At 40.5% G+C, this 86,757-nt stretch carries 92 protein-coding genes and 3 pseudogenes; 18 read left to right on the top strand and 77 right to left on the bottom strand.

What is annotated here, in order from left to right; translation table 11 throughout:
• The first annotated feature begins 107 nt into the window (after positions 1-107).
• Genes OCV62_RS12865 through OCV62_RS12855 form a run of 3 tightly spaced genes read left to right on the top strand, consistent with a single transcriptional unit; the run spans position 108 to position 699 of the window.
• Positions 108-275: a hypothetical protein gene (locus OCV62_RS12865; RefSeq protein WP_155512666.1), complete on the top strand. Its 168-nt coding sequence runs from the start codon at positions 108-110 to the stop codon at positions 273-275.
• Between the two features lie 44 nt (positions 276-319).
• Entirely contained in the window at positions 320-487 is a 168-nt protein-coding gene (locus OCV62_RS12860) for a hypothetical protein (RefSeq protein WP_155512667.1), read from the top strand.
• A gap of 44 nt (positions 488-531) precedes the next feature.
• A complete protein-coding gene (locus OCV62_RS12855) occupies positions 532-699 on the top strand; it encodes a hypothetical protein (protein WP_155512666.1) in 168 nt (55 codons plus the stop codon).
• A gap of 128 nt (positions 700-827) precedes the next feature.
• Here OCV62_RS12855 and OCV62_RS12850 read toward each other — a convergent pair whose 3' ends face one another.
• Positions 828-1,169: a helix-turn-helix domain-containing protein gene (locus OCV62_RS12850; RefSeq protein WP_055056085.1), complete on the bottom strand. Its 342-nt coding sequence runs from the start codon at positions 1,167-1,169 to the stop codon at positions 828-830.
• A 126-nt stretch (positions 1,170-1,295) separates the two neighbouring features.
• On the opposite strand from OCV62_RS12850, the gene OCV62_RS12845 reads away from it, so the two are divergent.
• The 10 genes from OCV62_RS12845 to OCV62_RS12805 all read left to right on the top strand — a co-directional run bounded on the left by OCV62_RS12845 (position 1,296) and on the right by OCV62_RS12805 (position 7,821).
• Entirely contained in the window at positions 1,296-1,658 is a 363-nt protein-coding gene (locus OCV62_RS12845) for a hypothetical protein (protein ID WP_055056084.1), read from the top strand.
• Positions 1,659-2,037: 379 nt separating this feature from the next.
• Positions 2,038-2,259: an ATP-binding protein gene (locus OCV62_RS18710; RefSeq protein WP_055056083.1), complete on the top strand. Its 222-nt coding sequence runs from the start codon at positions 2,038-2,040 to the stop codon at positions 2,257-2,259.
• 328 nt (positions 2,260-2,587) lie between these two features.
• Positions 2,588-2,755, top strand: a complete 168-nt coding sequence (locus OCV62_RS12840) for a cyclic lactone autoinducer peptide (RefSeq protein WP_081019427.1) — start codon at positions 2,588-2,590, stop codon at positions 2,753-2,755.
• Positions 2,737-3,291 carry an accessory gene regulator ArgB-like protein gene (locus OCV62_RS12835; protein WP_055056082.1) on the top strand — a complete coding sequence of 185 codons (555 nt, stop codon included), beginning with the start codon at positions 2,737-2,739 and terminating at the stop codon, positions 3,289-3,291. The genes OCV62_RS12840 and OCV62_RS12835 overlap by 19 nt, the downstream gene beginning before the upstream one ends.
• Positions 3,292-3,396: 105 nt before the next feature.
• Positions 3,397-4,116, top strand: a complete 720-nt coding sequence (locus OCV62_RS12830) for a LytR/AlgR family response regulator transcription factor (RefSeq protein ID WP_262587096.1) — start codon at positions 3,397-3,399, stop codon at positions 4,114-4,116.
• A 16-nt stretch (positions 4,117-4,132) separates the two neighbouring features.
• On the top strand, positions 4,133-5,425 hold the full coding sequence (locus OCV62_RS12825) for a sensor histidine kinase (RefSeq protein WP_055056080.1): 1,293 nt from the start codon (positions 4,133-4,135) through the stop codon (positions 5,423-5,425).
• A 185-nt stretch (positions 5,426-5,610) separates the two neighbouring features.
• Positions 5,611-5,940 (top strand): winged helix-turn-helix domain-containing protein, encoded by a 330-nt coding sequence (locus tag OCV62_RS12820; protein WP_055056079.1) that lies wholly within the window; start codon positions 5,611-5,613, stop codon positions 5,938-5,940.
• A gap of 187 nt (positions 5,941-6,127) precedes the next feature.
• On the top strand, positions 6,128-6,739 hold the full coding sequence (locus OCV62_RS12815) for a hypothetical protein (RefSeq protein ID WP_055056078.1): 612 nt from the start codon (positions 6,128-6,130) through the stop codon (positions 6,737-6,739).
• Positions 6,740-7,054: 315 nt separating this feature from the next.
• Entirely contained in the window at positions 7,055-7,234 is a 180-nt protein-coding gene (locus OCV62_RS12810) for a hypothetical protein (RefSeq protein WP_055056077.1), read from the top strand.
• Between the two features lie 5 nt (positions 7,235-7,239).
• Positions 7,240-7,821, top strand: coding sequence for a hypothetical protein (locus OCV62_RS12805; protein WP_055056076.1), 582 nt, complete (start codon positions 7,240-7,242; stop codon positions 7,819-7,821).
• Between the two features lie 228 nt (positions 7,822-8,049).
• Here OCV62_RS12805 and tnpC read toward each other — a convergent pair whose 3' ends face one another.
• From tnpC to OCV62_RS12775, 6 genes are all read right to left on the bottom strand, one after another.
• A complete protein-coding gene (gene tnpC, locus OCV62_RS12800; RefSeq protein WP_055056075.1) occupies positions 8,050-9,711 on the bottom strand; it encodes an IS66 family transposase in 1,662 nt (553 codons plus the stop codon).
• 311 nt (positions 9,712-10,022) lie between these two features.
• Positions 10,023-10,382 carry an IS66 family insertion sequence element accessory protein TnpB gene (gene tnpB, locus OCV62_RS12795; protein ID WP_081019426.1) on the bottom strand — a complete coding sequence of 120 codons (360 nt, stop codon included), beginning with the start codon at positions 10,380-10,382 and terminating at the stop codon, positions 10,023-10,025.
• Positions 10,376-10,759: an IS66 family insertion sequence element accessory protein TnpA gene (gene tnpA / locus OCV62_RS18705; protein ID WP_055056074.1), complete on the bottom strand. Its 384-nt coding sequence runs from the start codon at positions 10,757-10,759 to the stop codon at positions 10,376-10,378. The genes tnpB and tnpA overlap by 7 nt, the downstream gene beginning before the upstream one ends.
• Positions 10,760-10,974: 215 nt before the next feature.
• A complete protein-coding gene (locus OCV62_RS12785) occupies positions 10,975-12,297 on the bottom strand; it encodes a radical SAM protein (RefSeq protein WP_055056086.1) in 1,323 nt (440 codons plus the stop codon).
• A 464-nt stretch (positions 12,298-12,761) separates the two neighbouring features.
• Positions 12,762-14,252 (bottom strand): radical SAM protein, encoded by a 1,491-nt coding sequence (locus OCV62_RS12780; RefSeq protein WP_055056087.1) that lies wholly within the window; start codon positions 14,250-14,252, stop codon positions 12,762-12,764.
• A complete protein-coding gene (locus OCV62_RS12775) occupies positions 14,224-15,888 on the bottom strand; it encodes an ABC transporter ATP-binding protein (RefSeq protein WP_055056088.1) in 1,665 nt (554 codons plus the stop codon). Before OCV62_RS12775 ends, OCV62_RS12780 begins: the two co-directional genes overlap by 29 nt.
• A gap of 281 nt (positions 15,889-16,169) precedes the next feature.
• Between OCV62_RS12775 and OCV62_RS12770 the strand changes: the two genes are divergently transcribed.
• From OCV62_RS12770 to OCV62_RS12755, 4 genes are read left to right on the top strand one after another with little or no spacing between them, the layout of a single operon-like run.
• A complete protein-coding gene (locus OCV62_RS12770) occupies positions 16,170-16,571 on the top strand; it encodes a GntR family transcriptional regulator (protein ID WP_055056089.1) in 402 nt (133 codons plus the stop codon).
• A 1-nt stretch (position 16,572) separates the two neighbouring features.
• A complete protein-coding gene (locus OCV62_RS12765; protein WP_055056090.1) occupies positions 16,573-17,430 on the top strand; it encodes an ABC transporter ATP-binding protein in 858 nt (285 codons plus the stop codon).
• Positions 17,423-18,049: an ABC-2 transporter permease gene (locus tag OCV62_RS12760; RefSeq protein WP_055056091.1), complete on the top strand. Its 627-nt coding sequence runs from the start codon at positions 17,423-17,425 to the stop codon at positions 18,047-18,049. The genes OCV62_RS12765 and OCV62_RS12760 overlap by 8 nt, the downstream gene beginning before the upstream one ends.
• A gap of 14 nt (positions 18,050-18,063) precedes the next feature.
• Entirely contained in the window at positions 18,064-18,207 is a 144-nt protein-coding gene (locus tag OCV62_RS12755) for a hypothetical protein (RefSeq protein ID WP_155512668.1), read from the top strand.
• Positions 18,208-18,348: 141 nt separating this feature from the next.
• On the opposite strand, the gene OCV62_RS12750 is transcribed toward OCV62_RS12755, so the two are convergent.
• From OCV62_RS12750 to OCV62_RS12405, 70 genes and pseudogenes are all read right to left on the bottom strand, one after another.
• Entirely contained in the window at positions 18,349-19,317 is a 969-nt protein-coding gene (locus OCV62_RS12750; RefSeq protein ID WP_055056092.1) for an alpha/beta hydrolase, read from the bottom strand.
• A 4-nt stretch (positions 19,318-19,321) separates the two neighbouring features.
• Entirely contained in the window at positions 19,322-19,765 is a 444-nt protein-coding gene (locus OCV62_RS12745) for a hypothetical protein (RefSeq protein ID WP_055056093.1), read from the bottom strand.
• A 3-nt stretch (positions 19,766-19,768) separates the two neighbouring features.
• Positions 19,769-20,512, bottom strand: a complete 744-nt coding sequence (locus OCV62_RS12740) for a hypothetical protein (protein ID WP_155512669.1) — start codon at positions 20,510-20,512, stop codon at positions 19,769-19,771.
• Positions 20,493-21,053, bottom strand: a complete 561-nt coding sequence (locus OCV62_RS12735; RefSeq protein ID WP_055056095.1) for an RNA polymerase sigma factor — start codon at positions 21,051-21,053, stop codon at positions 20,493-20,495. Before OCV62_RS12735 ends, OCV62_RS12740 begins: the two co-directional genes overlap by 20 nt.
• A 246-nt stretch (positions 21,054-21,299) precedes the next feature.
• On the bottom strand, positions 21,300-22,610 hold the full coding sequence (locus OCV62_RS12730; protein WP_055056096.1) for a sensor histidine kinase: 1,311 nt from the start codon (positions 22,608-22,610) through the stop codon (positions 21,300-21,302).
• Positions 22,607-23,326: a LytR/AlgR family response regulator transcription factor gene (locus OCV62_RS12725; RefSeq protein WP_055056097.1), complete on the bottom strand. Its 720-nt coding sequence runs from the start codon at positions 23,324-23,326 to the stop codon at positions 22,607-22,609. Before OCV62_RS12725 ends, OCV62_RS12730 begins: the two co-directional genes overlap by 4 nt.
• A gap of 52 nt (positions 23,327-23,378) precedes the next feature.
• On the bottom strand, positions 23,379-23,915 hold the full coding sequence (locus OCV62_RS12720) for a hypothetical protein (protein WP_055056098.1): 537 nt from the start codon (positions 23,913-23,915) through the stop codon (positions 23,379-23,381).
• A gap of 195 nt (positions 23,916-24,110) precedes the next feature.
• Positions 24,111-24,707 (bottom strand): accessory gene regulator ArgB-like protein, encoded by a 597-nt coding sequence (locus OCV62_RS12715; RefSeq protein WP_055056099.1) that lies wholly within the window; start codon positions 24,705-24,707, stop codon positions 24,111-24,113.
• Positions 24,708-24,832: 125 nt separating this feature from the next.
• Positions 24,833-26,044 carry a methionine adenosyltransferase gene (gene metK / locus OCV62_RS12710; protein WP_055056100.1) on the bottom strand — a complete coding sequence of 404 codons (1,212 nt, stop codon included), beginning with the start codon at positions 26,042-26,044 and terminating at the stop codon, positions 24,833-24,835.
• 11 nt (positions 26,045-26,055) lie between these two features.
• Positions 26,056-26,763, bottom strand: a complete 708-nt coding sequence (locus OCV62_RS12705) for a zinc metalloprotease (protein ID WP_055056101.1) — start codon at positions 26,761-26,763, stop codon at positions 26,056-26,058.
• Positions 26,750-27,682, bottom strand: coding sequence for a radical SAM protein (locus tag OCV62_RS12700; RefSeq protein ID WP_055056102.1), 933 nt, complete (start codon positions 27,680-27,682; stop codon positions 26,750-26,752). The genes OCV62_RS12705 and OCV62_RS12700 overlap by 14 nt, the downstream gene beginning before the upstream one ends.
• Entirely contained in the window at positions 27,672-28,379 is a 708-nt protein-coding gene (locus OCV62_RS12695; RefSeq protein WP_055056103.1) for an ABC transporter permease, read from the bottom strand. The genes OCV62_RS12700 and OCV62_RS12695 overlap by 11 nt, the downstream gene beginning before the upstream one ends.
• 1 nt (position 28,380) lies before the next feature.
• Positions 28,381-29,010 (bottom strand): ATP-binding cassette domain-containing protein, encoded by a 630-nt coding sequence (locus OCV62_RS12690; RefSeq protein WP_055221587.1) that lies wholly within the window; start codon positions 29,008-29,010, stop codon positions 28,381-28,383.
• 106 nt (positions 29,011-29,116) lie between these two features.
• Entirely contained in the window at positions 29,117-29,266 is a 150-nt protein-coding gene (locus OCV62_RS12685; RefSeq protein ID WP_155512670.1) for a hypothetical protein, read from the bottom strand.
• 33 nt (positions 29,267-29,299) lie between these two features.
• Positions 29,300-29,449 carry a hypothetical protein gene (locus OCV62_RS12680; RefSeq protein ID WP_155512671.1) on the bottom strand — a complete coding sequence of 50 codons (150 nt, stop codon included), beginning with the start codon at positions 29,447-29,449 and terminating at the stop codon, positions 29,300-29,302.
• Positions 29,450-29,739: 290 nt separating this feature from the next.
• Complete coding sequence (locus OCV62_RS12675; RefSeq protein ID WP_227159868.1) at positions 29,740-29,994, bottom strand: flagellar export protein FliJ; 255 nt, start codon at positions 29,992-29,994, stop codon at positions 29,740-29,742.
• Positions 29,995-30,057: 63 nt separating this feature from the next.
• On the bottom strand, positions 30,058-30,666 hold the full coding sequence (locus tag OCV62_RS12670) for a septation protein SpoVG family protein (RefSeq protein ID WP_055056105.1): 609 nt from the start codon (positions 30,664-30,666) through the stop codon (positions 30,058-30,060).
• 31 nt (positions 30,667-30,697) lie between these two features.
• Entirely contained in the window at positions 30,698-37,585 is a 6,888-nt protein-coding gene (locus tag OCV62_RS12665; RefSeq protein WP_055056106.1) for an N-6 DNA methylase, read from the bottom strand.
• A complete protein-coding gene (locus OCV62_RS12660; RefSeq protein ID WP_055056107.1) occupies positions 37,582-37,788 on the bottom strand; it encodes a DpnD/PcfM family protein in 207 nt (68 codons plus the stop codon). The genes OCV62_RS12665 and OCV62_RS12660 overlap by 4 nt, the downstream gene beginning before the upstream one ends.
• Positions 37,789-37,800: 12 nt before the next feature.
• A complete protein-coding gene (locus OCV62_RS12655; protein ID WP_055056108.1) occupies positions 37,801-39,897 on the bottom strand; it encodes a C40 family peptidase in 2,097 nt (698 codons plus the stop codon).
• Positions 39,887-40,348 carry a hypothetical protein gene (locus tag OCV62_RS12650; RefSeq protein WP_025577477.1) on the bottom strand — a complete coding sequence of 154 codons (462 nt, stop codon included), beginning with the start codon at positions 40,346-40,348 and terminating at the stop codon, positions 39,887-39,889. The genes OCV62_RS12655 and OCV62_RS12650 overlap by 11 nt, the downstream gene beginning before the upstream one ends.
• A 147-nt stretch (positions 40,349-40,495) precedes the next feature.
• A complete protein-coding gene (locus tag OCV62_RS12645; RefSeq protein WP_081019434.1) occupies positions 40,496-41,269 on the bottom strand; it encodes a phosphoadenosine phosphosulfate reductase family protein in 774 nt (257 codons plus the stop codon).
• Between the two features lie 107 nt (positions 41,270-41,376).
• The gene (locus tag OCV62_RS12640) at positions 41,377-42,717 is read right to left on the bottom strand and encodes an LPD25 domain-containing protein (protein WP_055056109.1); all 1,341 of its coding nucleotides are present in this window, start codon (positions 42,715-42,717) and stop codon (positions 41,377-41,379) included.
• 95 nt (positions 42,718-42,812) lie between these two features.
• Positions 42,813-43,853, bottom strand: a complete 1,041-nt coding sequence (darG, locus tag OCV62_RS12635; RefSeq protein ID WP_207642806.1) for a type II toxin-antitoxin system antitoxin DNA ADP-ribosyl glycohydrolase DarG — start codon at positions 43,851-43,853, stop codon at positions 42,813-42,815.
• A 15-nt stretch (positions 43,854-43,868) separates the two neighbouring features.
• Positions 43,869-44,465, bottom strand: coding sequence for a DarT ssDNA thymidine ADP-ribosyltransferase family protein (locus OCV62_RS12630; protein WP_025577469.1), 597 nt, complete (start codon positions 44,463-44,465; stop codon positions 43,869-43,871).
• 134 nt (positions 44,466-44,599) lie between these two features.
• Positions 44,600-45,121, bottom strand: a complete 522-nt coding sequence (locus tag OCV62_RS12625) for a JAB domain-containing protein (protein WP_055056110.1) — start codon at positions 45,119-45,121, stop codon at positions 44,600-44,602.
• Complete coding sequence (locus OCV62_RS12620; protein WP_255610470.1) at positions 45,105-45,227, bottom strand: hypothetical protein; 123 nt, start codon at positions 45,225-45,227, stop codon at positions 45,105-45,107. The genes OCV62_RS12625 and OCV62_RS12620 overlap by 17 nt, the downstream gene beginning before the upstream one ends.
• Positions 45,228-45,401: 174 nt before the next feature.
• Complete coding sequence (locus OCV62_RS12615) at positions 45,402-47,768, bottom strand: VirB4-like conjugal transfer ATPase, CD1110 family (protein WP_025577466.1); 2,367 nt, start codon at positions 47,766-47,768, stop codon at positions 45,402-45,404.
• A gap of 130 nt (positions 47,769-47,898) precedes the next feature.
• Positions 47,899-48,399 carry a PrgI family protein gene (locus tag OCV62_RS12610; RefSeq protein WP_055056111.1) on the bottom strand — a complete coding sequence of 167 codons (501 nt, stop codon included), beginning with the start codon at positions 48,397-48,399 and terminating at the stop codon, positions 47,899-47,901.
• A 23-nt stretch (positions 48,400-48,422) separates the two neighbouring features.
• Positions 48,423-49,235: a DUF4313 domain-containing protein gene (locus OCV62_RS12605; protein ID WP_081019432.1), complete on the bottom strand. Its 813-nt coding sequence runs from the start codon at positions 49,233-49,235 to the stop codon at positions 48,423-48,425.
• Between the two features lie 17 nt (positions 49,236-49,252).
• Positions 49,253-50,176, bottom strand: a complete 924-nt coding sequence (locus OCV62_RS12600) for a DNA-methyltransferase (RefSeq protein WP_055056125.1) — start codon at positions 50,174-50,176, stop codon at positions 49,253-49,255.
• Between the two features lie 33 nt (positions 50,177-50,209).
• Positions 50,210-51,046 carry a VirB6/TrbL-like conjugal transfer protein, CD1112 family gene (locus tag OCV62_RS12595; protein WP_025577460.1) on the bottom strand — a complete coding sequence of 279 codons (837 nt, stop codon included), beginning with the start codon at positions 51,044-51,046 and terminating at the stop codon, positions 50,210-50,212.
• 47 nt (positions 51,047-51,093) lie between these two features.
• Positions 51,094-51,432 (bottom strand): hypothetical protein, encoded by a 339-nt coding sequence (locus OCV62_RS12590; RefSeq protein ID WP_021651237.1) that lies wholly within the window; start codon positions 51,430-51,432, stop codon positions 51,094-51,096.
• A gap of 111 nt (positions 51,433-51,543) precedes the next feature.
• Positions 51,544-53,625: a VirD4-like conjugal transfer protein, CD1115 family gene (locus tag OCV62_RS12585; RefSeq protein WP_070100864.1), complete on the bottom strand. Its 2,082-nt coding sequence runs from the start codon at positions 53,623-53,625 to the stop codon at positions 51,544-51,546.
• 42 nt (positions 53,626-53,667) lie between these two features.
• Positions 53,668-54,831, bottom strand: a complete 1,164-nt coding sequence (locus OCV62_RS12580) for a PcfB family protein (protein ID WP_025577455.1) — start codon at positions 54,829-54,831, stop codon at positions 53,668-53,670.
• A 10-nt stretch (positions 54,832-54,841) separates the two neighbouring features.
• Entirely contained in the window at positions 54,842-55,261 is a 420-nt protein-coding gene (locus tag OCV62_RS12575; protein ID WP_025577453.1) for a hypothetical protein, read from the bottom strand.
• Positions 55,262-56,215, bottom strand: a complete 954-nt coding sequence (locus tag OCV62_RS12570) for a hypothetical protein (RefSeq protein ID WP_025577451.1) — start codon at positions 56,213-56,215, stop codon at positions 55,262-55,264. It abuts the gene before it with no gap.
• On the bottom strand, positions 56,216-57,607 hold the full coding sequence (locus OCV62_RS12565) for a relaxase/mobilization nuclease domain-containing protein (RefSeq protein WP_262587088.1): 1,392 nt from the start codon (positions 57,605-57,607) through the stop codon (positions 56,216-56,218).
• A 27-nt stretch (positions 57,608-57,634) separates the two neighbouring features.
• Complete coding sequence (locus OCV62_RS12560; protein WP_025577448.1) at positions 57,635-57,958, bottom strand: plasmid mobilization protein; 324 nt, start codon at positions 57,956-57,958, stop codon at positions 57,635-57,637.
• Positions 57,959-58,469: 511 nt separating this feature from the next.
• Entirely contained in the window at positions 58,470-59,993 is a 1,524-nt protein-coding gene (gene dcm, locus OCV62_RS12555) for a DNA (cytosine-5-)-methyltransferase (RefSeq protein ID WP_025577444.1), read from the bottom strand.
• Positions 59,994-60,242: 249 nt separating this feature from the next.
• Positions 60,243-60,467: a hypothetical protein gene (locus OCV62_RS12550; protein ID WP_025577443.1), complete on the bottom strand. Its 225-nt coding sequence runs from the start codon at positions 60,465-60,467 to the stop codon at positions 60,243-60,245.
• A gap of 12 nt (positions 60,468-60,479) precedes the next feature.
• On the bottom strand, positions 60,480-61,541 hold the full coding sequence (locus OCV62_RS12545) for a DUF3991 domain-containing protein (protein ID WP_025577440.1): 1,062 nt from the start codon (positions 61,539-61,541) through the stop codon (positions 60,480-60,482).
• Positions 61,522-62,577 (bottom strand): radical SAM protein, encoded by a 1,056-nt coding sequence (locus tag OCV62_RS12540; RefSeq protein WP_044996183.1) that lies wholly within the window; start codon positions 62,575-62,577, stop codon positions 61,522-61,524. Before OCV62_RS12540 ends, OCV62_RS12545 begins: the two co-directional genes overlap by 20 nt.
• A 65-nt stretch (positions 62,578-62,642) precedes the next feature.
• Positions 62,643-62,951, bottom strand: coding sequence for a hypothetical protein (locus OCV62_RS12535; protein WP_070098922.1), 309 nt, complete (start codon positions 62,949-62,951; stop codon positions 62,643-62,645).
• 76 nt (positions 62,952-63,027) lie between these two features.
• Complete coding sequence (locus tag OCV62_RS12530) at positions 63,028-68,466, bottom strand: SpaA isopeptide-forming pilin-related protein (RefSeq protein WP_172677213.1); 5,439 nt, start codon at positions 68,464-68,466, stop codon at positions 63,028-63,030.
• Positions 68,467-68,596: 130 nt separating this feature from the next.
• Positions 68,597-68,749 (bottom strand): hypothetical protein, encoded by a 153-nt coding sequence (locus OCV62_RS12525; protein WP_155512673.1) that lies wholly within the window; start codon positions 68,747-68,749, stop codon positions 68,597-68,599.
• A 13-nt stretch (positions 68,750-68,762) separates the two neighbouring features.
• Positions 68,763-69,179 (bottom strand): hypothetical protein, encoded by a 417-nt coding sequence (locus tag OCV62_RS12520; RefSeq protein ID WP_025577436.1) that lies wholly within the window; start codon positions 69,177-69,179, stop codon positions 68,763-68,765.
• Between the two features lie 16 nt (positions 69,180-69,195).
• The gene (locus OCV62_RS12515; RefSeq protein WP_025577434.1) at positions 69,196-70,122 is read right to left on the bottom strand and encodes a ParM/StbA family protein; all 927 of its coding nucleotides are present in this window, start codon (positions 70,120-70,122) and stop codon (positions 69,196-69,198) included.
• Positions 70,123-70,155: 33 nt separating this feature from the next.
• Positions 70,156-70,698, bottom strand: a complete 543-nt coding sequence (locus tag OCV62_RS12510; protein WP_025577432.1) for a hypothetical protein — start codon at positions 70,696-70,698, stop codon at positions 70,156-70,158.
• Positions 70,695-70,871, bottom strand: a pseudogene (locus tag OCV62_RS18520) (helix-turn-helix transcriptional regulator); the annotation flags it as partial. The pseudogene OCV62_RS18520 and the gene OCV62_RS12510, both read right to left, overlap by 4 nt.
• Positions 70,872-70,904: 33 nt before the next feature.
• Positions 70,905-72,035: a DUF6017 domain-containing protein gene (locus tag OCV62_RS12500; RefSeq protein ID WP_262587085.1), complete on the bottom strand. Its 1,131-nt coding sequence runs from the start codon at positions 72,033-72,035 to the stop codon at positions 70,905-70,907.
• A complete protein-coding gene (locus OCV62_RS12495; protein ID WP_155512674.1) occupies positions 72,025-72,162 on the bottom strand; it encodes a hypothetical protein in 138 nt (45 codons plus the stop codon). The genes OCV62_RS12500 and OCV62_RS12495 overlap by 11 nt, the downstream gene beginning before the upstream one ends.
• 326 nt (positions 72,163-72,488) lie before the next feature.
• Positions 72,489-72,623 (bottom strand): annotated as a pseudogene (locus OCV62_RS12490) (ABC transporter ATP-binding protein); the annotation flags it as partial.
• 151 nt (positions 72,624-72,774) lie between these two features.
• On the bottom strand, positions 72,775-73,806 hold the full coding sequence (locus tag OCV62_RS12485; protein WP_173729264.1) for a sensor histidine kinase: 1,032 nt from the start codon (positions 73,804-73,806) through the stop codon (positions 72,775-72,777).
• A complete protein-coding gene (locus OCV62_RS12480; RefSeq protein ID WP_019162604.1) occupies positions 73,803-74,492 on the bottom strand; it encodes a response regulator transcription factor in 690 nt (229 codons plus the stop codon). The genes OCV62_RS12485 and OCV62_RS12480 overlap by 4 nt, the downstream gene beginning before the upstream one ends.
• A 207-nt stretch (positions 74,493-74,699) precedes the next feature.
• Positions 74,700-74,783 carry a helix-turn-helix domain-containing protein gene (locus OCV62_RS18695; protein ID WP_416822294.1) on the bottom strand — a complete coding sequence of 28 codons (84 nt, stop codon included), beginning with the start codon at positions 74,781-74,783 and terminating at the stop codon, positions 74,700-74,702.
• A 304-nt stretch (positions 74,784-75,087) separates the two neighbouring features.
• Positions 75,088-75,354, bottom strand: coding sequence for a hypothetical protein (locus OCV62_RS12470; protein WP_262587081.1), 267 nt, complete (start codon positions 75,352-75,354; stop codon positions 75,088-75,090).
• Complete coding sequence (locus OCV62_RS12465; protein WP_262587079.1) at positions 75,351-75,539, bottom strand: hypothetical protein; 189 nt, start codon at positions 75,537-75,539, stop codon at positions 75,351-75,353. Before OCV62_RS12465 ends, OCV62_RS12470 begins: the two co-directional genes overlap by 4 nt.
• Positions 75,523-76,374, bottom strand: a complete 852-nt coding sequence (locus OCV62_RS12460; RefSeq protein WP_262587078.1) for a MarR family transcriptional regulator — start codon at positions 76,372-76,374, stop codon at positions 75,523-75,525. Before OCV62_RS12460 ends, OCV62_RS12465 begins: the two co-directional genes overlap by 17 nt.
• 814 nt (positions 76,375-77,188) lie before the next feature.
• Entirely contained in the window at positions 77,189-78,955 is a 1,767-nt protein-coding gene (locus OCV62_RS12455) for an ABC transporter ATP-binding protein (protein WP_262587076.1), read from the bottom strand.
• A gap of 42 nt (positions 78,956-78,997) precedes the next feature.
• Complete coding sequence (locus tag OCV62_RS12450) at positions 78,998-79,630, bottom strand: L-2-amino-thiazoline-4-carboxylic acid hydrolase (RefSeq protein ID WP_262587075.1); 633 nt, start codon at positions 79,628-79,630, stop codon at positions 78,998-79,000.
• The gene (locus OCV62_RS12445) at positions 79,627-80,553 is read right to left on the bottom strand and encodes a ketopantoate reductase family protein (protein ID WP_262587074.1); all 927 of its coding nucleotides are present in this window, start codon (positions 80,551-80,553) and stop codon (positions 79,627-79,629) included. Before OCV62_RS12445 ends, OCV62_RS12450 begins: the two co-directional genes overlap by 4 nt.
• The gene (locus OCV62_RS12440) at positions 80,550-81,392 is read right to left on the bottom strand and encodes a class I SAM-dependent methyltransferase (RefSeq protein WP_262587072.1); all 843 of its coding nucleotides are present in this window, start codon (positions 81,390-81,392) and stop codon (positions 80,550-80,552) included. The genes OCV62_RS12445 and OCV62_RS12440 overlap by 4 nt, the downstream gene beginning before the upstream one ends.
• Before the next feature lie 9 nt (positions 81,393-81,401).
• Entirely contained in the window at positions 81,402-82,175 is a 774-nt protein-coding gene (locus OCV62_RS12435; RefSeq protein ID WP_262587070.1) for an alpha/beta fold hydrolase, read from the bottom strand.
• A 10-nt stretch (positions 82,176-82,185) separates the two neighbouring features.
• Positions 82,186-82,680 (bottom strand): hypothetical protein, encoded by a 495-nt coding sequence (locus OCV62_RS12430; protein WP_262587068.1) that lies wholly within the window; start codon positions 82,678-82,680, stop codon positions 82,186-82,188.
• Positions 82,680-83,015, bottom strand: a complete 336-nt coding sequence (locus tag OCV62_RS12425) for an L-2-amino-thiazoline-4-carboxylic acid hydrolase (protein WP_262587066.1) — start codon at positions 83,013-83,015, stop codon at positions 82,680-82,682. Before OCV62_RS12425 ends, OCV62_RS12430 begins: the two co-directional genes overlap by 1 nt.
• A 46-nt stretch (positions 83,016-83,061) precedes the next feature.
• Entirely contained in the window at positions 83,062-83,745 is a 684-nt protein-coding gene (locus tag OCV62_RS12420; RefSeq protein ID WP_262587064.1) for a class I SAM-dependent methyltransferase, read from the bottom strand.
• Between the two features lie 44 nt (positions 83,746-83,789).
• Positions 83,790-84,695: an alpha/beta hydrolase gene (locus tag OCV62_RS12415; protein ID WP_262587063.1), complete on the bottom strand. Its 906-nt coding sequence runs from the start codon at positions 84,693-84,695 to the stop codon at positions 83,790-83,792.
• A 12-nt stretch (positions 84,696-84,707) separates the two neighbouring features.
• The gene (locus tag OCV62_RS12410; protein WP_262587061.1) at positions 84,708-85,313 is read right to left on the bottom strand and encodes a class I SAM-dependent methyltransferase; all 606 of its coding nucleotides are present in this window, start codon (positions 85,311-85,313) and stop codon (positions 84,708-84,710) included.
• Between the two features lie 4 nt (positions 85,314-85,317).
• A complete protein-coding gene (locus OCV62_RS12405; RefSeq protein ID WP_262587059.1) occupies positions 85,318-85,932 on the bottom strand; it encodes a class I SAM-dependent methyltransferase in 615 nt (204 codons plus the stop codon).
• A gap of 333 nt (positions 85,933-86,265) precedes the next feature.
• Between OCV62_RS12405 and OCV62_RS12400 the strand changes: the two are divergent.
• Positions 86,266-86,757, top strand: a pseudogene (locus tag OCV62_RS12400) (AAA family ATPase); the annotation flags it as partial.

Raw genomic sequence — 86,757 nt, 5'->3', positions numbered from 1 at the left:
AAAAGTAAGACCTGAAGAACGTGGGAACCTGAATATTTAAGGTTCCCAGGAAGTCGTGACCGGGTGATTATTCATCGCTTACAATAAACGAAAGGAGGAAATGTGATATGGGAGAAGTAATGCCAGTAGATAACTGTTCAGGTACATTGTGCTCAGGATCATGCGCAGCAGGATGTGCAGCAGGATGTCTGGTTGGTGGAGGTAGTACAATTGCCTTCGGAACGCTAGGTGGAACAGCAGGCGGAGCATTAACCGCAAATGCAAATGGTGCTTAATAAGAAAGACTGATTTTGAGTAAAACGAAAGGAGGAAATGCGATATGGGAGAAGTAATGCCAGTAGATAACTGTTCAGGTACATTGTGTTCAGGAACATGCGCAGCAGGATGTGCAGCAGGATGTCTGGTTGGTGGAGGTAGTACAATTGCCTTCGGAACGCTGGGTGGAACAGCAGGCGGAGCATTAACCGCAAATGCAAATGGTGCTTAATAAGAAAGACTGATTTTGAGTAAAACGAAAGGAGAAAATGCGATATGGGAGAAGTAATGCCAGTAGATAACTGTTCAGGCACATTGTGTTCAGGATCATGCGCAGCAGGATGTGCAGCAGGATGTCTGGTTGGTGGAGGTAGTACAATTGCCTTCGGAACGCTGGGTGGAACAGCAGGTGGAGCATTAACTGCGAATGCAAATGGTGCTTGATTATTTTATAAGTAAATTGTTTTAGGGTGTTGCAGAATGCAACACCCTTTTTGTATGTTGAATACGGTTTTGATACATGAAAATCTAGCACATAAGGGGTAGATCGAGGTATAATCCTGCTGAGTATTTCATACAGTTTTAGTATCTATATTATAAGATTCTATGATTTTATTGAGTATTAAGAGGAGATATTCTTTCTTTTCTTCTGGGCATTTATTAATGCTTTGTAAAAAAATACGATCATTAATAGAAGGACCTGTGCCGAACAGAATATATTCGGTTGAAAGGTTTAGAGATTCTGAAAATAAAAAAAGTTTTTCAATTGAAAATCCCCGAAGACCAAATTCAATATCACTGAGAAACTTTGAAGTAATACCCATTATTTCGGAAAGCTGTTCTCTACTCATGTTGAGTTCCTCGCGATGTTTTCTAATCCGTTCACCAATTGCTCTTTTATCAGGTTTTTGCATACAGTATCACCTCCTATGTTTCATATCATTATATTTTATGCTTCCGTGTTCAGAAATAATCTTTAAGCGTTGAATAATAGAACTTAAAGTTGTATATTGATATAAAATGGAAAAGGAGAAGATGTGATGGAATATCAATGTATTGAATGGAGTCAACTTTTAGAGAAAAAAATAAAAGAAAAATGTCCATTATGTATTATAGAGTGGTTTTATGATAAAAATAATTTACAAGGACAGAAAAAGTCTATAGCAAGAGTTGAAATATACTTAATTCAAGTAATTCATGACTTATATTTTTATGGTAAAGTGTTTCATTTTTATATACGAATTCATAAATATAAAGATTGGTATGTTGTACGAATATTTACAAAAAAGAGTTTGTCGCAAAAATTAATAAATAAAATAAATAAGAAATTGAGAAAAAATAAAATCACTATGGTTAATGTTGTATATCATAATCAATATACAGTAATAAAAATGATTTGCTGAGTATTCTGGTGTCCGTGTCTTTACTATTCATGCAGAGAAAACGGAAATTCCTTTTTTGGGAAAACCAATTATCGTGAGATTCTCAGGCTATCAAGCCTAAATTTCAGTCAACAGAATATTGTTGAGCGCTGCGGTGTTTCTAAGAAAACGATTAATTGTGTGCTATAGTGTACTAAAAAATTATCTATATCATAACTATTGGATGCAAATAGTACCGATGCTGTGCTTGTCGAGAAATATCCGGAGCCCTTGTTAGAAGCAGTATGTAAAAGATATTATTCTATATAACATCACTGAGTTATAAAGTTATTAAAAACATTCGTGTAACTAGTTTGCTAACCTAAAATTAAAAGAAGTTCCATTAAAAGATAGGTTTGGTATGCTGGTATATATCGAATTTATTACTGGTACAAACACAGATTGTAGTAAAACGTATATGATCTATGCTTTTGACGTAGAAGCCTATAAACATTATTGCAACACCAAATATGTCTGTCGTTCAGAACTGCTTATTGATCTGGAAATAGCAAGGACAGCAGGTAGCTATATTAAAATCTTGGAAAAATATGTCAATCTATTGATACTGATATCGGATGAATGATTCCTACGGAAGCTTACTGAATTAAGAATAAAAGGATCTCTTGGCTCTGTTCCATTGGAAATGTAAGAAATCTATCAGGATTTTCTACTCTCAGTGTGAGTTCGAAGAATCTAGAAACAACTTGGCGGTGATGTTAGCCTCTGGCAGATACAAACACACCTATCATATCAGCATCACAAGTATAAATGACTTCTAAAGGTTATATAAGAACCTAATCGTAGTTTAACCTGATAATTCGTAGTTTGTCCATTGCTATTGCATTTAAGATAAAAGAAAAATATAATCTTATATGTAATAATATAATAGACACGAAACGGAGGAAGGATCAATGAATGTAAAAAGAGGTATCGCTGAATTTATTGCAAAGATGTCATATAAGGAGGCTGAAAGAAGTGCAAATACAACTTGTGTATTTTTTCATGGGCAGCCTAAAATGCCTCAATGCGTACATAAATTGAGAAAAGAAAAAAATAAAAGATGGTTGAGAGAGTTGTAAAAATACTCATTAAAAACAATATTATACATCAGCAAGATTCAGAATTATACCAATATGGATTGACGTTGTTAATAAAAAAAATATTTCATATAGTTACAATCTTATTATTGGGAACGATTTGCAAAAAATTCATATGTACAGCAGTGTTCTTGGTGGCATATGCCGGTATACGAAAGTATGCCGGCGGATATCATGCAAAAAGTTCGAAAGGATGCTATGCTTGTACAGGGATTGTTACTTCGTTTTCCATACTTCTTTTTTATATTCTTGAATATGTAGAATTATTCGTGATATATATTATTTTAGGTATTTGTGCAGGGGCTATTAGTACTTTTTCTCCACAAGAAACTTCAAATAGACCGTTAAGTCGAGAGGAATTGACAATATATAAGAAAAAAACAATAAAAACTTTAATTATAGAAGGGATAATTTGTCTGTTATCCCTATTTTTTAAGGAAATTATAAATGGAATTATATGTGCTTGGGTTATAGAAACAATTATGTTACTGATTGGGAAAGGAAGACAAAAAACATAAGTGATTTTCTAGATATTATTTATTAAAAATAGTGAAAAATCCTCTTTTTTTAGGTATGATATAAAATTATAAATATACTTGCGTTGGATAACGGAGGTGATACAAATGATAAAAGTAGCTATTTGTGATGATGATAAACAGATATGCAGCAAACTGATTGCTATAGTGAAAGAATATTTTGCCGATATCGGAAGACCTGTGTGGGTGGCTGAATTTACAAGTGGTTTAAAATTATTAAAGGCAAATATTCGTTTTGATGTCATATTTTTAGATATAGATATGCCAGGGCTTAATGGAATAGAAACTGCAAAGAAGTTAAGAAACTGGGATGTAAATAGTAAAATTGTTTATGTAATAAATTACAGTAAATATGCAAGTTGTGCTTATAAAGTACATGCATTTGATTATGTTGAAAAACCAGTGCGAGAAAATAGAATCTTTAACGTTCTAAAAGAAGTTATACATTACTTAGATAATTCAATAGAAAAACAGAAATTTGCATTTACAACAGAAAAAGGAGTTTTGACATTAGAATTAGATGATATATATTATTTTGAGTATATGTCAAGGCGAGTTTTGATTAATACATCACAGGGTGAGTACATAGCTACGTACAGTTTGAAAGAATTGTATGAAAAATTTAATAAATATAATTTTGAATCGCCACATAAGAGCTTTATCATAAACATGCTACACATTAAACGCATCAAAGGGTTTGATATACTTATGGAAAACGGAGGTACTATCCCATTGGCACAGAAACGTGCAGTAGGATTTAAAGCAAAGTTTAATGATTTCTTGCAATCAACATTTGATAAAATTTAAATGGGAGGTGTTTGACGTGCTTCGGCTTATAGGGGTTATGTGTTCCTGTATAGTAACTGGATATGTCTTTTTTGATGTTATGGAATCTTTATATGAAAGAAAATTTAGTTATAATAAACTAACATTTACAGGAATATATGTCATATATGTGATTTTGAGTGTCGGAATAGCATGGTTTGGAATTCCGATATTAAATGTTTTGTTTTCAACACTTTTGTTATACGGATTAAGCAAAAGTTTGTATATAGCACATGATAAAAGTATATTAATTAATTCTGGAATAATAATTATCTATTTGGCAATTGCGGATATAGTGGTAACAGTTATTTTCTCCACAGTGTTACAAAGTAGTACATATAATACTATAACCAATCCTAAATATTTTTTGGTATCAGGTATAGGAAATGCAGTTATTATTTTATGCACATATAAGTTAGTAATACAAATTTTGCAACACTGTCAAATAAATACTATTTCAAGAATTTTACATTTCTATATGATTTTTCTTATGGTTTTTGAATTTAGTATTTTAGGTTATTTCGTCAAACACGAAATAGGGAAAAAAAATAATATAGAATTATTAATTGTAAGTTTTGGGGTGGTAATTCTTGATGCGGGAATTCTTTATTTGTATAAGATGTTATCCAAAAAGGCTACAATGGAAAAAAGAGCAGAATTAGTTGAACAACAATTAGAGATGACGCAGAGGTATTATGAAGGTCTACAAGATAATTATGAACAAATGCAGCAGATACTACATGATACCAAAAAACATATACAAGTTTTGAGTGAACTGACTGGAAACGATAAAACAGATTACGAAAAGGAATTGATTAGTAATATTACAGAAATTCAACCACAATTTTATTGTAGCGATAAAATAGTTTGTGCAATCATATGGAACAAAATGCAGATATGTGAACAGAGAAGAATTGAATTTGAAGTAAATATGCAAGATATTACTTTTGATTTTATGGATAAAACAGATATTACAGCTTTATTTGCTAATTTGTTAGATAATGCTGTAGAAGCGTGCGAAGAAAGCAGTATTCAATGTAAAAAAATCATTTTACGTATCCATAGATTTAAAGAATATATTGTTATAAAGGTGTGTAATACAATAGGTACAAAACCTAAAATTAAAGAAGGGAAGTTGGTTTCAACTAAAAATGGGCATCTCGGTATGGGCATGATGATTTTAGAAAACCTAGCAAATAAATATTGTGGCAATATGGACTATGAATATTCAGATACATATTTTGAAACAAATTTAATTTTATCAGTATACAATGGAATGTGTGAGCGATAGTGTATTAGAATACTCACAATAGGAAATTTGGAACAATGGGTAGGGCACATTATGCTTTGCCCATTGTTTGTATCTAAATAACAAAAAATGTATTATTTGGGATAACGTATAAAGTATCAAGAAAATTGTTAATAGCATAAAATAGTATGATCCAATTTAGTAGACGCTAATGGAGGTGAAAATGAATGCAAACCGTTTTTCCAGAATATAAATCTGAAATTGTATTAGGAAATGGTAAATTTCAACTTGATTCCATGTCATATACTGTTATTTATGAAGAAAAAGAAATCAGTTTAGCTCCCAGGGAATTTGAAGTTCTGTATCTTTTAGCACAAAGACCAAATTGGGTTATTCCAAAGAAGAATATCTATTGTTCGGTCTGGGGGAGTAATTATTATGATGATCAGATTCCGTACAAAACAGTGGAACACGTAGTATGGAAGATACGAAAAAAGATGGGGCATGATATTATAGAAACATTGATCAATGTAGGGTATAGACTAAAAAAGATGTAAAGGCAGGATAGTGTGAGTAAAAGTTTTTATATTCTGATTGAATTTTTGGAAGATACGCCATATAATATTGGCAACTACTAAGAAGGCGCGCACATACGTCATTTGACTAAATATCATGTTGTAACCAGAAATTAATATAAACCCTTACAGAACTTTTGTGGATAATCCAAAGAAAAGGAGGCTGCCTATGAACGTATATGAAGAAATAGATCAGGAAACAATGATGCTGCTTTTAAATTCTTTGTGTAAACGGACAGTGGAAGGAAAACAGATATGGGAAAATATGGAGTATAATCCTATTTCCTTTTTACAAAAAGATATTTATGAAAAAGAAGGTACCTGTATATCACAAATGTTTGAAGCAACGACAGTATTCAATGGTATTGAATATGAATTAGAGCTTTCAGAGTCAATCGAACTTCCGTCTGGCAAGGGAGATATTTTTGGAACCATTTCTTATGAAACAGAAGACGGAGAAGAGAATACGTATGATTTCTCTTTATTTTTTGATGTAGAGAAATATGATGATGCGAATGCGGAAGAATTGCAGGGTATTTTTGGAAACTCAATCATTGTACAGTTTACAGATGCAATGGTGGGAGTATTTGAAAATTCAGATGCGGTAGCGGAGGGATTTGCTTATGCAAGATACTTTCATCAAACAGGAATTGATCCGGAATGGGAAACCAATCCTCTTGTGAAATTGGGTGAGAAACTGATGCAAGAGCACACAATGTTGGATTTTCATAAAATAGTATTGGATACAGATTATAGAAAAAGTTTATGGAAACGACCATGAACCTTCTATAACAGGATACAAATTTTGGGGAAACCATTGATATTTCTTAGGATATCACATATAATATAGTTAAGCCAAAAGGTTTCGTGTAGCGGCACGTAAAAGCTGTACTGCGTCTAGGCAGGGTAAATATTGGGACTATTTTATACTCGAAAGAGTATTACGCCCACACCAGGGAGATACGGTGAGTCCGCACCGGGGACTGAATGATACCGGCGACATTTCAGACATTCGGAAGGGTGTCGCGGCTGACAGCCAGCATAAAACCGCTTTTTAGAACAAAGAGAATGATAAGAGAAGAGGAGGTGCTTTTATATGGCTACATCAAGTATTCTTACCAATGTTGTAATTGAAGATCCGAAAAAAGCAGAAGCATTTGTAGATGCACTTGAAAAGTCCAGTCAAGATCCAGTATGGAAACCTTCTGCACCGTCTATTCCAATATTAGATAGTGTAGAAGAATTACGCAGATTCCTGGGTAGGAAAAGGAACTAAGAGAGATGTATTATGCAGTTGTAAATATTTTAGATTATATAGAACTTATAGGAGAGGAGTCAGTGGTTGATGTCCTCTCCGGTTTTTCGTGTCCGAAGAATAAAGAAATAGAAAATTTTGTCCGGAATAATGCGGTAGAGTTCGCAAAACGGAAGATGTCCATTACTTATCTTTTGTTAGATGAGTATAGCAGGGTTTTGGCAATTTTTGCAATCACACATAAAGCAGTGCAAATCTGGGGAAAAAATCTTTCTTCTACGTTGCAAAAAAAGATACAGCGGTATGCACAAAAAAATGAGAAGACAGATGAATATGCTCTTTCTGCTTTTCTGATCGGTCAGTTTGGAAAAAATTATCAGCATAAAGACGCACCTGTTCCAGATGGCGGAAAGATGATGGAAGCGGTATTGACCATTCTTAAACATGTACAGCGTGAAATTGGCGGTGGCGTTGTGTACTTAGAGTGTGAGGAAAAGCCGGAGCTATTGAATTTCTATCAGAACGAGAAAAACAGATTCCGGAAATTCGGAGAACGTTTATCAGAAAAAGAAAATGTGAATTATATTCAGATGCTACGAATTTTATAAAAAAGAATAAGGATACATAAGGTGCAGGTGATTTCAAAATCTTGGGATCACCTGTTTTTGTATCAAGCACTAATATTCTCTAAAAGATGAAAACTCATATCAAATTATTTCTGACAGAACCAGAGTTTCACATGGTTTTCACTTCAATAGCACATCAATTTCAAAAGAAAATGTTATCTTTTAATCGTAAGCGATGAATAATCACCCGGTCACGACTTCCTGGGAACCTTAAATATTCAGGTTCCCACGTTCTTCAGGTCTTACTTTTTCGATATCTATGATCCCGGTACATCTTTCTTTTATAAAGTCACTCCATGGCAGCAGCTGTTTTATGCCTGCGGGCTCATTTTTATAGTCCGGCATATACAGCAGCAAGGTGTAGAGATAATGATAGATGTTCAGGTTATTGGCTTTCGCTGTTTCTATGAGACTCAATACAATGGCACTTGCCGTTGCTCCATCAGCAGTATCATGAAACAGAAAGTTTTTACGCCCCGTCACATAGGTTTTTGCCCGACGTTCCGCTGCATTATTAGAGATCTCGCATCTTCCATCCAGTAGATAATTCATAAGGGTCTCTTTATGATTAAAGGCATAGTTTACCGCTTTTTCAAGCTTACTCCCGCCAGCAGGCTCCAGGGTTTCCAACCATGTCCAGAATTCATTCCAGATGGCAGGTTCTGTTTCCTGGCGTTTCTGTTTTCGTTCTTCCTGTGGAAGTTCTTTGTAGAGACGTTCCATATAGAAAAGACGGTTACAGAATGCAACTCCTTTTTCGGCAGGGAGCAGGGAACTGTCTTCTGCAGTTCCCTGCGGAGGTTCTGCAAGTTCCTGTTCAGAATTAATGTCCAGAAGTTTCAGCTTTTTCTGACGTGCTTTTGGGACTGCTTCAAAGAACTTACGCCTGCAGTGGGCAAGACAGCAGACCAGGACAACATCTTCGATCCTGCCGTATGCACTATACCCATCACACTGGAGCATCCCAGTGAAACCATGGAGAAATTCTATCGGATAATCCCCGCTCCGTCCGGGTCTGTAATCATACAGGATGATCGGTGGTTTTCCATCAGTCCCGCTCAGGTAGATCCACATATAGGATTTTGAAGTGGCAGTTTTTCCCTCTTCATGAAGCACCTGACAGGGTACCTCGTCTGCATGGAGGATCTCTCTTGCCAGCAGTTCCTGATGCATTACTTCATAGACTGGAGAGAGATATTCCAATGAACAGTAATTGTACCAGTGCGCTGCAGTTTCTCTTGGGACAGGCACCCCTTTTTCCATCCAGTCTTTTGACTGACGGTAAAAGGGAAGGTGCAGAAAGCTTTTCTGGTACATGACCATTGCCACCATATCCGGCGATGCGGGACTATGGGCAAGAAGCGGTGTCGGTGTTTTTGCCTCTACGATCATTGTTTCATCCTCCTGCCGACATACAGGACACATAAGGGTTTCCTGCATGTAATGGACCCTTACCACTTTTGCCGGAGTGATACGCAGTTCTTCCCGGACAAACTTATACCCCAGGTGTTCCATCGGGGAACCACAGTCCGGACAGATCCTTTCTTCCGGGGGAACATCGCAGGAGATCTCTTTTATGGGAAGGGCCTCATACAGATCTGCACGAACAGACTTTTTTCTTCTGGTCCGTGTATGTTCTTTTACAACGGTCACCGTTTCTTCCTCCTGGATTCCTTCCTCCTGATCAGGACGCCTGGTCTTTTCGCTGGATGTTCCAAAGATCTTCCTTTTCAGTTCATCTATCGTCTCGTTCAGGTTCGCAATAGTGCTGCGGAGCTCTTTTATGGTAGCTCTGAGATCCACAATGGTCTGTTCCTGTTCTTTATTCGTGTTTAATAAAAGCTGGATCATATCTTCTGTATCATGAGGCATGGCATTTCCGTCCTTTGTTTTCTTATCCCTATTATAAAAGAAGTACGGGGATATGGCAAACAGACGGGACAGATGGTACTGTCAATCTGACGGTACCTCAGTTGTGGATATCTTTCCTAAAAAAATGAAAGATATGCCTGTATGCTCATTCTTTTAGGAAAGATATCCACCTGCTGTTTTAAAACAGATGTTTTTTTGAGTCTCATCCACATCGCATTCGAAAGGAAAAAAGAAAGCAGTGGATAAGTGTCTGGCGGCTGCCTGCTGTCACGGATATAGAAAATTTAAAATTCTCTGTTTTGCACAAAGGATCAGAAATCTTTTTTTCTGCCTGTGCCTTTGATTGCTTTGGGCTGATCGATGGAAAGACCTTCCATAAGCCACCGGAATTCCTGACGCGTCAAAAGACGGGCTTCCGAAGCATTCCGCGGCCACTGGAACCTGCCGTTTCCGTCAAGCCTTTTCTGGAGCAGCACAAAACCATCCTTATCAAAATGGAGTGCCTTAAGTTTACGGCTATCCCTTCCACAGAAAAGATAAACTGCATTTGCATACGGATCGAGTTCATAAGTATCGCGTATGATAGCCATAAGCCCGTCGAAACTTTTTCGCATATCTGTACGTCCGGTGATAACGAAGATCTTAGACACACCGGACAGATCACCTAACATAAATCCTGCAGCGCTGATAACGTATGAAATATGGTCTCACGGTCTGCTGCGTTGGTGATCTCAATCTGGAAACTGTGATAAGTGATCTTTATAACAGAGTCTGGAATGGTATCCGTTTTGAGCTGCACTGAGGATGGGCAGACTGCCGGTTCCTCAAAAGAAAGCGGTACAACTTCCTGTTTTCCTGAAAAAGAAGAATGGACTGGTTCCGGTATCTCACAGGCTTTTTGTCGAAGTCTTCGTATCTGGTAATAAAAGTTGCTTGTATGGATATGATGTTCCTGACACCAGCATTTATCAGAAAGACCACTGGACCGGCATTCCTGGATCAGATCCAACCATTCTTTATCTGTACGTCTTGGATTTTTTTTAGGCATAAAAATTCAACTCCTGTTTTTTATTTGGAGTGAGATTAGCACAGGTACCAGAAGAACTGAAGTGAAATGGTCCTAAGTGCAAAAAACTGGAAAAGTTATAGAGATACCACTCCTTAGAGGGATTATCTCATAAATTTTGGATACTGAAAAACCGGTGGATTATTCATCGCTTACCGTTTATTTATTATAAAGCTATAAAATAGCATTATAATCGTTTAATAGTCGAGGCTCAAATACTCTTTGTTCCAACCAACGAATTCCACATTTGAGATATCACTAGCTTTTTCTTCAATATTTGCCGGACAAAACATATTATGTACATTTGAACTTTCGTGAGACGCTAATTCAAACACACTACAGTCAGAACAAAAATATCTCATAGAACAATTCTTGCAATACACAACTTTATCTTTTGAATAAGTCCAATAAGAATAAAGGTCATCTTTACTTAGAATTTCATGCAGTGTATTGTCGGTTATATTTCCTAATGCTTTATGTATTCCCGGACACGGATTCACATTTCCAAATAAATCAATAGAAAAAACACCGTATAAGCATGGATTATAACTTTTTCTCAAATAAAATTCTCGCGGATTTCTATACTGAGATAACATCTTTTGATTCATTCCAATATGTGTCAATTTTTCTCTTTTTTCCATGTCCACAATATCAGCTATCATAGGAGTTATACCCAATTCTGTTTTAATATCCCTAATAATAGCCTCTGCATAATTCCGATTTTTGTCATATATCTGTAAAGTAACGGAATACGGTATATTATTCTTGTGTAGTACGCTGAATAGTTTTTCTTGTTTTCGTATAAACTCCTGCATTTCTTCACTCAAAAACTCAGAAAATCTACGTGTGGCAAAAACAACAATGTTTAATTTTATTTTTTCATATAAACTGGAAACTTTTAATATTTCATTTGCTTCAACACTTCCAGGCGTAGTAATTATCAAATTTATTCTACTGTTTTTTTTGCACTGTTCTATAAGTTTGTAAATAACTTCTGATTTGCAAAATGGCTCTCTTCCACCTAAAATCAATTCTTTTACACCAATCTCTTCAAGTTCACTTACTAATTTGTCGTATTTAATACTAGCCTCTTGATGATTTTGATTTCTAAAACAGCTCTGGCATCCCAGCCAATTTATATATTTTGATTTTCCACAAAAAGAGCATTTCAAATTACACTCATTGCTAATCTCTAAATAACATTTTACATATTGTGGAACTGGTTCAAGCATACCTTTTTTCTGAATTGGTGCATTAAAGCGAAACTTTTCTATATGAACTTCATTTTCAAAAAAATCTCCAAGTCCTTTTTGAGCCAACATCCCAAGAAAGTCCATACACACATTCTTGTGCTTTTCATATTCTTTTAAGGTATCCAGGTCCACATTATTTTCTAACCTTTTAATAAGCATTCCTGCTTCGCGATTAAGCATATAGATAAAGTTATTTTTCATATCATAAATACTATAATCTTTTTCTCCTGCAACCAAAAATGCAAATGCATTTAATCTGAAAAACATATATTATCCTCCCTATATAGTCAAGTCTTTTTCCTTGAAAATCAAGGATTTTTTAATCTTTCATCAATTAATATCTCAGAAGAAGGAGCCATAGGAATGGACATTTCTCTGTATCTGGTACGAAAATAGAGGATTTTGGGTACACGAAGTAAAACGTCTTGGTCTTTCGTTCTACATGGCCTTGTGTATACCCATCCATCTACGGTAGCGAACCTCCCATGTCTACCAGGATCATCAGTCTATGCCGAGTCCTAACTTCTCTCGTCCCGCCTGTCCATAACCAGGGTGTCAGCTCAGCTCCTAAACAGGGTCACGCCCTCTGGAAAATATTCCTGCCGACTACTGGCTCATTCTTTGTTTGTTGTATTACTGACTTCTTTCCTGCAACAGCACTTTTCGGTGGACGTTTTCCTGTTACATTTCATTTCTTTGTTGTTTCCAGCTCCTATATCTTTGAATTACATTTAATTATTTTCTAATTCTGCAGTATCTGTATCTAGAAAATATCTGCAATTTGGGTTTTCTTCATAAATTGAAACGTATCGTGATAAATTTGTTTTTACAACATTACGATGAAATGCACACCCAGCTTTATTCTTTTTAAATCCATTTTCTGTTTCAAAATTCAAATAGCAATATCCACAAAGCTTTTTAATCGGACAATTAGAACAGTCTTCTAAAGCAACCTCATTATATTCTTTCATAATTTTTAAAACTGCTTTTCCGTCAATCCCTTGTTCAACATTTCCTATAGAATTATGTCCATTAACTCTTTCACATATATCAAATATTCCTGATGAATTAACACATATTTTCTGTCCCGGAATACATGCTCCACTGCTCTTAATACAATGTCCTTGAATTTCATCAATTCTCCGCCTAACTATTACAGACATTGGTCCCCCACCTGCTATAGCTGACAAATACGAACTTATTTCTTTATCTGCTACTTTCTTTTCATGAAATTTACGCATTAAATTTTTTATTCTATCATCATATTTTTGATTATCGGTATCTGAAAATTGATCATAATAATTTGTTTCATTATCGGAAACTTTATTCACAAATATGGCTCTAGGAATGTTATATGTTTTTTCCAACTCTTCGTAAAATTCTTCAACTTTTTCAATATCTGTTTTAGGATCAAAAACGCAAACCGCATTTACCCTTGTACGAAAATAATAAGGATATGCTTCACTCAGCTTTTTAATATTATTTGCAATTTGTTCAAAGCTTCCACTTCCATCAATTTTAACTCTTAACCGATCATGTTCTTTTTGTGGACCATCAATACTTATAGCTAAACCAATTTCGTTTTCTGCTAGGAATTTTATATTCGCATCATTCAGTAACAATCCATTTGTTGTAAGCATATAATAAACATTTTCTTTATAAAATTGGTTAATATATCTCACAGCGTACTTAATTGTTTTCATATTCATAAGAGGTTCACCACCATAAAAAGTGATTCCTATTTTCTTTCTTGGATTACGTCTTAATTGAGGTGAAATCAGCTCAAAAAAGTAATCAATAGCACGTTTAGCAGTTTCCTCTGTCATATACTTACAACTTTTATCTTTTGTCAAATGATATGCGTCTGAATAAATGCAATATTTACATCTTAAATTACAATCATCTGTTACTGATAAAATCAATTGTCTTGCTAAATTACTACCGATAAAGTCAACAATTTCCTCTTCTCCTGGATATTTCACGCGAATATCACACTCTTCCAAAAAGGCTCCAGTTTGATCCAACAAGTAGGATAAATAATGCACTTTACTTTCGTGTACATCACCATCTTTTAGTATATCTTCTGTCTTATTACCTTCTAGCAATTGTTTCAAAATTTTTTCATCTTCCTTACTCCATGGTAAAATAAGGCCTGTGGAATCATCATATAAATATTCGTTTCCTTTTTTTGATTTAAATGTCAGTGTCATTCGTTTTTTCATTTTTATTCTCCTTATCTAAGTTAATTATTTTATCAAATCGAATTCCATCTATATAATCATGCGAAACTATAATACATGTACTTTCTTTAAATTTTTCATGAATCATTTTATATAAATCATCAGTCTTTTTTGAATCTAAATTTGATGTAGCTTCATCAAATATCAATATTTTAGATTTCTTCATTATCGCCCTAGCAATTGCTATCATTTGTCTTTGTCCTCCTGATAGTAACATCCCATTTTCCCCTACATTACTTTCAAGATTTAATTGACCTTTTCTAAAGGCTTCAGCCAAGCCACTATCCTTTAATGCCTCAACTAACTCATAATCAGTAAAGTTATCCACACTATATAAAATATTTTCTTTAACTGTTCCTGAAAATAAAAAAATATTTTGAGATACTATACTAATTTGATTACGAATACTGGCTTTTCTGTAATTCTTTATATCTTTATTGTCAATATATATGTATCCTGTATAATTTGTATATAATCCCATGATTAATTTAAGTAACGTAGTTTTTCCGCTTCCATTTCTCCCTTTAATAAGTACTTTACTTTTCCCAGGAATCTTTACAGACAACTTATTTATTATCATTTTACTGTCTTCTTCGTATTTAAAGGACATATTTTCAAAGACTATTTGTCCATTACTTATATTCAGATATGGAAGATCGTTCTCTACCTCTATCTTTTCTGAGAAATACTGTACTAGTCTTTTCAAAGAAGCTATAGCTGGCTGAATACTGATTAGTGATGAAGCCAACGCTTGAACAGGTGCTAATAGTTTTGGCAAATATCCTGAAAAAGCAAAATAATCTCCCATTGTCATATTGTTTTTTGAAATGTGAATAGCTGATATAACTAGTACAAGGACAGAAATAATATTGCAAATCAACATTATTGATTCCGATGTAAGATTAAGCAATACGCTCTGTTTTGTTGATAATTTACTTATTCGCTCATTCAAATTATTTATTTTCTGCGACTCTGTTTTTTCTTTATTGGAAATTTTTACCTGTTCAATTCCTGAAAGAACTTGCTGTATTGTTCCATTTGCAGTGGCTACTTCCTCCATATTCTTTCCGACTATATATCTGGTTTTATTCATCATCATTTTTATTAGAAGAAAATAAATCGGCAAAAACAGATAAATGCATATAGTAAAACTAGTATTTATAGAAAATAAAAAGACCGATGCAATCACGAATTCTATAATACTTAAACCCAGTTTACATGTAGTACTTGAAAAAAGTGGTTTTATCGAATTGATCTCATTAGTTCTTGCCAATATATATCCCTTTTCCTTATTTCCAAAAAATGAAAGCGGATAATACATCAATTTATTATAAATTTCTTTTTTAATATCAAGATTCACTGTTTCACTCAGTAATGTAAAAATATATGATAGTAAAAAATTTCCCATAGAGTATAAAAAATATACAGCAACAGCCATACTTGATAATATCAGAATATACTCTATTCTCCCCTCTGGAATACCAACGTCAACAATCAATTTCATGATATAGGGTCCCAAACTAGAAACCAATGATATGACTATTGATAGCACAAGGCTAATTATTATTTTCCCTTTATGCCTTTTCATGTGCTTCCCTACAAATTTTAAAGCACTCATGATCATATCTCTCCTTTCGTCTAAACAATTTATTTGTTTGTTAAACATATTTTACAAAAAATGGATTTTAATACAAGACAAAATGCATGATATACCATTTTTGTGATTGAATGACAAAGTTTTATCTTACTTCATTCCCAATTTTAATCAAACATGCAATACAATTTTAAAGATAATACAATATTTCATCATTCTATATATTTATTTATATCTTGACACATTTTTATTAACCGTATATAATTATATATATACAGATATTTCGCAAAGGAGGTGAACACAAAATGGACTTTACCATACTAATAAGCAATTCTTCCGAACTTCCAATTTACATGCAAATTGTGGAACAGATTCGTGAGCAAATTGTTTTAGAGAAAATCCCTTCCAATACTCCTCTTCCTTCTATTCGCCAATTATCAAAAGATTTAGACATTAGCGTTATTACAGTAACTAATGCTTATAATAAGTTACAAATAGAAGGCTTCATTACTTCTTTACCTGGAAAAGGGTTCATAACATGTAGCAGGGAAAATAAAGAAATACAGTATTATTACAAAAATAATATTTACCAATATCTCAGATTGGCTATTCGCAATGCACAATATATTGATATAGAATATAATGAACTAATAGAGGACTTTTCTAAAATATACAATAACGAATTACAAACAAAAAAGGAGGAATAATATGTGTATTTTAAAACTAAATAATGTATCAAAAACATTTAATAACTTCTATTTAGATAATATAAACTTCGAATTGCCTAAAGGTTACATTATAGGATATATAGGTCCTAATGGTTCTGGAAAAACAACTACCATAAAACTAATCACCGATCAATATTTACCGGATTCTGGCACTATATATATTAATGGAAAAAAGCTTTCTGATTCAGAAAAGGATTATAGAAACTCAATCGGTTATATTGCTGATGATTTTTATTTTCCAGATTTCTTTAAAATCCATACAATAAAGAAAATACTTAAAGACTTCTATCCGACTTTTGACCCATTATCGTTTGATGAGTATATTAGTTTGTGGAAATTACCATGTAACCAGAACGTAGGCACCTTCTCTAAAGGTATGAAAGTCCGCCTGATGTTTGCTTGCGTTTTAAGCAGAAAACCAGAAATTCTTATTTTAGATGAAGCCACAAATGGTTTAGATCCTGTTGTTAGAACAGAAATTTTACAAATATTAAAGGACTATATAAAAGATGGCGAACACAGTGTCTTATTTTCCACCCATATTTTATCAGAATTAGATAACATAGCTGATTATATATATATGATTTTAGATGGGAAATGCACATTAATGGGGACAAATGATGAACTACTTGATAATTTCATTCTTATCACCGGTTCAATTCAACACCAAGATTTTTTCAAAAAAAAATGTGTTAGTTTCATACAAAAAGACAATTATTTGGAAGGACTAGTTCGCTCTGATAATATAGATTTTCTTCCAAATAACCTGTCTTTTAAAAGACCTACACTTGAACAAATATTATTATATCACTCAAAGGAGGATACATATTGTGAATAAATTAATCAAATTGGACTATCGACTTATTTCATCACAAATTATTATAATATTATGTGCAATACTTTTCTCAGTGTATTTAGGAGTTTTTAAAGCAATGCCAACTTTTTCAATAGGAATACTTTTTATGATGACTTTTATTTTTTCAACAGTTCCTTTTAACGTTTCCTCATATTATAAATCCTGTTTTTATAATATGCTTCCTGTTTCTACAAAGAAAAAGGTGTTAGCACGCTACTGTTATCTTTTTATAAATATATTCCTTTCGACATTACTAAGTTTCATTATTTTTTATTATGCGGGCCGAAAATATTCTATAGATGATTCAATGGGCTATTATAAAATAATATTTATTATTGCCATTACATGTCTTTCATTATGTAGTGTTCAGTATGTCATATACTATAAAATAGAAAACATTCGTAATCAACAATTTGCTGTTTGGTTTAGGCTTATACCTGCTTTTGCGCTTATGTTTTTTGTGAATATTTTTAGTGAAAGGGCTTCTCACTTTTTATATTTTAATTACTTTCATCTTTTAATATTAACTGGTATTTCAATTTTTATTTTATCAATATGTATAGCTCTGTCTTTTTATATTAATGCACACAAAAAAAATTAACGGAGGAAAAACCTATGTGTAATAATTCAAAAAACACTACTAAAGAATCCTCAAATAATACCAACGAGGAAAATACCTCTAGTAGTAAGTTTGAAAATAATCTTGACGATGAAATTGATTCAGAAACCTTAATTCCTATCATGCAGCTTCTTTTATAAATTAGCTGTGCTAAACCTTAAATAGACTATTCTGTTTCTCATACGTAAATAGTAGATAGTCCGTACCTACTCAATAGTAACCTTTCTGTAAATAAAAATGCCGGTACAGGTTTTACTATCACCTGTACCGACATTTTCTGTCTAGTTTATAAATTTAACTACATAATAATTTATTCTTTCCTTCTGCTCAAAATGCAGATAATGTCCCCCCTTTAACATTACCAATCTATTTTCCTGATTATCGCTCAACACACTTCTATGCAGTTTCTCCCATTCTGGAAAAATTTCACAATTATCTTCTGAAACAAAATTTAGCACTGGAACTTCTTCTGGAAATTTCATATCTTGTACTATCTCCAGATTCTTTTCTACCTGCTTTAATTCATTCATTACAGTCTTATTATAAGAGTTATCAAGGGAAAGTATCCGAAAAACTTCTAAGTCTTCCTGTGAATAAGAATAATTCTGGTCTGCATAGATAGCCTTTTCCGGATTTCCAATTGAAAATATCCGGCTAATTCCCAACACATTTTTTGTTTTACTTAAATAGGCCATCAGAAGATTTAATTTTGTTGTATCAAAGGGTTCATTCTCATTTTGCTTTGGTACAGAAGAATCTATCCCTATAAAACCACGAACTTCCTCTGGATAAGTATTAGCATAATACAGGGAATACAATCCGCTAATAGAATGAGCCATCAGATAATATCGGTGAACTCCAATCTCCTCTAAACAGGCATGTAATTCCTCTACGATATTCTCTATGCTTCTCTCTGTATCTGCGGGATCAGACAGTCCATAGCCAAAAGGCTCCACTGTAATCACTTTATATGTCTTTCCTAATTTCTCAGCTAACGGTCTAAACTCTAATACCGGAGAAGGAGATCCCAGTCCTGGGAGTAACACAATAACGGGGGATTCTTCTGCTTGCAAACCAGCAATTTCCACAGTCATCTTTTTCCCATTGACTTTAACTGCATTGCCATAAGCTGCTTGTATCTTTGGTATTTCTCTCTTTTTACAAAAATAGTTCCATGTGATCCCCATGCAGCATAGAATCAGAATTACAATAGCCAACCACTTTATTATTTTAAATATTTTCCTTCTCATAATTTTAGAAACTAATTTCACCTCCCGTTACTTTTACTGTTTTAGATCCACTATTGGTTACATAGAATCTATAATATCCACTAGACGGTATTGTAAATGATGTTTTATGAGAAGTTCCTGAACCGCTATACTTTTGAGTTCTACTTCCATTCTGATTGATATACCCCATCTTTACAGAGGAAGATACATTCAAGTTTACCCGAAAAGTAACAGTAGTACCTCCACTCACATAAAACATAGAGCCATTGGAGTCATAAAAGGATACCGTTTTCCCACTTTCAATACTAATTTGCTGTAGTACCATTCTATCCTCTATCTGATCTTTATATAAATCTTCTCTACAAATACTATAAGTTGTTATATTTCTTACATTATCGGCTGCTGAAACTGGCATAGCAACCAAGCAAATAAGCCCTAACATTCCAAAAAATATTCTTGTTTTTTTCATCTTTCACTTTCCCCTTTCTACAGTCAATATTCCTTGCGAAATCGTCACTCTGTCACTAGATACATTTTTTAAATATACACCATATTGTCCTGATTTAGGAATATCCAGGATTATCTTATTTTCTGTTTCTGATATAACCTTCTCATCTATCACCTCTCCATTAAAAATATATCCAATCTCCAATGTTCTTGCTTTACCTCTCTCATCACTATCAGACTGTATGAAATCTAATATAAAAGTATCCCCTGTTTTCATATTCCAAGTATCTCCATCAAAATCTATAAGAACAATCATGGTTCCGTTATCCAAATAACACTCTGGCACTGATCCGTTACGCTCTGTTTTTAATTCCATAATATATTTTGCAATAGGAATTCCATCTTTATATAAATTTTCTGGTAAAATGATGTCCGTTTCCACTTCCATTTGTATAGCTCCGCTGTTTTCCTTTTCATATAAAGCAAGTCCGTTCTGATTTTCTAAAACCACTTCCTCATTATTTTTGATTTCACCTGCAGATTTTAAAACTTCATGTGCCCCAACAGTGATTCCTCCAATTCCCATTGCCGCTGCCAAAACAGCTATATATCTCCTGCGATTTCTTTTGGCTTTGGTGTGACCTATCTCAAGAAAAACAATTTCTTTTATTCGCTTCTCACTTTCAATATTTTTATGTTGCATTTCATTTTCAAATAGCTCACAGGAATTATCAAACATTTCACTTATTTTAAACTTCACTGGCATCATATCCCTCCTCCAGAAGAATCCTTTTCAGAGTTTCTCTTCCTCTCCGCAGACGGGTCTTTACTGTTTGAGGATTCATTTTTAATGTTTCTGCAATCTCTTCTATTTTTTTATACCGATAATAATACATAATAAAAATTTTTCTATCCGTCTCTCTTAATTTCTCCAATGTTCTTCCAATGATCAACTGTTGCTCTTTCTGTAAAATCAAGTGCTCTACATCACCATCAATCAAAAGAATATCATCATTAAGTTCCAGAATTTCTCCACGATAAGCTCTTAACCAATCTTTCGCCTTATTTCTTGCAATCATTCCCAGATACGATTTGACACTGCTGTACTTTTTATAATTAATCCTTTCTGCTGTCAGCCATAGGGAAATAAAAGTATCTGCAACCACCTCCTCTATATCTTCCTTGGTACCTTTTTTATGCAGTAATTCCCAGACGATATATGTGATATAGGAACTATATAAATCAATGATTTTTCCCAATGCCCATTCATCTTTCCTCTTCAGTTTTCTCATTAAAATAATTTCATCCATTGTCCAAATCCCATCTGTCTGTTTTTTATCAATACGGAAAGGATTGGAGTTTGGTTTCGTTCTATTTCAAAATATTGAATAAAAAAAAGAATATCGCTTTTGCAACATTCTTTTCTTATTCTCTATATCACCGATTATAAGTGTCCTACTATTCTTTTTTAATATAATTAAATGTCTTTAATTTCATTTACTACGTTTTTCCATCAAAACATAAAAATAAGATTGTAATTTCCCACTTTGGCTATTTTAATTTGTATTTTTTTCAAAAAACAACATAATTTTTACTATGAATTGTTTTTCCTCATTTATGCACTTTAGTGTACCATTATATTTTTCAACTGCATCTTTTACACTCGGAAGTCCCCAACCATGAAATTCTCTATTTTTCTTTGTTGTTGAAGGAAAATGTGCAAATGACTCTTTATTTTCTTCACACGCATTAGAAACCTTTATAAGTAAAAAGTGATTAATCCGGCGTATAGTCAACGAAATATTTCCAGGTATTTTCAATTTTTCAGAAGCTTCAATCGCATTATCCAATAAGTTTGCCAATATTGTGCACATATCATGTGGTTTAATATTGGTATTCTGCGGGAATTCCACATTCACATTACAGGTAATTCCTTTTTCCTTCATTTTTCCCAATTTACTATTAATCACTACGTCAACAACGTCTATTCCTGTCCAAGTAGTTTTCGATAATTGCATTATTGGGCGACTTATTTCTGTAATATAATTCTTTGCCTCCAACGTTTTTTCTTCATCTAAAAGCTGATATAATACATTCAAATGGTTATTTAAATCATGGTATAGCTTTGCATTACCTGTATAAATTTCATTAATAGTTTTATAATTTTCTTCGAGCAGTTCATTTCGCATTTCTGCAAAATCTAATTTCATTTTTTCTTCTTTGCTTTCTATTACAAAATAAACTGTAAAAAAAAGTAATGACCAAAGAGCTATAAATACAAACCACACACCTGCCATTGTATAATTAAATGCCTTAAATGTTTGATTAACTAAGTATACAAATCCCAAAAATCCCGCACAGGATATAATTAAAATTGTATATACATAGTTCTTCTTCAATGAAAAAGAATATAAATATTTCTTTATCATAAAATACAGCAGTATCCATAAAAACTTTATAACACAAATCATTACTACACGTAAAATTCCTCTTGTAGAAACTAGCGCGGTAAATGTATCATAGCCACCATAAAAAATCGATACAAGAGTAAAAATCAAAAAGTCGAAACAGCTTAAACATAATACATAAAAACTTGCGATTGAAAATAGTTCTATATACTTTCTCCTGTAGATAATTTTAGCGGTAATACTCATATATAATACAAATAATATAATCGTAAAATAAGAAAATATTGATACATGATTGCAAATTTGTATTAATACAGTTCCTATTATTGCTAATTCTCTATCTAATATAAAGTTTTGCTTTCCTCGTTGCTTATATAACAAAATACTATATATTTTATATAATACAAATACTTCAACAGAACTTGCTAAAATTTCAATTCCATTATATACAATATTCATATCTGTTCACTCCAGAAGTCACTTAACTTCGTTTTTATTTGTTCCAGTTTTGCCTGGCTTGCTGGCAAACGAATTCCATTCTTCAGTTCTACAATTCCATCTTTTATTCCCATAATATGGGCTAGATTAACAATATCCCCACGATCAACATATACAAAATCATCAGATCGAAATTCTTTAAACACCTGTGTAAGACTCTTTCTTACCTTGGTCACTGAATTATCTAATAATGTTATTACAGAATTTTTTCCTTCTCTTTGAATATACAAAATCTTATGATAAGGTATTTTTTCTACTCTAGTTGGTGTTTTTATTGCATAAAATTCATCTGTCTGTATCTTTATCATATTGATAGCATCCTTCAACGCCTGTGGTAACCTAGAGCCTATTGAGTTTTTGGGTATATATCTAAAGATTGACAATTCAAATGCATCTACGGCATATTTTAAATGTGATGTAATAAATATGATTAGCACTTCCGGTAAATACCTTTTAACATATGCAGCTAAATTCATACCGTCTATATTAGGCATTTCAATGTCACTAAGGATTAGATCATAATATTTCCCTTCCTGAATATCATATTGTAAATTCTCACTCTGAGTATAAACCGTTATGTCTGCAAATTCGTTACTCTTTTTTAAAAATTCCATTACTTTTTTCTTTAATATTTCTACTGTTTTTTCGTTATCATCACATATAGCAATGTAAATCATGATACGCCTCCTTATGAGCAATCACTTTATTATAGCAGATTCTAGTGATTTGTTAAATCATAAATGTATAAAAAATTCCTCTCCTTAAATCATGGAAAAACATTTCTTTTTCATTTATTACCAATTCATACATGTCTTTTGTTACTGCGCATTTATAATAATAAATCCCTGTTTCATGTTGCTTTACTTTTGTTATAATATCTGCTACTACCTCATCTATTTTCATTTCTTGATGCGGAGATGCTGGCCACTTTTTTATCATAGATCGTACCTGAGTTTTATTCAATTTTACCTTTTTTGCAAAGTAAAATTTTTGGGGGAATTTTAACTCTCTTGTAGTTCCTAACTCTTTTAAAACAAGGTCAAAAACATCTTTCCCTTCTTCATACGGAAATCCCATTTCTAAATAAGCCTGTATATGCAAAATTGAAGTTTCTAAATACTTAATATTTTCTGTGTTTTGATAGTATTGATACAACTGAAAAACAGCATCAATAAATGTATCTTTTACGGATATATCTTTATATTGTACACTTCCTGCTGCTAATTTAATTGCTTCAATATATACTCCATTCTCTCTTATCTGCATTTCTATTCCTCCCTATATACTTCATTTAGCATAAAAGATGCCGGAATATCAACACTCTGGCATCTTTTATTTATATACATGTATTAACTTTACCTTATTTCAGACATTCCGGTAATTTAGGCTGATATGAAAGACAAACAGATGCACAATTTGCTCCCCATATTGCACAAGCTTCTATACACATAGCAAGAAATTTCATAGTCCTATAACTCCTTTCTTTGTATACAATAAAAATTTAGGTTTATCAGTAATCAGCATAAATACTGCTACCAAACAAATACTTAATACCATCATACCCATGATCTCTTTATCTACTACTGATAAAAATAATGCAGCAAAGACATTTATGTTCAAAATATTCCTAGCCATAATCTTACACCGACTTTTTTTATTTTCACCAATAGGCTGATTTTCATTAACCACCGGTGCATGGATAGCAATATAGTAACTACTTAATACTAGCAAAATCAACCATATTTCTAATGGAAGCTTTGTATAAATTATATTGTTAAAAAGTAATAAAAATAAATACGAAATGTTACTAATCAAAAAGCATCTAAAATATGTAACTGCATGATATCCACCCGTAAATACTCTCAATGGTGCAAACACCAATAGGAATATTACACCTAATTTAAATTCGTGTAATAAACCTGACACAATCAATATTGAACTTATTCCAATCATTGTTGACAAAATAATTTCTATGCCATAAGTATAAACAGCTTCTTTTCTCCTTTCCGAGCCATCTGCTATTCTTTTTGCAAGTTTACTGGACACTTTATTTAACACTTTTAATCCCTCCCTATGTCATGAATTATAGCAAAACCTTTTGCTTTTTTCTTATTATGTCCATAAATTCAGGGATTTTTGTCCATGAATTCTTTTTCGTCTTCTCCAGCGCATAACAAAAGGCACTAATCAGTGCCTTTTTCTGTATCATTCTTATATTTTTTTAAATCCTCTACCTTATCTAATCTTTCCCATGGTAAATCTAAATCTAATCTTCCAAAATGTCCATATGCTGACACCTGCTTATATATAGGCTGTCTTAAATCAAGCATTTTTATAATACCAGTAGGACTCAAGTCAAAATTATCTCTTATAATATGAATTAACATATCCTCTGGCAATTCACCTGTTCCAAATGTATTAATTCCTATTGAGATTGGCTTTGCTACACCAATTGCATATGAAAGTTGAATTTCACATTTATGTGCCAAATCTGCCGCTACAATATTTTTAGCAATATAACGAGCTGCATATGCTGCTGACCTATCTACTTTTGTACAATCCTTTCCAGAAAAAGCTCCGCCGCCATGATGAGCATATCCTCCATATGTGTCCACAATAATTTTCCGCCCTGTTAAACCACTATCACCATGCGGTCCACCAATTACAAAACGTCCCGTAGGATTTACGTAAAATTTGGTTTCAGAATCTACCATTCTCTGAGGTAAAACACAATCGAAGACATAATGTTTAATGTCTTTTTGTATCTGTTCCTGAGATATTTCAGGATCGTGCTGTGTAGACAAAACCACCGCTTCTAATCGTACAGGTTTCCCTTGCTCATTATACTCTACTGTAACCTGCGTTTTCCCATCTGGTCTAAGATAAGCAAGAGTTCCATTTTTGCGGACTTTCGCAAGCTGTCTAGCTAATTTATGAGCCAACGAAATAGCATACGGCATAAATTCATCTGTTTCATTCGTTGCATAACCGAACATCATCCCCTGATCACCGGCACCTAACATACTTTTTGCATTTTCGCACTCATTCTGCTCTTTTACTTCTAATGCTTCATTTACCCCCTGTGCAATATCCTTAGACTGCTCATCAATACATGTAATAACTCCACAGGTATCAGCATCAAATCCATATTTTCCCCTTGTGTATCCAATGTTACGAAGGGTTTCTCTAACAATCTGAGGAATATCAATATATGCTTGCGTTGTTATCTCCCCCATAACTAATACTAATCCTGTAGTTATACTGGTTTCGCAGGCAACACGACTCATTGGATCTTTTTCAATCAGTGCATCTAATATCGCATCGGAAATTGCATCACAAATTTTATCTGGATGTCCCTCGGTAACTGATTCTGATGTAAATAATATCTTTTCCATATTTTTCCTCCCTATTGTGATAACCATGAAAAAATCCCTAAAACGCCAAACATAATTATACCTCTAATAGCATCTTCTAATGTGGTAGCTACTTTGTCTTTTTTTATATTTGTTTTATTGAATAATGTAACAACTGCATAATATCCATCACTTTTTACTATTGGAATGAAATTCACCAGCACATTAGAAATCACCAAATAACAATACGGTAGCTGTTTTGGAAAAAATAATAGTACAAGCAATACATAAATACAATTCATAAAATTTCCAGCCAGATAAATTGCAATCCTTTTGTATTTAGAAACCATATAGCTATATGAAGTATCTACATAAAATGCAGGCCAAATAAACATAAATTTAAACCCTATTTTGACTCGACTTTTAGGATAAAATTTTTTCAAAAATAATACATGTCCAAGTTCATGAATAAATATATTTATTATTAAAACTAAAGTTGCTGGAAGAAAATTTACATCTATAATAGAATACGTTGTAGTTCTAAAATATAAATATAATGTCAGAAGAATCATGAAAATCATTCCCATCATATATAGTATATTATCTTTATCATTTTTTACGAACTCCAGTTTTTCCTTTCCGAACAGTGAATCAAATGTTGCATTATCCAATTTAAAGAAATTATTATTTTTTTCTACAATCGTAAAATCTCTTTTACTGTCCTGAGCTATGGTATATTCTTCATATTTAAATATTTTCAAAATATCCTTCTTCCTTCAGCAATCTTAAAAACCAATCATCTTTAAATAAAAATCCACATAGCTCACACGGAGAAGTCAAACTCTGCGGATATTCTATATTCTTTTTCTTTAATAATTCCAAAAATGGTGTAAAACCTTCTGTATAGATTTTATGTAAAACCTTATTATAATCTATAGACTGAATGATTGCACTCAAGCTCTCTTCATGTAAATTTCCCATTAATAAAAGCGTATTTTCTACGACTTGTGAGCAACATGGATATACTTCTAACTTTGCATTAATCAATAATGTTCGATCTAAAAGTCCAATACAGCGCGCTTCATGTTTCTTCAAATCAATAACTTTTATAAACTGGGAATCAGAAAATATCTCTGCTGATCCGGTATTAATAACTGGTTGATATGCATAATTTGTCTTAAAGGCATGTTCCCCCATCTCATTGATAATATCACCTGGCTGAATACCATCTTTTAAGAAGCAACCAACAATTTCCGTACTTACCTCTAAATCATTTGCAATATCTACAATATTTAAGATATTCTGCAAATCAATAAATTCCTTATGAAATTGATCATAACTAAAGGAAATCATTTTTATCTTAGATTTATTTCTTTCAATAAAATTTCTTGCCTTATTGATGTCCTTTCCCCAGAATCCATTAGTTTTAATTGTAATTCCAACTTTTCTACCATAATCAAAATTAATTATATGCTCTACCAAATCAGGATATAGCATAGGTTCACCGCCAGTCACACCAATGAGATCTATAGACGGACATTCCTTAATATTTTTTAGAATCAAATCTAATTCCTCTATTGTAAGAGTTTTACCTCTTACAAGCCCTCTTGAGTCACAACACATTTTACATCTTGCATTACAATTTTCAGTTAATAAAATTCCACATCCTTTAAATTCCATTTTTTTCCCATCTCCTTCTAAAAATAAAAATTATACATAATACAGTAGCAAATAATGCTATTGAATATAAAATATTTTCTTGAATCATCAAATAATCGCTATTTCGTGTATTAAAGTACTGGTTAAACTTTATGAAAACAGGATTTGAAGCGTCATACCTAACCAAAAAGCTCAATTTGGGGTTAGCAATCGAAGCCACCATTGAAAATAACCAAAAAGCAAAATTTACTACATAGGCTCCAATAACACTTTTAAACAAAAATCCCCACATACTTGCCAATAATATTTCATAAATAATTGCACTTTCGAAGTAGAACAAAGTTGCCAAAGTATAAGAGAAATCCTGATACACAATACTTATACCTATAACTCCACCAAAAACAATAATACTCATCCAAGCTAATATCACCACAATTTTTGTCAAAAAATAGCGAAGCCAATTGTATCCCATAAGTTTATAAAATAGGATATTTTTATTTTTGTAATCTGATACAAAAGACTGAATAATCAATACTGGAAAAATAAGCATTCCAAACTGTGTGATTACCGTATAAATGCTAACGTATAGCTCACTAATTGTCGGATTGGAAATCTTATCCAGACTTACAAGTAGTACATATCCTAGAACAAAACAGATTGCTACAGTAAGTAAATAAAATAAAAAAAAGTGATTTTTTATATTTTTTCTTATTTCCATATTATTCCCCCCTTATATACATAGCTACAATCTCGTCTTTAGAAGCAATTTCTGTAATTTCCAGATTGTTAATATAATAGTATTTCCCTTCCATATATTCTAAATCAGATAAATTATGTGTAATATTGATAATAACCGCTTCATGAGTTTTCTTATATTCCATAAGGAATTCATACAAATCTATAGAACTATTTTTATCCAAAGCATTTGTAAATTCATCTAATATAATCACTTTAGGGTCTGCTGATAAAAACGCCAATAATTTTATTTTTTGCTTCTGACCATCACTCATCTTCTTGATTTGCAAGTTTTTAGATACTTTATTTAATTTTAACAGGTCATATAAACCCATAATTTTCTGTGCTTCAAATTTCTTTTTTAATAATTTTATCACATCATCAAGAGTAAACTCTGCCGGAATATTACTACTGCTTCCAATAAGAATTGCCTCCTGATTTTCTTCAATTTTTCCCTCAAATTCTAACATTCCTACACATGTTTTAGCAAAACTTGATTTTCCAGCGCCATTGCTTCCTAAAATATGGTTTATATATTTCTTATCAAATGAAATGTTTACATTTTCAAGTAGCTTTTTTTTCCCTACTTTCAAACTATAATTAATCAGTTTCATTGCAGTATCCTTTCCAAATAGGTGTTTATAAAATATATGAAGCATTCTATAAACACCTATTTCTCATAAAATATGATAAGTCTACAAATCTCTCGTCTTTTTATATTTAGTGTCCTTTACTACCAACGACAGCTTTAAGGGTAGCGACAATGAAGTACCACATGCTGTTAATATTTTCCAGTTTTAAGGCCTCCATTTTCTGATCCATAACCTCTTTTTTTGTTTCGTTATTTTCTTTAAATTCATTAATTTTCATCTCTAATTCCTCCATTTTAAATCAATTTTTTTATTAGTGTCCCTTACTACCAACAACTGCCTTAAGAGTTGCAACAATGAAATACCACATACTATTGATATTTTCCAGCTTTAAGGCTTCCATCTTTTTCTCCATAACTTCCTTTTTATTTTCATTGTTTTCTTTAAAATCGTTAATTTTCATTTTTATACCCAACCTTTCTTCTTTTCACTAACTATTTTTTACACTTTACAGTGTTTTCAAAATTTCTATTCCCTTTTGCTTAATATATTTTTGTGGGACTTCTTGTTTTCTCTGAAACCATTGATGTATTTCTTACCTCCCTGTGTTTATTCCTAATCCATATGTATTAGATGTTTTGTAGTATAGCACTCAATACAAATAATAGTTATTTTTGTCCACCAAATATTATTTTTATGACCACAAAAAATGCCGCTACAGGTTTATCACCCGTAACGGCATTTTCCTTTATTTTATTCCGCTTTTTCTTCATTACCGGATTTTAAATATGTCATGACCTCTTCCACTGTTTTTCCGGAAGCAAGTAAGGCGCTAAAGATTTCATCTTTCTGTTTATCTTCAATCTTCTTCCTAAGTTCTTTTGCTTTCAAACGCAGTTCTTTTAATTCTGCCTCTGTTGTTTTAATCTCCTGCTCTGTCTTCATAAGCATTTCTTCAAGAGAAAGATTTTCTACTTTTTTACGTCTTGGCATACTGTTTCCTCCCATGCTGATATTTCCTTCATTCTACCATTATTGTTCCAAAAATACCAGTCTTTTTATGAATCGCTCCTATCTCCCTCTTCGCTGCTGTTTCTGGCTTTTGGCATATTCCATCTTTTTATTGTATTCGTCCATGATTGCACTTTCCAGATCTGCCTTAAATTCTGCATTGACTGCATGGGCAATATCCTCCCTCTCTCCTTTTGCAGAATTTTTCTGAGGCATACCTACAAAAGTTTTTCCGTTCCATGCCTGGATCACATGAAGCTGCTGGATTGCCAATACGTCCTGCAGACGAATGGCTACATCTGCCTTAAATGTATCGCTTCCCTGTACCGGATTTACACTCAGATTGTAATACAGCTCTTCCTCTCCCCAACAGCCCTTACAGTCTGTTTTCGTTTCTGTCATATTCTCATAGGCTTCCCTTACGGTATCCAACACTTCCTTTTGAAATTCCTTATCCGTAAACCGGAAAAAAGGAACATACTCCCCTGTTTCATAATCTCTGTAACGGGGCATATCGAGATACAGATTTCCTTTCGAGGACTCTTTAATTGCAAGGCTTTTCACACAGAAGGCCTCATCAAAGGTAATGGTAGCAAATCCTTTCAGGTTATTGATTTTTCCTTCTTCCTGTTTCAATTCCGGTTTATATACTCTGATATTATATTCCATATTGTGATCTCCTTTTCTACTCTATTTTTCGTTACCGAACTGCTGTCTGGCATGGAAGATTTTTAGTTTCCTCCTGCACTTCCACACACTCCTCCTGGTCCTTGATTTCCAGTTCTGCATCAATCTCCATCTGCCGGGTAATATTCTCTTTTAAAAGCTCCTCATACGGGAAGGGCTTTTCATATTCCTGCTTTGCATTTTTTATCTCATTTTCGCAGGTCTTAATTTCTTTTTGAACCTCCTCCACTGCTTTATCAAGGGCATTCAAGCGGTTTTCTATACGAACCATGTTGCCGGAGTCACTGCTTTTTAACTCCACACTATACTCCTTCTCTCCCTGAAGGAACAAGCTCGGCCCCAGCATATCATTCTGAACAGATACCTGAAACCCCTTATACATACCGACTTCGTACCTGGTAAAAGCCGTCACTCCTTCTATAATCCCACGCAGAACTTCGCCTGCTTCTTTGTGTTTCTCATAAACTTTTCCCTGCAGCGTGATTGCAAACCCCGGTTGTACTTCCATAGCCTGGTTCCTGCGCTCCAAATCCTTTTGAAGTAATTGCAGTTCTCCCTTCAGACTTTCTATCCTTTTCGGATACTGGAAAGTGACCGCATCTTGCAGGGCAAACCTTTTCCCTTCATGTGCAGCTTTTAAAATTCTCAGACGTGCTACTTCATTATCTACTTGTATTTTTTCCATGATCAGGGGATTTTCAGAAGCTACCGCTTTAATCTCTGCAAAGTTTAGTACGGTTTCATCTATATCCTCACAGATCCTTGCCAGTTCCCGGCTGGTAAATACCTGGCTGATAAACCGCTGTTTTGTTTCTACAATGCCCCATAAATAAGCATCAAAAGAACCCTTTGTTACATAGCGGTAAATATTGACTTCCTCATTTTCATTCCCCTGGCGGATAATACGCCCTTCCCGCTGTTCAATATCAGAGGGTTTCCAGGGACAGTCGATATGATGAGCCGCCACCATTCTGGTCTGGATATTGGTTCCTACCCCCAGTTTTTCGGTACTTCCTATAATAATCCGTTTCCTTCCGGCTCTGACATCGGAAAACATGCGGTCCCTCTGTTCATCTGTTTTTGCATCATGGATAAAGCAGATTTCTTCCTCTGGAACACCTCTGGTAATCAGTTCCTGTTTTAAATAATCATAGACGGTAAATGCTTTTCCAGGTCCGGGTGTCCCAATATCCGAAAAGACAATCTGGGTTCCTTTCTGTTCCTGGGACTGTACATATTCCTGGTAAATGTTTTCTACTGCTTTATTCAGTTTGGAATCCGAATCTACCGAAGCATAACTGTCCAAAAGCCGGGAATCTGTACCCAAGAGCCTTGCTTCCCCGGTAATCCGGAGCATATTGTCGTCCTTTGGATCTACCACACCTCTATGGATTGCTTCTGCCCTTTCCACCATTTCCTGCATACGTTCTTTGACATAATCAGAGGCTTCCGATACTATAACCTTATATTTTCCGTCCTTTAATTCTGGCCGCTTAATATCCAGCATATCAGGCAGAATGATGTCTGCCACTTCTTTAAACAGGTGTATCAGTTCCGGCAGATTGATAAACTTATTAAACCTGGTCCGCATCCGGTAACCGGTACCCTCCGGTGCCAATTCCAGGGAACTGGTAACTTCCCCAAACACAGAAGCCCATGCATCAAAATGGTAAATCCCCTTTTCGTGAAGCCGCCTTTCCTGCAGATATAACTGCATCACATAAAGTTCCACCATAGAATTTGACAAAGGGGTTCCCGTTGCCATAATGACGCCCCTTCCCTGATTTTTTTCGTTGATATACTGGATTTTCATTCGCATATCCATAGCCCTCTGGGAACCGCTGGAACCCAGGCCCGCAACATTGTTCATTTTCGTAAAAACTTCCAAGTTCTTGAACAGGTGTGCTTCGTCTACAAATAAGGCGTCTACGCCCGTTTCTTCAAAGTACATCACATCATCTTTGATTTCTTCATTGTTCAGTTCTTCGATTTTCTCTAGCAGTTTTTTCTTTCTGCTTTCCATCTGCTTTATGGACCAGTTCTTTCCCTCTTCTTCCCTTGCCCGGTTAATGGCTTCTACCAGTTGCTCTGCCTGCTCTTCCATCATGGCTCTTTGCCGGTCAGGGGAAATGGCAATTCGTTGGAACTGAGTATGGCCAATAATAATACAGTCATAATCCCCTGTTGCCATTCTGGCAATCATACGCCTGCGGTTTTCCTTCTGAAAATCTTCTTTTCTGGTAATCAGGATCTTCGCATCTGGGTAGGCGCGCAAAAATTCTGCTCCCATCTGGAAGGTCAGGTGGTTCGGAACGGTAAGAAGGGGTTTCGTTGCCAGCCCCAGCCTCCTCATCTCCATACAGATGCAGATCATTTCCAGAGATTTACCAGCGCCTACCGTATGGGCAAGCAAGGTATTTCCTCCACACAGCAATGCCCTTGCCACAGCATTTTTCTGATAAGGACGCAGCTTTAGCAGAGGGTTCAGTCCCGGCAGTTTTAAATAAGAGCCATCATAGCTTCGTTGTCTGTCGCAGTTAAAGGTTTCATTGTAAAAATCCACATATTTTTTTCTGCGCTCCGGCTCCTTAAAAATCCAGTCCCGGAAGGCTTCTTTTATCTGCTCCGCCTTATCCCTGGCAAGCATGGTTTCCTTCCGATTGATCACATAACGTATTTTTTCCCCTTCCTGCACCCGATCCCTTATGGTCACAATCCGGCTGTTTAACAGTTCCTCTATAATGCTGATCGCATCCATAAATCTTGTGCCATAGGTTTGTCTGGTACGAATGGTTCCTCCAAAAAAGTTTCCCCTGTCAATATGGTAAGACATATCTGCATCTAAGCGCTCAATCTTGAGGGCATGGCCACTATGAGCGCAATAGTTTCTCTGGTTGCTCTCCGGGATTTCCAAAAGCTCATAGATAAACTGTTCGTAATCCTCATTTTCAATCCAGGTTGTTCCCAGTTTTACACTGATCTCAGGCGCTGTCAGTTCTTTTGGCTGTACCTTTTCCAGTGCTTCCACGTTGTCTACAAACAAGGGATTATTCTGCGCATAAATCCTAGCAGTACGGAGCTTCTGCCGCACATTGCCGCTTAAATACTCATCTGCGGTTTCCCACCCTGCATTGGGATCTTCTTCTTTTGCCAGTACCGGGTTCTGGTAGATTAACCCTTTTAATTCCTGGAGCATTTCTTTCCTGTTTCCCGGATAAAGAGAGAGCATATAGGGAATATCCACCCGGTTATATTCTGACAGACTGATATGCAATGCTTCCTGGGCATTTTCCACTTTGTCTATCACATCTCTGGGGCGTATGGTCCTTTTGTAAAAAATATCAGCTTTGGTTACATTTTTGTCCTCGTCAACCACTTCCAGGGAAGAAAGCAGGGGATAATCATTGTCCTGCCGGAACGCCATTTTATTTGTCCGGTCACAGAAATATCCATGCGTTTTCACAAAGGCATCATACAAACGGTTTAACTGTTCCTGTGCCTTTTTCAGTTCCTGGTCAGAACAATTTTCCTGCTGTATCTGTAAAATTTCACGCACCAGAAGGCGGATCTTATGCATGGCACGTATCCGACGCTTCACACTTTCCTTTACCTGGCTCCGGTATAAAGACTCCCCTTCCCGGTAATATACTTCGTCCTGTATCACCGTAAACGTATAATTAGGTATCTCTGGAGAAGCAGCTAAGACGTCCTGCTCTTCCTTCTTTTTTTCTGCTATGCTTTCTTCATAACAGTTTTTAGGAAGCTCTCCAACTGCGTCCAAAATTCCTTTTTCCAGGTCAAAGTCTTCCGCTTCATTGACCAGGGCTGTATATTTGGAATCTTTCCCGAAAAACTGTTCAAACCAGACCATTTTCCCAAGCATCATTTCCGGGTGTTCCAGATAATACTCATTCACCGGCACCATGTCTTCTGTAAGCCCTGTATAAGTCCAGATCGGCTCCCCAATCGAAGGCTCTGCTTTTTTCTGAAAAAACAAAAGGTCACTGGTAACTGCGGTATTGGCGCTCTTTCCAAAAGAATCTGCCGGAAGCCGGACTGCCCCTAAAAGGTCTGCCTGTTCTGCCAGATTTTTTCTCACAGTGCTGTCATTTTTATCCAACGTTCCTTTTGAAGTTACCACTGCCAAAATGCCTCCTGGCCGAAGGAGGTCCAGGCTTTTCCGGATAAAATAATCATGGACTTTCAGCTTCATCTTTTTATATCGGGGATCATACAAGCGGAAGTCCCCAAAAGGCACGTTTCCCACAATCACATCAAAGCTGTTATCCTCAAATTCCGTTTTTTCAAATCCTTTGATCTGGATACTGGCTGAAGGGTGGAGCTTTTGTGCAATCCTTCCGCTTATGGCATCAATCTCCACACCATAAAGCTGGGATTTTTGCATATTTTCCGGAAGACCATGAAAAAAGTTTCCAATCCCCATAGCCGGTTCCAGAATTTTTCCCTTCTGGAATCCAAACTGCTCCAGGGCTTTATAAACACCCCGCACGACTTCCGGCGGCGTATAAAAAGAACTGTTGACACTGGCCCTTGCCTGGGCGTATTCTTCTGCGGTCAACAGTTCCTTCAATTCCTGATATTCTTTTTTCCACTCCGGGCGTTTACTGTTAAAAGCATTTGGCAACCCGCCCCACCCTACATACCCCGCAAGAATTTCCTGTTCTTCTTTTGTGGCATTTCTCTCTTCCTGCTCCAGTGTTTTTAAGATACGGATCGCCCGGATATTTTTCTGATACCGGCTTTTATCCCCACCGGTAAACTGAAGCCACCCTTCTGGGTAATAATAATCTCCGGCTTCTACCTTACCTTCTGTCTGGACAGAGGTTCTTCCTTCCTGCCAAAGCTCTTCTTTTTTAAGAATTTCGCTATATTCTTCCCATAATGCAGGAAACCAGGGAAGCAGACGGTACATATTCTCCTGCTGCTCTAAGGTTTCTGAATCTTCGGTATAGGCAATCTGGTCCTCCTCTGCCAGATGTGCAGTAAGCCCGCCAAACTGATCCCAGGAAAGTTCCTGCAGAAAATCTTGGCTTTCCGGCAGGGTGATCTTAATCCCATTTTCCTGAATACAAAGCTCATAGCTTCCATGTTCTGTCCGCACCAGATAATAAGGCTGGCCTTCCGGTACTTCCCGAAGCAAAAGCATCTTCAAAAAATGGTCTTTTTCTTCCGGTAGCTGATTGGTCGTATAGACCAGACAGAGCATTTTCTTTAAAATATCCGCCTGGATATTCTGTTTATAAAAGGCTATGCCAATCTCTTCTAATGGGATTGGTTCCTTTTCCTCAATCACTTCCTGCACTTTCTCTGGCTGTAAGGTTTCTTCCTCTGTTTCTTCCCCATTTTCTAAGGCTTCCTCCGATACAGATAACAAAGGAAGATAGGTCCCTTTTTCAATCCGTTTCCCAATTTCCAAAGAAACTTCGTCCCAGTACCAGAACGCCTCCTTCATGGAAGTTCCCTCACTCCAAAGAATATAAAAACCACTGGAACCGCTTTCTGCGGTCAGGATACCGTCTTTTGTATGGGCTTCTCTTTTTACATCTCCATACAATTCATAAAGATAGGCTTCCCGGTCTGTTTCCTCTGGATTGTTCCGGTAAAACTCATAAATTTTATATGGTATCTCCTGCCCTGTCATTTCCAGAAGGATTTTCTCTTTCTGCCAGTTTTCCGGCTGTGCAGGTTCTATCTCCCCAGACAGAAAAGGAACCGCCGAAGCAGTTCCTTTCTCTGTATCCTCTTCTGTTTTTTCCTGTTTTATCCGATCCTGGGGTGAATGATCTCCTCCATAACCTGTTTCTGCGCTTCCATGTCCGCCTGTATCCGAAGGTTGGTCATTTCCAACGTATTGTAAGGGTCGGTCCTGTCCTCTCTGGTCCAGGTCTTCAGAAGACTTTCTGCCAGTTTCTCGTGGTATTCCTCCGCTTCTGTCTGGATTTTCATAAGCCGCTCCATCAGTTTCCCGGACAGGAGCATCATTTCGTATTGTGCCTGGTCCGTTCTCTTCATTTCCTGTGCTGCGATCCTGCCGTAACGGTTCAGGGACGCCAGTATCTTCTCCTCGCTCATCACGCCCTCTAAGACTGGTATCTGTACGCCATTCATTTCCCTGTACTGGATTCCTGCGATCCCTTCCATAATACTGCCTCCTTTCAAGGTCTATGTTCTTCATGGTCCTTGCAATCTGTAACACAATCCGCCCAGATAAATGGGATACTAACCGTCCTGTCCGGTACAGAACCTCCTCATTCTCTGAAAAACCGCAGATAAAAGAAAAATCCAGGGTGTCATCTCGGATACCGCAGCGGCTTTCCACCGCATAACAGACACTGTTTACAAGAAACTCTGTAATCTGGTTTTCTTTTACCTCCTGTCCCTCTCCGGTAAGGACAGCCAGCTTCTGCAAGGATTTTAAAATTTCATATTCCTCTTCTATCATAAACCAAACATTTGTTCTTGTAAAGGCGTCTAAAGAATTTTTAAACTTTTTTTCCTGTTCGTAGATTTCCGGGAACAGCTCCCTTGCCAGCAGTCTGCGGTTTGTCCCATTCACCTGCCAGTTCCAGGGCCGGATTCCCTGTCCCTTTACATCTTGAATATCATAAACATGGGTAACTCCTTCCCCGAAAATTTTGGAAGGAAATACTGCAATTCCTTTACTTCCTCTGGCAACCGGCAAATCCATTTCCAGCCAGGCATCATATCCTGCAAGAACGGACGCATCTGGGCGCTGGGCATATACCATACAGGTATTTAAGAAGTCCAACTGATACAAGCGCCCCATGCAGAAAAGAAAATTTTTCCAGGAATCCTCCGACTCTGAAATCCAGTGTATGGTTTCCTCATACAGTTCCCGTACTTTTGTGATATGCTTCATCTGCTGTTCCTTCTTTCTTTTACAGGTACCAGTTCTTTTGCAGAAATATCACGATAGGAAAAATCATCTGCCCCCAGCACGATTTTTTCTGCATAATAATCTGCTTCTGCTTTTGCAGTTGCCTCCAGTTCATTCCTGCCCCGGTATCTTACTTTTTTCTCCAGGACTTCTGTTATGGTCACTTCATATTCTTTTTCGTCCATGCTTCTCCTTTCTTACTGCAAGCGGCTGGGTCTTCCATACAGCCCAATGTTCGACGGATTGAACGGGTCATTCACTACTCCACGTCTGCTGTTGGCTGCATGTACCATTCTGCCATTACCAACATAAATTGCCACATGGGAAATATTGCGGAACTGCCCATTCTGCTCATAAGAATAAAAAATCAGATCTCCCGGCTCCAGTTCGCCTTCTGTAACTTCCAACCCATGTGTTACCATAAATTCTCCCTGGGTAGAGGCAATCGCCGGAAGGGAAATGCCTACCTCCTGATACAACCGCTGTACCAGGGAACTGCAATCATAATATCCTTCCTCATACCGGTGTTCCTGACTGTATTTGCAGCCTACCTTCGTCAGTGCCAGATTTGCAACGTCACTTCCTACGCCAAAGGAAGGGATCTCATTTCGGAATTCCTCACTCATGACTTCCCTTAAAAGTTCTTCTTCTTTTTCGGTCAGCTTTCCAAGTGCAATATAGTCCTCATAATTCAGGTTCTTGACGTAGCAGCCCTTCTTTGTTACCGTAATCTCATTTTCGTCCCCATCTGCCAGAAACGCTTCAAAAGTCTGATGTCCCCAGGCAGACGCAGTTGCATGATCTGCACAGAAAACATCAAATTGTACCCCATACCGGTCAAATGCTCCGGTATCTTCTACGGTATATTCAATCCCGTTCATAATGATCCTGGTTCCCATAGGGACAAAGGGGTTTTGTGCATCTACTGCAATGGTATGGTCCGGTTTTGGCATGACACCGGAGGCTGTAGGTCCTCCTGCCCACTGTCCACAACAGATACTGCACTGGCAATAACCGCTGGTGACAACATTTCCCAGGCTTTCCCCTGCCTTTATGGTGGTGGTTATGGTCGTGTTTTCAAAACTGTTCATTTCATCAAAGATTTCCTTCAGCTTGTCCTTATGCCGCTGATCCATATCCACACCTATATCCCCGGTTCCATACTTCACCATATAAACCATTAAAGTATCATAGTAATTACTCACATAATTCCCGTTTTTCTCATGGAGATAGGTAACTGCCCCATCTTTCCCATTTTGTCCAAGTTTTGTATTAAAGTCCATGTAGTAACCGCTTAAAACTTCTCGGACGGTAGGGTTCTCCTCAGACGGATTTGGCATGAACGCACCAAGTGGCGAACAGTATAAGAGGAAAAAGATAATCACTACAGGGATTGCCACCACAAGAAGAATACTGAACAGCGGAGCCAAAAGCGCCCCGGCAAACTGGACCACCTTCAGCATAAACACAGAGGCTTTCATCTTTACAATATCTTTTGCCACCTGTGCCAAACTGTCCTGCTGCCCATTTCCGGTGAGCTTATTGATCATATACTGGATTTTTCTCTGCCGGACTGCCTGTTTTTTCTGTTTCTCCATCTGTTTCTTTTTCACTGCTCTTGTTTGTCTGTAAAACTGCTTATTGGTGATCTTCCCATCTGCCTGTTTTACCTTTAATTCCTGCTCTGCCTTTCTATAATTCCGATCCTTCCACAGCTTTTCTGCCGGTTTTGTTGCTGTCCCCATGACATAAAGGGAATCATTGACTTCCTCCCCGCCCTCTAACTGGGTCAATATAGCAGCCTCTCCCCGGCGTACCCCTTTTATGGCAGTCTGCTTCGCCAGGGAAGATTTTTTTGTTTCCGCCAGCTTTGCAGCCTGTTCCCTCCGATACTGTTCCTTCGCCTGGAAACCAGCAGAGGGCTGACTGTTTGGTGCTACCCCCTGTTTCATCTGATCCGGCTGTAAGGTTCCCGGTACAGATACGGTGCTTTTGGCCTTTCCATTTTGTTTTCTATCTTCTGCTGCTCCCCGGATTGCTGCCTCTTTCCCGGATTGCTTTTTCTTTTCCTTTTGTTTTTCAAACAGCGCTTCTCTGCCCTGCTTCGGCTGTTTCCCTTTTTCTGCCCCTTCTTTTTTCTTTCTCTGCCCTAAAAGATCGGCCACCGGCTTAGAGGTAAAAGCAGCTTTCTTTTCCTTTGCAGATAAAATAGGATTTTTCTTATGCACCGTCACCTGGGCTTCTTTTTTTAATTTCAGCTCCGGCTCTTTTTCTTTTTTTACCTTAATCTCCAAAGCAGTCCCCCTCTCCGGGGTTTAATTCTTCTGCCTGATACCAGAGCGCCTGAAACAGATACCCCTGTTCCTTTTCTCTGGGTGGTGGACCGTACTCCTTTTCCAATTCCTGAAAGGCTTCCATAAGGTTTCCGGAAAATTCCTGGTAATCATCTTCTGTCAGGATATATTTTTCACTGAACAGTACCTGCTCCAATTCCCCCACTTCTACCAAATGGTCTATGTCTTCCGGGGAAAGTGGCGGTCCCAGTCTGTCATAAGTCTTTTCTTTCAGGTAGGAAAACTGATAAAGTTCCGTCTGCTGCGGTAAAATCTTCTCCTTACTGCCATCAAAGAGCAAAAAAATAGCTTCCGCTTTTAAGAAAACGGAAACCTCAGCTTGCTCACCATATTTTAGTGCCTGCTCCTTAGAAGGAAACTCCAGCCAGTCCGGAATACGGATTTCCAGCATCCAGGCTTCATACTGCAGTCCAAAAGATAATTGATATTTTGCGATAATTCCTCCTCTCTTCCACTACAAATAGTCATAATAAATCTCATTGGTATCTTCATGAAAGGACAATTCATACTGTCCGGGGATACCAGGATCCTCCATCCACTAACGGAAAAAAGCATCTACATCTGACCATAAGCGGGAATTGCACTGCCTTCCTGCAGCTTTCCTTAACTCCAGCATTTTAGCAAAAGCCCGCCGGTAAGCCCTCTCATAGGTCGGGAAGATGCGGAACTCCCGGTATCTTTGTTTTCCTGCCATAGGACAGCCTACACAGCCAACCCAGTGAAATCCCATTTCGTAAAGAGGGTTCATGGGTATTTTCTCTGCCTGGATATACTCCCAGACCTGCTGGTCACTCCAGTCAACAATGGGATTGCATACGTGTTTGCCCCTTGACAGGCATGATTCAAAGAGTCGCCTGGTATCATCATTATCATTATTTAAAATAATGGCACGTTTTTTTCCATTTGGGACAAAATTTTCATAAATCCCCCTGTTTTTCCTCCGCTTTCGGCTTTCTGCCCACCGGACACCTGTGGTGATAAAACGCCCAGCCCCACCATTTTCTTTTAGAACCTCACAACAATACCGGATAGTCCTGGTAGGAGGGATCATTTTCATGGGGATCAGGCTCCACATAGTTATCCGCTGCCCTTTATAGTAAGGTTTATTGATACTACAAGTTATACCGGCCTGTTCTGCCTTCTGAAACTGTTCCCTCACATAATAAATAGTCTGTGGGGCATCTGCAGTAGTCAGGTTGTGCATCAGTTCAAATGGCACGCCGGAACGCCGTACCAGTTCCCTGCATACGGCGCTGTCTTTTCCTCCACTGTCCGTCACTACCAAAGGAAGCCCATAATGTTGCAGGGACATCTGGCTGGCAGTGCGGATACGTTCTATTGCTGTTTTTTCTAAATCCAATTTTTTTCAGGAGGGAAGATATCTTTTACATGGCCAAAACTCCGCCTCCTTTCCTAATTTTATCTGCCGCCCCTTTTTGGCGGCTCATATCCATTTGCTGCATACGCTTCTACGGTCATACCGTATGACTCTGCTTCCTGTCGTATCTCTTCCATAACCTGTTCTTTGTATGATTTATCCGGACAGGCAGTTGCAAAATCCCGGATATCCGGCATACAAGGCAGCTCCTTCCCTGTATTTAATGCAATCCTGCTTTCCCGGATATAGGCAAGCATGGCTTCCTGATATGCTTTTCGTGATGCGTCCCCCTGCGTCAGTAAAGGGACTTTCTTTTCTATTTCCTGTTCTTCCAGAACCGCTGTTTCCAGTTTTTCCAGGTTGCAGAAATACTGAAGGGTAGGAAGCATCTCCTCCAGTACCCATCTCATTTGCTGTTGTTCATGTTCCCATTCTTCTGTTGTCCTGGCGGTCTGTTTCATAAGCTTCTGCCCTTCTTCTGTATGGAGATAATAATCTGCAAATGCTTTTACATGATCCAGCAGATTTCCTTCCCCGTCACCAAAATCCTGGCGCCCGGTATAAGACATGACTTCCCCCTCTGAGAGAAAACAGATTTCAAAATGTGTTTTGTAATAACCTGCCATATCTTTCTCTTCCACTGCCTGCCGATCCAGCTTTCCGAACAATTCTACCGCTTGATTTAATGGCATGGCTTCTTCCAATGGAATGTCCGGGTGTTCACTGATCCGCACATACACAAAGGGTTTCAAGTCCACCGGCGGAATAAGTTTTACCTGTTCCAGTGTTGTCTTTAGTTTGTCTGCCTGTTCTTTCAGCTCTGGTTTCTGCTCAAATATCTTGCTTCCCAGCCACCTGCTGTATTCCTCTTTTCCATCTTGACATAAGGCTTTCCATATAATAGCTTCCTTATGTTCTGCTTCTTTCGGATAAAAGGTATGGTAAAAATCAGGGTCAAGATTTTTTTCCAGTTTTATCATTTCATCTGCAAAAACAGTAGCCTCCAAGGTTTTCTCTTTTAAAAGCCCTTTGGTATCAATGACTTTTGTTTCCGGAAGATAAGCACTCAGTTCCCTGGCAGCTATAAAAACCTCTGGGTATTGGTTTGGATCATAGATATCTCTCAAAAGATCCACATCCAACTCTCCGTTATAAACCAGGGAAAATTCCAATGGAATACCATCTTCTTCCTCCACATGAAGCCCAATTCCTTTTCCTGCATTCAACCTTTCAGAAGGAATACTCTGATAGATCTTTACTGCCTCTTCTGCACTGTGGATATCCTCCCTGTATTCTCCATAGCGGTTAAATTCCATACATTCTGCCACATAATACGTTGCCAAACGTCCGGTGGCATTCTCGCCCATCTCACCTTTTTCCATGTAGCAATACCTCCTTTTTATGCACAAAAAAAGCACTACCGTTTTTAGCGATAATGCTCTTCGTGTTACTTCCTATTTTCTTTTTTAATTGTTGTTTATCTGTAAGAAAGATACTCTGAAATGCAATAGTTTCCCATAATATCCCGTTCTATCACACCCATCTGCTCCAAGCAGTCAATGTATTTCTTTATTTCATCCTCAGTAAAACGGGTTGCTTTGTCATCTGACCACTGTTTAAATTCAGATACGATCTGGCTGGCATCTATTCTTGAAAAAGTCTGGACTAAATAAGTTACTGTTGCAAGTCCTTCCAGTTCATGGTCGCTCTCTATCCCATTTACATAAGCAACAGCCTTTTCAATTGCAGGAGAAAGGCGGTTCAATAGCTTTGTTGTTTTTTCACTGCATATCACCTGATAAGCTAACTGATACGTCGATTCTGTATCATTTAATCCATAAAAACTCTGATACTCTCCGATATTTCTGCCAACAATATCAATGGAATGGGCATATGGACCATATTTATACTTTTGAAAGGAAAAATAAGGTTCTTCCAGATATAAATTCATAAAATACGCCGCTTTTTGAAGACGAAGTTTTGTACAACGTTTCAGTCCCATTTTGAGTTTCATCAAGACTAAACTGGCTGCTGTAAGTTTAGGTGCAGTAGCTGCTTTCTGCACATAATTTCTCTGTGGCTCATAAATCAAAACCGTAAAATCATCAGCAATTGGTTTTAATTTCTTTTGTATCAGTTCTTTTACTGTCTGCCAATCCAAACCACCATTACCACATCCCAGCGGGGGAATCGCTACGGACTTTACATTCAGTTTCGGAAGCCTTTCTACCAGAACATCCAGTGCTGTTTCTATATAACTTATTTTAGAGTTTTCACGCCACTTATCTTTCGTCGGAAAGTTTACAATTGTAATGCCATTCTCTACAAAAGTATGGATTGTTCCGACATGAAGTGTTTTGTCTTTACATGCTTTTATATAGGCTTTATTGTTTTCCGGAAATTTCAGTTTAAATTGATACGCAATTCCCTTTCCCATATAGCCTTCACAGTTGACTGTATTAACTAAACACTCTGCACCAGACTGAAACATATCTCCAGTTGTGTATTTAATCAACACAACCACCTCCTCTCGTTATTCAAACCATTGGGACATCACCGTAATAAATGGCGGTGGAAAGATAACGCCTTTCTGTTTCAGTAAATTTGTTACTCTGTTTTTAGTTTCTTCAGATGAAACATAGATGCACTGGAATGCATCAACAGGAATAACCAATGGGCTCAGGCATTCCGCCATCTTTATATTTCTGGCTTCCACGTCATTTTGCCCCACACTGGTAAGAATATCCCAGTTGATCATTTCAAAACCTTCATCATAATCATATAACTGGCATCCTTCCAATGCCAATGGGTGCTTAGGTAAAATGCTGAAATTATTGCGCCTTGCCAAATTTCTGGTAATACAGATATAGATCATTTCCTCTCCCGCATGAGTTTTCTTTACAGCCACATCAAAAGCTGAATATGGATGAAAATGAAATGGAATGTATCCGTCCAATCCCAGACTTTCCCTCTTGCGTATAATTTCTGGATCTGCTACATCTCCAAATGTTACCGTATTCTCCCTTAGAATCTTTCTCGGCACAAGGCCAAAATCAATAATAGATTCCAGATTCTTTAATTCTGTTAAATGATATAGAAGTTTTCCTTCTTTCGCATCTTTTAATCCCATCGTTCTCCTCCTAATATAACACACTTTAAACGCTAATCACAGAATTTTTACATTCTCCATCAACGTGTTTGTTTCTATAAACAAATTTTCCATTGTACTCATTATATGGTTCCCGTATTAATCCGTCAATCCCATTAACGTACCTTCTCTCTTTCACTCTTTGCATACGGAAAGGATTGCTCCGCAGCTATCCCATCCATCTGGAAATATTCCGGCAATAGCTTTTCCTCCCGGAAGCTAAAATACCGGTCATCTGATACAATCACATGATCCAGCACTTCAATCCCCAGAAGCCGCCCAGCTTCTGCCAATCTTTTTGTCATGTCCATGTCCTGCCTGCTAGGTTCCGGATTTCCCGAAGGATGGTTATGTGCCAGGATGATATTGCTGGCATTAGACAGGATTGCAGATTTAAACACTTCCCTCGGGTGTATCAATACACTGTTCAGAGTCCCGACACCCACTACATTGAGATTGATTACCTGTCCTTTTGTCCGAAGGTTTAAAATACAGAACATTTCCCGGTCACAATCTTTTAAAAAATCCTGAAAGAGTTCTGCCACATCACAGGGATTTTTTAATTCTTTGCTACTGTATAGAGGAGGTTCTTCCACCAGGCGTATACTTACCACATCTATTTTATGTGTCTTCTCCATGTTCTTCCTTTCCAAAGCAAATCTCCAGCATAATTCCCTCCGGCAGATTTTTTAAAAGTCTTTCCAACTGCTCTAAATTCATTTCTATTTGATATGTTTCAGCCATTCTGCCACCTTTCCCATGATATACAAAAAGAGTGCCTGATAAAAGAACTGCACTCTTTTTGTCCTATCCTTTTTCTACTTTACCGACTTATAATTTTTGCTGTTGCCTAATTTTTTTCTCGTCTGTCATACCTTTTCCTTTACAGATAAAAGAAAAAGTTCCTTTCAGATTACATTACTCCTGCTTTGTCTGCAACGCCTTTTCGTGAAGGTTGGTATTGAAAAGCGCATACAGCGGATTGGCTTCTTTTTCCATACGGTTATCAAATGGAATACAGGTATTTCCATACTTAATGATCCCCGTACCGGAAGGAGAATTATCTACATATTTTAATTGTGCTTCTGGAATTCCTGCTGCAGTGGATAATTCCTGACTGTCTACATTGGACTGCTTTAACAGGGCAATAAACTCACTGTTTCCAAGCATGGTCATGGCTGTATAGTTTTGCAGCATATCAACCAAATTTTGGGTGATTCCTGTGCATAGTCCCCCTTGCTTCCTCACTTTTTTCCAGAGGCTGAACAAAAATTTCGCACTATACTCCCGGTCAAGAACAGTATGGAACTCATCTATATAAAGCCAGGTTGCCCTTCCTTTCTTTGCGTTTTCTGCAATCCTGGCACTGATATTTTCCAGCATGACCAGAGTGGAAATGGCTCCCAGCTCTTTCCCCAGGTCCCTGGTACCATAGACAATGAACCTTGCCTGTACATTCACATTGGTATGGTTATTGAAAATATTTAAAGAGCCATTTACAAACAGCTCCAACGATAAAGCAATGTCCTTTGCCTCTTCTTCTGGCTGCTCCAACAATAACTCATAAAATTCTGACATGGTAGGGATATGCTTTTCCCTTGCCTTTGCAATGTCGATATACAACTTTCGTACACAACGGTCTATAATGGATTTATGGCGACTGTTTAGATTATCCCCGTAACACTGTTCACACAGCCCCAGCATAAATTCCCCTTTATCCCGGATATATCCCTGAGAATCGTTTAAATCCAGCGCCCAAACGTCCATCTCCAAAGGATTGATGTAATTCTTTGTATAGGTAGACAGGTTAATGATTGCTGCCTGGTTTCCCAGGGCTTCTGCAATATCAAAATATTCCAGTGTCGGGTCGATACAGATAATATCATCATCTGTTCCTAAGAACACCTGCAGCATTTCCGACTTACTGAAATAGGATTTTCCGGAGCCGGGAACACCGAATACCATTCCATTTCCATTTGCCAGTTTTTTCCGGTTTCCAATGCAAAGGTTATGAGAAACCTGGTTAATGCCATAGCAGACGCCGGACTTTTCGTTTAATTCCTGTACATTAAAGGGAAGAAGGGCTGCAATATCCCTGGTGAGCATGGTCCGCATTGTGCTGATCTGCCGGTTTCCCACTGGAAGTATGGTATTCATAGCTTCCCTCTGCTGATAATAGTGGGTTTCAATCTGGCACATGCGTCCATTGCCGATATTTTTAATGGTTTCGGTTACACTGTCTAACTCCTTCTTGTCCTCTGCCATGATCAAGAAATTAACCCCTGTATAAAACAGGTTCTGGTCATTTTCCCGCACGTCGTCCATAAGATTTACAATCTTCTCCTTCTGGACTTTCTTGATATGAGAAATGTCACTGGAAAAGTCGTTATTTTTATTACGGACTCTCTGCTGCTTTAAAATATCATTTTCAATGCCCAGATATTTCTTCTGAAGAACCTTATTTGCCAGTTCTTTTGGTACTGGTACAATACAGATTGTAGTAATACTATGAACCGGAAGGCTGGTAATCTCATTTAAAAAGGTATCCGATAAAGAAGAAGGATATTTTTTAATGAATAATGCCCTGCATTTTTTCCGTTCCGTTTCAAAATAACCTGGGTAAAACTGCATATACCCTGGTGAAATATCATTTTTAGGATCACCGCCCTTTTTTAATGCCTGTCTGAAATCAAAGGAAAATTGTTCCTCTTCCCCTATACGGTAAAAATTGAAAAGTACCCGCAGCCGTTCTTCTGCATTTAATTCTTCAATGCAGGAGCCAAGTTCTCCAAAGTTCTGTTTTAAGGTCGCTTCAAAAGTGGCAAAAAATGCTTTTGCCTGTTCGTAGGATTTCCGTTCTACACATACAGTCAGCAGTTTTTCCTGTTCAATCCCCTGCCTTCCATCTACAATGCGCTTTTCAATAATCTGGTTATAACTTCCACGCAGCCAGTTAAAACCATCTCCTTTTTCCTGGAAAAGTACATGCTCCCGGAAATCCTGCATGTTTTTGTTCCGATTAAAAATGGTAATAAGAAAATATACATCAATGGCATTTACCGTCTTACAATACTGCTTTAAGATTCGCATCTGTTCTTCTGCACCTGCGGTTACATAATTAATGTCCAAAAAACGGTATGTCCTGGAATATACCCCCTTCCCTACTTCAAAAATGCCATTTTCTGCAATTCTCCCAATCCCCATGACTTCCTGAAGATATTTCGGGGATTTTACTGCTTTATCTGCTTTTTTTAACTGGTCAAACTTATCTGAAAAAATTGACAATCTCTAATTTCCTCCTTTCAGGCAGATGGGGCCACAAACACAGCAGCTTCCATCTGCCGCTACATGTCTGTGTATCCCTCTCCTGAAATGGAGAGCAGGCGCTATTTCACGCCTTGATTGAATATTCTGGTCAACGGTACATCTTATACCACACCGCTGCTGCCGCACCAAGTACAATCATCACTACCGTTACGATCCCCATACGGATTGCCTTCTTTTTCACCACGTTGACATCACCACCTTTCTTCTCTTTTTTCTGTTCCTTTTTCCTTTGCTGTACTTCCCGTTCTTCTTCCTGACGGGTTTCCATATAAATCTGTTTCAGTTCCTGCACCGATTCCGTAGAGCCATACACCAAAGGGCGGTTAAAAAAGGAAAAATAAATCATCTTCCCTGCAAACTGCCAGAATGTCAGCCCATGATAGTTATAAAACCCAGTCAGTGCCAGAGGTACAACAAAAGGGGTTGCCACATAACAGCTCAAAGTAATCCCGATTTTTTCATACAAAAGCAGGACAATCCCAGTTCCTACGCCCAATGCCAACGCCGAAAACAAAAACTGTTTTGCTGTAAGCCCTAGAACCAGGGATTCTTTATAATGCTGCAGGTCCTCACTTAATTCAATCTCCATACATAACCTCCTGTCTCTGTTTTTTATCTACTCTGTCTTCGCTCTTCCTGCATGGTTTTCTGTAATCCATGCTGATTGCAAAAGGCGGCAACCCCAGCCTGGTCAAACTTACGCAGTTCCTCCAGATGAAATTTCACCACCGCATACTGCCCCATACCGGATTGTGCTTTCCAGGGAAGCAGTGTTCCCAATCCATGCTCCTGAATAAACTGGATATTTTCCTTACTAAAATCACCGCTGATACAGGCAGTTCCAGGCTCCAGGCAATATCCGGGAAGGTTTACGGTCAAATCTGAAAACGGTTCCCACATCCCATCTTCCCGGCTATACAGCTCCACATAAAGGTTTTGGTTCATTGCATAATAATCTACCCGCAATGCCAGTTCTTCGGTTCCATACGCCCATTGAAAATCCGCTGTTTTGATTTCCTTTTGAAATTCTGGATTCTTTACTTCTCCCCGTTCCTGGTATGCCTGCTCATAGGCTGCATATCCCTCCGGGTCCAATTTCTTTAAAGTTTCTTCCTGAAATTCAAACAGTGGATATTCCATACAGCCAGAACAGCAGATTTCTTCTTTTAACTGTCCAATCGCGTTTTTTTTGATAAATTCTACTATCTGCTCCAGATCATAGCCTGGGAGCAAAAAGGTCTGGTTCTTTTCCAGCGGAATTCCCATATCTGTGGTCAATTCAAAAAGTTTCCATATCTCTTCCTCTTTTTCCGTAAACACACAAACTTTGATGTTTTTATCAGCCGGATAAGTTGCAACTTCCAGCCAGACCTCATAGATCTCCCCATTGCCAAAATCCAGGCTGAGTTTTTCTTCCTGTTCCATTTACATATCCTCCTTTCCTACCGACTCCTGCTCTTTGCAGACAGAAGCCTTTCTTTTCCCTTTTCAAAATATTCTTCATTAATTTCAATGCAGATTGCATTCCGTTCACTGGAAAGTGCTGCTTCCCCCAGGGAAAACGAACCTGCAAACTGATCCAGTACCCACTCCTTTTCTTCTGTTACAAATCCAAGGATCTGCTGCAAAAGTTGCACTGGTTTTTCTGCCTGATGAATACGGGAGTTTTTCCCTGGCGGTTCAATGTCAAAGACCGTTGGAAGCATTCCCCTGGCGCCTGACATATAGTGGGATATTCCTGGCTCCGCCTTATCCTTTTTCGCATCTGGGCGTAAATTCCTGGCTTTTCCTTTCGTAAAAAATGCAATCTCTTCCGTATTTTTAGATTTTCTTCCCGTATTGGCAACGAAATCTCCTTTTTTCCAGGCGACTTTTGCATAATATTCAAGCCCTGCTTCTTTCGCCATTTTTTTCATCTGATAGAGGTATTCATAATTTTCCCCATTTTCTTCCGGCATGAACTCTACCAGAAAACACCCTTTTTTCAACACCCGGTATTTTTCATCAAAGTCTTCCTGCGTATATTGAAAACATTCATAGGCCGCAAAATCCCGATTTCCCCCTTTCAGGCTTTTTTTCAGGTCATAAGCATGATCTGTAATAATGGCATCTATACTGTTATCTTTTAAAAAGCTCAAATCCCTGCCATTCCCCTGAACCATCATACAAGTTACCTCTTCTCCGTCCTGTTCTTTGGTAACCGTATAGACTCCTTTGGCTATCCTGGAAAAAAGCCCCTTTTCTATTCCCTCATAAATTCTTGCCCGGATACTGGGTTCTTTTACCTCTTTTACCTGTTCTACACAAGCCACTGCTTCTTTAAGGCTGAAGCATTCTGCGTCCTGAAAATATTCAAATAGTGTCATCTGTATCCCTTTTTCCTGCACAATCCTTTCCTCCTACAATCCCAGTGCCCTGGAAGTCAGGTTCTGCGCTCCTTTTACAGTGCCTACCGTCAGCGCAACCGTAAAGGTCATTTCCCCCAAATAAATCAGGGTTTTGGCCCAGTCCTCATAATCTCCGGTAAAGGTCGGAAGTCCGGAGGAAATAAACTGGTTACACAAAAGGATTGCCAGTGCCATTGTGACTGCCTCAAAAACGACACTGATAAAATATTTCATATAGGCTACAAAGGTATTGCTAAGCCCCCGGTTTCCAGCCAGGGTACTGCTGGCAATCGCCCCAAAAGGTACAATTACCATAATTTTCAAAAAGCGGAAATAAACATTGTACAGCAGGAAGAACCCACAGATAATAACGATTAAAGATAGGAAAACAGCAAGTATCAGGAACACGATACTGGTTCCAAATCCTAAATCTTTGATCACTTCTGCCTGCGCCGGGTCAATGGATAACTCCACACTCTGGTTTTGTCCCAAATGCCCCACCAGGTTTCCACAGGAAGTAAACAGGGCTTTCATAATGGTAATGTTATAAGATACCAGCCACTGTGCAATGGCAACCCGGATAAACATACGGAGGATTGCTTCAAACCGGATTTCTTCCCGGATATCTACCGACTCTGCACAAAACCCAATGACGAAAAAAAGGACTACCAGGGCAGAGCCTATCCCAACAAAAAGGGGTTCAATCCCTTCAATGATCCCCCAGGGCCCGCCCCCTTTGAACCCGGTAGGGGACTGTCCTAAAAGTTCAAATACGAGGCTGACCTGATTATTCCAAAATCCAAACACGATTTCCAAAAGTGCAAGGATCGCCTCTCCTAAATTAAACATCACTTCACCTCTCTTCTTATCTGTTTATCTCAAAAAGAAGAACGGTTTTAGCTGATTCCCAGGAAAGTAAGAACGGAGGAAATAGCTGCCATAATAAGCCCTGCAACAATTCCTTTAATGGCACTGTTCATAGAAGAACTGTCCTGCTGCTGGTAAGCCTGTGCAAATTCCATCACGTTTTTTGCCAGGATAATCACACCCACCGCACCGATAATACTGATCACCAGTGTCTTTAAATTCATAAGCGGCTGTGTTACGTCACTTACCCCGGAAGCCATGACAGTCTGGGGGAACAGGGAAACAGTGGCAGCGCTTACTGCCAGGACTCCCAGTAGAGATTTTTTCAAGCGGTTCTGTTTCTTTCTGATAACCTCTTTGATTTTCATATCTTTTTACTCCTTTTCATGTGATTGATACCGCATTACGCAAAAAGACAGATTTTTAAAAACCTGCCCTGCGTAATGCAAAAACTACAGGTTTCCAAAAATCTGCCTTCTTTAATCCGAGGCTGTTTCTTTTGTAAATTTTTTACGGATTTCCTTCATCTTTTCAGCACTGTTTTTTGTATCTGCCATTTGAAGGATTTTATCATACGAAATTCCAGCACCAATGGCAAGCATGATTTCTCCCAACTGTTCCTCATTATAAACATGGCTTTCCAATAATTCAGAAAGTTTTTCTTCCTCTGTCTGTACCGGTTTTTCCGTTTTCTTCGGCGGCCTCACCTCCTCTACCGTTCTCTTCTTCTGGTTCTCTTTCAGCTCTTCCTCCGAAAAAATCTTCTTAGGAATAGGCTCATAAGAAAAAATTTCATCAAAAGACAGTTCCACAATCTGAACATCTTCTCCCTGTTCCTTTTTCTTCTTATAATAATCCAGGGATTCTTCACTTAAAATCTGTACCGCCTGTTTTTGGGCAGCCATTCTGTCATGGATATAAGGCGCACCCCCGCCATCTTCTGTTTCCGAAAATCTGGAGTGTGCAAAAGTATTGTATTTCTTATCAATAATAGGATCACAACCCCTGATTAACAAAATACACTCTGAGTTATCCAGCTTTCGGGTTTCGTCCGGTGTCAAAAGCTCACGCCCCAGCACATCATAATTCCGGGAACTGCTCCCTTGCCGGCCTTTGGTTTCCCCACTGCTTTTTTTATCAATGGTTCCTTTTCCCAGGGACTCACTGATATACTTATGCGTGGACTGTTCATTCCCACCAAGATATACCAGGGAATCACAATTACCCGGTATGGTTTCCCAGGTTTTCTCAAACAAAGCCTTGATCTGGGCAAGGTTTTGGATAAAAATGGTACAGGAAATATTTCTGGAACGCATGGTACTAAGTAGGCTGCAGTAGTCATCTGGCAATGGCACGTTGGCAAATTCGTCCAGCATAAAATTCACGTTAATGGGAAGTTTTCCATTGTAATGGAAGTCTGCCTGGTAATACAATTCCTGGAAAATCTGGGAATAAAGCATACCAATTAAAAAGGCATAACTCTTATCCGAATCCGGCGTCACACAAAAAAGTGCGGTCTTCCGGTTTCTGTCCCCATCAACACCAATCCCAATCTCCTCAATCTCCATTTCATCATGATCCAGAATCCGCAAAATTTGTGGGTTCTGTAACAATCCCAGCCTTGCATTTGCGGAAATGATGATACTCCTTACCGTATCTCCTGCACCCCGTACCACTTTATTATACTGGATTAAAGCAGGGTGGTTGCTTCCCTTTTTTCTCTCCAGTCTGCGGAAACGCCGGTCTAAATCAGAAGGGGAACCGTCTGCATGGACTTCCGCCTCATTCAAAAGCTGCAAAACCATACGGAAATTCCTTTTCTCCATTTCACACTCCTGCCACACATAAAGAAAAATAGCCTGCAAGTACAAAGACTCGGCTTTCTCCCAGAATGGATCACTGGGCTGTGCGTTTTTCGGTGTGGTATTATTGATCAAGTTAGTAACCAGTTTTACAATATCTGTTTCAGAGCGGATATAGCGGAATGGATTATATCCGTTAGACTGCTCCATTTCCACCAGGTTCAGCACCCGTATCCGGTATCCATGCGCTTTCAGCATACCTCCGCAGCATCTTAAAATCTCCCCTTTGGGATCTGTAATGATCTGGGAAGCCCTGCTTAACTGAAGGAGATTGGGTTTCACCATGAACAAGGTTTTTCCAGCGCCGCTTCCTCCGATTACCAGGACATTTAGGTTTCTCCTAGTCTTTCTGGTATTCATGGACAGCCTGACATTCTGGGATAAGATCAGGTTATTGTGTTCATCTTTATCCGCAAACTGCTTTGCCACCTTTTTCGGATCTGCAAAAACAGCGGTACCAAATTCCTGACCCGGCATATAGTTTTTCCGGCTGGTGACATACATGACCATACCGATCACATATACAAAAATCCCCAGAATGATTGCTTTTAAGGAAGTTTCGTTCCAATAATTGGCAAACGGGGCTGCCATCACCTGATCCAGACGGTTTAAAAAATAGTTGATATCCTTTCCAGGCTGATAACACACGTTCAAGAGATAACCTCCATAGCCGGAAGCTACGCCTCCAATGAAATACATACCCCAGGACTGTTTCTTCTTTTTCTGAATTGCTCCGGTTCTCTACCTCCTTTGCCCCTGTATGCTTCTTCTCCCTGCTTCCAGGTTCTGTTGTGTCTTCCTGTAATTATGTTCCCTTCTTCTGCGTATCTTTTCCTGCTCCTGTCTGGCACGTTCCCTGCGTACCGGATCATAGCTTTCCCTATATAAATCTTCCCCCGAAGTTTTTCTAAGAAAACGGTCCTCCAGGTCTAAAATTGCATACTCCTTCTTCTTTTCCAATCCTGCAAAAATAGTCTTATGGTCATTAATCCAGCTAATTTCCGATTTGTCCAGCCAGATAAATTCATTCTTACGGTACGGAATCCTGGTTTTGATATGATGCTCTGTTTCTTCATATACCAGCTTCTGGTCTATGGTAATGGCATTCACACCTGGATTGTTCCGCTTTTCCTTTTGGATACGCTGAATGACCTGCATCTTTTCTTCTGTTTCCTGGCTGTTTCCAGTGCTGCGTCTTTGGGCTTCCTCTTCCCCAAACAACTGTTTCCACTGCTGGGAATCTACCAATTCTTCGATCTGTTCCGGTGTCCTGGTCAGTGTCACCGTACCTTCCTTCCCTTTCTCCAAAATCCCCTGTTCTTCCATGTAGCAGATAATCGGCCAGATCTGAAGCCAGGTCATATTCAGACGGGAACGGACATCACTGATCTTCTCCACCTGGTTTTTCGCCAGTTCCCGCGCAACCAGTTCACACTCCTTCGGCTCCGGCAGGACAGGCTTTTTTACTTCTTCTACCAACTGCTCTACCTTATCCGGCTCTGCATTTTCATAGTATTCATCTAACGTCCCAATATTGGAATGTTCAATTTTTGCCATCATGGACTGAATACGGGGCGCTGCCTGGGAATGGAACAAAATTTCACTCATACCGTCCTTCTCATTCAAATCCGGCAAAATGGAATATAAAATCCCATACTTATTTGCCAGGGCTTTTACCCGTTCCAGGTCTTTTGTTTCAAAACGGAAAACCTGCAAATCGCCTCCCATTTTCAGGAGCTTTTGTACAGAAGTTTTCCCTGACAATTTTTCCTGGTCCAGAACTTTTTTAAATACCGCACAAATATCTTTTACAAACTGCCAGCCTGTATTTCCCATTTTCAGAATGATTTCTGCGCCTTCAAAGGAAACTTTAATGATTTGCGCCGCATCTTGTATTTCACTCATGCTCTCCCTCCTATCCCATTGCCCTGTCTTTTTTTGCTAAAACAGCCGCCTTTGTTTTTCCTTCTGCAAGCATGGCTTCCAGGTCATACTGGATATTTTCCTGTTTTAAGAGAGCCTCCAGCATGTGGTTTGCTTTTTCCTTTTCATAGGTCATATACTGAAGCTGAAAAATATAATTCTCAATCTGCAAAATATTTTCCGGAACCTGAGAAAACGGTTCAAGGTAATGATAAAGAATACGCTCTTTTTCTTCCTTTCCTGCATGAGGCGCCTGTAACTGCAAAATAATTTTTTCTACCTCTTCCATAGACTCCTTATGAAAAGCAATACGGTACAAATCCTGTTTCTGCTCCCTAGTAAGAAAGGGCTGTTCCTTTTCGGCAGCTTCCAAAAGGGAAAATATTTTTACCACATGTTCAAGTTCTGCCATTTACACACCCGCCTTCCGTTTCCGCATCAAAAGGATAATTTCCCGCATTTTTTTCATTCTCTCCGGTGAAGGACTGTTCTCCATCACCTGAAGAATTTCTGCATCTGCCAGCCCACTTTCTACACACTGGCGAATTTCTTCCAACTGTTCTGCGGACAAGTTATATTCCAGAATTTTCTCCACAACACTTTTGGGTACTTTTTTTCCAAGCATGGCAATCCCAAGCAGCCGGCGCTTACTTTTTTGCAGCCCTTCCGCTGTTTGTATGCTTTTTTCTTCCAATACCACTTTTGTTTCCCTGGAAGCAGCTTCTGTTTTTTCCCTGTATTTTTCTGCTTCTTTTTTCAGCTCCTGAATTTCCTGCTCTTTCTTTGCCAGCTTTTCTTTTAATTCCTGTATGTTTTTATCTTTATATTGCAGGTTCTCATACAGGTCTTTAATCTCCTGGTTTTTCTCTTCAACAACATGCTCCTTTACCAGAGAGGACAAGGCTGTAAAACGGTCATTGCTTTCCCGGAACTGCTGAATGGATTGTTCCATGATCCCCATAAGATTTTTCATATAAGAACGCATTTCTTCATCTTTCGGAACTTCTTTTTTTGCCTTTGACTCTTCCAGTTGTATCCGCATGGTCCGCATACGGCTGGCCGGCAGTTCATTTCCGGCATAGGTTTTCACCTCTTCCAGATCCAGCCCGTTTTTTAAGCCCTCTACGATTTCCCGTACCTGGAACTGGTTATAATTTCCTTCGCATAAAAAGTCGATTTCCCCAATCCCTTCCATAAGCCCTATGATGATTGCTTTCATCACCGGGGCTTCCTGGTTGCTCTTAACTACTTTCTGAATATCTGAAACAGGAAGACCAAAATCCAGCCCCATAGAAACTGCGTCCATCTGTTCTTCTTTTAAAACTTTCCGGCATTCTTCCAGATACCGTTGTCCTTCTACTGTCATTTACCCTCCTTTTCCTCTGCCCCTCGCAGACGGTTTCCTATTCTTTTCCTTCTGCTGTGCTTCCAACTTTTCTTTTTCTTCTGCTTTTTCACGCAGACGCTCTGCAATCCTTTTTTCTTTTAAGATTTTTTTCCGTTCGATCCGCAAACGCTCCTCTTTCTCAAAGAAATAAGCGTCTGTCTGTTCTGCATCAGACAAGGAATATCCCATTTCTTTTAACTGCCCAAGAAGGTTTTGGTATGTCTGGTGGTCTTGAAAAAATTCCTGATACCCTTCCTGATAAAGTTCTGCTTCCATCTGTTTTTCCTGCAGCTTATTGAGAAGCAGAAGCATTTCCTCATAAGGAACCATTTCTTTTCGTAGCTGCTTTCTTGCCCTGCTGTTTTCCCAAAGCTGTTCCTTTGTTGCATCAGAAATGGCTTTCAACTGCGCCTTATCCTGTATGCGATAAGCTGCCAGAAAATCAAATTCCTCCTGCAATTTTTTCAATTCATGGATTGCTGCCCTGTATTTCCAGGTTTTAGAGTTTGCCATTGGTTTCCCCTGCCGATACCTGCGAAGAAAACATTCCTTCTGGTATCTGGTCAAATGCCGCTCCCGGTATGGGATAAACACATACGTCCATTCTACCGGTATCTCCTCTCCGGTCATTTCCGGGATTGGAAGGCGTCCAAAACGCTGCCGAAGCTTTTCCTCTGTATATTCTTCCCCTAGCTGGTCAAGCCGCCTTGCCCTTCCTGCTCCGGGTTCCCGAACAGAAAGGCGCTTTCTTCCCCGCAACTCATATCCCATGCTGGAAAGATTTTCAAGAAATTCCTCATAAGAACCTGCGTCCTGTAATGCCTGGTCCACATCTCTTCTGATCCGCCTGTCCCGTTCAGAAAGAGATTTTTCTTCCTGTCCTTTTTGTTTGCGTTTTTCCTTGGCTTCTTCCAGATCCAGCACAGATAAACCATGCTCCCTGCATATCCGGTTGGTCAGAGGCTGGATAATGTTTTCCCAATCCCCATTTCTATAATCGTATTTATATCCCGTAGTACAGCGTACTGAATTAAAAATAATGTGCCCATGAATATGGTCCGTATCATTATGGACTGCATAAACCGCTTCAAAATCCTTCCCAAGAAATTCTGTCACAAACTCTCCTACCATTTGGAAGGCTTCTTCTTCCGAAACCTCATCTTCCTCAAATGAAAGAATGAAATGGTAGCCCTGCCTTTTATCCAGCTTTCCAAAATGACGTTTGGTATCTACCATCTGGGATAATGCCTGTTCAGGAATACAGTTATGTCCACAGACATAGCGGCCATGTTCTGTTTTCTCCGGGTTCATAATATAGCGAAGACCATTTGCCAGATGTTTTGCCGGATAACCCGTTTTTGCCTGTTTCATGTGCAGGCACTTTGTAATTGCCATAACCTACAGCCTTTCCTGCACCTGGCTTACCAGTGTTTTTATCTGCTTCAAAAACACATACAGACGGTGTTTATCTTCCCTGGAATAAAGGGCGCTGTTATTGTTATGGGTAATCTGGTTGATGTTTACACCAATCCGGTTGATTTCCTGGTTCATGCGTTCCAGTTCCTGACGGATTTCCGGGTAATCCCTGGGACGGTTGGTAATCAGCATACGAAGGTACTGGGAATCGGAAAGCCCCATCTTTTCTGCCTGTTTTTGTAACTCTTCCAACTCCCATGAGTACAGCCGGATTTCTTTTCTGCATTTCATTGTTTCTTTTTTCATGCTCCCCCTTTCCTTATCTTTATCACATATTTCATCTACCGATTTCTACTCCAACGCTATCTGCAGTCAACTCCTAAGACCTGCTATCGGTCACCGTATAACTTCCCGGCGTCCGGACTGGCTATGCCAGTCCTCTGCAAGATACGGATTTTACCGTACAAAATCCCATCTTGTTAGGGGGCACCCCCTAATACCCCGGATAACATAGATAGCAAAACGCAGATACTGATAGCAGACCTGCGTTCCATATAGGGAAAAACCGATAGCAGTTCCAAACATCTGCTATCGGTTTTTCCACTTCCTACTTCTATTTCTGCTAACAAAACCCCAGTTCTGTTAGCAAATCTGCCAGCCTCCTGTGTCTGATGTGGCAGCAGTTCTTCCATTCTGCTATCAACGCTTTTGCACAGACTCCCTGCTGGCTGCTTCTTCTTCCGCAATTTCTCTCTTTCCAACAAGTATGGGAAGACTCTCTATGGACCATTTGCCGCTTTGGGTTTCTCTTATGAAATTATTGGTTTACCTGTTCTTCCAAACGCTCCAATGCCTTTTCAAAAGCTCCAATCCCACTGAAAAAGGAAGAAAGCCGAATATCCTCAAACAGATATGGCATGGCTTTGTATAGTTCCAGAAAAATATAGTACAGCACATCAACAACAATGGAATTTCCTGCCTGTTTGTAAAGCTGGCTGTTGCTTATGCCTGCTTCTTTTGCTTTCCAAAAATCCGCATCGGAAAAGCCCATAAGCCGGAAGCATTCTAAAGGTGTCAGCCTCCGGATACGGATCAAAGACTCTAAACGGTGTATCCCATTTGATGTCGTAAGCGTAGGGCAGAGTTCCCCATGCTCCTGTACCCTTCCCCGTTTTTCCACAGACGGATAACTAAGATTTACAACACCATTTTCCAAACATTCCTCATAACCTTTCTGTGTCTTTTGACGTACCAGAATGATATTATCTTTTTGTACAGAAGTAAGGGTATGGCAGACTTCTTTTTCTCCCAGTTCCAAAGTCTGCACAATCCGGCCTTCCGGGTCATACCTGCCCCGGATTGCTCCTGGACATTTTTCTACAATCTTTGGCTGGTCATGCCCTGCTAAAACCGCACCGCTGCTTCCTAAAGGGGAATAAATAACCCCGCTTGAACCATAGCCGGTATGAATATCTCCCACTTGAAGAATTTTGGGCTGATGTCCGCCACCACCACAGGCAGTTACCGTAGGGCAGCACCCGTCTGGCAGATAAACCCGTCCAGTCTGTTCAAACACCCCTTTGATATTTCCGGCCCGTTTTACCCGGTTTTCCCGAAAAGCCTTCAGGCTTTTTTCGTCCGGCTCAAACAAAAGCGCTTTTCTCTCTTCCATATCTTCAATCAAGCGGCGTACTTTTTCCTGGGATAAGTAGTATCTTTCCTCTACCGTATCCTCCAGAATATCCATAAGGCACTGGAAGGACTCCAGCGGTTCTGGAAACTGGAATGTTCCATTATCCATTTCCTTCTGTATCAAAATCAGATATACCCGTTCCCTGTTCTGGGGTATTCCGTAATGCTTTGCATTAAGAACACTCCAATAGGTGTGGTATCCGTATTCATGCAGTTCTTCTTCAAACAACCGGAATGTGGTATCCCGGAATTTTTTTCCTACAATATTTTTTACATTTTCATAAATTCCCCATATTGGTTTGACACCCCGTATCATACGGAGCCACTCCACCAGAAGGGAAGAACGTGTTTTATCAATATCATGGGAACCACACATGCCGCAGGCGTCCCTTTTGGAATAATGTACCTGCAGAGGGTTATACTCATACCCGCAGCTTCGGCATTTCCAAACTGCGCCTGCCTGCTTGCCTGCCAGGGAAAAATCCTGACAGGGGCTTCCGCCACAAATCATGTTAAACGGTTCAATCTCCCTTTCGTCCACTTTTGTAATATCTCCCAGATTCAATGTTTCACTTGTACCATGAATCGCACAATAACTCTTTGCTGCATATTTATCAAACTCACAAAAATTCACCAAACTATATTTCATTCCTCATATTTCATGAGGTGTAGCTACACATTTTACCTAGGATTACTCACTTATTTCCTCCTGTCTCCTAAATTTTTTATAGTCTTCATGAGAAATCCACAGCTACAAACGAAATATCCATCTGGCATTACCTTACAATCATAGAATCACCCCTTCCCGTATCCAGAGTTTATCCTTCTGTCAAAAATTCTGTTGGTCTGCACCACCTCCTTTCCTAACACCCCCACTTTCGGATTGGTTATTTCTTTCTCACCGCTCTTCTTTCCTGATGTTTGCCAGCACCCTGGACACATACGCCTGCTTGGGTATCCCCATGCGGTATCCCTGCCGCTCATAGCTCTCTTCGATAAACGCAACCCGTACACGTCCATGCAGTTTCCTCTTTCCTATCCACTGCACTACTTTTTCCATCTCCGCTTCGCATTCGTCGATCTCCCATTTTTTGAAACATTCCTCATCATAGCTATTTTCCAAAAGAATACCCTCCTATCTTGCCTGTGCTATCTGGTATGGTACTATGTTCCTGTGTCCTACCATTTTTTCTATCTTTTGTATGTTTGTCCCTTTTGTTTCAGTAAGAAGCGGCCTTTCCTTTTCTACCAGGCTGGAAAGCTCTTGGTTTTCCTTTTTATACTGCAAAAAAGCATTATAGTCTTTTCCCATAGGTGGAAGACGTACAAAAACCTCATACTCCATAAGGGTATATTTTCTTGCCAATTTTTTTGCCGCTTGTCTTCCCGGCAGGTCATTATCCAAACAGAACTGTATCTTCCTGATATGAGGATAATCTTTTAAGAACTTTTCCAAAGGACCATCGGAAAGCATTCCAAGTACCAGGATATTGTTCTGATAGTCTTCCCGCAGTTCCATATCGGACATGGCATCAATGGCCGCCTCATATACATAGAGCGTATCACTGTTTTGGTCTACCAGATTAACCCCATAAGTTTTGTCATTCCCCGTAACATCTCCTTTAAAGGGTTTTCCATATTTATCCAGGGTTCCCCTCTGGCTGGCAAAACGTGGGATACCTTCCGTATCTTTTCCCACAAAAACCAGGTTATGGTACGTTCCGCTCTCATACAAAATCCCCTTTTTTACCCAAAAATCAATCATCTGCTTTGACAGCTTCCGCTGTTTTATCAGATAGCCATATAACCGGCGGCTGGTTTCTGATTTTGAAGGAAGTACAAAAGGTTCTTTCGGTATGTCTTTTCTCTGTTTTGTTTCTTCTATTTTTTCAGTCTGTCTTTCCGGTTGAAATTTTTGCATGGTTTCAGTACGGATATATCCGGCAAACTCCAGCAGATATTTGACTGCCTCCACAAAATCCATGTTTCTGAAATATTCCAGAAAGTCAATGGTGCTGCCACCTACCCCTTGGCTAAACCGGCACCAGGAAGACCGGTTGAAGATCATCACAGAGTCCATACCCACTGCCTGATAGAACCTGCCTTTCCTTTTCAATGGAATCCCTATCTGCTCCGCCAAATCCACTAAATCCACTGCCTTTGCAATCTGAATTTCTTCAGCCGTAAATTTTCCCATACTGCACCTCTTCATATTTCATATCCAGATAATGTGCCATTTCCGGGTGCAGAGCTTCAAAAGCAGTCAGGTAGCGGAAACAGGAACTATACTCTCCCTGTCCGGTACAAAATTCCCGTAGGCTCTTTTTCGAATACTGGGCCGGCTGGTTACACCAACGACTTAGGTTGATATACATTCCCTTATAAACCTCCGGTGCCTGTTCCCATGCTGCATAGCGCATCAGATAAGCCAGGCACTTATACCGCATCAAAATCTCAATCCGTATGAAAACGTCCCGAATATCCTTTGCCCAAAAATCTGCTTTCCAGGTCCCTTCCCAGTCATAACCGCACAGTACATACAGCTTAATTTTCTGGTAAGAAACTGGGATCACTTCCCGCAAAAGTTCCAATTTTCTTACAATAAGTTCCTGATCTTTGATATGGTCAAAGGCAAAAATCATACCATTATCCAATTTTCCAGATGCCAGAAGTTCCATCTGCCTTTTCTGCATAATCCTCAGATCCAGCCCCTGCCGGAATTGAAACCGCCTGCCTGTTTCCAGGACACTGGAAAAGATTTTTTCCCACCCTGCACAGGCAAAAAAGTTATCGTCCAAAAAGCATAACTTCTTTCTGGACGGGTCATAAAATTCTTCCAATGGGCTTGCTGGTGCTGCACCGGTGCTGTTTTTGTTTACACAGAAACTGCACTTCCGAAAACACCCCCTGGTGAGGAAACCAATGGAATACTCCGTATAAAATTGGAACTCTTTCTTCTTTTTCTCTCCTTCGCTATGTTCTTTTACCATCTGGTCATACAAATGATAGTCCGGTGTATGGTGTTCAATCGCTTCTGGAAGTACCGGTGCTTTATCGTAAAAAAATCCAGTCCCTCCATAAACGGTTGTTTCCCTCGTCAAAATATGTTCCGGCACAAAGGTATCCGTAAACACTTTTGATACATAGAGCCGGTCATATTCCCCTGCCTGGCTGTAATCCAAAAGAAGCTCTGTTTCAAATCCCTGCTCCTTCCAATAAGCGGAAAGTTTCATACATGCCAAGTTAGGAAACCGGTGTCTTTTCCGGTATAAAAGATCTGCATCTATAATCCCTATCCTCAACGCCTGCTCCTTTCCATACGGATAGTTCCGGTTTTCTTCTCCCCTTTGACTGCCTCTTTTCTTTCTTCCTTTTCCTTGCATTCTGCCGGGCAATATGATTTTCCATTTGCTTCCATGATTTCTGCAAATTCACAAATATGGAACACCCTTGCCCCTACCTGTGTGTGGTATTCATCAATATAGGTACAAACCCGTTCTTCCCTTTTTCCATCTGGATATACAATCTCTATGGAGTCCCCGTCTGCTATGCTGAACAGGGTATGATAATGGCTGTCAATAAACCGTATTCTTTTTTTCTCTTCCATGCTTCTCACCTCATATTGCCAAAGAAAGGACAGCCGCAGCCGCCCTTTCCCAAGTTTAAAAACTGATTTTTATTTTCTATGCCTTTTTATGTCTTTTTCTGTAATAAAGTAGGCCTGCTACCATACCTGCACTTACACCAAGAGCCAGCAAAGGCAGGAACCAGTTTGTATCATCACCCGTTTTTGGTCCTGGTTTTACGGTACCTGGTGTTTCTGGTATTTTTTTATTCTGGATCTCTTTTACCACTTCAATGACTGGTGTTTTATCATTCTGATAGGTAAATACGATTTCCCACTCTTCTTCCGTCTTCTCATATCCCTTTAAGGTGGCAGTTTCTTTCAGCACATAGGTGATCGGTTCTTTGAAAACACCATTTTCATAAGTTCCAATTGGAAGTAGTTCTGAAACTGCTTTTCCATCTTTTCCAGTCTTCAAACGTCCTACTTCTTTTCCGGTTTCCTTTTCCAGCAGAACAAATTCTACTCCTTCCAGAGCCGCTTTGCTGTCTGCATCCGTTTTTACGATAACCAGTTGTCCCATAGCACGCTCATCTTCCATCTTTACTTTCTGGATTTCTCCCGTTTCTTCTACTGTAAACTCCACGTCATTGGCCACAATATATCCGTCAACTGCCGCTTCTTCATGCAGAGTATAAGTACCTATCGGAAGGTACTCAATCAGGTGTTCCTCTCCTGTGGTCCAGGACTCTACCACTTCCCCGTCCTGATCCAGAATCTGCAGCTTCGCTCCCTCAATTTCTTTTCCATCTGTAATATCTGTTTTGGAAATTGAAACTTTGGTATGGTCGTCCTCCATTTTCACTTTTTGTATGTCCCCTGTTTCTTCCACAACAAATTTCACATCTTCTGCCCGGACATATCCCTGTTCCGTAGGCGCTTGCTCTTCATGCAGTACATATTCTCCTGGTTCCAGTGCATAGACTACATGGGGTTCTTTCTTAGATACCCACTCTTCTACCACCTTTCCGTCCTGATCTAAAATCTGCATTTTTGCACCTTCAATTTCCTGTCCACCGGTTAAATCTACTTTTGTAAATTCCGTAATGGTAGGCTGATTAGAAATTTCTTCTGAAAAAGCGAGCAGTTCAAGGGTCTGGTCTGTATAAGACGCATCAAAGGAATACACCTCATCATTTGGCAGGTATCCCGGCTTATGCTCTACTTCCTGAATATAGTATTTTCCATGAGGAAGATCTGCCTGAAATACCAGCTTGCCCTCTTCATCTGTTGTTCCCAGTTCAATCAGGGCATCTTTTTCTACAACTACTTCCCCGGCAGCATTTTTGATATCCTCCTGCGCATACAGCCCGAATACCACTCCTTCCAGCGGTTTTCCGGTTTCTGCGTCTTTCTTCAGAAGACTCAGGGAAACTTTCTGTCGCTGATTGGTAAGTTCCATTGTTACATAATCCACTGCTACTTCCTGTCCCTTATATGCAATTTCAAATTCTTTTGCTTCCGAGTCAAGCACGCAGTTCTGACCTGCTTTTTCTTCCACTACATAGTATTTTCCGATAGGAAGATTATTCAGGACTGCCTTTCCTTCTTTATCTGTCACCATACGAGCTACCAGGGCATCTTTTTCATATTTTACAATGCGGTTTCCTGCTTCGTCTTTCTGTCCGTCCGGGGTATAAATGGTTTCCTTTGCATGAATGGCAAATTCTGCACCTTCCATATTTCCCTCTTCATAGTCAAATTCATAACCTTTCTCTTTTTCCATGACCTCTTCCCCAGTGAAGAAACTGCTTACCTGATTTACGAAACCTGCTACACCGTTTTTCATCTTTGTCAGGAACTTTTCTTCTACTTTAGAAGCACCAGAAAGTTTTTCTCCTTTTTTATGGATTGTAAGACTTCCTACTGCTTCATCATTATACTGTTCAATGACAACAATAAATTTACCAGTTTCCTCCTCTACCTGGTGTACGGTATCAGAATCTACGGTAATGGTGATCGGCGCTTTCTTTGCCTCCTGGTAAGCTCCCCCGTCTGCAACTTCATTCAGCGGAACTTCCTTCCCGTCTTTTAAGAGGACATTTTCAAATCCTACCTGTACATAATTTTCCGGTGCTTCCACTTCTTCAATCCGGTAAGTGCCACATTTTAACTGCTCCGGTGTAATCAGGTATCCCTCTTCGTTGGTCCTGAACACAGATACCACTTCTTTTTTTGGATATCTTACGATCATTTCCACATATTTTTCTGCTTCCACATCATAAATCTTATAAGCTGCACTGTTATCCAGCACCGGCTTCTGCGTCTGGGCATCTTTTTTCACAATCTTGAAGTAATACTGCAAAGGACGGTCATCAAACACACGCCATACCTGGGGTTCCCGGCTGTCTTCCGAAATCTGTACAATAAATGGACGAATCCCTTTTAAATTTTCCGGAACCGTAGACTCAAACACCACATAGGTTCCATAAGGAAGTTCTGGACTCTTTAAATATCCTTTCTTATCCGTAAACAGCTCTGGTACCGTAATCTTTTTACCATTCTCCCAATAAGAAGCTGTTTCGTCTTTGCTGTAATCATAGGTGATAAAATCTTCCGGGGTATAATAAGAACCATTTCCCGGCTTCAAACTTCCGTCTTTTACACCAGACAGCTCACTGATGAGGAATACCTTAAATCCAGCTCCTTCTACCAGTTCTGTTTCTGTCTGCTCCCCGTCTTCTGAGATCTTGATAAGCTGAAAGGCCTGTTTCTTTACAGTTTCCTTTACAGTCACCTCCCGGTGTACAATCTGTACTTCCTGTCCCTCATACGAAACCTCTACGGGATACTCTGTTTCATCTAACAGATACCCTTCTGCCGGCTCTATTTCTTTTACGAAATAATTTCCAAGATACAGGTTTTTGAAATCTACGGTTCCTTCACTGGAAATCGTACCCTGCGCTACAAGTTCCCCTTTTTTATGGACAATCCCATCTTTCTTATTTGGGTGTTCAATATCTTGTGCAGCATATAATCCGTATTTTGCCCCTACTAAGGTTGCGTCACCCTGGGAAATAAATCCCTGGGAATCCTGGTCAATCTTACTTACATGAACTTCTCCCCGTACTTCCTCATTTTTAAAATCATGGGAAAAAGTATATGTGTAGGTGCTGTCGTCTTTATATTCATAGAAGAAACGATACACCTCATCTGTCATATAGTACTTATCCGGTGCCTGGATTTCCTTTACACTGTAATGGAAATTCAAAGGAATATCTGCATGGAACACAGCCATTCCTTCCCTGTCGGAAACAGCACGTTCCACCAGGCTTCCTTTTTCTACAAGGACCTTTCCGTCTGCTGCTGTCAGGTCTTCTTCTACATACAAGCCAAACGTCGCACCTTCCAGGGTAACATCATCATGTTTCGATTTTTTCACTACATTTACGGAAATCTCCGGTCTTGCATTGGTAAAAACGGTTTCCCCCTGGGATAGCTCTACATTCTGTCCTGCATAGGACAAGGTTACAAACTGGGTACGTTCCTGTTCTGTTTTCCCAATCACCAGATTTTCCGGTGCTTTCTGTTCTACAACCTTATATTTTCCAAGATACAATTCTTTGGAAACAGCGCTTCCATCTTCCCCTGTTGTCAGACTTTCTACCAAATCCCCTGCTTTATGCACCTTCGTCACTTTATCCTGGCTGTAAATATCCTCTGCCGCATAAATGTTATATTCTGCCCCTGCAAAGTCCGCATTTCCATATACAAAAGTCAGGTTTCCCTCTTCTCCGGTTACTCCGGTCAGAACCTCACCTTTTTTACGGATTGTGATTTTTCCTTTCTGTTCCTCATTCGTCACTGCAACAGAAGTTGTTTTTCCTGTTTCCAGCTTCACGTTAAAAGACTCTGTATTCAGCTTATATCCTTCTGGAACAGAAATTTCTTTTAAATATACCGTATCCTGGGTTTTCGGAAGTTCCACCTCAGAAGTACCATTGCTGTCTGTGGCCGGCATCTGTACAAGAAGGTTTTTACATGCACTGTCTGAATAAATACCAAAAACAGCGCCGGACAGATTTACTTTACTGTTCTTATCTTTTTTTGTTACCTTTACCCTTGCCAGGTCTAGCCACTTCACCGTAAATTCCACAGAAGCACTTTCTTCTTCAAAAAATGCCCCATACCCAATATCCTGAGAACCAGAACCCGTAGACAATACTAAGGTCTTCCACTGAGTTCCCATTTGTCCTTTCAGCTTACCACTGTTCCATGTACCAGTTACAGTTTTGGGAGCACTGAAATAGAATGTGGTATTTCCATTGATCTTTACGGTTCCTGTCTGTTTTGTACTTCCACTGTGATAAGTCACATTCTCTGGCATTTTTAAAGTAATATAGTTTCTATGGTCACCTTTTAAAGTAAATTCTCCGGTACGCTGTTCCTTTCCACTTTCATAACCCTTTGCTTCCTTTGGGGACAACGTGATTGCTGCTGTCGGAGGTGCTTCCAGGCTGTAAATATGCTGGATATATCCCCACACACCGCTTGCCTTAATATCTTCAAAGGTACAGCCATAAAAACCGTCCATGCCACAATAAGAATAAGCGGCAGCTAAATGCGTAAAAATATACTTTGTCTTCCAGTCAAAAGAGGGCATATACTCCCCAGTAATGTCCCCGGGACCGCCATATCCATAATAAAGGACTTTCTGTAATTCCGGGTTGCTTTCAAATTCATTGGCTACATAATCCGAGGTCGGCGGGGAAGCCTTCATAGACTCCAGACAATATGCCACATGGCCATTTACGGTGAAATAGGAAGTAGAATAGTTCCCCACGTTAGAAGGGTATGGGATTTTCTCTCCCTGTACCAGATGTACATTGCTTCCTTTTTGCTGCTCCATTGCTGCCGGAACAACCGATAAGAACATTCCCTTATCCTCTTTTGGTGTCAGATCAATCAACTCTGCCCCTGCATCTGGCATTTCCGGTTCTTCCGTCAGTACCTCCGGTATCTCCGGGTCAGGGTCCGCCTCACCGTCCTCACCGGAGCCATCTTCGGTATGCTGGCTTACTTCTCCCTGGGGTTCCTGTGTACTGTTTTCCCTTGCTTCTACCACAATTCTTCTCATAATCTGATAGGAAGGGTTTCCGCTTAACGGATCAACACGATAAAATGCCTGGTAAGAACCTGGGGTATTGAAATCAAAAGAATTGCCGGAGTCCCCTTCTGCTTTCAGAAACGTTACCTTTACTTTTTCATCATTTTTCTGAAAACCCCTGTAATCTGTTTCCAGGTCAAAGGACTCTCCTGCTTTTATGGTAAGATCCTCTGCATACACCAGTTCTTCTTCTGTTAGTTGCTCCTTTACCTCTTCCAACTCCGGTAATGTTTCTGAAGCAGCCTCCTCCTGTTTTACTTCCTGTATCTGTGCATGTTCCTCAGACTGTTCAGAAGCCAGTGCGGTGATCCCTGTATTGAGTAACGTAGAACAACTAAGAAGAAGTGCCAGCGTCCCAGCCAGCAGCCTTTTCTTTTTTCCTTTCATCATAGCTTTGCTCCTTTTCATTTTTTCGTCAAAAAAAGCAGGCCACACAAGCCTGCTTTCCATTTTCTATCTTCTTTTTTCTATCTTTTGTATACGGTCTGTCCCGTATCCAATGCACCCGTCAATCCCCTTTCTATTCCCTGCTTCCTGCATGGAACACTGCCAAAACAAGCTGCAGAACCAGCAGAAACAAACATATCACCAGTTTCCCTGTCAGATACAGCAGTTTCCCCACTGCAATGAAAATCCCTTTTACAACTTCCCATACACTTCTTCCTACTGCCATATCTTTTTCCTCCTTATTCTTCAAATGCCCCATAAAATTCCGCAAACCGTAAATCTTTTTCCATACAGGCTTCTTCCTTTTCCCTGTTCTCTGCTATCGTTCCACCGTCAGAAAGTTCTCCCTGAACGGTCTTTTCCAGCACACCCCGCTTCTCAAAGGCTTCTTCCTGTGCCTTTGAAACCGCTTCTTTTACGATTTTACAAAATTGTTCTTTCTGGTTCTCCAGAAGGGTATTTAATAGTTTCATCTGCTGTACATCTTCTTCCTGCTGCAGGTATTTTGCAAAATAAACGATTGCTTCTGCTATGAAATCGTCTTTCGTCTTGAAAATATCTTTGTTATACTCCTTCAGATATCGGTATGCCTGATGATGTACCGGCCTGTTTTTATACAGCCGCAGTGAAGTAGTATATACTTTTTCCGTATCCATAAGCATTCACTTCCTATCATGCCGTCCGCATTTTCCTCTGTTTTGCCCGGATAATACTTTTCACTGCTTCTTCACAGCCCCTTGCATTGGCATGTATATCCGTCACAAACTGTACATCTTTTCCCTCATTAGCTCCAAAATGCTCCACAATGGAAGAACCACCTCCCATGAATACCATTTTGGTCAGGTCCAGATTATAATGATTTGCCTGTATGATACCATAAATTTCCTCTGCATAGGATTTCAAACAGTTTATAATCACTTCCTGATACTGCTTCGGGCAGTCATAGCTTCCTGTCCTCATAAATGCTTCTGTAATGTATGCCGGTACCCCTGCCCCTGTTTTTGCAATGGCTTCCTCATTGACTTTTCCGATACAATACAAAGCTGCCTTATCCGAAATCGAATACTTCCCGTCCGGCATTCCGTCAACAAACTCTACCAGGTCGGTAGTCCCTCCACCAATATCTACTAAAAGGCAATAACCGGGAACCGCTTCTAAAAGCGTATGGATCACCACATGCCCCTGCATAAAAACAAACACATTTTCCAAAGACACATGATAATGTACTCCTTCATAGCGGAAATGCAGTTCCTTTGTCTTTAACAGATATTTCTTAAAATTTTCTTTCTGCTGCTGAAATCTTCTGGGTGGCAGGGCAGCTCCCATTTTTACGGAAGCGTCTGTCAGTCCCCGGCAGCGCATTTCCTGCGCCAGTGCTGCAAGGGTAAGAAGATAATAGTTTTCATTCTCTGTCTTATCTACGCATTCCTTTTCCGGTACTTTCCCACCCACATAATAAAACTGGTTCTGGTATTCCAGAATGTGTTCCAGGCTGTCCGGCCTTGCCTGCAAAGGCTGGATTGCTGCTGAAAATACAGTATTTGCAGTTTTCATGTTACGGTTTCCATGATCAATTCCAATAATCATTTTAGTTTCCACGTTCTTATCCTCCTGAAAGTTATAGTTTGTATTTTATCTTGTTCTCTTTGGTTCTTGACCTGCTTCTTTCTTTTCTTTGTTTATCACAGGAAGTTTGTCAAACAGTTCCCCCATCACCGCTTCCATTTCCTGAAACTTCATTTCATCTGGCATACACAGAAAAACAATCACTGCATCCGTCTGACGTTCCCCGTTCTCTCTCCGGTAAAGTTCTGTATAGGAACCCCAACAACCGTCCTCACCTGCACAAAACTTTTTTGTCTTCTCATTTACTTTTATGAGATATTCTTCGGTATCAACAAAGATTTTCCGAATGGATACTTTTTGTAAGTCGTATTTCATGCTGTCCATATAAACCGGCATGTGTTCCTCTGGGGCAAAATAGACATACATTGTGCAATAGGTCTCTCCTTCCGTCCCCATCTCCTGTAAAACAATCCCGGCTTCAAATATTTCCGGTGGAGCATAATCTACTACAAAATCCGAATCCTTTTCCTGTGAAGATTTTTCAAAATGCTCTGAATCTCCAACCAGAAAATGTTTGGGGCACTGAATACGAAACCTTTCTTCCCTCATTCTGTATATTCCTCCATAATCTCACTAATATCTTTTTGAAATAGCCGCTGAAGCAGGACAACTACATAGACATTTGGCTTTTGCTGTCCGTATTCAATCCTCTGATACGTCCGAAGACTGATACCCAAGACAGCCGCAAGTTCTCTCTGTGTATATCCATGAGCTGTCCTGAATTTTCTTAATTTTGTTACTTTCTATCACGCTCCTTACGTCTGAGGGATAGCTTCCTGATAAGCAAACAGATTGGATATATAGCTGTTTGCTGTCAATGTGGCATTGTATAAAGCGGTAAGCAGCACTGCCCGGATATTATTGGCTTTCCTTGTACACTGCTTAATTGAGTCTATCACATACTCTACGGTAAACTTATCCAGCTTTTTATACATTCCCTGTACAATGCCAAGAGGTCGTTCTTCCTGATTTACCCTTATGGTCTTTGCATTGGACGTCAAAACATCTACTGCAAGCCCTACAATCTCATTGAGCAGTTTTCTGTCAAAAGGTCTGTCTATCCATATCGCATCATAATCAATCTGATCTTTGAACTGTTCTTCTGCTGCCTGATAGGATAAGATAGGATTATCTCTATACCCATTCCCTATTTCTGTTGTATTCTTTTGGGTACTTTCTGCTGTAGTCTTTGTAGTAATCTCTGTATTTGTCTGCCCGCTATCAGTCTGAGGTACCTCTTTGGGTATCCAGGGCTCTGTTTCCCTGTCGGGGTATGCTCCCTCTTTGAATGGTGACACCCTCTTCCTTTGGAAAGGGACAGCCCTCTCTTCTACAAAATGTATCTCTTCCTCTATGGCTGTATGGGAACTGATTTTCTCTGCTTTGGATTTCTCTCTTCTTTTTTCAAAGGAAACCGGATCTGCTCCTGTTTCTTCTGGATAAGTCAATTCTTTTAACCGGTCTACGATCAATTCCAGATACAGAACATTATTTACAACAATCCCATTCATGGAAATGGTTCTAAATACCCGTTTTACCACACCCAGCTTCTCTAAAAATACCACTGCATTTGTCGCTTCTTTTTTGGAAATCCCAAACTGTTCGCTGATCTGCTGGTAACTTCTCTGAAGAAGGTCTGACTTAAATTTCTTTCTTACCCCAATGACCTGTCCGGTTCCTTCATCTCTGATTTCTGTAGGCTTATACCAGTACACAATATCTGCCAGTATAATAATAGCTGTTAGATTTGGCTTTCCACTTTCTCTGATGATTGTCCGATACCACACCTGCGGAATGATATTTCCAGATATATTCAGTTTTGCATTTTCATCTACAATTTCATTTCCAGTGCTATAAATACCTCCATTCATACGTTTATTCCTCACTCCCCTGCTTCTTTTCTTTTTCAAATAAAGCACTTATTTCTTCATCTGCTCTTTTGCCTGCCACCAGACACGCATACAACGAAACGAGGAAAAAAATTATTCCAACAATCATAATCACCTTTATCATTGCTCTGTCCTCCCAAGAAAAAAAGGACTAAGCCAGCTAACAGAATCTTTTAACTAACCTAGTCCTTAACATATTTTTTTCAATATATTGTAACCGAATGGTTTTTCACAAACTTGACCGCCTGTGAGAATGGATATAATTTTGACAGGACCAGTAGCAATAGGTTTCTATCTTTAAGAGCCCCTGCCATTTGATTTTTACTATGAAAAATTCATTCCCGGTCTATGAATTTTCTACCTTTTATGGTATAATAGAAAAAAGACTAAATTGGCGTGAGCCCTTATTTTATAAGGAATCTGCTAACTTAGTCTTATTTTAACATAATCACCGCTGCCGGAAGTTCCAACTACGGCAACAAATTCTCCCTGTTCCACAGTAAAATTTACACCATTAAGGGCACGAGTAATATTTGGTTCTGTGCCGTAATACTTCTTTAAGTCGATTGTTTGTAAAATGCTCATATTCAAATGCTCCTTTCAAGGCTTTCTATCTGTTGATAAAGCCATTGTAAACCACAAATGTTACACAAATGTCCGAGATAGAAAAAATTTTTATCGAAAATCAGAGTGAAATGTTACAACGCTCGGACATTTCAAAAAAAGTGGTTATATCTTACCTTACAGGAAGCATAATAGAAAATTCTGAGCCTTGCCTCAGCTCTGAAACAACCTTGATATAGCCCCCTTGCCTTGTTACAATCTCACGAGCCAAATACAAACCTATTCCCACACCCTGTTGATCGTGTACTTCTTCCTCACGATAGAAGCGCCGGAAGATGGCAGCCTGATTGCTTTCTGAAATGCCCTTGCCGGTGTCGGTCACTTTGACCTCTACGTACATTTCCCACTGAACCACTGATACAGAAATCTTTCCACCTGACGGAGTGTATTTTACTGCATTGTCCAGCAGATTGAAAAGGGCTTCGCTTGTCCACTTGCTGTCATGGGAGATTATCAAATTTTCCGGGCAATCCACGGATACAGCAATTTCTTTTTTCTCTGCGGCATATACAATACTGCTCATGGCTTGTGCAAGCGTATGGAATAAGCTGCTGTCTTTCTTTTCTAATCGTATTGCTCCGGTTTCCAACCGGGACGTTTTAACCAGTGCTTGGAACAGAAAATCCAGTTTATCAGTCTGACTACGTATGCCTTGTAAAAAGTCCATCCGTTCTTCTTCTGAAACAGGCTTTGTTAAAAGTGTGTCCGTTACCATTTGCAAATTGCTGACAGGCGTTTTTACTTGATGCGAAATATCAGAAATCAGCATTTGAAGCTCCTGTCGTTCCATGTCTACCTTGTGTCGGTTTTTCTGCATAATCTCATACAACCGGATTAAGCGGTGGTTGATACGGGCAAAAAGAGTTTCACTATCATTTGACTTTTGTAATTCCTCGTTTCCATCAATCATGTTGTCCAGCGTCCGGCACAAATTAGAAGTAAAATGAGAAAGGCGTTTTCCAAAAAACAGCACCAATAGCCAAATCCAGAAAAATGCACAGAGTGTCAATGTTCCACCCGCTATGAAAATTCGTGTATCCTGCATTATACCGCCGAAAATACCAGTAATTACCAGCATAGAGAAAACCATGCCAGTACTAATCAGTCTACAAATTTTCTTAGCAGAAAGGTTATTCAGTTTCATTTCTTTTCGCCTCCTGTCCATTGATAACCCATACCGTAAACCGTTTTGATATATGTGTCGCCATCCGCTTCAATCTTACTGCGAATGCGGCTGATAGAAGTAGTAAGGGTATGTTCATCTACATATTTTTCATCAATGTCCCACAGTCTTTCCAAAAGTTGTTGGCGGGTAAGTACCTGCTTCGGATTTTTAAGAAATAGGTTCAGCATTTTATATTCCATCGCAGAAAGCGCTAATGGTTTCCCGTTCAAACTTGCAAATTGTTCCGAAAAATCCAGAAACAGGCTACCATCCTCGTAAATATCCTTAGCTGGTTTGTGATGTTCCAACATAGCGAACATGGCTTTGATCTTTCGCTGCAAAGCACTAATCGAAAAAGGTTTCGTGATATAATCCACTGCACCAGCTTCATATCCTCGTATCTGATCGCTTTCCTGATCGTTGGCAGTTAGAAATATAACTACTGTATCAGGATGCTCTGGCTTGATAAGACGGCATAGGTCATAACCATTTCCGTCTGGTAAATTTATATCCAGCAATACCAAATCAAAAATGTTTGTTTTTAATGATTCAGCGGCTGTCCTTGCATTCAGAACAGAAGTTATTGTGTAACCGTCCAGTTCCAAATTATAAGTAAGCGTTTTATTCAAAAGATTATCGTCTTCGACAATTAAAATCTGCTTCATATTGTCACTTCCTTTTCTTTTTGCAGATAGTATAACAGGCAAATGTCCGAGAATTGTTACAAGGACAAATATATTTTTCTTTTACAGCTTTTTTCTGTGTACTGCAATTTTATAAAAGAAAGGACAGCAGTGTCAAATTGCTGTCCTTACGGCTTATTATAGCTGGTAGTGTATAAGCGTGGGTTCATCATATTTGGTGTGGTATCTTTAACTATGGGAAACTCCACATTCCCACCTTGATACTGCCTGTCTGGTTACATATAATTGCTCGGCAAGAGACTGTTGGGTCATTCCCTTTTCTTCTCTCGCTCTTCTTAGTTGTTCGCCAAATTCGACCATATTAAATCTACTCCTTTCATAATTAGTTCATCTGCAGATGTAACCTCAGTATCACAAATTACTAGAACAACTTCAAGCAACACCTCAATAACTTATGTCACCATTATGGTGCGTCCGCTAAAATCAAGCATTTATCCCATTTACAAATCTATCGTCAAGTAAATTTGATGTTGTCAAAATTGGTGGACACATTTTTCTCTTTACTTGGATTGCTTGCCCATCAGAAGATAATCCTTGCTGACACGCCCTTGTCTGTTCAAATATCTATATCAACGTGTTCTCCTGCGGCCTTACGATCTGTCAAATCCATCCACGCTTTTGCCTTAAACGGAATCAAATATGCCGCATCCAAGACAGTCACTCCATCAACGGTGACTTTCCCCTGCTTCAAAAACTCATAGTAATCATCGCCCAAAAGAATAGCAGACAGACTCGAAATATCTTCGTCCATCGGTAACGGTGTTAGCACTGCATCTTCTGGAAGTTGGATGGTATCCAGCTTTCGCGTGAAAAGTTCAATCATTGCAGGATACTGATTTGTAATTGAGTGACTAAACCGATAAAACTGCGGCACACCTGAACTTTTGTTGCACGGAAGTCCAGTCCCTCCTCCGTCATCAGAATGTCACACCCAGTTCCACCAATGATAGCATATTGTTCTTCACTGCCCTTGAACCATTCCTTAAAGCTATCAATTCCTGTAACCATCTATCTTCCTCCACAGCTCATTCAACATTTCTTCTACTGCTTCTTCAACCCGTTCATCTGCATCTTCTCTCAATGCCAATGCCAGTGAAAGTTCATCTACAGCATTTCGCGTGGACAATTTTCGTGGATTGTATCTCCACATCTCTACGGCCACTTGCACCTGCGAATTCTGCAAGCTATTGGACATAACATCTTTCCATTGAGAGATTCTTTCTGCCGCATAACATCTGACATTCGGTGTGTTCAGCATGGAATACTCTGCCAACGCCGAATATCCACTTTCCAACAGCTCTGTTCCCACCAATTCTTTCGGAATATAAACCGTTCGTTTTATTGGATTCAGCAACTTATCTCCTGCCTTTTGGAACAGTGTTTTCGGAGAATCCTCAGATTGCATGATCCTCTGCACACCGACTTTTCTGATATGCAGCAATCCCATTTCTTCAAGCTGTCTTGATGCCCTTGATATAGAAGTAGGTGTCAGTTCCAAGTCCTTCGCAGCTTGACTTGTAGATAGTTCCTGTGCGCCTCCATAAATGAAATGCAGTAGAAGCATCTGCGCCGATGGAAGTATTTCTTCCCTTGTCTTTTTTTCAGCGCTGCACCGTTCCTGCAAATACACTGCCATAAAAGGCAAATAAATTTGCTTTCCATCTACAATAAATGGAATCTTCTCACGAATCAAATATTCTTTCTGGCGAAAGCTAAGTTCTTTTAGCACCAGCACAACAGGCAAGTTCTCATTTTTCTGTATCCGAGCAATATGTTTTTTCAGTACTTCAATCTGCTCCAGTTCTGTCTTAGGATAAAGAAAAATCATCTTCTGTTCAATCATTGACACCATCCTTAAACGGTACCTTGTGGCTATAAAATTGGGCAAATGCTTAAACTCCACATCATCATAGGTAACCTTGACTCCCAGAACTTTATCGAGATATTCCATGTCATCACCTGCAATCTTAACTCTTTTTCTGTATTATAACTCTTTTTAAGTTAAGATGCAATATTTGAGTTAAGAGCAGTTAAAAATCAACATTATTAAAAATTATTTTTACAAAAAAACCGATGCAACATGAGCATTACACCCACACTGCACCGGACATTCCATCATCAACTGCTCTGTCTATTTTCTTCTTCCTTCTGCACTTCCTGCTCATGCAGCTGCTCTTTTTTCTACTCGTCCCCTTTCAGGATTTCCTGCACAGTCTCCTGTGCTCCAGGCCAATCCTGCATACAGGACAGTTCGATCAGCAAATCACTCATGATCACTCTATCATGGGCACAGCCAATGATAAGTCCTATGACACAACCCATGATAACTTAGAGGATGACACCCATCAAGATATCCACCAAGTTAGCCACCAAGATTCTACGCCGTCAGCAGCTATATTGCACCTAATCCCCCATTTCCAACTCGTTCAAAAGCGAATCCTGCGGAAGCGAGTCAAACACATCATTCTCGACCGCACAGCGTAAAGAGTCTGTATTTCATTTCAGTACATCCGATGCAAAAACAGCAGGAACTTGATATATGCCTTCCTCCAGATGTTTACATAAAAACACATAACTATTCTTTGGCAGGTTCAAATCCAGCATATCTGTATCCCGTGCTGTACACAGGGCTCAGACCGTTTCGCTTTCCTTCTCTGTTATGCCTTAACCAACGACCAGCCTTGGCTCTTAGTCTGGAGCTGTACCATGTGGGCAAAAATGCCGCCCTTATGCAGCAACTGTGCAGGCGATCCCTGTTCTGCTACTGCTCCATCTTTGAGCACCACAATCTTATCTGCACTGGAAACAGTGCGCATTCGGTGAGCAATAATGAGAACCGTTTTATCCATGATAAGTCGTGACAGTGCTTCCTGAATGGCTGTTTCGTTCTCCACATCCAAACTGGCTGTGGCTTCGTCCAGCAGAATGATAGGCGCATCCTTCAGAAAAGCACGGGCGATGGAAATGCGCTGACGCTCGCCGCCGGAAAGGGCACAGCCGTTCTCACCGATGTTGGTGTTCCACTTGTCCGGCAGCTTTTCGGCAAATTCCTCACAGTTTGCCAGCTTTGCCGCCGCAAAGACTTCCTCGTCGGTGGCACCTTTGCGCCCCAGACGAATGTTTTCCAGTATCGTGTTGTCAAACAGGGTCACATCCTGAAACACGATGGAATAAAGGCTCATGAGCTTTTCCGGGTCGATTCGGGAAACCTCCATGCCTCCCACGGTGATGCCGCCCTTCTGGTAGTCCCAGAACCGTGCCGCCAGCCGGGAAACAGTGGTCTTGCCGCCGCCGGAGGAGCCTACAAAAGCCACGGTCTGCCCCGGCTGAATCTCCAGCGAAACGCCCTTGATGACCTCGGTTTTTCCGTCGTAGCTGAAATGCACATCCCGCAACGTGACAGAGGAATCCTTCGGGTACTGCGGAACAGCCTGCACCTGCATGGGCGCCGCCTCCAGCACCGAGTCGATGCGTGCCAGCGCATCCGCTACCACCATCTTGCTCTCGCTCATGTACATCATGCGGGTCAAAGTCAGGGAGATCACCGGCGTAATGATGATATAGAACAGCAGGTTCAGCAGGAATTCCGGCGTGACACCGTGTGCCGTGAACAGCAGCCCGCCCGCGATCAAAAAGGCGAACACGCCGTTGACGGCGGCGGTGTAGAACATCATGGGCAGGCGCAGGTCTTTGGTGTAGGAGATGACCCACTTTTCGTATTCGTCAATGGTGGCCTTGAACTTTTTGAAGGAAAAGACCGACTGCCCGAAGGTCTTGACCACCGGGATGCCCCGGACGTACTCCACGGCCTCGTTGGACATGGCCTCCAAGGCGTTCCCGTACTGCCGCATTTTTTCAGCCATCTGCTTGCCGGTCATGGTCGCCATGATGAGAAACGCCAGCACCACCGGCGCAAGGCTCAGCAGCCCCAGCCGCCAGTCGAATGCCAGCAGCAAAACCAGCAGCCCCACCGGGGTTGCGATGGCGTTATACTGATCGGGCAGCTGGTGGGCAAGATAGGTCTCGGCGGCTCCGGTGCTTTCGTGGATGATCTTGCGCAGCTTGCCGCTGCCAAAAGTTTCGGCAAAGCCCAGCGGCAGCACCGCCAGATGCTCCGACACCGCCAGCCGCAGATTGGTCGCTACCCGGAACGCTGACAGATGGGAGCACATCAGCGCCGCAATGTAAATGAAGTAGGACAGCACTGCGAATAGCACTGCCATCCAGCCGTAATGGGGGATGTTCACCGCCTGCGCATAGTCCGGCGCGGCGTTCAGCACATCCCGCAGGATCTTCCAGATGTATACGAAGGGCACCAGTGCCACCAGCGCACTGACCGCAGACAGCACCCATGAAGCGTAGGTAAAGGCTCGGTAGTTCCCGGCATAGCTCATCAGTCGGGAAAGATCGGACTGTTTTTTCACGAAAGAACCTCCTTCAAAAAATTTTATGCAAAAATCGCAACGTCACCCCTTCTTTTTGTACCCGCAGTCGCAGTAGGGTCCGCCGGAGGCAAGGGTGTACTGCCGCACAAATTCGGTCACACCGCCTGCTTCGCTCATGGTGTAGTCCAGATGGCACAAAGCAGGGGTCAGGTCATACAGCCCCAGCTCCTTCATCAGCACACAGATGCCGCATTTTGTAAAGCGTCCCTCGTAGCCGCTGCCGTCAGGGTATTCGTAAAACTCCATGTTCCACGAATAGGGGTTGCGGTCGGCGGCTTTCAGGGCGGCAGTGGCTTTCATAGCGGCAATATCCTTTGCGGTGAACTTGCTTTTTCCGCTTTTGCGGCAGAACCACTGCATGGGCTTTGTCATCATGGATCTTGCATAGTAATCCGTCAGCCTGTCCACCTCCGGGCGCTGCGGCATGGAAAGAACGAACGCGCCAGTCATGGCACAGTTGACCAGATTCATTTTGAAGCGGTCGGCCTTTTCAAACTCCGGCAGCCTGCGGATGATCTGCCGGTATTGCGGCTTTGCCTTTTTCATGATGGCTTTTGCGGTAGCTGCATCATAGCCCAGCACAGTGGTCAGCTGCTTTTGAAAGGAACCGGCAAACAGCACCCACATTCCAAAGGGCATTCCAGCGTATTTCATTGCAGATACCTCCCGGCTTCCGCTTCCAGCACCTGCCACACCGGGTAGGCTGCGCCGTTCTCATCGAAAAATTTCTTGAGATCCCGGTTCAGCGCACTCATTTCATCGATGGCGTTCATGGCGTGGTCGGAGGCGCAGAGCTTGCCCAGCGAGGTGGCGCACATCAGCTTGAAAAAGCGCAGGCAGGTCTTGCGGTACTTTTCCCCTTCAAAATCCGCATCCCCCTTGGGCAGAATGGTGTGCCCGGCATCTCGGATGGCGCGGTATCCCTCGATGTTTGCATCCAGCACACGGTTCAGGTACGCGGTATCTCCCCTGAGCTTTTTCAGGTCGCCGTCCGTCTTATAGCAGGCGAAGGCCGCAGGCATCACAAACGCGGCATGGCAGAGCAGATAGTCCTCCATGTTCGGCTCGTAAACAACCTTATATTTTGTGCCGTGGAAGATGCGCCCGATCAACTGTTTATTGGAGGTTGCGCCCGTCAGCTGCCCGATGGTGATCTTCTTCAGGTCGATGGAGACCACCCGGTCAGCCTCCCGATGCCCGGCAGAAAGCGCAAAGGCAAACAGGACGTTCTTTTCCGGCAGCGCCGCCGCCAACGCCCTCGCCTGCACATTGTTCCCCACAAAAACGATGTTCTTCGTCCGATTCGCCCGCAGCGTGTACAGAACGGAATCCAGCTGCGTATAACGCAGAACCACAAAGATCACATCGTACATTGCATCCGGTGCAAGTTCAGTCACCACCGGAATACGGCTGACCGAGGTGCGGGGCGAAAATTTATCCTTGATCCGCAGGCCGTTCTGCTTGATCTCCGCTGCCCAGTTTCCCCGCGCAAGCAGGGTGACATCCTTTCCGGCGCGCAGCAGATTTCTTGCCAGATTGCACCCCAGAACGCCTGCACCATATACCAGAATTTTCATAGCTTGCCTCCAAATCCGATCTTCACGATCTGCATTTTCATCCCGTTGTCCCCGACCCTTGCAAGAAACCGAAAAAAGCCGCTGACAGAAGGATCTTTCAAATCGTTGTACCCCAGCATATAGCCCCGGCTGGACACTTGCAAACGGCTGTCCCATGGGGAAAGCTCGCTTTTCGCATCCGAAACCGCAAAATATGCGCCGACATCCTTAATTTTCGCCGTCCTGAGCCACGTTTTGGCGATCATCTTCACTGCCGTACGGTTGGCAGCATCAAAGACCAGCACTCCGCCGGGGAAAGCGTCCGCCATTCCCTGCACCAGTTCCCGAACCTGCTCCGTCAGGAAGTAATAGAACACCCCGGAGGCAAAGAACACCGCCCCGCCGGAGGCATCGATCTTGTCAAACCATGCGGGGTCTTTCAGGTCGCAGGGGATGTTTTGCTCTCGCTCCCCGGCGGGCAGAAGCTGCTGCCGCAAGGCGATCACATCCGGGAAGTCCAGATTGTAGATTTTACAGCTGCCGTTGTCGCAGGCTTTGCCGGTGTTATCCAGCCCGCAGCCCAGATTGACCACCGCCGCATTGGGGTGAGATTTCAGATAATCCCGCACCTCAAAAGCAAGGTCATTCTGCCGCATGGCCACCTCCAGCGCACCGAAACGCTGCATCAGGCTGCGGGAATTTTTCTCTGCCTCCGAAAAGTCGTAGTCGATCTGGTCGATCAGATGCACCGCCGTTTCATCCCGGTAAAGGTTCGGATACAGTTCCGAACACAGCTTTCGGGAATACAGCGGGAGGATCAGCGTCTCCTGCACGGTGTTTTTCTCGATTTTGTATTTCATGGGTATCACTCACTTTCTGATAAATGGTAGTTCCGGCATACAGTCACGCTCGGCGATGTGTGCCAGCATTTCGGCGAACCCCTTTGGATCGCGAATCTGATATTGCATGTGATTGTATCCCTCAAACACGGGATAATGGCCGCAGGGGTAGGCTTCCATCACCGCCTGACGGTATTTGAAATGATCTTCTATACTGCCAAACTCGAAATAGGTATGTTTTTGCAATTCTTTTGAAAACGTCGGAAAGGGTTTATCCTCCAGACTGTCCGAAATCTGCCGCCGCAAATTTGTGTAGGTCAGATTTTTCCCTGCGGCTATAAAATACGGCTTTATGGAGTCATCGTCACACCACAAAATCTTTTTCAGTGTGCCGCCCTTTGACCAATACAGGCTCTCGATGGCGAAATACAAAAACGGCGTCATAACGCGGCGCGTGCCCTTTCCGATTTGGGCGAACTGCCCGCCGTCAAAGAAAGCGTGCTCTGCTGGCAGCTTCGTCTGCGTCAGAAACGCCATGGCAAGGTCTGCACCGATGGAAGAAGCGACCACCATCGCCAGCCGCTCCACGTCCTGTCGATGCAGAAAGTCCTCCACCTGCCGTATTTCGTCCAGCTTGCTGACATATTTCTGCCCCTCGCAGTAAACGGTGGAGGTGGGCAAGATGCAGAAATATCGATCCTGCAAATACCTCACAATCGGTTCGCTGCTCGCTCCTGTCACACCCATTGCATGAAAGAACAGCACGGCAGGATTCCTCCTGTCGCCATATGTTTGAAACAGCATTTCTATCACCTCATATTTTCATAAAAAGCATCATAATCGCCGCCAGTGCTGCCGAAATGACCGCCATACCAATTGTGCCGAACAGCCACTTTTTGCCCTTATCCTTGGCTGTAATGTAGGGCTTCAGATCTTCTGTTCCGGGAATCGTCCATGCGTTCGTGTGCCCCACCCAGTAGCCATCAACCAAAAAGCGGTCAATGAGATTCATAACGGATAAGATGACGAGCAGCTGCCAGAAGCCCTGAACGAAGCCCTTTGCGCCGTTGAGCGCATAGACGCAGACCAGCACATAGGCGATGTATCCGGGGACGCAGACAGCTTTGAAAATCAAAGCATTTCGCTTGATTTTCGCGTGTGTTGTAAGTCCCAGCGTTACGCACCGCTCCTGCACCTCCTGGCTGTAAAGATGCACCATGCCCACCGCGCCCTTGCGGATACCGATGGCGCAAACCAAAATGAGCAGAACGCCCAGCCCGATGCCTTCCAAAATCACCTGTAAAAGCATTACCGATTCCTCCTGAAGCCCGCCTCATCCCGGTATTCGGGATGTCCCTTCAAGTACGGGTCTTTATCGCCGCAGATGGTGTAGTCGCATCGGCAGCCGTCCACGCAGGTGGTCGTCCGCACCAGCTTGGCATGAAGCAGTTCCATGGACGCAAAGTCCACATTACACAGGGCGGGCATAATATCCGTAAGACCGTGCTTGATAGCAAACTCCGCTGCCGGGCACGCTGTAAATTCATAATAAATAGGTTTGTCGGTTTCATAAGGCGCAACCGACATCTCGTAATCGTGCCATTTGTCGCAGCCGCTTTTCGCACGAACAAACGCCTTGTACATCAGCTTCCTCCTTGTTCTTTCTTGCGTGCATGAGGCCATCTCAGATTTAACCCGCTTTTCGGCAGACGAACCATGCCATGCTCTTCACTGTTCCAAGTGTTACGGCTTTGTACAGTTTCCCCAGCCGTTTTTTCAAACTGACGGTCGTTTCGTAGGGCGGTGTGAAAAAACCTGCCTTTTCATAAACATGCCGGACAAACCAATCCGTCCGCTTGTGCTCGCCCATCACATAAAAGCAGCCGCAGAATGTCCCGCCGGGTCTCAAGACCCGGAAAACCTCCCGATAAGCGGCTTCCTTGTCCGGAAAAGCATGAAAGCCGTTCAGCGACAAAACGATGTCGAAAGTATCGTCTTCATAGGGAAGCGCCCCCACATCGCCCTGCCGGAAGGTTACATTTTTCAGGTGCAGGCGGTCAGCCTTTTCCCGTGCCTGCCTCATCATATCGGGCGAATAATCGAGGCAAGTGATGTCTGCCTCCGGCATAGTCTGATAAACCGGCATGGTCAAAATACCGGTTCCGACAGGCACCTCAAGCAGCTTACCGGAGAAATGCTCCGGAATCCCGGACAGTGCCTTTTCCAGATAGGCGTCGTTTTCCGCCTTGTTCATTGCCCACACCAAGCGGCACACCGCTTTCCCACTCAGAGTAGAGCAGGTGATCATGCCGTCATAAAAATTATTCTCGCCGGTCATTCGGTACGCACCGCGAATGGTCTCTTTGCGTTCCATGGGTTTTCCTCCATGTTTCAATCATCACACGACCGTTTCCGGCCTCATTTCTTCAAAATGTCCACGATTTTTGCAAAGTCCTCCTTTGCCTCCTTGAAGATCGGCAGCATACAGTAGCAATGCACCATCTTCGGGCGGGCAGACACCGTATAGGGGACATTTGCGCGTTTGCAGGCTTCCTCAAAGTCCGGCAATGCGCCGTAGAGCACCTCGTCAGCAGAATAGAAGAAGTGAATATCGCCTACGCCGGTAAAATCTCCCCGTGAGCCGGAGAGCATATAGTCCGGTACATTCTCGCAGCCATGCCGCATGAGCTTCTCCACCGTCACCATGAAAGCATAGTCGATGGCGACATCCCTTTCATTGAGTGCCTGCATCCGCGCCATTTCCGCATCGTTCCACGGCACCTCGCCGGGGGATACGGCAACAATGTGCCTTGGCTGCGACAGCGGTTCAGGCTGCGCGTTATTATGTGCCGCAATGCCAAGCGCCAACGCGCCGCCGGAGGAAAAGCCGCAGGTACTGACATTTCCGCCGCCATACAGTGCAATCATTTTTCGATAACATTCGTACACCATTGCGTATGTTTCAGTAATGCAGTGCTCCATGCAGAGCGGGTAAAACGGAAACCACACATCACAGCCGGTCTCGCGGCAGAGCTTGCGCATCACAGGCAGGTCGCCCTTATCGGGGCCGATCACCATACCGCCGCCGAAGAAGTAGAGGATCGCGCGCTCGGACGGCTTCGGATGCTCTCGCACGATCAGGCAGGGAAAGCCGTTTACCGCGATCGTTTCATAATATGCCTTGCGGTCGGTGGGCGTAAAAACGCCACGATGCCGGTTCTGCTTTTCAATTTCCTTTCGCAGTGCATCCTCCGGCAAGGCGAACGCCTTTTTCGCGCCGGAGAGCTTGTATACGCTGCGTAAGATAGATGCAAAGATACTCATGATTTAGCCCCCTCATTTCCACGCCGTAATGCAGAGCCAGCTTTTCTTTTTGTGTATCTGCACATCGTGAAAGCCCGCCTGCTCCAGATACGTCTTCAGCTCGGCGTCCTTGTAGATGGTCATGCCGCCGATGATCTCCGTCCACTTCTTGTCCTTGTCCGTATCGCCGTTGCTTTCGTTGCAGATGAGTAATGTCCCGCCAGGCTTCAGCACCCGGTAAACCTCCCGGAAGCACTGCGGCAGATCGGGCCAGAAATAGACGGTTTCAAAGGCCGTTACCGCATCGAACCAGTCGCCTGCAAAGATCATATTCGCCACGCTGCCTTGCAGAACGGTACAGCGGCCCTCCGCTATGGCGACCTCGTTGACCTTTTTGGATTTCTCCACACTGACGGGGGAATAGTCAATGCCCTTGACAATACCCTCCGGGCATTTTTTCAGAAGTCTCTTGATGTTCGCCCCTCCGCCACAGCCGCAGTCCAGCACCTTGGCGTCCAGAGTAAGCTCCAAAAAGCGAAGTCCCCACCGTGCCACAGGACTGTGCCCCAGGTTCATCATGGCGACCATGATTTTCCCGCCAAGCCCCACAGGCTTTCTGGTGTTCTCAAAAAATGACATCTTATCACACCTCCGATTTCACACATTCCGTATAGGTCAGCGGAAAAGTGGCCTTTAGAACAACACTTTTTCGCACTGTCCAATCATTCTGTTGCAGAAATTTTAGGTATTCTTCACTCGTCCACTTGCTGTGGAGAGGAAAGCCTGCCAGATTCATGAAAAAGGCTTTGACCTTGCCGGGAAATGAGTTTTCTGCGTGCGTAAAGGTAGGCGCGATCAGCACACCGTCATCCTTCAGCACCCGTTTGATCTCTCGCAATGATTTTTCTGGCTGAGGCACAATGTGCAGTGCGTTTGATACGATTACAACATCGAATGATTTGCTCGCGTATGTCAGAGAAAACATATCCTGCACGGAAAAACGCAGCTTCGCAGAGTAATTCCCCCGTTTGGCCTCTGTAATCATTTCCGGAGAGGCATCCGTCGCCTCGATGTGTGCCGCTGCTTTTACGATGTGCTTGGCGATCAGTCCCGTTCCGGCAGCCACCTCCAGCACTGTTTTGTCTTTCACGACCGGACGGATCAGCTCATACATTTTCTCGTATACTGCCCTGTCTTTTCGCATAAAGCAGTCATACAGACCTGCATTTCTGTCCCAGAAACTCTTGTGTTCTCGCATTGCTTTCTCTCCTTTTGTGGTTAGATTTATCTAACCAGCACGCGCACATTGACAAGTTAGGTTTGGCTAACTCATGTATTTAGGAAAAGCCGCATTTCTGCGGCCTTTCGGCTTATACAAATAGCTTGCTGCAAGCATCACACATCTGTATTTTCAGCCACTGAGGATAACGCCTCTCGATCTACTCCTTATGGAAACAGCCAAAATCTATTTTCACACCATTGCGGTGACTTTTGCCTTCTTATCCATATTATATCGTGCTCACTTCTTTTTTGCAATGGTATAGTATCTCTATTTTGTCATTTGAAACTTTCAAAAGTCAATTCCACCGTCCGCAGCACCCCATATTATTACAAGGCAGACGGCGTGATGGAAGCATATATCCGTGTTGGAAATAAAAGCGTAATTGCCCCTGATTACATTGTGAATGAACTGATCTTAAAGGGAACCAATCAGTCCTTTGATACCCTAACAACAGACGCGGTAAAAAAGCATTACAGCTTTACACTTCTGGAAGCAACCTATCTGGAACGGACCGGTCTCCGCTTTGAGCCATCCGATTATGTTTCCTTTGGTTTGACTGATAAAAATGGACTCCTGACCAATGCCGGAAAGCTCATGACCGATCAGCACACGGTTTATAACTCCCGTATGTTCTGTACCCGGTGGAATGGCTTGGAAAAAGGCTCTATCTTTGATGATGCATTGGACGATAAAGAATACGAAGGGAATCTGATTTATCTACTGAAAAGCGGCAGTGAATTTATTCGCAATAATTCCAAAGTCCGTTTTGTCAAAGAGGCACAGTATCGTGTAGACAAGCCG

The sequence above is a fragment of the Gallintestinimicrobium propionicum genome, assembly GCF_025567525.1.
GTDB lineage: Bacteria > Bacillota > Clostridia > Lachnospirales > Lachnospiraceae > Gallintestinimicrobium > Gallintestinimicrobium propionicum.
The sequence above is the reverse complement of the archived record's forward strand: the minus strand, read 5'-3'. Positions and strand labels throughout refer to the sequence as shown.

Bases quoted from the DNA above. Each gene is read 5' to 3' on its own strand.
- OCV62_RS12830 (WP_262587096.1), top strand. From the start codon at position 3,397: ATGATAAAAGTAGCTATTTGTGATGATGATAAACAGATATGCAGCAAA.
- OCV62_RS12565 (WP_262587088.1), bottom strand. From the start codon at position 57,607: ATGAAACAGGCAAAAACGGGTTATCCGGCAAAACATCTGGCAAATGGT.
- OCV62_RS12425 (WP_262587066.1), bottom strand. From the start codon at position 83,015: ATGTACAAGGCGTTTGTTCGTGCGAAAAGCGGCTGCGACAAATGGCAC.
- OCV62_RS12460 (WP_262587078.1), bottom strand. From the start codon at position 76,374: ATGATTGAACAGAAGATGATTTTTCTTTATCCTAAGACAGAACTGGAG.
- OCV62_RS18695 (WP_416822294.1), bottom strand. From the start codon at position 74,783: ATGACCCAACAGTCTCTTGCCGAGCAATTATATGTAACCAGACAGGCA.
- OCV62_RS12445 (WP_262587074.1), bottom strand. From the start codon at position 80,553: ATGAAAATTCTGGTATATGGTGCAGGCGTTCTGGGGTGCAATCTGGCA.
- OCV62_RS12730 (WP_055056096.1), bottom strand. From the start codon at position 22,610: ATGAATATTGTATATAATGGAATTGAAATTTTAGCAAGTTCTGTTGAA.
- metK (WP_055056100.1), bottom strand. From the start codon at position 26,044: ATGGAAAAGATATTATTTACATCAGAATCAGTTACCGAGGGACATCCA.
- OCV62_RS12450 (WP_262587075.1), bottom strand. From the start codon at position 79,630: ATGAAATACGCTGGAATGCCCTTTGGAATGTGGGTGCTGTTTGCCGGT.
- OCV62_RS12815 (WP_055056078.1), top strand. From the start codon at position 6,128: ATGAACGTATATGAAGAAATAGATCAGGAAACAATGATGCTGCTTTTA.
- OCV62_RS12725 (WP_055056097.1), bottom strand. From the start codon at position 23,326: ATGATTTACATTGCTATATGTGATGATAACGAAAAAACAGTAGAAATA.
- OCV62_RS12745 (WP_055056093.1), bottom strand. From the start codon at position 19,765: ATGAAAAAAACAAGAATATTTTTTGGAATGTTAGGGCTTATTTGCTTG.
- OCV62_RS12675 (WP_227159868.1), bottom strand. From the start codon at position 29,994: ATGGGAGGAAACAGTATGCCAAGACGTAAAAAAGTAGAAAATCTTTCT.
- OCV62_RS12480 (WP_019162604.1), bottom strand. From the start codon at position 74,492: ATGAAGCAGATTTTAATTGTCGAAGACGATAATCTTTTGAATAAAACG.
- OCV62_RS12680 (WP_155512671.1), bottom strand. From the start codon at position 29,449: ATGAAAATTAACGATTTTAAAGAAAACAATGAAAATAAAAAGGAAGTT.
- OCV62_RS12695 (WP_055056103.1), bottom strand. From the start codon at position 28,379: ATGGAAATAAGAAAAAATATAAAAAATCACTTTTTTTTATTTTATTTA.
- tnpC (WP_055056075.1), bottom strand. From the start codon at position 9,711: ATGCCTCATGATACAGAAGATATGATCCAGCTTTTATTAAACACGAAT.
- OCV62_RS12520 (WP_025577436.1), bottom strand. From the start codon at position 69,179: ATGGATACGGAAAAAGTATATACTACTTCACTGCGGCTGTATAAAAAC.
- OCV62_RS12820 (WP_055056079.1), top strand. From the start codon at position 5,611: ATGCAAACCGTTTTTCCAGAATATAAATCTGAAATTGTATTAGGAAAT.
- OCV62_RS12435 (WP_262587070.1), bottom strand. From the start codon at position 82,175: ATGCTGTTTCAAACATATGGCGACAGGAGGAATCCTGCCGTGCTGTTC.
- OCV62_RS12775 (WP_055056088.1), bottom strand. From the start codon at position 15,888: ATGAGTGCTTTAAAATTTGTAGGGAAGCACATGAAAAGGCATAAAGGG.
- OCV62_RS12405 (WP_262587059.1), bottom strand. From the start codon at position 85,932: ATGCGAGAACACAAGAGTTTCTGGGACAGAAATGCAGGTCTGTATGAC.
- OCV62_RS12530 (WP_172677213.1), bottom strand. From the start codon at position 68,466: ATGATGAAAGGAAAAAAGAAAAGGCTGCTGGCTGGGACGCTGGCACTT.
- OCV62_RS12755 (WP_155512668.1), top strand. From the start codon at position 18,064: ATGTGTAATAATTCAAAAAACACTACTAAAGAATCCTCAAATAATACC.
- OCV62_RS12750 (WP_055056092.1), bottom strand. From the start codon at position 19,317: ATGAGAAGGAAAATATTTAAAATAATAAAGTGGTTGGCTATTGTAATT.
- OCV62_RS12735 (WP_055056095.1), bottom strand. From the start codon at position 21,053: ATGGATGAAATTATTTTAATGAGAAAACTGAAGAGGAAAGATGAATGG.
- OCV62_RS12585 (WP_070100864.1), bottom strand. From the start codon at position 53,625: ATGTATTTCATTGGAGGCGTAGCTTCCGGCTATGGAGGTTATCTCTTG.
- OCV62_RS12850 (WP_055056085.1), bottom strand. From the start codon at position 1,169: ATGCAAAAACCTGATAAAAGAGCAATTGGTGAACGGATTAGAAAACAT.
- OCV62_RS12740 (WP_155512669.1), bottom strand. From the start codon at position 20,512: ATGATGCCAGTGAAGTTTAAAATAAGTGAAATGTTTGATAATTCCTGT.
- OCV62_RS12410 (WP_262587061.1), bottom strand. From the start codon at position 85,313: ATGTCATTTTTTGAGAACACCAGAAAGCCTGTGGGGCTTGGCGGGAAA.
- OCV62_RS12660 (WP_055056107.1), bottom strand. From the start codon at position 37,788: ATGGACGAAAAAGAATATGAAGTGACCATAACAGAAGTCCTGGAGAAA.
- OCV62_RS12525 (WP_155512673.1), bottom strand. From the start codon at position 68,749: ATGGCAGTAGGAAGAAGTGTATGGGAAGTTGTAAAAGGGATTTTCATT.
- OCV62_RS12805 (WP_055056076.1), top strand. From the start codon at position 7,240: ATGTATTATGCAGTTGTAAATATTTTAGATTATATAGAACTTATAGGA.
- OCV62_RS12570 (WP_025577451.1), bottom strand. From the start codon at position 56,215: ATGACAGTAGAAGGACAACGGTATCTGGAAGAATGCCGGAAAGTTTTA.
- OCV62_RS12865 (WP_155512666.1), top strand. From the start codon at position 108: ATGGGAGAAGTAATGCCAGTAGATAACTGTTCAGGTACATTGTGCTCA.
- OCV62_RS12835 (WP_055056082.1), top strand. From the start codon at position 2,737: ATGGTTGAGAGAGTTGTAAAAATACTCATTAAAAACAATATTATACAT.
- OCV62_RS12700 (WP_055056102.1), bottom strand. From the start codon at position 27,682: ATGGAATTTAAAGGATGTGGAATTTTATTAACTGAAAATTGTAATGCA.
- OCV62_RS12440 (WP_262587072.1), bottom strand. From the start codon at position 81,392: ATGAAATACAAAATCGAGAAAAACACCGTGCAGGAGACGCTGATCCTC.
- OCV62_RS12765 (WP_055056090.1), top strand. From the start codon at position 16,573: ATGTGTATTTTAAAACTAAATAATGTATCAAAAACATTTAATAACTTC.
- OCV62_RS12645 (WP_081019434.1), bottom strand. From the start codon at position 41,269: ATGTCCCTGCAACATTATGGGCTTCCTTTGGTAGTGACGGACAGTGGA.
- OCV62_RS12685 (WP_155512670.1), bottom strand. From the start codon at position 29,266: ATGAAAATTAATGAATTTAAAGAAAATAACGAAACAAAAAAAGAGGTT.
- OCV62_RS12430 (WP_262587068.1), bottom strand. From the start codon at position 82,680: ATGCTTTTACAGGTGATTTTGGAAGGCATCGGGCTGGGCGTTCTGCTC.
- OCV62_RS12580 (WP_025577455.1), bottom strand. From the start codon at position 54,831: ATGAGTGAAATACAAGATGCGGCGCAAATCATTAAAGTTTCCTTTGAA.
- OCV62_RS12535 (WP_070098922.1), bottom strand. From the start codon at position 62,951: ATGGAAGAGAAAAAAAGAATACGGTTTATTGACAGCCATTATCATACC.
- OCV62_RS12640 (WP_055056109.1), bottom strand. From the start codon at position 42,717: ATGGAAAAAGGTGAGATGGGCGAGAATGCCACCGGACGTTTGGCAACG.
- OCV62_RS12785 (WP_055056086.1), bottom strand. From the start codon at position 12,297: ATGTTTTTCAGATTAAATGCATTTGCATTTTTGGTTGCAGGAGAAAAA.
- OCV62_RS12770 (WP_055056089.1), top strand. From the start codon at position 16,170: ATGGACTTTACCATACTAATAAGCAATTCTTCCGAACTTCCAATTTAC.
- OCV62_RS12510 (WP_025577432.1), bottom strand. From the start codon at position 70,698: ATGAGGGAAGAAAGGTTTCGTATTCAGTGCCCCAAACATTTTCTGGTT.
- tnpA (WP_055056074.1), bottom strand. From the start codon at position 10,759: ATGCCTAAAAAAAATCCAAGACGTACAGATAAAGAATGGTTGGATCTG.
- OCV62_RS12605 (WP_081019432.1), bottom strand. From the start codon at position 49,235: ATGGAACAGGAAGAAAAACTCAGCCTGGATTTTGGCAATGGGGAGATC.
- OCV62_RS12420 (WP_262587064.1), bottom strand. From the start codon at position 83,745: ATGGAACGCAAAGAGACCATTCGCGGTGCGTACCGAATGACCGGCGAG.
- OCV62_RS12845 (WP_055056084.1), top strand. From the start codon at position 1,296: ATGGAATATCAATGTATTGAATGGAGTCAACTTTTAGAGAAAAAAATA.
- OCV62_RS12860 (WP_155512667.1), top strand. From the start codon at position 320: ATGGGAGAAGTAATGCCAGTAGATAACTGTTCAGGTACATTGTGTTCA.
- OCV62_RS12560 (WP_025577448.1), bottom strand. From the start codon at position 57,958: ATGAAAAAAGAAACAATGAAATGCAGAAAAGAAATCCGGCTGTACTCA.
- OCV62_RS12630 (WP_025577469.1), bottom strand. From the start codon at position 44,465: ATGGGATTAAAAGATGCGAAAGAAGGAAAACTTCTATATCATTTAACA.
- OCV62_RS12690 (WP_055221587.1), bottom strand. From the start codon at position 29,010: ATGAAACTGATTAATTATAGTTTGAAAGTAGGGAAAAAAAAGCTACTT.
- OCV62_RS12600 (WP_055056125.1), bottom strand. From the start codon at position 50,176: ATGACACTATTTGAATATTTTCAGGACGCAGAATGCTTCAGCCTTAAA.
- OCV62_RS12470 (WP_262587081.1), bottom strand. From the start codon at position 75,354: ATGATTGAACTTTTCACGCGAAAGCTGGATACCATCCAACTTCCAGAA.
- OCV62_RS12575 (WP_025577453.1), bottom strand. From the start codon at position 55,261: ATGGCAGAACTTGAACATGTGGTAAAAATATTTTCCCTTTTGGAAGCT.
- OCV62_RS12545 (WP_025577440.1), bottom strand. From the start codon at position 61,541: ATGGGAAAATTTACGGCTGAAGAAATTCAGATTGCAAAGGCAGTGGAT.
- tnpB (WP_081019426.1), bottom strand. From the start codon at position 10,382: ATGTTAGGTGATCTGTCCGGTGTGTCTAAGATCTTCGTTATCACCGGA.
- OCV62_RS12610 (WP_055056111.1), bottom strand. From the start codon at position 48,399: ATGGAGATTGAATTAAGTGAGGACCTGCAGCATTATAAAGAATCCCTG.
- OCV62_RS12810 (WP_055056077.1), top strand. From the start codon at position 7,055: ATGGCTACATCAAGTATTCTTACCAATGTTGTAATTGAAGATCCGAAA.
- OCV62_RS12590 (WP_021651237.1), bottom strand. From the start codon at position 51,432: ATGAAAATCAAAGAGGTTATCAGAAAGAAACAGAACCGCTTGAAAAAA.
- dcm (WP_025577444.1), bottom strand. From the start codon at position 59,993: ATGAAATATAGTTTGGTGAATTTTTGTGAGTTTGATAAATATGCAGCA.
- OCV62_RS12855 (WP_155512666.1), top strand. From the start codon at position 532: ATGGGAGAAGTAATGCCAGTAGATAACTGTTCAGGCACATTGTGTTCA.
- OCV62_RS12495 (WP_155512674.1), bottom strand. From the start codon at position 72,162: ATGATAAAGGTGATTATGATTGTTGGAATAATTTTTTTCCTCGTTTCG.
- OCV62_RS12620 (WP_255610470.1), bottom strand. From the start codon at position 45,227: ATGGCTGAAACATATCAAATAGAAATGAATTTAGAGCAGTTGGAAAGA.
- OCV62_RS12665 (WP_055056106.1), bottom strand. From the start codon at position 37,585: ATGAAGCATATCACAAAAGTACGGGAACTGTATGAGGAAACCATACAC.
- OCV62_RS12485 (WP_173729264.1), bottom strand. From the start codon at position 73,806: ATGAAACTGAATAACCTTTCTGCTAAGAAAATTTGTAGACTGATTAGT.
- OCV62_RS12465 (WP_262587079.1), bottom strand. From the start codon at position 75,539: ATGGTTACAGGAATTGATAGCTTTAAGGAATGGTTCAAGGGCAGTGAA.
- OCV62_RS12840 (WP_081019427.1), top strand. From the start codon at position 2,588: ATGAATGTAAAAAGAGGTATCGCTGAATTTATTGCAAAGATGTCATAT.
- OCV62_RS12720 (WP_055056098.1), bottom strand. From the start codon at position 23,915: ATGCAGATAAGAGAGAATGGAGTATATATTGAAGCAATTAAATTAGCA.
- OCV62_RS12595 (WP_025577460.1), bottom strand. From the start codon at position 51,046: ATGTTTAATTTAGGAGAGGCGATCCTTGCACTTTTGGAAATCGTGTTT.
- OCV62_RS12650 (WP_025577477.1), bottom strand. From the start codon at position 40,348: ATGCTGGAAATCCGTATTCCGGACTGGCTGGAGTTTCCTTCTAAGGAG.
- OCV62_RS18710 (WP_055056083.1), top strand. From the start codon at position 2,038: ATGCTGGTATATATCGAATTTATTACTGGTACAAACACAGATTGTAGT.
- OCV62_RS12670 (WP_055056105.1), bottom strand. From the start codon at position 30,666: ATGGAATATAATATCAGAGTATATAAACCGGAATTGAAACAGGAAGAA.
- OCV62_RS12625 (WP_055056110.1), bottom strand. From the start codon at position 45,121: ATGGAGAAGACACATAAAATAGATGTGGTAAGTATACGCCTGGTGGAA.
- OCV62_RS12415 (WP_262587063.1), bottom strand. From the start codon at position 84,695: ATGAGTATCTTTGCATCTATCTTACGCAGCGTATACAAGCTCTCCGGC.
- OCV62_RS12540 (WP_044996183.1), bottom strand. From the start codon at position 62,577: ATGAAACTTTCCGCTTATTGGAAGGAGCAGGGATTTGAAACAGAGCTT.
- OCV62_RS12780 (WP_055056087.1), bottom strand. From the start codon at position 14,252: ATGAAAAAACGAATGACACTGACATTTAAATCAAAAAAAGGAAACGAA.